Annotated in this window: 86 protein-coding genes and 1 tRNA gene (1 of these 87 only partly in view); 32 read left to right on the forward strand and 55 right to left on the reverse strand. The window is 44.3% G+C overall.

Features of this window, described 5'->3' with window-relative positions; all coding sequences use genetic code 11:
• Positions 1 to 197 precede the first annotated feature (197 nt).
• The 10 genes from DWY79_RS15345 (at position 198) to DWY79_RS15390 (ending at position 12,085) form a co-directional block, all read left to right on the forward strand.
• The gene (locus tag DWY79_RS15345; protein ID WP_008771680.1) at positions 198 to 425 is read left to right on the forward strand and encodes a hypothetical protein; all 228 of its coding nucleotides are present in this window, start codon (positions 198 to 200) and stop codon (positions 423 to 425) included.
• 201 nt (positions 426 to 626) lie between these two features.
• A complete protein-coding gene (locus DWY79_RS15350; RefSeq protein ID WP_005855566.1) occupies positions 627 to 1,478 on the forward strand; it encodes a DUF3298 and DUF4163 domain-containing protein in 852 nt (283 codons plus the stop codon).
• Positions 1,479 to 1,491: 13 nt separating this feature from the next.
• On the forward strand, positions 1,492 to 2,184 hold the full coding sequence (gene rsmG, locus DWY79_RS15355) for a 16S rRNA (guanine(527)-N(7))-methyltransferase RsmG (protein ID WP_172514188.1): 693 nt from the start codon (positions 1,492 to 1,494) through the stop codon (positions 2,182 to 2,184).
• Complete coding sequence (locus DWY79_RS15360) at positions 2,181 to 2,819, forward strand: MBL fold metallo-hydrolase (RefSeq protein WP_044545423.1); 639 nt, start codon at positions 2,181 to 2,183, stop codon at positions 2,817 to 2,819. The genes rsmG and DWY79_RS15360 overlap by 4 nt, the downstream gene beginning before the upstream one ends.
• Before the next feature lie 12 nt (positions 2,820 to 2,831).
• Positions 2,832 to 5,684: an aminomethyl-transferring glycine dehydrogenase gene (gene gcvP / locus DWY79_RS15365; RefSeq protein ID WP_057327316.1), complete on the forward strand. Its 2,853-nt coding sequence runs from the start codon at positions 2,832 to 2,834 to the stop codon at positions 5,682 to 5,684.
• The gene (locus DWY79_RS15370) at positions 5,681 to 6,790 is read left to right on the forward strand and encodes a hypothetical protein (protein ID WP_008778512.1); all 1,110 of its coding nucleotides are present in this window, start codon (positions 5,681 to 5,683) and stop codon (positions 6,788 to 6,790) included. The genes gcvP and DWY79_RS15370 overlap by 4 nt, the downstream gene beginning before the upstream one ends.
• A 112-nt stretch (positions 6,791 to 6,902) precedes the next feature.
• Complete coding sequence (locus DWY79_RS15375; RefSeq protein WP_057327314.1) at positions 6,903 to 8,288, forward strand: MFS transporter; 1,386 nt, start codon at positions 6,903 to 6,905, stop codon at positions 8,286 to 8,288.
• 155 nt (positions 8,289 to 8,443) lie between these two features.
• Positions 8,444 to 9,349 (forward strand): electron transfer flavoprotein subunit beta/FixA family protein, encoded by a 906-nt coding sequence (locus DWY79_RS15380; RefSeq protein ID WP_121737152.1) that lies wholly within the window; start codon positions 8,444 to 8,446, stop codon positions 9,347 to 9,349.
• A gap of 4 nt (positions 9,350 to 9,353) precedes the next feature.
• On the forward strand, positions 9,354 to 10,373 hold the full coding sequence (locus tag DWY79_RS15385) for an electron transfer flavoprotein subunit alpha/FixB family protein (RefSeq protein WP_008771673.1): 1,020 nt from the start codon (positions 9,354 to 9,356) through the stop codon (positions 10,371 to 10,373).
• A gap of 2 nt (positions 10,374 to 10,375) precedes the next feature.
• The gene (locus tag DWY79_RS15390) at positions 10,376 to 12,085 is read left to right on the forward strand and encodes an acyl-CoA dehydrogenase family protein (RefSeq protein WP_048927739.1); all 1,710 of its coding nucleotides are present in this window, start codon (positions 10,376 to 10,378) and stop codon (positions 12,083 to 12,085) included.
• Between the two features lie 136 nt (positions 12,086 to 12,221).
• Here the strand turns inward: DWY79_RS15390 and DWY79_RS15395 are convergent, their stop codons facing one another.
• From DWY79_RS15395 to DWY79_RS15405, 3 genes are read right to left on the reverse strand one after another with little or no spacing between them, the layout of a single operon-like run.
• Positions 12,222 to 13,529, reverse strand: coding sequence for an MATE family efflux transporter (locus tag DWY79_RS15395; protein ID WP_122369642.1), 1,308 nt, complete (start codon positions 13,527 to 13,529; stop codon positions 12,222 to 12,224).
• Positions 13,530 to 13,543: 14 nt separating this feature from the next.
• Positions 13,544 to 14,386: a PAS domain-containing sensor histidine kinase gene (locus tag DWY79_RS15400; RefSeq protein WP_008771670.1), complete on the reverse strand. Its 843-nt coding sequence runs from the start codon at positions 14,384 to 14,386 to the stop codon at positions 13,544 to 13,546.
• Positions 14,383 to 14,907, reverse strand: a complete 525-nt coding sequence (locus DWY79_RS15405) for a response regulator (protein ID WP_057327320.1) — start codon at positions 14,905 to 14,907, stop codon at positions 14,383 to 14,385. Before DWY79_RS15405 ends, DWY79_RS15400 begins: the two co-directional genes overlap by 4 nt.
• Positions 14,908 to 15,083: 176 nt before the next feature.
• Between DWY79_RS15405 and DWY79_RS15410 the strand changes: the two genes are divergently transcribed.
• Both DWY79_RS15410 and DWY79_RS15415 read left to right on the forward strand, forming a co-directional pair.
• A complete protein-coding gene (locus DWY79_RS15410) occupies positions 15,084 to 17,426 on the forward strand; it encodes an FtsX-like permease family protein (protein ID WP_057327312.1) in 2,343 nt (780 codons plus the stop codon).
• Between the two features lie 49 nt (positions 17,427 to 17,475).
• Positions 17,476 to 18,156, forward strand: coding sequence for an ABC transporter ATP-binding protein (locus tag DWY79_RS15415; protein ID WP_005865277.1), 681 nt, complete (start codon positions 17,476 to 17,478; stop codon positions 18,154 to 18,156).
• Between the two features lie 97 nt (positions 18,157 to 18,253).
• On the opposite strand, the gene tpx is transcribed toward DWY79_RS15415, so the two are convergent.
• Positions 18,254 to 18,754 carry a thiol peroxidase gene (gene tpx / locus DWY79_RS15420; RefSeq protein WP_005865275.1) on the reverse strand — a complete coding sequence of 167 codons (501 nt, stop codon included), beginning with the start codon at positions 18,752 to 18,754 and terminating at the stop codon, positions 18,254 to 18,256.
• A gap of 164 nt (positions 18,755 to 18,918) precedes the next feature.
• On the opposite strand from tpx, the gene DWY79_RS15425 reads away from it, so the two are divergent.
• Positions 18,919 to 20,190, forward strand: a complete 1,272-nt coding sequence (locus DWY79_RS15425; protein WP_122369644.1) for a DNA recombination protein RmuC — start codon at positions 18,919 to 18,921, stop codon at positions 20,188 to 20,190.
• Positions 20,187 to 21,770, forward strand: coding sequence for a YfcC family protein (locus tag DWY79_RS15430; protein WP_122369646.1), 1,584 nt, complete (start codon positions 20,187 to 20,189; stop codon positions 21,768 to 21,770). The genes DWY79_RS15425 and DWY79_RS15430 overlap by 4 nt, the downstream gene beginning before the upstream one ends.
• Here DWY79_RS15430 and trxA read toward each other — a convergent pair.
• From trxA to DWY79_RS15445, 3 genes are all read right to left on the reverse strand, one after another.
• On the reverse strand, positions 21,767 to 22,066 hold the full coding sequence (trxA, locus tag DWY79_RS15435) for a thioredoxin (protein ID WP_008771664.1): 300 nt from the start codon (positions 22,064 to 22,066) through the stop codon (positions 21,767 to 21,769). The genes DWY79_RS15430 and trxA overlap by 4 nt on opposite strands.
• Before the next feature lie 243 nt (positions 22,067 to 22,309).
• Positions 22,310 to 22,383, reverse strand: a tRNA-Arg gene (locus DWY79_RS15440).
• Positions 22,384 to 22,461: 78 nt separating this feature from the next.
• Positions 22,462 to 24,822, reverse strand: a complete 2,361-nt coding sequence (locus tag DWY79_RS15445) for a BamA/TamA family outer membrane protein (protein WP_005865267.1) — start codon at positions 24,820 to 24,822, stop codon at positions 22,462 to 22,464.
• Positions 24,823 to 24,898: 76 nt separating this feature from the next.
• On the opposite strand from DWY79_RS15445, the gene DWY79_RS15450 reads away from it, so the two are divergent.
• On the forward strand, positions 24,899 to 25,666 hold the full coding sequence (locus DWY79_RS15450; protein WP_122369648.1) for an RNA methyltransferase: 768 nt from the start codon (positions 24,899 to 24,901) through the stop codon (positions 25,664 to 25,666).
• Here DWY79_RS15450 and DWY79_RS15455 read toward each other — a convergent pair.
• The 5 genes from DWY79_RS15455 to ileS form a co-directional block, all read right to left on the reverse strand.
• Complete coding sequence (locus tag DWY79_RS15455; RefSeq protein ID WP_233563992.1) at positions 25,589 to 25,918, reverse strand: hypothetical protein; 330 nt, start codon at positions 25,916 to 25,918, stop codon at positions 25,589 to 25,591. The two genes, DWY79_RS15450 and DWY79_RS15455, sit on opposite strands and share 78 nt — an antisense overlap.
• 24 nt (positions 25,919 to 25,942) lie before the next feature.
• On the reverse strand, positions 25,943 to 26,728 hold the full coding sequence (locus DWY79_RS15460; RefSeq protein ID WP_122369652.1) for a DUF4296 domain-containing protein: 786 nt from the start codon (positions 26,726 to 26,728) through the stop codon (positions 25,943 to 25,945).
• On the reverse strand, positions 26,729 to 27,346 hold the full coding sequence (locus tag DWY79_RS15465; protein ID WP_005865261.1) for a lipoprotein signal peptidase: 618 nt from the start codon (positions 27,344 to 27,346) through the stop codon (positions 26,729 to 26,731).
• The gene (locus tag DWY79_RS15470) at positions 27,347 to 27,727 is read right to left on the reverse strand and encodes a TraR/DksA C4-type zinc finger protein (RefSeq protein WP_005855535.1); all 381 of its coding nucleotides are present in this window, start codon (positions 27,725 to 27,727) and stop codon (positions 27,347 to 27,349) included.
• Positions 27,728 to 27,894: 167 nt separating this feature from the next.
• Positions 27,895 to 31,317 (reverse strand): isoleucine--tRNA ligase, encoded by a 3,423-nt coding sequence (gene ileS / locus DWY79_RS15475; protein ID WP_005865260.1) that lies wholly within the window; start codon positions 31,315 to 31,317, stop codon positions 27,895 to 27,897.
• A 225-nt stretch (positions 31,318 to 31,542) separates the two neighbouring features.
• Here ileS and DWY79_RS15480 point away from each other — a divergent pair, with 225 nt between their 5' ends.
• Positions 31,543 to 33,750: an alpha-galactosidase gene (locus DWY79_RS15480; RefSeq protein ID WP_005865258.1), complete on the forward strand. Its 2,208-nt coding sequence runs from the start codon at positions 31,543 to 31,545 to the stop codon at positions 33,748 to 33,750.
• A gap of 8 nt (positions 33,751 to 33,758) precedes the next feature.
• Here DWY79_RS15480 and DWY79_RS15485 read toward each other — a convergent pair whose 3' ends face one another.
• The 16 genes from DWY79_RS15485 to DWY79_RS15565 all read right to left on the reverse strand — a co-directional run bounded on the left by DWY79_RS15485 (position 33,759) and on the right by DWY79_RS15565 (position 53,547).
• Positions 33,759 to 34,808, reverse strand: coding sequence for a DUF3810 domain-containing protein (locus DWY79_RS15485; protein ID WP_122369654.1), 1,050 nt, complete (start codon positions 34,806 to 34,808; stop codon positions 33,759 to 33,761).
• A 587-nt stretch (positions 34,809 to 35,395) separates the two neighbouring features.
• Positions 35,396 to 36,595 carry a DegT/DnrJ/EryC1/StrS aminotransferase family protein gene (locus DWY79_RS15490; protein ID WP_122268817.1) on the reverse strand — a complete coding sequence of 400 codons (1,200 nt, stop codon included), beginning with the start codon at positions 36,593 to 36,595 and terminating at the stop codon, positions 35,396 to 35,398.
• 48 nt (positions 36,596 to 36,643) lie between these two features.
• The gene (locus DWY79_RS15495) at positions 36,644 to 37,849 is read right to left on the reverse strand and encodes an acetyl-CoA carboxylase biotin carboxylase subunit family protein (protein ID WP_009276279.1); all 1,206 of its coding nucleotides are present in this window, start codon (positions 37,847 to 37,849) and stop codon (positions 36,644 to 36,646) included.
• Positions 37,849 to 38,448 carry a sugar transferase gene (locus DWY79_RS15500; RefSeq protein ID WP_009276278.1) on the reverse strand — a complete coding sequence of 200 codons (600 nt, stop codon included), beginning with the start codon at positions 38,446 to 38,448 and terminating at the stop codon, positions 37,849 to 37,851. Before DWY79_RS15500 ends, DWY79_RS15495 begins: the two co-directional genes overlap by 1 nt.
• 3 nt (positions 38,449 to 38,451) lie before the next feature.
• A complete protein-coding gene (locus DWY79_RS15505) occupies positions 38,452 to 39,645 on the reverse strand; it encodes an ATP-grasp domain-containing protein (RefSeq protein WP_226766751.1) in 1,194 nt (397 codons plus the stop codon).
• An 86-nt stretch (positions 39,646 to 39,731) separates the two neighbouring features.
• The gene (locus DWY79_RS15510; protein WP_009276276.1) at positions 39,732 to 40,979 is read right to left on the reverse strand and encodes a glycosyltransferase; all 1,248 of its coding nucleotides are present in this window, start codon (positions 40,977 to 40,979) and stop codon (positions 39,732 to 39,734) included.
• Positions 40,980 to 41,046: 67 nt separating this feature from the next.
• Positions 41,047 to 42,561: an oligosaccharide flippase family protein gene (locus DWY79_RS15515; RefSeq protein ID WP_009276275.1), complete on the reverse strand. Its 1,515-nt coding sequence runs from the start codon at positions 42,559 to 42,561 to the stop codon at positions 41,047 to 41,049.
• A 29-nt stretch (positions 42,562 to 42,590) separates the two neighbouring features.
• Positions 42,591 to 44,024 (reverse strand): O-antigen polysaccharide polymerase Wzy family protein, encoded by a 1,434-nt coding sequence (locus DWY79_RS15520; protein WP_122369656.1) that lies wholly within the window; start codon positions 44,022 to 44,024, stop codon positions 42,591 to 42,593.
• Positions 44,025 to 44,071: 47 nt separating this feature from the next.
• Positions 44,072 to 45,049 (reverse strand): glycosyltransferase family 2 protein, encoded by a 978-nt coding sequence (locus DWY79_RS15525; protein ID WP_009276273.1) that lies wholly within the window; start codon positions 45,047 to 45,049, stop codon positions 44,072 to 44,074.
• 51 nt (positions 45,050 to 45,100) lie between these two features.
• The gene (locus DWY79_RS15530; protein ID WP_122369658.1) at positions 45,101 to 47,548 is read right to left on the reverse strand and encodes a polysaccharide biosynthesis tyrosine autokinase; all 2,448 of its coding nucleotides are present in this window, start codon (positions 47,546 to 47,548) and stop codon (positions 45,101 to 45,103) included.
• 37 nt (positions 47,549 to 47,585) lie between these two features.
• Positions 47,586 to 48,383 (reverse strand): polysaccharide biosynthesis/export family protein, encoded by a 798-nt coding sequence (locus tag DWY79_RS15535; RefSeq protein WP_005855491.1) that lies wholly within the window; start codon positions 48,381 to 48,383, stop codon positions 47,586 to 47,588.
• Positions 48,384 to 48,434: 51 nt separating this feature from the next.
• Entirely contained in the window at positions 48,435 to 48,863 is a 429-nt protein-coding gene (locus DWY79_RS15540) for a BT0820 family HAD-type phosphatase (protein ID WP_048927731.1), read from the reverse strand.
• 34 nt (positions 48,864 to 48,897) lie between these two features.
• Entirely contained in the window at positions 48,898 to 50,847 is a 1,950-nt protein-coding gene (locus tag DWY79_RS15545) for a nucleoside-diphosphate sugar epimerase/dehydratase (RefSeq protein WP_036613982.1), read from the reverse strand.
• A 238-nt stretch (positions 50,848 to 51,085) separates the two neighbouring features.
• Positions 51,086 to 51,523: a hypothetical protein gene (locus DWY79_RS15550; RefSeq protein WP_048927730.1), complete on the reverse strand. Its 438-nt coding sequence runs from the start codon at positions 51,521 to 51,523 to the stop codon at positions 51,086 to 51,088.
• 9 nt (positions 51,524 to 51,532) lie between these two features.
• Positions 51,533 to 52,195: a transcription termination/antitermination NusG family protein gene (locus tag DWY79_RS15555; protein ID WP_005865210.1), complete on the reverse strand. Its 663-nt coding sequence runs from the start codon at positions 52,193 to 52,195 to the stop codon at positions 51,533 to 51,535.
• Positions 52,196 to 52,614: 419 nt separating this feature from the next.
• Positions 52,615 to 53,547, reverse strand: coding sequence for a site-specific integrase (locus DWY79_RS15565; RefSeq protein ID WP_048927729.1), 933 nt, complete (start codon positions 53,545 to 53,547; stop codon positions 52,615 to 52,617).
• Positions 53,548 to 54,453: 906 nt separating this feature from the next.
• Here DWY79_RS15565 and DWY79_RS15575 point away from each other — a divergent pair.
• The 3 genes from DWY79_RS15575 to DWY79_RS15585 are packed head-to-tail and all read left to right on the forward strand — an operon-like array spanning position 54,454 to position 60,764.
• Positions 54,454 to 57,648, forward strand: a complete 3,195-nt coding sequence (locus tag DWY79_RS15575) for a TonB-dependent receptor (RefSeq protein ID WP_181987541.1) — start codon at positions 54,454 to 54,456, stop codon at positions 57,646 to 57,648.
• A 13-nt stretch (positions 57,649 to 57,661) separates the two neighbouring features.
• Positions 57,662 to 59,173 (forward strand): RagB/SusD family nutrient uptake outer membrane protein, encoded by a 1,512-nt coding sequence (locus DWY79_RS15580; RefSeq protein ID WP_005865202.1) that lies wholly within the window; start codon positions 57,662 to 57,664, stop codon positions 59,171 to 59,173.
• Between the two features lie 34 nt (positions 59,174 to 59,207).
• Positions 59,208 to 60,764: a M81 family metallopeptidase gene (locus tag DWY79_RS15585; protein WP_005865200.1), complete on the forward strand. Its 1,557-nt coding sequence runs from the start codon at positions 59,208 to 59,210 to the stop codon at positions 60,762 to 60,764.
• 119 nt (positions 60,765 to 60,883) lie between these two features.
• Here the strand turns inward: DWY79_RS15585 and metH are convergent, their stop codons facing one another.
• From metH to DWY79_RS15680, 18 genes are all read right to left on the reverse strand, one after another.
• Positions 60,884 to 64,576, reverse strand: coding sequence for a methionine synthase (metH, locus tag DWY79_RS15590; protein ID WP_122369660.1), 3,693 nt, complete (start codon positions 64,574 to 64,576; stop codon positions 60,884 to 60,886).
• Positions 64,569 to 65,528 (reverse strand): nucleoside recognition domain-containing protein, encoded by a 960-nt coding sequence (locus DWY79_RS15595; protein WP_005865195.1) that lies wholly within the window; start codon positions 65,526 to 65,528, stop codon positions 64,569 to 64,571. Before DWY79_RS15595 ends, metH begins: the two co-directional genes overlap by 8 nt.
• A gap of 6 nt (positions 65,529 to 65,534) precedes the next feature.
• On the reverse strand, positions 65,535 to 65,996 hold the full coding sequence (smpB, locus tag DWY79_RS15600; protein WP_005855460.1) for an SsrA-binding protein SmpB: 462 nt from the start codon (positions 65,994 to 65,996) through the stop codon (positions 65,535 to 65,537).
• 14 nt (positions 65,997 to 66,010) lie between these two features.
• Complete coding sequence (locus DWY79_RS15605; RefSeq protein ID WP_005865193.1) at positions 66,011 to 66,577, reverse strand: YIP1 family protein; 567 nt, start codon at positions 66,575 to 66,577, stop codon at positions 66,011 to 66,013.
• Positions 66,578 to 66,610: 33 nt separating this feature from the next.
• Positions 66,611 to 67,360 (reverse strand): hypothetical protein, encoded by a 750-nt coding sequence (locus DWY79_RS15610; RefSeq protein ID WP_122369662.1) that lies wholly within the window; start codon positions 67,358 to 67,360, stop codon positions 66,611 to 66,613.
• 5 nt (positions 67,361 to 67,365) lie between these two features.
• Positions 67,366 to 68,127 (reverse strand): hypothetical protein, encoded by a 762-nt coding sequence (locus DWY79_RS15615; protein WP_048927726.1) that lies wholly within the window; start codon positions 68,125 to 68,127, stop codon positions 67,366 to 67,368.
• Positions 68,128 to 68,255: 128 nt separating this feature from the next.
• On the reverse strand, positions 68,256 to 69,029 hold the full coding sequence (locus DWY79_RS15620) for a hypothetical protein (RefSeq protein WP_005865187.1): 774 nt from the start codon (positions 69,027 to 69,029) through the stop codon (positions 68,256 to 68,258).
• Positions 69,030 to 69,084: 55 nt separating this feature from the next.
• On the reverse strand, positions 69,085 to 70,353 hold the full coding sequence (locus DWY79_RS15625) for a porin family protein (protein WP_005865185.1): 1,269 nt from the start codon (positions 70,351 to 70,353) through the stop codon (positions 69,085 to 69,087).
• 6 nt (positions 70,354 to 70,359) lie between these two features.
• Positions 70,360 to 70,887 carry an RNA polymerase sigma factor gene (locus tag DWY79_RS15630; protein WP_005865183.1) on the reverse strand — a complete coding sequence of 176 codons (528 nt, stop codon included), beginning with the start codon at positions 70,885 to 70,887 and terminating at the stop codon, positions 70,360 to 70,362.
• Between the two features lie 168 nt (positions 70,888 to 71,055).
• Entirely contained in the window at positions 71,056 to 71,406 is a 351-nt protein-coding gene (locus DWY79_RS15635; RefSeq protein WP_022193096.1) for a cation transporter, read from the reverse strand.
• A gap of 163 nt (positions 71,407 to 71,569) precedes the next feature.
• Positions 71,570 to 73,807 carry a TonB-dependent siderophore receptor gene (locus DWY79_RS15640; RefSeq protein WP_122369664.1) on the reverse strand — a complete coding sequence of 746 codons (2,238 nt, stop codon included), beginning with the start codon at positions 73,805 to 73,807 and terminating at the stop codon, positions 71,570 to 71,572.
• 113 nt (positions 73,808 to 73,920) lie between these two features.
• Positions 73,921 to 74,349: a hypothetical protein gene (locus DWY79_RS15645; RefSeq protein WP_122369686.1), complete on the reverse strand. Its 429-nt coding sequence runs from the start codon at positions 74,347 to 74,349 to the stop codon at positions 73,921 to 73,923.
• A 45-nt stretch (positions 74,350 to 74,394) separates the two neighbouring features.
• Entirely contained in the window at positions 74,395 to 75,882 is a 1,488-nt protein-coding gene (locus DWY79_RS15650) for a glycoside hydrolase family 10 protein (protein WP_008771635.1), read from the reverse strand.
• Between the two features lie 12 nt (positions 75,883 to 75,894).
• A complete protein-coding gene (locus DWY79_RS15655) occupies positions 75,895 to 76,671 on the reverse strand; it encodes a glycerophosphodiester phosphodiesterase family protein (RefSeq protein WP_122369666.1) in 777 nt (258 codons plus the stop codon).
• Between the two features lie 111 nt (positions 76,672 to 76,782).
• On the reverse strand, positions 76,783 to 77,736 hold the full coding sequence (gene trxB, locus DWY79_RS15665) for a thioredoxin-disulfide reductase (protein WP_005865171.1): 954 nt from the start codon (positions 77,734 to 77,736) through the stop codon (positions 76,783 to 76,785).
• 37 nt (positions 77,737 to 77,773) lie between these two features.
• A complete protein-coding gene (locus tag DWY79_RS15670; RefSeq protein ID WP_121961075.1) occupies positions 77,774 to 78,448 on the reverse strand; it encodes a LolA-like putative outer membrane lipoprotein chaperone in 675 nt (224 codons plus the stop codon).
• A gap of 2 nt (positions 78,449 to 78,450) precedes the next feature.
• Positions 78,451 to 80,970: a DNA translocase FtsK gene (locus DWY79_RS15675; RefSeq protein ID WP_122369668.1), complete on the reverse strand. Its 2,520-nt coding sequence runs from the start codon at positions 80,968 to 80,970 to the stop codon at positions 78,451 to 78,453.
• A 174-nt stretch (positions 80,971 to 81,144) separates the two neighbouring features.
• Entirely contained in the window at positions 81,145 to 81,921 is a 777-nt protein-coding gene (locus DWY79_RS15680; protein ID WP_057319666.1) for a GntR family transcriptional regulator, read from the reverse strand.
• 185 nt (positions 81,922 to 82,106) lie between these two features.
• Here DWY79_RS15680 and DWY79_RS15685 point away from each other — a divergent pair, with 185 nt between their 5' ends.
• From DWY79_RS15685 to DWY79_RS15710, 6 genes are all read left to right on the forward strand, one after another.
• The gene (locus DWY79_RS15685) at positions 82,107 to 83,333 is read left to right on the forward strand and encodes an MFS transporter (RefSeq protein WP_057319665.1); all 1,227 of its coding nucleotides are present in this window, start codon (positions 82,107 to 82,109) and stop codon (positions 83,331 to 83,333) included.
• 80 nt (positions 83,334 to 83,413) lie between these two features.
• Positions 83,414 to 84,871, forward strand: a complete 1,458-nt coding sequence (locus DWY79_RS15690; RefSeq protein ID WP_057319664.1) for an L-fucose/L-arabinose isomerase family protein — start codon at positions 83,414 to 83,416, stop codon at positions 84,869 to 84,871.
• Between the two features lie 28 nt (positions 84,872 to 84,899).
• Positions 84,900 to 88,100, forward strand: coding sequence for a TonB-dependent receptor (locus tag DWY79_RS15695; RefSeq protein ID WP_057319777.1), 3,201 nt, complete (start codon positions 84,900 to 84,902; stop codon positions 88,098 to 88,100).
• Positions 88,101 to 88,121: 21 nt separating this feature from the next.
• The gene (locus DWY79_RS15700; protein WP_057319663.1) at positions 88,122 to 89,558 is read left to right on the forward strand and encodes a RagB/SusD family nutrient uptake outer membrane protein; all 1,437 of its coding nucleotides are present in this window, start codon (positions 88,122 to 88,124) and stop codon (positions 89,556 to 89,558) included.
• A gap of 37 nt (positions 89,559 to 89,595) precedes the next feature.
• Positions 89,596 to 92,136, forward strand: coding sequence for a hypothetical protein (locus DWY79_RS15705; RefSeq protein ID WP_122369671.1), 2,541 nt, complete (start codon positions 89,596 to 89,598; stop codon positions 92,134 to 92,136).
• Complete coding sequence (locus tag DWY79_RS15710; RefSeq protein ID WP_122369673.1) at positions 92,130 to 93,731, forward strand: sialate O-acetylesterase; 1,602 nt, start codon at positions 92,130 to 92,132, stop codon at positions 93,729 to 93,731. The genes DWY79_RS15705 and DWY79_RS15710 overlap by 7 nt, the downstream gene beginning before the upstream one ends.
• 144 nt (positions 93,732 to 93,875) lie before the next feature.
• On the opposite strand, the gene DWY79_RS15715 is transcribed toward DWY79_RS15710, so the two are convergent.
• Positions 93,876 to 95,396, reverse strand: a complete 1,521-nt coding sequence (locus tag DWY79_RS15715; RefSeq protein ID WP_122369675.1) for a 4Fe-4S binding protein — start codon at positions 95,394 to 95,396, stop codon at positions 93,876 to 93,878.
• Between the two features lie 21 nt (positions 95,397 to 95,417).
• Entirely contained in the window at positions 95,418 to 96,803 is a 1,386-nt protein-coding gene (locus tag DWY79_RS15720; RefSeq protein ID WP_005865158.1) for an aldo/keto reductase, read from the reverse strand.
• 211 nt (positions 96,804 to 97,014) lie between these two features.
• Between DWY79_RS15720 and DWY79_RS15725 the strand changes: the two genes are divergently transcribed.
• Genes DWY79_RS15725 through DWY79_RS15735 form a run of 3 tightly spaced genes read left to right on the forward strand, consistent with a single transcriptional unit; the run spans position 97,015 to position 99,326 of the window.
• A complete protein-coding gene (locus DWY79_RS15725) occupies positions 97,015 to 97,563 on the forward strand; it encodes a DUF5063 domain-containing protein (protein WP_005865156.1) in 549 nt (182 codons plus the stop codon).
• Positions 97,560 to 98,141 (forward strand): 3'-5' exonuclease, encoded by a 582-nt coding sequence (locus DWY79_RS15730; protein WP_005855416.1) that lies wholly within the window; start codon positions 97,560 to 97,562, stop codon positions 98,139 to 98,141. The genes DWY79_RS15725 and DWY79_RS15730 overlap by 4 nt, the downstream gene beginning before the upstream one ends.
• The gene (locus DWY79_RS15735; protein ID WP_036651518.1) at positions 98,142 to 99,326 is read left to right on the forward strand and encodes a class I SAM-dependent rRNA methyltransferase; all 1,185 of its coding nucleotides are present in this window, start codon (positions 98,142 to 98,144) and stop codon (positions 99,324 to 99,326) included.
• Positions 99,327 to 99,377: 51 nt separating this feature from the next.
• Here DWY79_RS15735 and DWY79_RS15740 read toward each other — a convergent pair whose 3' ends face one another.
• A complete protein-coding gene (locus DWY79_RS15740) occupies positions 99,378 to 101,003 on the reverse strand; it encodes a RagB/SusD family nutrient uptake outer membrane protein (protein WP_122369678.1) in 1,626 nt (541 codons plus the stop codon).
• A gap of 12 nt (positions 101,004 to 101,015) precedes the next feature.
• Positions 101,016 to 103,793: a SusC/RagA family TonB-linked outer membrane protein gene (locus DWY79_RS15745; RefSeq protein WP_122369680.1), complete on the reverse strand. Its 2,778-nt coding sequence runs from the start codon at positions 103,791 to 103,793 to the stop codon at positions 101,016 to 101,018.
• A gap of 272 nt (positions 103,794 to 104,065) precedes the next feature.
• On the opposite strand from DWY79_RS15745, the gene mdh reads away from it, so the two are divergent.
• A complete protein-coding gene (mdh, locus tag DWY79_RS15750) occupies positions 104,066 to 105,007 on the forward strand; it encodes a malate dehydrogenase (RefSeq protein WP_005855409.1) in 942 nt (313 codons plus the stop codon).
• A 270-nt stretch (positions 105,008 to 105,277) separates the two neighbouring features.
• Here mdh and DWY79_RS15755 read toward each other — a convergent pair whose 3' ends face one another.
• The 5 genes from DWY79_RS15755 to DWY79_RS15775 form a co-directional block, all read right to left on the reverse strand.
• On the reverse strand, positions 105,278 to 105,739 hold the full coding sequence (locus DWY79_RS15755) for a hypothetical protein (protein ID WP_122145681.1): 462 nt from the start codon (positions 105,737 to 105,739) through the stop codon (positions 105,278 to 105,280).
• A 182-nt stretch (positions 105,740 to 105,921) separates the two neighbouring features.
• Positions 105,922 to 106,689, reverse strand: coding sequence for an acyl-ACP--UDP-N-acetylglucosamine O-acyltransferase (gene lpxA / locus DWY79_RS15760; protein WP_122369682.1), 768 nt, complete (start codon positions 106,687 to 106,689; stop codon positions 105,922 to 105,924).
• Between the two features lie 23 nt (positions 106,690 to 106,712).
• A complete protein-coding gene (locus DWY79_RS15765; RefSeq protein WP_005865140.1) occupies positions 106,713 to 108,104 on the reverse strand; it encodes a TolC family protein in 1,392 nt (463 codons plus the stop codon).
• A gap of 3 nt (positions 108,105 to 108,107) precedes the next feature.
• On the reverse strand, positions 108,108 to 111,329 hold the full coding sequence (locus DWY79_RS15770) for an efflux RND transporter permease subunit (RefSeq protein ID WP_005865138.1): 3,222 nt from the start codon (positions 111,327 to 111,329) through the stop codon (positions 108,108 to 108,110).
• A 53-nt stretch (positions 111,330 to 111,382) separates the two neighbouring features.
• On the reverse strand, positions 111,383 to 112,594 hold the full coding sequence (locus tag DWY79_RS15775) for an efflux RND transporter periplasmic adaptor subunit (RefSeq protein WP_008771622.1): 1,212 nt from the start codon (positions 112,592 to 112,594) through the stop codon (positions 111,383 to 111,385).
• 301 nt (positions 112,595 to 112,895) lie between these two features.
• On the opposite strand from DWY79_RS15775, the gene DWY79_RS15780 reads away from it, so the two are divergent.
• The 3 genes in view from DWY79_RS15780 to DWY79_RS15790 are tightly spaced (at most 34 nt apart) and all read left to right on the forward strand, a layout consistent with a single transcriptional unit that may run on beyond the window.
• Positions 112,896 to 113,522, forward strand: coding sequence for a hypothetical protein (locus tag DWY79_RS15780; protein ID WP_005865135.1), 627 nt, complete (start codon positions 112,896 to 112,898; stop codon positions 113,520 to 113,522).
• A gap of 34 nt (positions 113,523 to 113,556) precedes the next feature.
• Complete coding sequence (locus DWY79_RS15785; RefSeq protein ID WP_122369684.1) at positions 113,557 to 114,618, forward strand: LacI family DNA-binding transcriptional regulator; 1,062 nt, start codon at positions 113,557 to 113,559, stop codon at positions 114,616 to 114,618.
• Positions 114,618 to 115,343, forward strand: the 5' portion of a protein-coding gene (locus DWY79_RS15790) for an SDR family oxidoreductase (protein ID WP_005855387.1). The gene runs 87 nt beyond the window's last position; the window shows 726 of its 813 coding nt (coding positions 1-726); it begins with the start codon at positions 114,618 to 114,620; its stop codon lies off the right edge, out of view. The genes DWY79_RS15785 and DWY79_RS15790 overlap by 1 nt, the downstream gene beginning before the upstream one ends.

Here is a 115,343-nt window from a genome sequence, read left to right on the forward strand (position 1 = left end):
ATAGGTAGCTCACTATTGTTTAACCTTTTTAATGCGTTCACATCCTATTGATGGTAGACTTGTGCCAATAGGCTATAGTTAAATTTTATCATCATTACCCATAATTTCCTTCAAACTATAATGGTATGATAAAAACTAATTGTACATTTAGGGCAATCCTATTTTAGTTGTTAACTAATTAAAACTGATTCAGAAACATGAGAACTTCTTTATTTATATTTTTCATGGTCATTTTTATTGGTTGTAGTGAAAATGACATTATCGATGAAGGGGAAAAACCAGAAGATCCTCAAGCCGAAATAGAGGTTTATTATGACCAAGAAAGTACAAGCTCAAGAAAACCTGATGCAGGCGCAAAAGTGTATTTGTATTATAACATTAATATAACGACAGCGTTTGGTGGCCTTGCATCTTATGAAGGATAAGGCTAGGTATGCCCTTAGGTGATATAAAATGGGAACTATTCTTCTCACGCAAGAGAACACCCGGAAAGTATCGGACAAATAGACAACTCAACCCGAAAACCACCGAGGAAAGATTGTCCTCTTATTAAACTTCATCGTGCAATTTGATTATACAATTTAATAACGTACATTCGCGTACAAATAAATTAAATCTGTAGTCCGATGAGAACGCATTTACGCGAAAGCATGCTAGCGCTTCTTTTGATAGGTATCTTAGCCACGGGTTGCGATACCGGAACGAAGAAGGCTTCCGAAAACAGTATCACGTTTGATTCTATCAGCGTGGAAAAGACTTACCATTTGTTAGATAATCCGGATAATCCCAATTGCAATCTAGAGATCAAGTTCGTTTATCCCCGGAAATATTCGGATAAAGAGGTTCTTAAGAATCTACAGAGACAGTTCGTCTCCTCTTATTTCGGCGAGAATTATGAGCAATTATCCCCCGAGGAGGCGGTACGGAAATATACCGACGACTATCTGGCCGCTTATAAGGATCTGGAAGAGGATTACAAGGCTGAGGTGGCGAAATCCGACGAGACACCGGTGGGCTCTTGGTTCTCTTACTATGAGATGTCGTCGGATGATATCGCCTTCAACCAAGACGATATCATCAGCTATACGGTAAGCTTCGAGAACTATACGGGCGGAGCGCATGGCGCGCATTCCTACAATAACCATGTAGTGAACCTCAAGACCGGTAAGCCGATCACCGAGGAGGAGATATTCGTGGACAACTATCAAGACAATCTGGCGCGAATATTGGTAGATCAGATCGCCAAGCAAAACAACGTATCCGACGCCAAGGAACTGGAAAATATCGGTTTCTTTAGCGTGGACGAGATCTTCCCGAACGGGAACTTCCTCGTAGACGAGACGGGTATCACCTATTCTTTCAACGAATATGAGATAGCGGCATACGTGGTAGGCGTCACGAACGTCCATCTCCCTTACAAGGAAATCCGCTATTTGCTGCGGGATGACAGCCCGATAAGTCAGTTAATTGAAAATTGAGAATTGAAAATTAATGATAGATAAACCTATAAACAGATGTCCTATGGAACAAAATACGGAGAAATTTTCAATTCTCAATTCTCAATTTTCAATTCTCACATCTTATTTCCCCGATCTCACCGACCGGCAAAAAGAGCAGTACGCCGCCCTATATGACCTATATACGGATTGGAACGCCAAGATCAACGTGATCTCACGGAAGGATATCGAGAACCTATATCCGCATCACGTGCTTCACTCGCTGGGTATCACCCATATGCTGCGTTTCAAGCCGGGTTCCTCGGTGATGGATCTGGGTACGGGAGGCGGTTTTCCCGGCATCCCCTTGGCGATCTTATTCCCGGAGACCCATTTCCATCTGGTAGACAGCATCGGGAAAAAAATCAAGGTGGGACAAGCCGTGGCCGAGGCGATCGGGCTGGAGAACATATCCTTCCGCCATTGCCGGGGCGAGGAGGAAAAGCAGCTTTTCGATTTCGTGGTAAGCCGTGCCGTGATGCCTCTGGCGGATCTGGTAAAGCTCGTCCGCAAGAATATAAAGAAAGAACAGATCAACGCGTTGCCCAACGGATTGATTTGCCTGAAAGGTGGAGAGCTGGCGCACGAGATATTGCCTTTCCGGAACCAAGCGATAAGCATGGATCTGAAAGACCATTTTAAAGAAGAGTTTTTTGAAACTAAAAAAGTAGTGTACGTACCCTTATGATTACGATAAAATCTTTCGAAGTAAACTATTTCTCCGAGAATACGTATTTGCTATACGATGATACCAAGGAGGCGGTCCTTATCGATTGCGGCTGCCTGCGCAAAGAGGAACAAAAAGAAGTAAGCGACTTTATCGCCCAGAACGGGCTGACGCTGAAACGTTACCTTTGTACGCACCTCCATCTGGATCACATATTCGGTAACGAATTCATCCATGATACCTACGGATTGAGCCCGGAAGCCCATAAAGCGGACGTGGAGGGTCTTCCCTCTCCCGAGGAGCAAGCCAAGGCATTCGGCCTGCCGATGAAGGCGAAAAGCATCCCGGTAGGGAAATATCTGGTAAACGGGGAAATCATAAAGTTCGGGAAATCCGAGCTGGCGGTATTGAGCGTTCCCGGCCATTCGCCCGGAGGCTTGGCTTTCTATAACAAGAAGAACGGTTTCGTGATCGTAGGAGACTCCTTGTTCGCCGGAAGCATCGGCCGTACTGATCTATGGGGAGGCAACCAAGATGTACTGCTTGCCGCTATCAAGGACAAATTGCTGTCGTTGCCGGACGAGACCGTGGTATACCCCGGCCATGGCCCCGAGACACGAATCATTGATGAGAAATTAAATAATCCTTATTTATAAAATACTAGAATTATGGACACAAATAAGTTTGTAAACCGCCACGTGGGCATCTCAGCGGAAGATATTCCCGCTATGTTGGAGACGATTGGCGTGAAGTCTTTGGACGAGTTGATCGATCAGACCATTCCGGCCAACATCCGTTTGAAAGAGCCGTTGAACCTCCCGGAGGCCATGACGGAACGTGAGTTCGCCGAGCATATCGCCGAGCTGGCCTCCAAGAACGAGGTATTCACCTCTTATATCGGTATGGGTTGGTACGACACGGTTTGCCCGGCCCCGATCCAACGTAACGTATTCGAGAACCCGGTTTGGTACACCTCCTATACTCCGTATCAGGCGGAAGTATCCCAAGGACGCTTGGAGGCGTTGCTGAACTTCCAGACTGTTATCAGTGAATTGACAGGATTACCTTTGACAAACTGCTCGCTACTCGACGAGGCGACCGCGGCAGCCGAGGCGGTTACCATGTTCCATGGTTCACGTAGCCGTGCGCAGGTGAAAGCGGAAGCGAATACGGTATTCATCGACGAGAATGTGTTCGCCTCTACGTTGGCCGTCATCCACACCCGCATGGTCCCGCAGGGCATCCAGGTGGTAGTGGGCGATTATAAGAAATTCGAGTTCACGCCGGATGTGTTCGCCGCCATCGTACAGTTCCCGAACGCGGATGGTTCGATCGAGGACTATAAGGAATTCGTAGCCCGTGCGGGCGCCGCCGGAGCCAAGGTAGGCGTAGCCGCCGACTTGATGAGCTTGGTATTGTTGACTCCTCCGGGAGAATGGGGAGCGGATGTCGTATTCGGTAGCAGCCAGCGCTTCGGTATCCCGATGTTCTACGGGGGTCCTTCCGCCGCTTTCTTCGCTACGAAGGACGATTATAAACGTACGATCCCGGGACGTATCATCGGTATCTCCAAGGACGCTTACGGCCATCCGGCTTATCGCTTGGCCTTGCAGACCCGCGAGCAACATATCAAACGTGAGAAGGCTACGTCCAATATCTGTACGGCTCAGGCGTTGTTGGCTACCATGGCTGGCTTCTACGCCGTATATCATGGAGCGGAGGGGTTGCGTAACATCGCCGGACGGATTCATTCCACGGCCGGATTCTTGGCCAAGGAGTTGGAGAAACTGGGATATACGCAATTAAACAAGGATTATTTCGATACCTTGAAGATACAGCTTCCTTCACACGTGTCGGTGAACGCACTGCGTGAGATCGCCTTGGAGTGCAAGGTGAACTTGCGTTACTTCGAGGCCGGACAAGTGGGCGTCAGCATAGACGAGACGACATTGCCTACGGACATAGGCGTATTACTATACATCTTCGCCGGTGCCGCCGGTAAAGACTATATGCTGGACGAGTCTATCCCCGCCCAGACTTATTTCGACGCTAAATTCGCCCGTACCTCCGATTTCTTGCAGCAAGACGTATTCAAGAAATATCATACGGAAACCGAGTTGATGCGTTACATCACCCGTTTGGGACGAAAGGATGTTTCCTTGGCTCAATCCATGATCTCGCTGGGATCTTGCACGATGAAGCTGAACCCGGCTTCTACGATGTTGCCGCTTAGCCGTGCGGAATTCATGAATATCCACCCGTACGCTCCGGAGGAGCAAGTGGAAGGCTATACGGAGCTGATCGAGAACCTGTCTTCTTACTTATGCACGATCACAGGCTTCAAGGGCTGTACGTTGCAACCGAACTCCGGCGCCGCCGGCGAGTACACGGGTCTTCGTGTGATCCGTGCTTATCAGGAAAGCATCGGCCAAGGCCATCGTGATATCGTTTTGCTTCCGGCTTCCGCCCACGGAACCAACCCGGCCAGCGCTATCCAATGCGGATATAAGACCGTAACCGTTAAATGCGACGAGAATGGTAATATCGATCTGGAAGATTTCCGCGCGAAAGCCGAGGAGAACAAGGAGCGTCTGGCTGCCAGCATGATTACCTATCCGTCCACGCATGGTATCTTCGAGGTGGACATCAAGGAGATGTGCGACATCGTTCACGCTTGCGGAGGACAGCTTTATATGGATGGCGCCAACATGAACGCACAGGTAGGATTGACAAATCCGGGTACGATCGGCGCCGATGTATGTCACTTGAACCTGCATAAGACCTTCTCTTCTCCTCACGGAGGTGGTGGTCCCGGCGTAGGCCCGATCTGCGTGGCCGAGCATCTGGTTCCGTTCTTGCCGCAGCATCCGGTGCTTTGGGGCAGCGACTTGAATACGGTATCCGCAGCTCCTTATGGTAGCGCCGGTATCCTGCCGATCACGTACGCTTACATCCGCTTGCTGGGTACGGAAGGTCTTGAGACAGTGACGAAGACGGCCATCTTGAACGCCAATTACTTGGCCGCTAAGTTCAAGGATACGTACGGCATCGTTTATACCGGAGCGACAGGCCGTGTAGGTCATGAGTTGATCTTGGAATGCCGCACGGTAAAAGAGCGTTCGGGCATCGACGAGGGCGATATCGCCAAGCGTTTGATGGACTTCGGCTACCACGCTCCTACCCTATCTTTCCCGGTACACGGCACCTTGATGGTAGAGCCGACCGAGAGCGAGAGCAAGGCCGAGCTGGATCGTTTCGTAGAGGTAATGGAATGTATCTGGAGCGAGATCAAGGAGGTGGAGGAAGGCAAGGCATCCAAGGAGGACAACGTCTTGAAGAATGCCCCGCATCCGGAATACGAGGTGACCGCCGACGAGTGGAAACACGCGTATCCCCGCACGAAGGCCGCCTTCCCGCTGGAATGGTTGCACGACAGCAAGTTCTGGATTAACGTAGCCCGTGTAGATAACGCTTACGGCGACCGTAACTTAATACCGACTTTATGCGCTTGCGAGATATGAAGAAGCTCTTTATCGCTTTGGCGGCCGTCGCTCTGACGGCTTGCGTCAAGGCTCCCGAGAAAACAGTCAAGGTCTACGCATGGCAAGGCGAAGGTGGGAATACCACCGAGCAAACCTTACAGGCGGACTTTAGTAAATGGCATGCCCACGGAGTAGACGGGATGTGCTACAACGCCGGCCATGACACGGAGAAAATTCAGCGTGCCGCCAAAGCGGCCCATGCCAATGGCATGGAATATCACGCATGGATTCCCGCCATGTTGCAACATGGATTGGACTCCACCCTCTACGCCGTGAACCGGAAAGGCGAGTCGGCCTATTCCGTACAGGCGTATGTGCCTTATTACAAATGCCTGTGCCCGAACCAAGAAGGTACGGCGGAGTTCTTGCTGAATCTGTATGGCAAGGTAGCCGATATCCCGGAGGTGGATTATATCCATCTGGATTATATCCGTTACGTGGATGTCATCCTAGCCCGCGGACTTTGGGAAAAATACGGTTTGGTGATGGACGAGGAATATCCTACGGCGGACTATTGTTACTGTGACAAATGCGTGGCCGATTTCAAGGCCGCTACCGGTATCGACATCAAATCCGTAGAGGATCCTTCCAAATGCGCAGAATGGGCGCAGTTCCGTTGCGACTTGATCACGAAATTGGTAAACCGCATCGCCGACGAGGTTCACGGCAAAGGCAAGAAAGTGAGCGCCGCCGTATTCCCGGGGCCGGACTCTCACGCTAAATGGATGGTTCGTCAAGAATGGAATAAATGGAATATCGACGCTTTCTTCCCGATGAATTATAACGATTTCTATCTGGAGGACGCTTCTTGGCTGGCTCCGATCGTGAAAGAGGAGGTAGCCTCCGTGCAAGGCAAGAAGCCTGTTTATAGCGGTTTGTTCATCTGCGAGGATTGGCAGAACAAGGCGAATATCAAGGACCCGGAAGGCCATGGACTGATCCCGTCCGAGATCGAGGAGGCCGTAAGAGGCTCCATGGAAAACGGAGCGGCTGGCGTGGCGTTGTTTACGCCGGGCAACATGACGGATGAGCATTGGAAAGCTTTCGATAAGGCGATCCACCAACCGTATACCGTAAAGCCCTAATTCGTAATTACTATACGATAAAACAAAGACGAGGAGGCGCAGCTCTTCATTTTCTCACCTGCGCCTCCTCTTTTACTTATCCATCTAATCTATCTTACTAAATAAAAATATCATGACAACTAAGAAACAAGAGAAAATCAAGTTCAGTAAAGCGTTCTGGGTGGCGAACACCGTCGAGTTGTTCGAGCGAGCCGCTTATTATGGCGTATTTATCGTTATCACCCTTTATCTTAGCCGCATCTTAGGCTTTAACGACATTCAGGCTGCCAGCATCGCCGGTATCTTTTCCGCCTGTTTGTATTTGCTGCCCACGTTCGCCGGAGCATTGGCCGATAAGATCGGTTTCCGCAACTCGATGCTACTGGCTTTCACTTTGTTAACTTGTGGTTATCTAGGACTGGCAGTTTACCCTACTTGGCTTCAATCCGCCGGACTTGTTGAATACAGCACGACGACTACCTTTACGGGATTGCTGGAGAGCAATCTTCAGTACGGCATTATCCCTATCATGGCCTTGATCGTATGCGGCGGGGCTTTTATCAAGAGCGTTATCTCCGGTACAGTCGCTAAAGAGACTACGCCGGAAACCCGGGCGAAGGGTTTCTCTATCTTCTACGCAATGGTAAATATCGGGGCTTTCTCCGGAAAGACCATCGTGAAGCCGCTTCGCGAGGCGTTGGGTAACGAGGGGTTGATTACCTTGAACTATTTCTCGGCGAGCATGACCTTCCTCGCATTGATAGCGATCTGGTTCTTCTACAAAAGCACTCAGCATTCGGGCGAGGGCAAGACGTTCGGGCAAATCTGGAACGCCCTGATCAAGGTTTGTAGTAACGGACGGTTATTGATCTTGATCCTCATCATTACAGGCTTTTGGATGGTTCAGCACCAGCTGTATGCCACGATGCCTAAATACGTGCTTCGTTTGGCCGGCGAGGGGGCCTCTCCTTCTTGGTACGCCAACGTAAATCCATTAGTCGTAGTTCTGACAGTCAATCTGGTCACGCGGATGATGCGGAAACGGACAGCGCTTACCTCCATGACGGTAGGGATGTTTATCATGCCGGTATCCGCCCTCTGCATGGCATCCGGCAATATGCTGGATACTAATTCCTTGATCTTAGGGATGCATCCCGTAGCCTTCATGATGGTGGTGGGTATCGTCTTCCAAGGGCTGGCGGAGACGTTCATCTCTCCTCGCTTTCTCGAGTATTTCTCCTTGCAAGCACCCAAAGGAGAAGAAGGTCTCTATCTTGGATTCAGCCATTTGCACTCTTTCTTATCCTCTATCTTCGGATTCGGATTATCTGGATTCCTTTTAAGTAAATACTGTCCGGAACCCACGCTGTTCGCCTCTCACGAGGAATGGCTCGCGGCAAGCGCAAACGCTCATTACATCTGGTATTACTTCGGTGCGATAGCCTTGGTCTCCGCTATAGCGTTGATCGTGTACGGACAAGTCGTAAAGAGATCGAGAACCAATCATCGCTACGAGTAATCAACAGGCAATACATGCTCAAACAGATACGAAGTGTGCAATTTCCCGACTAAAGTTCTTTGTTATAAAGAATGTTTGATTACTTTTGCACCTCGAGATTAACAAGAATGTAGAAGTATTATATCAACATAAAAATCTAATATTCCTAATATAATATGAGTTTAAGAATTATTGTTTTAGCGAAACAGGTCCCGGATACACGAAACGTGGGAAAGGACGCCATGAAAGCGGACGGTACGATCAATCGCGCCGCCTTGCCTGCGATCTTTAACCCGGAAGACCTGAACGCGTTGGAACAAGCGTTACGCTTGAAAGACGCTTACCCCGGGACGACAGTTACGCTGCTGACGATGGGCCCGGGACGTGCCGCCGAAATCATCCGCGAGGGTTTGTATCGTGGTGCTGACGGCGGTTTTTTGTTGACCGACCGTGCGTTTGCCGGAGCCGACACGCTAGCCACATCCTATGCGCTTGCCACGGCTATCAAGAAAATCAACGATTATGATATTATCATCGGTGGTCGCCAAGCGATCGACGGCGATACGGCACAGGTAGGTCCGCAAGTCGCCGAGAAACTGGGACTGACCCAGATCACGTATGCCGAGGAAATCCTGAACGTAGATAAAGAGGCCGGACGTATCACCGTAAAACGTCATATCGACGGGGGTGTCGAGACCGTGGAAGGTCCGCTTCCGATCGTAATCACCGTGAATGGTTCCGCCGCTCCCTGCCGTCCTCGTAATGCGAAGTTGGTACAGAAGTACAAATACGCCATGGGTAAACAGGAACGGAACACGCAACCCGCCTGTCACCAAGATGGAGAACCGACCGTTCGCTACCCGGAATTGTACGAGACCCGCCCGTATCTGGATATCCAGGAATGGAGCGTAGCCGACGTGAATGGAGACTTGGTTCAATGCGGCCTTAGCGGTTCGCCGACAAAGGTAAAAGCGATCCAGAACATCGTCTTCCAAGCCAAGGAAAGCAAGACGATCTCCGGTTCCGACCAAGATGTAGAGGATTTGATTGTCGAACTATTAGCTAACCACACCATCGGATAAGATTATGAACAACGTATTTGTATATTGTGAGACAGAAGGCACGAGCGTTGCCGATGTAAGTCTTGAGCTTCTGACCAAAGGTCGTAAGCTAGCCAATCAATTAGGCTGCCAACTGGAAGCGATTGTTGCCGGCTCCGGCCTTGAGGGTGTAGAGAAACAAGTATTGCCTTTTGGCGTCGACAAGGTTCATGTGTTCGACGCTCCGGGTTTATTCCCGTATACATCACTTCCTCATTCTTCCATCTTGATTAATTTGTTCAAGGAGGAGAAACCGCAGATCTGCTTAATGGGCGCTACGGTGATCGGTCGCGACTTGGGTCCTCGTGTATCCTCGGCCTTGACAAGCGGCTTGACGGCCGATTGTACCTCTTTGGAGATCGGCTCGCACGAGGATAAAAAAGCGGGTATTACCTATGAGAACTTATTATATCAGATCCGTCCGGCGTTCGGTGGTAACATCGTAGCCACGATCATCAACCCGGAACACCGCCCGCAAATGGCGACCGTTCGTGAGGGCGTGATGAAAAAGGAAGTCCTTGACGAGAACTATAAAGGTGAAGTGATCCGCCACGACGTAGCGAAGTATGTCCCCGAGACAGACTATGTGGTGAAGGTGATCGACCGTCATGTAGAGAAAGCGAAGCACAACCTGAAAGGCGCTCCGATCGTAGTGGCCGGAGGTTATGGCGTAGGCTCCAAGGAGAACTTTAATTTATTGTTCGATTTGGCGAAAGAGCTTCACGCCGAGGTAGGCGCCAGCCGTGCGGCTGTCGATGCCGGTTTCTGCGACCACGACCGTCAGATCGGTCAGACCGGTGTCACGGTGCGTCCGAAATTGTATATCGCTTGCGGTATCTCCGGGCAGATCCAACATATCGCCGGCATGCAAGACGCCGGCATCATCATTTCGATCAATAATGATGAGAACGCCCCGATCAATACGATCGCCGATTACGTAATCAATGGTACGGTAGAAGAGGTGATCCCTAAGATGATTAAGTATTACAAAAAGAACAGTAAGTAAAGATGGCTAATTATTATACAGACATACCGGAACTCAAGTATCACTTGAACAATCCGATGATGGAACGTATTTGCGAGCTGAAGGAACGCGAGTACAGAGACAAGGAAGAGTTCGACTACGCGCCGCAAGATTATGCCGACGCGATAGACTCGTACGATAAGGTGCTGGAGATTACCGGAGAGATCACCGGAGAGATCATCGCCCCTAACGCGGAAGGCGTAGATGCCGAAGGTCCTCACTGCGCGAATGGCCGTGTGGAATATGCTTCCGGCACGAAGCAGAACCTCGACGCGATGGTAAAAGCCGGCTTAAACGGTATGACGATGCCTCGCCGTTTCGGTGGCTTGAACTTCCCGATCACGCCGTACACCATGTGCGCGGAGATCGTAGCGGCGGCTGACGCCGGCTTCGGTAATATCTGGTCATTACAGGATTGTATCGAAACCTTATATGAGTTCGGCAACGAGGATCAGCACAGCCGTTTCATCCCACGTATCTGCGCTGGAGAAACCATGTCTATGGACCTGACCGAGCCGGACGCCGGCTCCGACCTGCAATCCGTGATGCTAAAGGCTACCTTCGACGAGAAAGAGAATTGCTGGCGGTTGAACGGCGTAAAACGATTCATCACGAATGGCGACGCGGATCTTCACCTCGTATTGGCCCGTTCCGAGGAAGGTACCAAGGATGGACGTGGTTTGTCCATGTTTATCTATGACAAACGGGAAGGTGGCGTAAACGTACGCCGTATCGAGAATAAATTGGGAATCCACGGCTCTCCTACTTGCGAGTTAGTTTACAAGAACGCGAAAGCTGAGCTTTGTGGCGATCGCAAACTAGGCTTGATCAAATACGTGATGGCCTTGATGAACGGCGCGCGCCTAGGTATCGCCGCACAATCGGTAGGCCTCAGCCAAGCCGCTTACAACGAAGGATTGGCCTACGCCAAAGACCGCAAGCAGTTCGGTAAGGCAATCATCGACTTCCCCGCTGTTTACGACATGCTCGCCATCATGAAAGCGAAGCTGGATGCCGGACGTGCGTTGTTATACCAAACCGCTCGTTACGTGGATATTTACAAGGCACTGGACGACATCGCCCGTGAGCGCAAACTGACTCCGGAAGAGCGTAAGGAACAGAAGCAATACGCCAAATTGGCGGATTCTTTCACCCCGTTGGCAAAAGGTATGAATTCCGAATACGCCAACCAGAATGCCTATGATTGCATCCAAATACACGGAGGTTCCGGTTTTATGATGGAGTATGCTTGCCAACGTATCTACCGCGATGCCCGTATCACCTCCATCTATGAAGGCACGACGCAATTGCAGACCGTAGCGGCCATACGTTACGTGACAAACGGGTCTTACCTGGCTACCATCCGTGAATTCGAGGCGATCCCTTGCTCCGCCGAGATGGAACCGCTGAAGGCTCGTTTAGTAGAGATGGCTAATAAGTTCGAGGCTAGCATGGCGAAAGTAAAAGAGTCTCAAGATCAGGAATTACTCGATTTCGTGGCTCGCCGCTTGATGGAGATGGCCGCTGATATCATCATGGCTCATCTATTGATCCAAGACGCGACGAAAGCACCGGAGCTGTTCGCTAAGTCCGCGGTTGTTTACACCAATTACGTAGAGGCTGAGATTGAGAAACATCAGGGTTATATCGGACGATTCAACCCAGAAGAATTGATCTCATACAGACAACGATAAACAACTATCATTCTACATAACAAAGAAGGCGAGACTTGATTATCAACCAGATAGAAGCCTCGCTTTCTTTGTTTATTACAATGGGCATTATAAGCTCCTTATACTGGGCATTATAAGCCGCTTACGATGGGCATTGTCAGTTGCTTATAATGGGCATTGTAATTTTCCTATATCGCCAAAGTATCCATTGCATACCACCTCGCAAGGAGAGATATCCAAGGAAAGCCATCCATAACGCATGATTTCCCATCGATCGATAAAACAGGTAATAAATAATAAAGAAAGTAGCCGAGGCCACAAGCATCGAGTAAAGCATCTGGCGTGTAGCCGTGGCCCCGATAAAGATACCGTCCCAAAGGAAAGCGGAGAATCCACATAAAGGGATCGCCAATACCCAATAGAAATAATCCCCGGAAGCCTCAATGACCGAGGTATCGTTCGTCAACAGTCCCAGAAAATCCCTCCCCAAAAACGCATAAAGAATCGTGAATGATAAAGAGAGGCCGATTCCCCATAGAAACAATAAACGAATGCATCTACGTAACCCCACATCGTTTTTAGCCCCAATAAACCGGCCGGCTAATGCCTCTCCCGCATAAGCGAAACCATCCATTATATAAGAGAACAAGGTAAACAACTGCATCAACAAGGTATTTACGGCCAATATCACATCCCCTTGTCTCGCACCTGTAGAAGTAAAGAAGGTAGTAACAGCGACCAAACACAAGGTCCGGAAAAATATATCACTATTGACCGAGAAGAAGCGACGCATCTCCTCCCCACCCCAAAGACCATTCCAATCGATATACGCTTTCAGACGCCCATAATATTTCAACCAAAGAGCAAACGCCATGAAGAGGCCCGCATATTGGGCGATCAGTGTTCCCAACGCTACGCCTTCCACCTTCATACCCAGCACAAACACGAAACATAGGCTGGCCGCAATATTCACGATATTTTGCGTGATAGCGATAAACATCGGAAAACGAGAATTCTGCATACCGATGAACCAACCGGCAAAGCCATATAAACCCAATATGGCCGGCGCTCCCCAGATACAGATATTAAAATAGAGAGAGGCCCATCGCTTCACCTCCTCCGTCGCGTCGATCAAAACAAACGCACCCCTCAGGATCGGGGATTGAAGGATCCAAAGCCCGAGGGAGATCAAAAGCCCTACCCCGACAGTCCGCAGCAAGGTCCGGACTACCTCCGTCAAGTCCCGTTTCCCATAGACTTGGGCGGTCATCCCACTTGTCCCCATCCGGAGAAAGCCGAATATCCAATAGATCATGTTAAACAGCATCCCGCCCACGGCGATCGCCCCAATGTACGACGCCGATCCCAGATGCCCTACGATCGCCACATCCACCAGGCCCAACAAAGGCACGGTTATATTGGAGACGATAGAAGGTATGGCCAGCTGAAGTATTTTCCGATTCATATCCTATCCTAAATTTATCCTACGCAAGAAATTATAAACGTCACTTGATAACCCGGCACAGAGCGCTGCGCCAAACAAAGATCCCCGCCTTGCCGCACCATCATCTGCCGGGAAAGCGACAAGCCGATACCGGAACCCGTCCTTTTAGTCGTGAAGAAAGGAATAAAAATCTCCCGTTCGATAGCCACCGGAATAGGCGCACCATTGTTGCTGACCCACAACCCCTTCTTCCAACGCACATCCACGGTCGTAGCCCCTGCCTCGCAAGCATTCCGGATCAGGTTAATCAGCACTTGCCGCAACATATTCTGATCCGTACACATCGTAGCAGACAAAGGGATGGAAAGATGCCACTCTAAATCGGGATAAAGAGCCCGGATCCCTTCCATAAAATCATTCAAATAGACCTCTCCGATAACAGGTTCTTGCAGTTCCGCCAGTTTCCGGTAGCTGTCCACGAACAGGGCAAGTCCCCGGCTGGTATCGTGAATGGCACGGATCCCCTCCTCGTAAACCGTCCCGGCAATCGCGGGATGCTCCAGATAGGCCTGGCTGATACTGGCGATAGGCGTAGTGGCATTCATAATCTCATGCGTAAGCACACGGGTCAGCCGTTGCCACGATTCCACCTCATTGCGGGCAAGCAACTGCCCGATGTCCCTGCCCGTCTCGTTAAGGGCCTCTTGCAACGCCCGCTCCCCGAAGAACAGGCCTTTCACAGGAAGACGAAACGTAAATTCTTGGTTACGAATCGCCTCACGCATCAGATGCGCCCGGTCTCTCAACAATACCTGATGGCGGTAGAACCATCCGATAAAGAGAACGACAACGACTCCCAAAGTGCCTATCAACATCATCGCTTTTTTATTTTAGCATACAACGTCTGCCGGGTAATTCCCAACAATTCGGCGGCCCGGCTGATATTGCCGTGGCAACGCTCCACCACCTTGCTCACATGCTCCGCCTCGACCTGTTCCAATGGAACCACTTTACGCCCGGCATCAATCGCATCTTTTAAGACACGGATCAGCTCTTGATTATCCCACGGCTTGGCAACAAAGTCTGCCGCCCCCATCTTCAAACCACGCACCGCCAACTTGATATCAGCGTATGCCGTCACCAGTACCACCGGGATAGCCGGATGCTTCTTGTGGATCGCCCGAAGCCAAAGCAAGCCGTCTTGTCCGGAGTTTCCCCCTTGCGTGAAGTTCATGTCGAGCAAAATCCCGTCCACCACCTCTTGTGCCAATACCGTAAGAAGCGTGTCGGGAGAAGCGAGTGTCAATACCCTGTCAAACTCACCGGCCAAGCAGATCTTGACCGCCGTAAGAATCGCCGGATTGTCATCTACCACCACTATTGTCCCGTAATTTGCCATATCCGATTCGTTTGTTTTTCCTTTATCTCTTTTATCGGGGATAAAGGTACGGAAAAAGGCTGTATGAATATCATACAAGTGGGTGTATGATTTTCATACAAACTACCGCGACCGGGCATCCAAGCCCTTGCCAGATGCCAACCGCTCTATACCTTTGTATCAAAAACAAGCAAAATATGAAATCGTACTTTACCTTTCTCGGCCGCAACAAACTCTACACAGCCATCCAGTTCTTCGGATTAGCTATCGCACTGGGAGTTGTCATCCTTCTGACCTCGTATGCCGACACCGAATTTAATATCGGTAACAATCAATCGTACTCTCACCAATTATATGCTGTCGGCTATGGAGATGGGATCGGTATGACAACCGGGACTGCCCCGGAATTGTTCCCTTCCATTCCGGAAATAAAAGAGTGGACACGCCTGATCCATATTGAAGCGGCCGACTTCATGGTAGACAACCAATATTATCAAGTAAACGGCATCGCGGCAGATCCTAATTTTTTCCAGATGCTCAACTATACGCTCATCGGATGCGACCGCAACAAAGCACTGATCGGAACAGACGAGGTCATCCTCTCCGAGCCATTCGCCCACAAAGTATTCGGGAATGAAAATCCGATCGGCCGTACCGTGATGTACTTGAACCAGACACCGCTACGGGTCATTGGGGTTCTCCCGGCTTTCAGCTCGACAGAGCTGTTGAAACCGATAGACATCTTGATTCCTTTCAAACTGGCAGAAAAGGATTATGCATGGATGGACAGTTATGGTTCAACGCAAATACTCATTACGTTGGAAGAAGGGGTAACTCCCGATGTTGTTACCCGTAAACTACTCGATAAGTATAAAGGCTATTGGGAATACTGGAAAGAAGACAACAGCACGAACAGGCTTTTTTGGGGTTCTTCGGTGACACGCATGGACGAGATTTATTTCTCTCCCCTGAACCAATACGGCCCTTTCCGTAAAGGGACACGGAAACAGGTACAAATCTTGTTCTCGTTAGCATTCGTGTTGCTCCTCTCGGCTATCTTCAATTACATCAACCTAACTGTATCGCAAACCAGCAAACGAGCCCATGAAATGGCAACCCGCCGGTTGATGGGTGACTCGGCAGGGCAAATCGTATTACGCTACCTCGCAGAGTCCGCTATCTTCACAACCGGTTGTTTCATCGGCGGTTGCTTAGTTGCCGTCATCACAAAGCCCTATTTCGAGTACTTGCTCTCCACCCGGATCGCTTTGGTCTCTTCACCGGCGATGGTAGCCTATTCGCTGTTACTATGGGTAGGAATCGCCGGCATATCGGGATTGTTACCAGCCATCATCACCTACAAATACAGTCCGATAGATATCGTAAAAGGAAATTTCCGCATGCACAACAAGCAACTGTTCAGCCGCTTGTTCATCATCGTGCAGAATGTCATCAGCACGGTACTCATCACCTTGGGACTCACCATGGCCTTCCAAATATACCACCTTGCCACCCTGCCGACCGGTTATAATACAGACCTGGTATTCGTCAAGACATGGGACTTGGGACACACCTACGACAAGCAAGTCATCCTCCAGAAACGTTTACAGGCATTGCCCCAAGTGACAGAAGTAGCATTGGCACGAAAACTGCCTTTCTTCACTGGTCACGATGGTGTACTGCAATCGGAAGAAGAAGGATACTCGTGGCTCCACCTTTCGGATATGGACAGCGCCGCATTCCGGCTGTTGGGCTTCGAAGTGGTAGAACGTTGGTCTGACCCACTGCCCGGCATGGTTTGGGTAACGGAAGAGACTTGCCGTCGTTACCAGCTTTCATCCGGCAGACCCCATTTTGGAAAAAACAGCGACAAGGGCGGCTATCGATACAACGTCTGTGGTGTCATCCGCAACTATCGTTCGCTGGGCGCGTTGAACACACCCCAACCCGATTCGCATGGAGCCGTTATGGTGTTGAACCCACAAGGCTACATCATCCGTCAAATCGTCAAGACACAAGGCGATCGGGCGGAAGCCTTAGCCGCCATCCGCCGCACTTGCAGGGAAGTGTCCAATGAAGTGATCGGGATACCGAAAGACTTGGAAGCCGATTATATCGACGATTATATGGACAAGGATTTAACCCATGAGAAGAACACGCTGATGCTTGTCCTTTGCTTCATGACCATCTCCATTCTCATCTCTGCCTTGGGACTGCTGGCCATGTCGATAAGCTACACCGAACAGCAAAGCAAACGGATCGCCTTGTGCAAGGTGATGGGAGCCGAAACAAGTGGCGCGGTATGGGAACTTTCCAAACGATTCATGGCACTCTCGTTGCTTGCCGCCTGTTTCGCCCTGCCCATCAGCGTGAAAGCGGTTCAAATCAGTTTAGAGTCGTTCTATAACCGCATCGCCTTCCCGTGGTATCTCATAACCGCGGCAGTTTTGGCAACCATAGCCATCGCTTTCGTGTCAATCATCGGGCAAACCTTGAAAGTCGCCCGCCGTAACCCCATCAAAAGTATCCGGACCGAATAAAAGCAACATTCTATAATAGGTATACATTCTCACAAAAACAAGACAAGTCATGATTCAAATAAAGAACCTCAGCAAAAACTTCCGGACGGAAGAAGTAGAAACCATCGCGCTCAATGGCATAAGCATGGAAGTGAAAAAGGGCGAGTTCATCGCCATCATGGGACCCAGCGGATGCGGCAAATCAACCCTGCTGCATATTCTCGGCCTGCTAGATAACCCGGACGAGGGCAGCTATCTATTAGAAGGCGAAGAGGTGGGACACCTAAAGGAGAAAGACCGTACACGCTATCGTAAGGGACGCATTGGTTTCGTGTTCCAAAGCTTCAATCTCATTGACGAGCTTACAGTCGAGGAAAACGTAGACCTCCAATTGAAATACCTCGGCATCCCCAAGGCTGAGCGCAAACAACAAGTACTCGACATCCTGCGCAAAGTACGCCTCAGCCAACGTGCCAAACATTATCCGCAGCAACTCTCCGGCGGCCAGCAGCAACGTGTCGCCATCGCTCGCGCCGTCGTAGGTAAACCGATGCTGATATTGGCGGACGAACCGACTGGAAACCTCGACTCTAAAAACAGTCTTGAAATTATGAAATTACTCAGTCAACTGAATGCCGAAGGGACTACGATCGTCATGGTGACACACTCGCAACATGACGCGACCTACGCCGACCGTATCATCAATCTCTTCGATGGGCAAATCGTCGACGAGCTGGAAGGAAAACTTTAGCCTCTTCACACAAAAACGAAGGCCGCGGGATTCACATCCGACGGCCTCCTACACTAACCCTTAACTTTAACCAATGAAAAACAATAATCTACTATATTTATTTCAACGCCGCCAAAGCCGCGTCGTAATTCGGCTCGGTAGTAATCTCGGGAACAAGTTCCTCATAAACCACCTTACCAGCTCCATCGACTACTATCACGCCACGGGCTAATAACCCTTTCAGCGGACCGTCTACCAGAAGCATCCCGTACTTATCCTCAAAACATGAACACCGGAACACTGACAATGTAATCACTTTATCAATACCTTCCGTAGTACAGAAACGTCCATGCGCAAAAGGTAAATCTTTAGAAACAGCTAATACTACCGTATCCGGATGCGAAGCGGCTTCTTTATTGAAGCGTCTTACCGAGGCCGCACATACACTTGTATCCAAGCTCGGGAAAACATTTATCACCACTTTCTTTCCTTTCAAGTCGCTTAACGACAATTCGGATAAATCACTTTTTACACCCTTGAAGTCCGGAGCCTCTGTCCCAACTTTCGGCAACTCGCCGTTCGTATGAATTTCGTTACCTTTTAATGTTACTTTTGCCATCTTTGTATGTAAATTTAATAGTCTTACTTAAGTTGGCTGCACAAATATAAGCAGCTTTCTGTCGATAAAACAAACGAAAATAAACAATGTTCTTTTATTTAACTCTATTTAACTGCTGTTGCAAAATACAGATTATCTATCTTTGACGTCAAAATCAAAAACAGATGGATTGGATTATTATCGGCGGACTTCTTATAATCATCGTGATGCAAATCCTTTTGCGTCCTAAACAGCTAAATAATAACAAAGAAGACCTAGAAAAGTTGCTAAACGAGATACAACGCTCGTTCGACCGTATCGAGAAAAACTTTAGGGAAGACTTCCGCCTGAACCGGGAAGAAAGCCGTTTGGTAGCGAAAGATAACCGAGAAGAACTGGCTCATTCCATGAACGAGTTCAGGGAAGCTTTCGAACGTGGTATCGATTCTTTTAACAGGTTGCAGAAAGAGAAATTCGCCGCCTTGGACGAACGCCAGCAGAGATTAGTGGATAACACGGAAAAAAGACTGGAAGAAATCCGAATCACCGTAGACGAGAAACTTCAAAAGACATTGAACGACCGTATCGGGCAATCTTTCCGTTTAGTCACCGAACAATTAGAAAGTGTACAAAAAGGACTGGGCGAGATGCAAACCTTAGCGCAGGATGTAGGCGGGTTAAAACGGGTACTTAGTAATGTTAAGACCCGGGGAAATATCGGGGAGATCCAACTCAGTATGTTATTGGAGCAGTTATTGGCACCAGAGCAATACGAGGCGAATGTACATACCCGGAAAGGTTCGGATGCTGTCGTTGAATTCGCTGTCAAGCTCCCCGGGCGGGATGATGCCCGAGAATTCGTATACCTTCCCATAGACGCTAAATTCCCGAAAGATGTATACGAACAGCTCCTAGACGCTTACGATGCCGCAGATTCCCAAGCGATCGAGGCGGCCGGAAAATTATTGGAGACAACGATCAAGAAGATGGCTAAAGATATTTCGGACAAATATCTGGCGCCTCCCGCCACGACCGATTTCGGCATTATGTTCCTGCCGTTCGAGGGCATTTACGCCGAGGTCGTACGCCGTTCCGCTTTATTGGAGGACTTGCAACGAAACTACAAGGTAGTCGTAACAGGTCCCACTACCCTAGCGGCCATATTAAACAGTTTACAAATGGGCTTCCGTACATTGGCGATCCAAAAGCACTCAGGGGAGGTATGGACGATCTTAGGGGCCGTGAAAAAAGAATTCGAGAAAGTAGGCGGTATGCTCGAGAAAGCCCAAAAGAACTTGCAAACCGCCAGCGGGCAAATAGAAGAGGTTTTAGGTACCCGTACCCGTGCCATCCAACGTAAACTCAAAGACGTAGATACGCTTAGTGACCGTGAGGCCCGGGCTATCCTTCCCGAGATCGGAATATTAACAGAAGAAGACGAAAAAACAGAATCATGAAAAAGAGACAAATACCCCACACATACGTAATTATCTTTTACATCATCTTATTTTGCGCCATATTGACATGGGTTATTCCCGGTGGGCAATATACGGAAAGTATCAGCCCGGACGGAGAGCGAACCGTTGTATATGAATCCGTGGAAAGCGTACCTCAGACTTGGGAAGTACTCTCCGCCTTTTATAAAGGATTTGTAGACAAGGCGGATATCATTGTCTTTATCCTTATCATCGGTGGTGCATTCTGGATCGTGAACGACAGTAAGGCTTTTGATATCGGAACAGTCAGTTTCCTGCGAAAAGCACGCAAAATGGAAAACAACCCTATCCTTCGTAAAATAGGTGTGGACAATTTCTTATTAACTGCTATCATGCTAATTTTCAGCCTATTCGGAGCCGTATTCGGGATGAGTGAGGAGACCATCGCTTTTTGTCTGGTCTTGGTCCCGATGGCGATATCTATGGGATACGATTCCATAACCGGCGTATGCATGGTTTTTATAGCAGCAGGATTAGGTTTCGCCGGGGCGATTTTAAACCCTTTCACGATCGGTATAGCACAAGGCTTGGCGGGGATTCCTCTTTTCTCCGGTATCGAGTATCGCATCGTTTGCTGGTGTATTATCAATGCGGTAGGCTTCACATGGATATTGCGTTATGCCGCCAAGGTAAAAAAGAACCCTCAATTGTCACCAGTCTATGAGGATGATCAATATTGGAGAGATTTGCATAGTACCAATTCCTTGGAAATCGTATACAGAACCCCGAAAGCCGCATGGATCAGTTTCGTCCTATTGGCTATCGTACTCGTTATCTTTTCGTTCTATTACCCCCAGACATCCTTAAAAATAGGAAATAGCGTAATCAAGGGACTACCCTTAATTCCGATTCTTAGCGTAGCGTTCGTGATCAGCTCGATATTTACCCTACGGAAAACCGTGCACTTATATATATTGAACCTTTTATTCTTCACGATCTTTTTCTTGATAACAGGCGTAATGGGCTACGGTTGGTATATTATGGAAATAGCGACCTTGTTCTTCGCCTTGGGCATAGCGGCGGGAATTGCCAATGGACGCAATCCGAATGAGCTTGTGAAACTATTCTTACAGGGCTGCAAGGATATTATGAGCGCCGCCTTGGTTGTCGGTTTGGCAGGAGGTATCATCGTAATCCTACAAGAAGGCAAAGTGATCGATACGATTCTCTTTAACCTAGCGAAAGGGATGGAAGGCCTGGGACAAGTAGCTACGGTCGGGATGATGTACGTTATCCAAACGCTTATCAATCTAGTGATTCCTTCCGGAAGCGCCAAAGCGGCCCTTACCATGCCTATCATGGCCCCATTCTCGGAGTTGATCGGTTTATCCAAGCAAGCCACCGTCATGGCCTTTCAGTTTGGCGATGGCTTCACGAACCTGATAACTCCCACATCAGGTGTCCTGATAGCGGTTCTAGGAGTAAGCCGTATCCCGTATGATAAATGGTTCAAATGGGCATGGAAGTTCATCCTTGTCCTAGTGATCCTTGGATTCCTTTTATTGATCCCGACGGTATTGATCCCGATGAACGGCTTTTAATCAATATAGCTTTGCACCTTCTGTAAAAGGCTTCCGTAGTCCATCACGCCGGAAGAGCGCCATACGATCTCACCTTTCTTGAAGATGATCAAAGTGGGTACAGATTGAATCCTCAACTGTCTGGCAAGTGCCTCGTTCTTATCTACATCAATTTTAAGGACACGCACTTGTCCCGCCAACTCCTTCCCCAATGCCTCGACCGTCGGACTCAACACCTTACACGGGCCGCACCATGTCGCAAAAAAATCCACCAATACAGGTTTATCCCCTTTAATGATATCGTCAAATGTTTCCATCTTATCTACTTTTTAAATATTTACAATCTGTTTAATCTCAAATACAGGAATCCTGCTTAATAGCCCTTATCCCATCAAAAACAAAATTATGAAATTCTATCTCGAAATCTTCTATATAATAATCGATAGATAACACTCAAAGTTTTCCATAAAAGATCAATAAACAACGATCAAAACAAGCAAAAGAAAAAAACTGGCATCTGATTATAACAAAAAAGGGAGACTCTTTTAGAATCTCCCTCGTGATCGGGCTGGGATTCGAACCCAGGACCCACAGCTTAGAAGGCTGTTGCTCTATCCAGCTGAGCTACCTGACCATCCTTATTTTCGTGGTGCAAAGGTAAGGATTTTTCTTTTCCTTGCAAACTTTTAGTACACTTTTTTACATATTGAATTTAGAATGGATAACCAACGGCAAAATGCAAGGCGAAATTATCCTTGAAATTAGGACGGGTTATCGCCCAACGCCTAGACTTTTTCTCCTGAGGATTATAAGCCTTGAAGCCTGTATCTAAACGTAGTAGAAAGAAATCAAAGTCCAAACGAAGTCCCAAACCATAGGAAACAGCGATCTCCTTATAAAAACGAGAGAAATCAAAGTTTCCAGCCTTATAGCGTTCATCTGATACATTCCGGGTCCATATGTTTCCGGCATCTATGTAAGCCGCCAATTCAAACTTCCAAAAAAGTTTCGTTCGATATTCCAAGTTCAAATCCAAGCGGATATCCCCCGATTGAAGAGCGAAAGAAGTCGTGCTGTCAACTTCCATACTACCCGGACCTAACTCTCGTACAGACCATCCCCGGACACTATTCGCTCCCCCCGAGAAATAAGCACGCTCAAAAGGTAAATAGTTTGAGTTACCATAAGCCATCCCCACTCCCACTCCTATATGGAAAGCTAACTTGTTACGACTGTCAAGCACGATTCCTTTACTAAAATCGAAATCCAATTTCACATATTGCGCATATTCCGTACCAAACAACTCATAATAACCGTCATCATTTTTCTTCGCCCCCGTAAGATGCGAAAAGGCACTCAACAAATTCCCTGCGACCTCGACCGACGCACGTAGGGAATGCGTGTTTCTCAAACGATTCTGGGGAGAATAATTGCTGAAGGAATAAGTATATCCCGAACTCATGATAAAATGGTTCGTATAGTTATACAACACCATATAATCCGGCAAGCTATTGATAAAGTCCATATTCTTATCCGGCAAATACACATAATTCAAGTCTACAAGCTTAAAGGTATGGCGTGCCTGTGTATTGCCCCGATCTTGCCAAATATAACTCCAACCACCAGATAGAATCGCCCTCGTATACTCCGGACGTTTTTGCAGGTTGTAACTTATTTTCGCTTCAGTTGACGCACGTAGCCGCCTACGAAAATCCGAACTCAAGAACGGGAACAAGAAACGAGGAAACAGCAAGGACCCTTCCGCACCTAACTCCCAGTAATTACCAAAGCCATTCGCCTTATTTCCGGATAACGCCTCGTAAGCCCCTCTCACCCTCGCCGAAAACAGCTCCGATCCTCGGAAGATATTCCTATGCTGATAATTCAAGCTGGAGGCAAACCCATAATCACCCGCCGAGTTAGTGCCTTCCAAATCCACTCCCACCGTATTTATCTTCGCGGGAGAAGTAAGAATGTAACAATCCAACTTCATCGTATCCCGCTCCTCTACTTCCGTAAAACGTATATTTACATTCCTCAAAGCCCTTAGAGAAGCGAACGCTGAATAGGTCTGCTCTATATTCTTCTCACTAAATAATTGCCCCGGACGAATATAAGTACTCCTCCGGAGCACGCTCGGACGGATACTCTTCCCGTTCCGGCCATATACGATATTCACCCCTGCGCTGAGCATCGTATCTGTAGCCATGAAACTAGCGTCCTCTCCTACCCCCATCGGATTATAATCGGTTAAGACCGTTACATCCTTAATATAATACTGACGATGCGGCTGATCCTCTACCGACCCATTGGGCAACACCTTCCGATAAGGTTTCATGGACATATCAAGATCCACGACATTTTGGTTAAAAGAACTATCAGCGATATATCCTAAATAATCCCGATTAAAACCATAATACCCGTTCCAGCGAAGTAAGGTCGTAATACGCTCCCGCTCCTTGTCCAATATATCCCGGTCAAATAAAGTTCCTTCCTTAACTAATTGGTTATACTCTTCCTGTGAGGACCGGAACGCAGAAGCTAAGGGAGAGCGGCGAGGCGCTTTCAGATGTGCCAAACTATCAATTTTCGGATCGGGGAACTTCATCGTGTAATTGCGTATCCTATACGGATCGTTCGCCTTTATATGGTAAGTTACAACCGCTTTCTTATGGCGTGTCGTATCGATCGTCGTTGATACATCCGCATGGACATACCCTTTATTAATGTAAAAACGCTCTAGTTCCATGGCGGACTGTTCCACCAACATCGTATCCAGCACCACGGGAGGCTCACCAATCCTACGTAACTGTTTATTGATCCATTTCTTCTCATTCTTACCAGACCAATCATAGACAAACAACTGCCACTTCATCAGACCAAACACCTTGAAGTTTGGTTGCTGCCTAAGATAAGATTTTAAATCCGCAGACTTATAATCCTTGTTATCCGACACGATCTCCACCTTATCCAGCAAATATTCCCCATCCGGCACAAACTTGGTCGTACTACAAGAGGCTAGCAGTAGTACGATACAGATAAAATAGCATATACGTAGAGATCGATTCATCATTCCAAGCTTTTTACGATCGCGAATGTACTGGAATTTAAAGAATTTACCGTACTTTTGTTTTGTAAAAAGAACTAAGATGCTAAGCAAGACCAAAGTCAAATACATCCGTTCTCTGGAATTAAAGAAATTCCGGAATGAAAATAATGTTTTTGTAGCCGAAGGAAATAAATTGGTAGCCGATATGTTACCGGCCTTTGAATGTGAGTTATTAATAGCCAAGCCATCTTGGATGGCTACACAAGGCGATATTCCGGCCAAGGAGTTATTGGTAGCGGAAGAAGATGATATTCGTAAAGCCAGTTTCCTGAAAAATCCCCAAGATGTATTCGCGATCTTTAAACGCCCCAATTGGGATATAACGGAAATAACGCCGGAAAAGGAGCTTGTTCTCGCATTAGACGGAATCCAAGATCCGGGCAACTTAGGTACGATCATCCGGTTAGCGGACTGGTTCGGTATTTCCCATATCGTATGCAGCAAAGATACCGCCGATGTTTTCAGTCCAAAAACCGTACAAGCCACTATGGGTGCGCTCGCCCACGTAAAAATACATTACACCGATCTGGAAACGTTCTTACAGGCCCAATCTGCCCAAGCCATACCTTTATACGGCACCTTCCTTGGCGGAGAAAACTTATATGAGAAAACCTTATCCGGAAACGGTATCTTGATAATGGGTAATGAAGGAAATGGAATACGTCCCGCCATCGAGGCTTTTGTAAACGAAAAATTGTATATCCCGAACTATCCGGAAGGAAGAGACACCTCAGAGTCTCTCAATGTGGCTATCGCTACAGCCGTGGTCTGTGCCGAGTTTCGCAGACGCCAAGGGAATCCCGCTTAAACGATATATATGGACTGAACAACCCGGCGTAATCTTTTCGGTTAACGCCGGCCAAGATCCCATCACCTGCTTAAAACCAATCGCCGGTTCCGAGGAAAGAACCGGCACCAGCACTCCATCATAAAAAGCGGTTCCAGCTATCTCCTCATTCAACGGGTAAACACCATAAAACGCACCATTATCATCCAGTTCGATATAATGCATACGATAAACCTGCTTACACCAAACGTAATGAGCGGCAATTCTTCTCATAAGTACAATAAACAAATAGAGAGATTACTTAATAGAATCCTTAGGTAATTCGGCAAGCTCCTTACCATAGTTATATTTCATCAAGCTTAAGCTATCTATATACACCTTATAATAAGTCGTATCCATATTATCCATACGGATATATCCAAACACACGCTTTACTTTCTTAGTTGGTATAGTCTTCAAGATCGTCTCGTGATATCCATCTTTCGTGATCTTACTATTCACCGTCAAGGTCGTATCACCTTGGTCCGCGCTTAAACGTACCTCCGGCTTATAAGCCATTTTGTTATTCAATCCCCAGACACACATGCCCAGCACGAAACTACTGCCCGAGGAATAATTCGTTTCCGGACGTATATCGAAAGTCACCCCATTAAATACAGAGGTAGGAGACAAGACCAGATAAGAACGGCGAGGCCAAATATCCACAGAATCCCGGTTCGATACCGGCGCAGCGTCCGCCTGCACATCCCCTAAGTTATTGATCCGTTTATTAAGATCGGCCAAGACCCGGTTGTAGACCTCCATATAAATATCCAAGTTACGGCCGTACCACACCAACGAGCTATCATACACCGCTTGTGTAATATCATGCTTACGGAATACAGACTCATACAAGGCAAGCTTCATGGTATCGGATTTATAAGTATTATAATCCACATTTACCATGGCCTCAGCCAGCAACATATCCGTCAAGACACCCTGCATCTTTTTCTCCGACAGAATACCATCCGGAACCTTACTACATGCTGCCAGCAACGTCGTGGCTAATAAAGCCATACCATATATCCGTAATTTTCTCCGCATTTATTTCTCTTCTTTCGAAAGGCTAGCCGACAAAGTATGCCGATAAAATATTAACAAAAGGAAAACTCCCACGCAAATCGCCGAGTCCGCCAAATTAAAGATCGGACGGAAGAAAACGAACTCCTGTCCACCCCAGATCGGAACCCAATCAGGGAATACGGTCTCTATCAATGGGAAATAGAACATATCCACCACCTTACCATGCAGCCAAGAGGCATAACCACCTCCCTCCGGCATAAAAGTAGCAAGTTGCCCGAAACTATGGTCGAAGATCACGCCATAGAATATCGAGTCGATTATATTTCCCACCGCCCCCGCGAAAACCAAAGATATACAGGCAATAAAACCGAATTTATAATTTTCTTTAACCAGTTTATACAAATAATATCCGATAAACAATACAGCCACGATACGGAATACGGAAAGGAATAATTTCCCAATCACCTCTATACCGAATGCCATACCCGGATTCTCGGTAAAATAGAGATAAAACCACGGAGTTATCTCTATACTCTCATGCAACTGCATGTGGGTCTTAATCCATATTTTCAGCGCTTGGTCAAGAAGAAGGAGCAGTATTATGATTAACACTGCTCCCCAACCTTTAGAATATCTCATTTACTTTGCACCTCCTTGTTTTGCTTCGATACTTAAAGTCGCATGAGGCACGGCACGTAGCCTTTCTTTCGGGATCAATTTACCAGTCTCCCGGCAAATACCGTAGGTCTTATTCTCGATACGGATCAAAGCGGCCTGCAAATTCTGGATGAATTTCATCTGGCGTTGCGCCAAACGGCCCGCCTCTTCCTTCGATAACGTAGAAGCGCCTTCCTCCAGCACCTTGAATGTAGGAGACGTATCAGCCACGTCGTTACCGTCGGAATTCGTAACCCCTGATCGCAAAAGCTCGTAATCCCTCTTCGCGATTTCCAGTTTCTCTAATATAATAGCGCGGAACTCCTCGAGCTCAGCGTCTGAATATCTTGTCTTCTCTGCCATGGTTCTAAAAAAATTTAGGTTCAACAATCGTTCAAATATCAATCAAAAAGAAGAATTAAGAATGAATATAAAATCATATTATTTCTTCTTTGCATGCAAAGATAATATAATTATCGATTTTCCTATATTTCATTCCTAATTCTTCCGCAAGAAATGCTATTCTATTTTTAAGCTTTCTCGATCTTTACGGACAATTTAAAGTCCTCGAAATCGAGTTCCGTAGCGTCGCTGATCGCATTATCCATGATTTCGATAGATTCCGCCAATACTTGGTTAGCGATATAATCCTTATAATCATGGATCGCCTCATCCATCTCCTCGCAAGAAAGAATGGATACATGGATCTTATCCGTTATATCGAAACCGCTGCTCTTACGCAAGTTCTGGATACGATTCACCAACTCACGGGCCAGCCCCTCCTTACGCAAATCCTCGGTTACGGTAATATCCAAAGCGACTGTCAAGCGACCTTCATTAGCGACCAACCAACCCGGGATATCCTCAGAGATGATCTCTACATCCGTACGCTCCAAAACGGCCTCCTGTCCATCTACCATCAAGGTAAACGTTCCGGCTTTCTCGAAAGCGTTGATATCTTCTTGGCTCATCGATTGAATCGTGGCGGCCAGCGCCTTCATGATCTTTCCGTAGCGCGGGCCCAACTTCTTAAAGTCCGGTTTGATCTTCTTCACCAAGATACCTGCCGTATTATCCACGAACTTCAGCTCCTTCACGTTCACCTCGTTCAAGATCAGGTTCTTCACGGCCTCGATACTCTCTTGTTGATGAGCGTCTACAACCGGAATCATTACCGTATGCAACGGCTGGCGAACCTTGATATTCACCTTGCGGCGAAGAGCCAATACCATAGAAGAAACATCTTGAGCCATTTGCATACGCTCTTCCAAATTCTTGTCGATCTTAGACTCGTCGTAAACCGGGAAATCGGACAAGTGTACGGACTCAACGTTCTCACGTCCCGTAACAGCGACCAAGTCTAAGAATAACTGATCGGCATAGAACGGAGCGATCGGAGCCATCAACTTAGCCACTGTCTCCAAGCAAGTATATAAAGTCTGGTAAGCGGACAACTTATCCTCCGTCATACCACCACCCCAGAAACGGCGGCGGTTCAAACGCACATACCAGTTACTCAAGTTATCATTTACGAAATCAGAGATAGCACGTCCGGCACGAGTCGGCTCGTAAGCCTCCAAGTAGCCATCCACATCCTTCACCAAGCTGTTCAACAGAGAAAGGATCCAACGGTCAATCTCCGGACGCTTGCTCCATTCTACATCCGGATCGGAGTAGTCGAAGCCATCCACGTTCGCGTACAAAGCAAAGAATGAATACGTATTATATAATGTACCAAAGAACTTACGGCGAACTTCTTCGATACCATCGATATCAAACTTAATATTATCCCATGGTGAAGCGTTCGTGATCATGTACCAACGCAACGGGTCCGAACCATACTTCTCGATCGTAGAGAATGGATCAACAGCGTTGCCCAAGCGTTTAGACATCTTGTTTCCGTTCTTATCCAATACCAGACCGTTAGACACGACAGCCTTGTAAGCCACGCTATCAAAGATCATGGTGCCCAGAGCATGCAGGGTAAAGAACCAACCGCGTGTCTGGTCAACACCCTCAGCGATAAAGTCAGCCGGATAGATCTGACGATTATCGAACTCCTTCAAGTTCTCGAACGGATAGTGGATCTGGGCATAAGGCATAGCGCCGGAATCGAACCATACATCGATCAAGTCTGTCTCACGCTTCATCGGCTTGCCGGAAGCGGAAACCAAGATAATATCATCCACATACGGACGGTGCAAATCGATCTTCTCGTAGTTCTCCTTCGTATAATCTCCCGGAGCGAAGTCCTTATAAGGGTTAGACTCCATAAAGCCGGCCTTCACCGATTTCTCGATCTCGCCGAACAGCTCTACCACGGAACCGATACACTTCTCCTCGCTACCATCTTCCGTACGCCAGATCGGTAACGGAGTACCCCAATAACGACTGCGGCTCAAGTTCCAGTCTTGCAAGTTCTCCAGCCATTTGCCGAAACGTCCCGTACCCGTGCTCTGCGGTTTCCAGTTGATCGTATTGTTCAACTCGATCATGCGCTCACGGCAAGCGGTCGTGCGGATAAACCAGCTATCCAACGGATAATACAATACCGGCTTATCAGTACGCCAGCAATGCGGGTAATTGTGGACATGCTTCTCGATCTTGAACACCCGGTTCTGGGCCTTCAGCATCATGCAGATCTCAATATCCAATGTCTCATCTTTATCCGTCTTCGTATCATCGTAAGCGTTCTTCACGAATTTTCCTTGCCATGGATCATAATCAGAAGCGTTCATACAATTTTGTACAAACTCCGGAGCCAAGTCTTCTAGCTTATAGAACTTACCGGTCATATCCACCATAGGGCGCATATTTCCATCCTTATCCTGCATCATCAAAGGAGGGACCCCGAATGTTTTCGCCACACGGTTATCGTCCGCACCAAACGTCGGCGCAATATGTACGATACCCGTACCATCCTCTGTCGTAACGAAATCACCCGTGATCACACGAAATGCACCTTCACCCGGATTTACCCATGGGATCAATTGCTCATATTTCATACCGGCCAACTCGGAACCCTTCCACTCACCTACTACGCTGAAAGGAACCAGCTTGTCACCCGGTTTGTAATCAGACAAAGAAAGCTCAGCGGCTTTCGGATTGAAATAAGCAGACAATAAATCTTTCGCTATAACAGCAGTCATCGGGATACCCGTGTAAGGGTTATAAGTCTGTACAGCCAGATAAGTAATATTCGGGCCTACGCAAAGCGCCGTATTGGAAGGCAACGTCCAAGGAGTCGTTGTCCATGCCAAGAAATAAGGATCGCCGAATTGTGCCATCTCTGGTTTCGGGTCCAATATATGGAACTGTGCCGTACAAGTCGTATCCTTCACGTCACGGTAACAACCCGGTTGGTTCAACTCGTGCGTGCTCAAGCCCGTACCTGCGGCGGGAGAATACGGTTGGATCGTATAGCCTTTATATAAAAGACCTTTCTTATAAAGTTCTTTCAATAGATACCACAAGGTCTCGATATAGCGGTTATCGTATGTGATATACGGATTCTCCATATCCACCCAATAACCCATCTTCTGCGTCAAATCCTCCCACTCTTTCGTGAACTTCATCACGTCCTTACGGCAAGCGGCGTTATACTCAGCGACAGAAATCTTCTTACCGATATCTTCCTTTGTGATGCCCAAAGCCTTCTCTACGCCTAACTCGACAGGCAGACCGTGTGTATCCCAACCTGCCTTACGATTCACCAAGAATCCCTTCATGGTTTTATAGCGGCAGAAAATATCCTTAATCGAACGGGCGATAACATGGTGAATACCCGGCATACCGTTTGCGGATGGAGGGCCTTCGTAGAATACGAATGTAGGATGTCCCTCTCTTGTTTCAAGACTCTTATGGAAGATGTCTCCATCCTTCCATTTCTTCAGCACCTCTTTATTTACGTTCGACAAGTCAAACTTAGAATATTCGGTAAATTTCTTACTCATATCGCGATGTATTTATCTTGCTTCTAAAAAATTGCCGCAAAGTTAGTGATTTCTTTCGAATTAGACAATATGGAATTTTCATTAATGAAAGCACGGGTTTCTTCTGCGTGAAACAAATTTTAGTTAAAGCAGAAAAGTAACAGTATCTGATAAAATCCTATTAGGAAACCTACCGGCTCTCTCCTACTTTTGCTCCTGAATTTAAATCTAACACCTACTAATAAAATGAACATTAAGAGTAAATTCGGTTATTTATGTTGCGCCTCCCTATTGACCACTAGTTTATGGGCACAAGACGTATTGATTTCCACGAGGAATACCTCATTATTGCTAGACGCACCTGTCGGCGGAGAGGTAAGATTCATCTACTATGGAGACAAGTTATCCACTTCCGATGCGGCTACCTTGCTCGAGACCGAGCAGAAAACATTTTCCGCTTATCCGGTCTACGGCTTGAATTGCCCCTCCGAAAGCGCATTGTCCGTTACCCATGGCGACGGGAATATGACCCTTCAACTGGAAGTCATAAAAGTAGATACACGAAAAGAGCAAACGGCAGATATCACAACGATCCGATTAAAAGATAAAGTGTATCCTTTTTATATGAATCTCTGTTACAGAACCTATCCGGACGCCGATATCATCGAGACTTGGACAGAGATCACGCATGAGGAGAAAAAAGCGATCACCCTCAATCGTTTCGCTTCCGCTTATCTGCCGATCCGGAAAGGAGACGTATGGGTTTCCCACTTATACGGCTCATGGGCAAACGAGGCTCAATTGGCACAAGAACCGTTACGACCGGGCATCAAGATGATAAAAAACAAGGATGGTATCCGCAACTCCCATACCGCCCACGCCGAAGTGATGATCTCCCTAGACGGAAAACCAAAGGAAAACACCGGTTCCGTTATTGGCGCCGCCCTATGCTATAGCGGTAACTACAAATTATTCTTCGATACGGATGATAGCGACTATCACCATTTCTTCGCGGGAATAAACGAGGAGAACTCGGCTTACACCCTCAAAGCCAAAGAAAGTTTCCGTACACCGGAATTGGCGCTGACTTACAGTAAGGACGGCTTAAGCGGAAGCAGCCGAAATTTCCACGCATGGGCACGCAAACATAAGATAGCGAATGGAGCGACCGCCCGGAAAATCTTACTAAACAGTTGGGAAGGTGTATATTTCGATATCAATCAAGAAGGTATGGACCAAATGATGAGTGATATCCAGTCTATGGGCGGCGAGTTGTTCGTCATGGACGACGGCTGGTTTGGCGATAAATATCCTCGTAATAAAGATAACTCGTCCTTAGGGGATTGGATGGTTGATGCCCGAAAACTACCAAGAGGCATCGAGGGCCTGATCGCCGACGCCAACAAGCATGGTATTAAATTCGGTATCTGGATCGAACCGGAAATGGCCAACACGACAAGTGAATTGTACGAGAAGCATCCGGAATGGGTATTGAAAGCTCCAAACAGGGAAATCGTCCTGGGGCGTGGCGGTACACAGGTCGTTCTTGATCTCTCCAATCCCGAGGTGCAAGACTTCATATTCGGTATCGTCGACAACTTGATGACAACATACCCGGAGATCGATTATATCAAATGGGACGCCAATATGAGCATCCTGAACCATGGCTCCCAATATCTGCCTTCGGATCAGCAAAGCCATATGTATATCGAATATCACGAAGGATTCAAGAAAGTCTGTGAGCGTATCCGAGCCAAATACCCGGATTTAACCCTACAGGCTTGCGCCAGTGGTGGAGGCCGGGCAAATTACGGTGTCATGCCTTACTTCGATGAGTTTTGGGTAAGCGACAATACCGATGCCTTACAGCGTATCTATATGCAATGGGGTACTTCTTATTTTTTCCCGGCTATCGCCATGGCCTCACATATCAGCGCCGCCCCCAACCATCAAACATTCCGGGTCATTCCCCTGAAATATCGGATCGACGTAGCGATGAGCGGCCGTTTGGGCATGGAGATCCAACCCAAGAATATGACAGAAGAAGAGAAAACACTTTGCCGCAAGGCGATCGCCGATTATAAGACGATCCGTCCCGTCGTGCAATTCGGCGATATCTACCGTCTGGTTTCTCCGTACGATCGTTTGGGAGTAGCTTCCTTGATGTACACCTCACCGGAGAAAGACAAAGCCGTATTTTATTGGTGGAAGACCGAGCATTTCGTCAACCAACATTTACCCCGTGTAAAGATGAACGGATTATCCCCAGACAAGAAATACAGAGTCTGCGAACTGAACCGGATCGACAACGAGCCTCTGGCCTTCGAGGGTAAAGCTTTCACCGGGGAATATCTCATGGCGAACGGACTGGAAATCCCTTATAATCACATTGTCGATTATCACAAGCAGAATGATTACTCGAGCCGAGTGCTTTATTTGGAGGAAGTTAAATGATGAATAAATCATTCTCCTTCCAAAGCGATCAATAAAGCGATCACCTCCGAATAATTAGCGGTTCCGGCAGGTATCTTATTGCCTTTCAGGAAAAGATTATAGACCACGTCTTGCGCCTCGCCGATCAGCGGGCTGTATAGGGATTGCCAATAGGCTACTTTCTCGTTATACAAGTCCTTGATCTCGGGGCGTAATCTTTTCTTCCATGCCTCAAAAGAGTCCTTATCCAAAGCCACATATGCGTTGCTCAACACATAAGGCAGCAAAGAGAAGTAACCTGAGAACCGGATTTCCGGCACGGAAGAACCCGTGCATATTAAATAACTGTATAGATTAGCCTCGGCCTCGTTGGATATACTAAGCACATGAGCCATCTCATGGGCGTAAGTGGCGGGATATTGCACGGGCAAGAGCTGGCCGTTCAAATTGAACTCCGTGAAAAACGGTCCCATATATCCCATCACCCCTACTCCACTCATCAACCGGGAGAACAGCATCGTTTTAGGATGAAGATAGGTTCCGGGAGTGGTAAGCCCGAAACGAGTAGGCAATTCCCGATACCCTTCCTGCACCGCCTCTTTCACGACCTCCCGATCGATCGTCTCTATCGGAACCCATGAGGCGTTCAGGGAATCCGTGTAGGCATCCAAGAAGGATTGGAAATGTTCCGAGGAAAAAGGCACATAAGTGGTTCGCGTACGAGTGAAAAAATCTTCCCGGAAATAATTCAATCCCCAAGCGATATAGAACCAGACATACACCCATGCCAGATATTCCACGACATGCCTTATTGTCCTCCCGATCCTCCGCCTCCTTATAATCGCATACGACAGATACCCTAATAACCCGGCAATGCTACCATAAATAAAACAATCCCCTACGGAAAAAGGGAACAAGCAGGAGAAACGAGATAGCATACCCGATACCCATGGATAAATCGAACGGGAATACCATTCGCCTAATCTGGGATTTCCCATCACGATCCATATAGCGACAAGAAAAATCGCCAATATAATCCAACGAACACATATCTTTTTTAGATATTCAAGCTTTACCATAGGAAGGCAAAGATATCATATACTTTTTAGCCCACATTGTTTTAGGATAAAATAAATTATCCGATATTCCCTAAGTTTACGTAAGGAATTGATTTTATAAAAACATCTACAACATCTACCACTTCCTATCAAAACTCTATAAATAAACAGATTGCATATTGGTTGTAGATAAAAAGCATCTACAATTATCAGTATGCATCTACCATATTTTAAGGAGAATCTCAAAAAAAAGAATCATAATTATGGTTCGCTGGTGTCGTGCATCTAGCGCATGTCGATTCCGCAGGTAATAGATGTAGGAAGCGAAGCGAATAAGAGTTTCTCTTAGAGAAAACAAAAGTTTAATGAATTTTGTTGACTACTTTCAGTCTAATATGACCCGGTTTGTACTTAGTAATAAAAAAGGTTGTCCCTTTTGTTTTTTATTGATGAAACAAGTTTACTCTACAATTGTTTCTCAGCCAAAATACTTAAGTACCTTATTACGTCCAAATAAATTATGAAAAACTACCGCAGCTTGTTGTCGTCGATTCCCAGATCTTTCCGACGGACTGCTCTCATTTATCATCCCGGGCTATTATATGTGTTTATTGGGAGATTATATCGATAAAATTAGAGATCACATACTCAATATCCTCATCAGAAAGTAAGGTATGTAAAGGAAGAGTAATCTCGTTATGGTATTGATTGTAAGCATTTGGATAATCCGCGATATCAAAGCCTAAGTTCTTATAGGCCGTCATCATAGGTAAAGGTTTATAATGTACATTGCACGCTATCCCACGTTCAGCCATTTTGATAACAATATCATTTCGTTGTTCCAAGGATTTATCCAACAATCTTACCAAATATAAATGTCCGCTGGAGATATGATCACCATCTAAATGATTAAGAGTTTGCACATGATAAGATCTCAGAGACTCGTTATAACGACGGATAATCTCTTGGCGTCTAGCAAGCATCCCGTCATAACGTTCAAATTGAGCCAAACCGATAGCAGCCATGATATCAGTCATATTACATTTATAATAAGGTGCCACGATATCATACTCCCAAGTCCCTAGCTGTGTTTTTGCAAGAGCGTCTTTATTCTGCCCATGCAACGAAAGAAGCTGGAATTGCTTATATAAAGCCTCATTATCCAAACCCGGGATAGTACGCCACGTCAACGCTCCTCCCTCAGCAGTCGTTAAATTCTTTACCGCATGAAAAGAGAAAGATGTAAAGTCAGCCACCTCGCCACACATCCTCCCATGCCATTGAGCACCAAAAGCATGTGCCGCATCTGCCAAAACAATTACTCGGCCAAACAATTTCTGAATCTCATTCGCAGGATTGAATAAATGTCGTTTACTTTCCAGCGACGCATATATCCGATCATAGTCGCATATAACCCCTCCTAGATCCACAGGGATCACCACTTTTGTATTAGGGGTTATAGCTTCCACCAATTTATCATAATCCATCTCGAAAGAATCAGGAGCCGTATCCACCATAACCACCTTAGCACCTACATGACAAGTCACACTAGCGGTAGCGGTATACGTATAAGCACTGGTAATCACCTCATCACCGGGACCAACACCTAATACTCTCAATATAGACTCCATACAAGCTGTAGCGGAATTTAAACATACAGCTTTATCAGTATGGCAGTATTCAGCGATCTTACGCTCAAACTCTTTTGTTTTCGGACCAGTTGTAATCCAACCGGAATAAAGGGCACCCGATACTAAATCAACCTCACTCACTGTTATATCAGGAGGTGAAAAAGGTATTTTTTTCATCTTTATTAAAATTATTTCTCGATCAAATATCCCGTTTCTTTATAATTCTCATTTTAGTCTCATCTCTATTTTAGATGTGACTAAATCAACTTTTCTCTCACACTCTTCAAGATTTTGCCCCTCTACTACTATTTGGGCCAAGCAATGACTTGAATTGGCAAATCTCTTCACCTCTGAACCTGGACGTACAAAGAATGTCAAATCATAAATATAGGAGTCTCTTTCACCTACATATCGTATGTCTTCCAAGACTCCTTCCTGCTCTGGCGAAATTATCATTTTCGACAAACCAGCTTGACCAACTTGACGTTGATTCCATATTTCTACCGGATCAATACCTAAAGCTGCCGCAATCACCATCTTGTAATAATTTAGTCCATAATTAATACTTACAAGTTCAGGTAAGCAATTAGCACCGATTCGTCCTGTTAACTCTAATACATATATTACACCATCTTCTTCGATAAAATCAATATTAACAGCGCAATCATCAAGCCCTATAGCCTTTATGGCTTTTCGAGCCTCTTCTGTCATTTTTTCTCGAAGAACATCTGAACATTCATAAGGAACATAATGTCCTACAGGAACAGCCGTATCTGCTTGGTAAAGTATATCACCATGGGGCATGACGAAAAGAATTTCACCATTAGAGATAAAAGCCTGTGCCCCAAATTCACGCCCTTGTAAGAATTTCTCTATAAGCACATAATCAACCTTAGTGACATTCTTTGCTTTATAAAATCCCTCAAAAGCTTCTTCCTCATTATTAGCTTTATAAATACCTCGGCTACCAGCTAGATCTGTAGCTTTGATAATCACAGGATACCCTCCTATTTTATCTATAGCATCTAATAAATCTTCATCCGAAGATATTTGCTTAAATGCAGCCGTATTTACACCATATTTACTAAATCGAAGTTTCATTTTTGACTTATCATTACAAAGCTCTGCGACTTCCTCTGAATATCCCGGCAATGAGCGTTTATCACATAATCGTCCAAGAGCTTTCAACCCACGATCTAGACAGCAAGTTGCCACACCATCAAATCGTAAATCGGCAGTCTTACTCTCTACCTCATCCGGATCAAGAATATCCATATAACATACCTCATCAGCCAATGGTATACAAGGAGGGTTATTGTTAGGCATTGTCCCTGCAATGCTTATCACTCCCATCTCACGAGCTGCTTTATACAAACCTATTTGACCACGCCCGGCCCCTAATATGAGTAAACGTTTCCTTTGAGCATTCATTATTGATTCTTTTTATTATAGATATTTCTGCGAAATATAACTGTATTAATTGTTGCTAAAATAATTTTTAGATCACCCCAAAAAGAGACATTCCGAGCATAGAAAGCATCCTTCTCTAATTTCTTTTCATTTGAAATAGAATTTCGAAAATAAGCTTGTGAATATCCAGTAATTCCAGGACGTACATCCAAACGTATCTTACGTTTTTCATCATATTCCTCAAAAGAGCGATCTATTGTTACAGGTCTCGGCCCGATAAAACTCATATCCCCAATCAACACATTGAAAAATTGAGGTAATTCATCAATAGAAGTTCTACGTATAAACTTACCCACTTTAGTAACTCTTGGATCATCCGGAGAATTATAAGTTGAATTATCCGAATTACGAATATCTGGAGCATTCATTTTCATCGAACGAAATTTAAACATCTTAAATATCTTTCCATAACGACCACGTCGAGAAGCAAGATAGAATACATCCCCTTTATCCTCCCAATAAATTGCCAAACCTACAAATAAGCCGATAATAACAACAAAAGGAATAGCTAAAAGTGAACCACAAATATCAAATAAACGCTTAAAAAAACTTTTATACATAATTTACACCATTTCAAATTTAATCTTTTTGACAGCTTGCCCACATAATCTTACAGCTTCTTCACGGGTATTACCTTGCGTTATAACATAGCCTACTCGATCAAGTCCATTAGATAGCTCCGGAATAACTTCACCTATTTTCTTCATAAATCCAACCTCAATAACGCCTGAGATACCTCTGGCTTCATCTACACCTTCTACCGACTTAAAAATACCTGGAAGAGGTTGCAGGAAGCGAATAGCCGCACCTTTATCATATTTCTTACATAGATCAGGAGTTTCTCCTAAAGCTATACGTATATTGGCCTCTACCATATTTACCCCTGTTGATAGCGGAACAAGATGTGTTGTAATACATCCTCCACCCAATCTTGCGCCTATCTCCACTATTTTAGGCCCAGTAGACGTAAGTTTTATTTCCGTATGCGAAGGACCATGATTGATACCTAATGCTTTAATCCCTGCTTTTGCAACTTCCGATATCCTCATTTTAATATCTTCCGCAAACATGGAAGGCTGCGTATGTCCCATTTCTACAAAATAGGGCGCACCAGAAGTTAGTTTATCCGTAACTTGAATCACATGGCATACTCCATCAACACTCATTGTCTCTACACTAAACTCATCGCCTTCCATATACTCTTCAAGTAGAACTCGCCCATCCCTACTGTACTTTTTGCTATAATCAAAAGCTTGGATCAAAACCTGTTCTTCCGCTATATCTGTTATAAGTTTCACCCCACGATTCCCCGAATTATCAGCAGGCTTTATTATAAATTTAGTCGTAAAATGTTTGGTCGCCTCCATAAATTCATCAAGCTCACTAACTATATAAAACTCAGGAATAGGAACATCATGCGCCTTAAAACATCTACGCATTTCGGCCTTATTTGTCGCATTAAGAGCCGTTTGAGGGGTAATACCTATTAATCCCAACTCTTCACACACCGCAGCGACCGCTTGCATAGGCATATCGGAAGCAAGCGTCATTATCCCATCTATTTGATAAGTACGAGCAGCCTCTACGATTCGGGGTGTATCTATCGTGCTAATCTGCAATTTCGTTATCCCCTCTTCTTTAAACCCTACAGCATCCGGATCCATGTCTACAGCAATTACATCCAGACCCATTTCTTTAGCCTTCTTTATAGCAGGAAGCTGGAGGAGACTTGCTCCCAAAATCATTATTCTTTTCATCTATTAGAGTAATAAATATAGTATTAAACTTATATGAAGATTTTTAGGGTATATGTATTTTTCTTATTACAGCAAATCACATCTAATCACATATTATTCAGAAAGTTCAAAAATATACGATAATTTTTATCCGCATTATAAAATTCTTCCCAACCTGTCCGAGCGTTATTTCTATACAGCAGATATTCTTTTTCATCCATTTTAAAAAAAAGCATAATCCAACCTGCAAGTTCTTTGGGCTTAAAATCCGAAGACAATAAGATCCCATTTTTATAATTTTCAATAACCTCTTTAGTTCCTCCAACATCTGTTGCTACGCAAGGAATTCCAAAAGACATGGCTTCCATGATAGAAACAGGAACTCCTTCTGATGAACTAACGTTGAGAAACAAATGGTATGGTTTCTTTTGATAAATAGACATCAAAGTTTGATTATCTACATACCCATGAAAATGCCAGTGAATATTTCCATGCAACAATTTTACGGCAAGACACTTAATATCAGACAATAAAAGGCCATCACCATAATGATCCCATCGAACTCGAATATTCTTAATTTGGGCTAATGCCTCCACAATAAGATGTATTCGTTTTATAGGAGAGACCGTAGAACAACTGACAAGTCGAAATTCATCCATTGATTGTGGAAGAATTGCCAGACCTTGATCCATAGTTCCAAGACGAGAAAGTATTACTTTTTCCTTATAGACAGGATATTTTTCCACAAGATAATTAACCCCATCTTGTGCAATCATAATCGTTTTATCAAGATTTTCCAATAAATACTCACGCAAAGGAATATAATGTTCCTGATGTCTTTCTTCATACAAATCGAATCCATGCCCTCTAGCTACAATTTTAAAATTGGGTAATACCTGTTTAATCAGTAATCCAACATAAGGTTGATATTCAAAACGGTATGAATACAAAACCCCACAATCAAGATTATCAAAAGTCACTTTTCTTTTGAACCATTTCTTTATTTTTCCAGCCTCATAATACGAACGACTAAGATAAACAAACAGACGCACCACACGCTGAAAAGACATTCTTTTCTCTTTACCTAGCTTCCACAATTCCTTATAAAGATTAGCATTTCCTAAAACTCTAAGTGAGTTAAATAGATAAACATAGTTAGGTGCTTTTTCAACTGGGAATACTTCAAATTTATCTGAAGGTAATTCTCGTCGAGATTGTAGATCTCTTTTTCTTAACTGCAATGAACAAATATAAATACGATCAAAATACTGTTCATAATATTTCACCTCAGTTTCCAAATATGGTTCACCATTACCATAAGGAAAAAAGTTTGCAAGAAGGATTAGATTTCTCATTTTCAAATTATTATATCAAAAAAACATTTACCATCTATCAATAAAACAGTATTATTCAACAATAATATTATTTATATTTCATCATGGACACTAATTTTTCTCTTTCAATCCGAGAGAACAAGACCATAAAAATCAATCCAATCGCAATACTAAATGCACCTATTAAGAAAAAGAACATTTCAATCCATCCAAAAGGACGTATATCAAAAAAAGAACAACTTAGATATATTATACCCATGATACAAATTATAAATACCGAAGGTATAATTACTTCCTTAATATAATCCCCTATTATAAAATCTAACTCCTTATATGCTAACATCATTATTGCTATCAGATTCACAAATTCAATAACAGACATTACTATAAACACACTATACAGAGGTAATTTCAAATGAAGCATAAGCCAAGATACAGGTAAGTTAAATAGCATAATAGACATTTCACATATTTGATAATTTCGCATGCATGCAGCCGATTTAAAAGTCGTGTCAATAGCATCATGCCAACAACGTATGGCCACAAACAATAGAATACATCTTATAAAGGTCGCAGCTCCTTCCGGTTGTTTTCCCAACCAAACTTGCAAAATCTCAGGAATGAATAAAAATAGAGGGAAGCCCAAAACTACGCATATAGCAAATCTCGCTTTAGTCGCTAAAAATTGAAGATTATAAAAACGTTGTTTATCTGTTGAAAAAACCATCATGCTCTGAGGTTGAAAAGCAACAGTTATATCATTCACTAAAGTCTGTAACGCATTTTTCACTTGATAAGAGATTGCACGTGAAGCATTAGCTACTATTCCACCAAATATATTAAGAATAAAATTCACACCTTCACTCGTGAGATAGTACCCCAAATTACCAAAGAAATTCCATCCTGCAAAAGCTGTCATACGTTTAAATAAAACTTTATCTTTTACAAAATGAAATTTCACTGTAGTTTTAAAAGTTTTATAACAATACCCTCCTATCATAAGAATATGTACAATAGTTACACACAAAAGTAATATCGCATAAAATACAACTCTTTGAATCGGACTAAATGACAGAATAAATATTACACAAAGTCGTAAAACAGAATCTATAATAGAAATAACAGCCAACGCATCAAATTTCTCATTCGCCATAGCAAGAGCATCAAAAGGAACTGTAATTATAGAGACTGCTGCCGAAAATATAGTAAAATGAAGTATACATCCTGCAACAATTAGTTTTTCAGAATTCAAATTAAGATTTGGGAGTAATATCGCACCTCCAATCTCTGCTAATAGAATAAAGACAACAGCAATCAGCACATGAATTATCATCCCCATGCAGAAAATTTCATTTTCCCTTGCAATACTCTCTTCCTTATTTACATTTAGAAATCTCTGAACAGATGCAGCAAATGTTGATTTAAGTGACGTAAAAACAAGAATTATACTACCAACAAGTCCATATAATCCAAAATCATCAATTCCCAAATATTGCAGTAATACTCTTGATGAATATAGCGCAATCAACATGGTTACAGCTTTCCTTCCATAAAGCAGTAACGTATTACGAGCAATACGCCTATTGTTTTCAGAAACACTCACAACTATTAAAATTAAAAATTATTTTTAGTCTATACTAATTTAGCACAGCGTTTCCGTGGAACACCAAACACAAAAAATACACTAACAAAAACAACAACATATATAAAGATTGTAGCAGGAAGCGATAATATTGTAATAAATTCAGTAAATCCTCCACGTGGCGCCCAAAGAAGTCGAGTTATAATCAAAAGCTTCATCGATGTGTTAAATGGTTTATTTTTATCAAATTTAGCTAATAACGCCAACATAAATCCATAAATTATATTTCCAAATACTATTCCAATATAACCAAAATCATGATACAATTCAGCTATATAACTTGTACCTGTCCCTGCTCCTTCAAGATATTTATCACGGAACATTAAATATGGAAGCGCATGAGCTAGATGATAACCTTCGGTAGCCTTATCAGCATTATTACCTGTACCATCAGAACCAAAAACTAATCCAAAGATACCATCATGAAGAAAATGCATCGAATAAAATCGATCAGATCTTAATTTATAGTCTAACTCATAAGATCTTTTTATCACATTAACACTTACTCCATTATTATATACAAATTTCACAAGAGAGTCACCTATATTTTTAAATTCTATCTGATCTCCAGTTCGTATTTTAGAAAAAAGCCCCAACCCGACAAGTAAAAAAGGAAAAGATATCAGTCCTATTCTTACCCAGCTTTTCTTTACCCATACTTCACCATCTCTTTTATTTCGATAGAAATAATATATCATCAAAAATAAAGCCCCTAGGATAAACGGTCCTCTTTGCCCTCCTAGCAGTGTAAAAATCAAGTATAGAAAATAAGACCCACAGATTTTGTTACAAGACTTCCGATCTGGCAATGTTGCTAGATAACAACAGAGAGCAACAGGAAGAGCCTGCTCTATTCTGTTGAGTGTCAACAATAAATAATTGCCTCTCATCATCTCCTTTCCTTCGATCGTATAGCTGGCCAAATAGCCTATCGTATGTACCAGAACTACAATGAATATTGCATAGATTACAGAGAAGACTAAAGCGAACCAAAATATTCCAAGAGAATATTTGCGTATAAATTTTATATATTTATCAGGTAAAACATATCCACCATGACTCTGTTTATTTTTCCTCTTATTACGCACATAAAAGAACATATAAGAAAAAAAAACGGTCACCAAACTCAGCAACATACACAATTCCGCATGTGTATTAACGTCTTCTGAAAAGGCTTCCACCTCATAATCAAAATAATATGACAGTAAATGCCTACCCATAAGAAATGAAAAAAAAGCCACACAAAAAGCAAATAGCATACCTTTTGATTTCAAGTCTCTTACAGAATATATAGTCATATTTACCCACACTAAAAAAAGAGCACTTATTATGAATTCAGACTGATTAACCAAGAAAAACAACACAAAAATCACATTTAAGATCAAAAACAACCAAAACCCTATATATCGTCTTACCATTATCATGTAATCATATATAAAACATTATCAATATATATCATAATAAAAACTACTCATTTTTTCTTACCAAGAATCATAAAATGATACAATGGACGATTCAAGATCATTATGTTATGAATTATCGTCTCCTTTAATGATTGATCAATAACAGAAAAATATTCCTTATATCGATTTAAAATCATAAGCACCTCATCATAGATTACATTAAAATCTGACTCTTTCCTAGCATGGATAAATGTCGCATGAGCACTTCTGAATAATTTATATACCCCAAACGATATAGTTCTTCGAGAAAAATCATTGTCAATCATATACTCAACCATTTCTTGAGTTGCATAAATGAGATCTAAATGCCTTCTCTGAAATTCAGAGCGTACGATACTACCTTCACGTTGGAGATAATAATACCCGGGATTAGGTATATATGACACCTTTCTTGAATGAGCAATATGCTTATATGTAGTATAAGAATCCTCAAAATATTTACCTATCGGATATAAATAAGCTAGGATCAAGCTTCGTTTGATAAGTTTAGAACAAGCATGATTCCCATAATATTCCTCTCTACATAACTCTATTAGAGCTTCTTCCACTCCCATACAACAAGGAGCCTTTGTTGGCATACTCAATCGTATAGAAACTCCTTCCGATGTTTCTGTTGCCCTGTAATACGGAGAAACCACCATATCAATTTCACTAGAGGCGAGTCCTTCAACTAGATTCTGAATAAAATGCTCCGATACCCAATCATCGGAATCCACAAAAATCACAAACTCTGATTTTGATCTTTCTACCGCATAATTCCTCGCATCTGATAATCCCCCATTCTGCTTATGATAAACCCTGATTTTTTCCGGATAGTTGATTGCATATTCATCACAGATGGCAGGACACTCATCTGGAGAACCATCATCTACCAAAGAGATTATATAATCATCATAAGTTTGATTCAATAAAGAATCAACACATTTTCTCAAATATGGCTCGACCTTATACACTGGTACAATTATATCGATTTTGGGTATATTCATATTATTTAATTGCGATTAAAAAAGATTATAATTTAATAATTCGATAGAGACTCACCCCTTTTTCTTATTCTCCGCCTCAAAACCATACCCATAGCCGTATCCATAACCATAATGTTTACCATAGCCATAACCGTATTTCTTACCATAACCGTAGCCATAGGTGTTCTTACGTTTGCTCAGGTCGATTCCATTGATCACTACCGCCAACTTGTCAAATTTATGCTCGTCCCTAAGAACATTAATGTAGCAGAAAGCGGCTTTCGGGGTCACGTCCGCACGGCAGACATAAACACACATGTCGGCCACACGGCTTATTATGGCCGTATCAGTTACCATACCGATCGGGGCTGTATCCAGCAACACGTAGTCATAACGGGATTTCAATTGCTCTATCGCCTTCTCCAAGGTATCACGGGCTACCAGTTCCGTCGGGTTCGGGGGAATCGTTCCTCCTAAAAGGATATCCAGGTTCGGACTGATGCCGGAAGGCTGCACAAGATCAAAAAGATCCTTATCCTCCGGATCCATCAGATAATTAGATATTCCTTCCTGCCTTTTCGATAAATCGAAGACCTTATTCAAGCCCGGCTTACGGATGTCCATACCAACCACTACCACCTTCTTTCCCAAATAAGCCAAGCTGACAGCGAGATTTCCAGTCACGAAAGACTTACCTTCTCCGGGCTGCGTAGAAGAGAAAAGTATGACCTTTTGATCTTTCCGGAGCATAAAGAGCAGATTGGTCCGCAAACCTCGGAAGGTCTCCTCCATCATGTCGTTCTTATTCTCGCGCACCACGATCGCTCCCTTATCGGAGGATTTATGACCACACAAGGGCAATTCGCCCAAAATCGGAACATTCGTCAATTGCTTCACATCGCCACGATTCTCGATCTTATATTTCAATAATTCCACGACAAAGATGATTCCCACCGGAATAAACAGGCCCACCACAAACGCAGCCAATAAAAACACGAGCTTCTTGGGAGCCACAGGATCCTTCCCGGGTAATGGTTCCTCTACAATACGACCATTATTAGCCGTGGCTGCCAATGTGATCGCATTTTCCTCCCGCTTCTGCAACAGCATGATATATAAAGTCGCCTTGATTTCTTGCTGGCGAGAAATAGTCATGAACTCTTTCTCTTGCTTTGGAGCATCACTAATCCGGCTCTCAAATTTACTAGCCTGACGCTCAATATCTTTCTGGGCGATTTGTAGTCCTCGCAAGACACTATTCACGGTTGTCTCGACATTACGTCTCATCGCCTCAACGCCGGTGTTCATGTTTATCACCGCCGGGTTATTTTCCGAAGAGGTACGTAATAAACGTTTACGCTCGATGATCATCGTGTTATATTGTTCAATCACCCTAGTGAGGTTTTGATCCTGTAACCCTACGTTTGCAGGAATTATCTCTTCCTTGTTGACCGGATCGTTGATATAGGTACGCAGAAATTGAACCAAGCTGATCTGTGTAGCGTTCTCCGTACGTTGCTGCTCATACTTGGAACTCTCTTGTAAGGCTAGACGGGCATCACTTGTCAAATCCGTCAGACCGGATCGTTGCTTGAAATCCGCCAACTCGCTCTCCGCCGTACCCAACTCATGGTTAATTATACCGATACGCTCCTCTATGAACTCAGCGGTTTTCTGAGCTACCTCATTCTTCTCATCGTTCGCGTCTTGATTATAGAACGCAACCAAACGATTCACGAAATCCACGCCTCGCTCCTTTACTGTATTGTTCACGCTGATCTTCGCTATCGTCGTGGTCTGGGAAGAGGCGGTCACGCTCAAGTCTTTCATATAATCCTCGGCGGTCTCCGTCGGCGTATTTATGGTAACACGTAAAGCGATTTCCTCTTCTTCCATATACAAGGTATCGCCTCGCGTAAAGCTTAAAACACCCACAGGTGTTGGTAACACCGCCGGCAATTGATCAAATGCCTGTTCTATCTCTTGCTCTTCCTTATCTTGCACATATTCAGCCTTAACAGACAATTTTCCTGTTTTTGTAAATGTAAGATCCAGCTTAATCGGCTCCTCCAATTTATCGGCCTCTTCCGGTGTCATATAAATCCGCACCGGACTATTCTTATAAAGAGGCATCGCATAACCGAACGCTCGCTTTTCCGCTACACGAACATATAAATTCAGGTCGTTCACGACTTTTTTTATCAATGTACGGGATTTCAATATCTCCACCTCGTTATCAAAATTATTTGTCATGGAAAACATTCCCAAATCTTGAATGGCCGCCAACGGATTGTTGCCCGAACCGCTTCGCTTATCCTCCTCCTTTATCAACACGGAACTGGAAATGTTATATACAGGCGTTTGATAACGAAGAAACAGGTAAGTAGCGATGCAACATATCAATATACTAGCAACAAACCAACGCCAATAAAAAAGGTATTTGAATAAAAGAGCGACCAAATCAATCTCTTGTTCCTCGTTCTCTATCCCAGTGTTATTAATTATCCGTTCGTCTATCATCTCTCTTAATTTTCAATTCTCAATTTTCAATTTTCAATTACTTAAGTATGTTTACCAACAGGCCGGCAATAGATACCAGAATCGAGAGTGAGCTTACCCAAAGGGTCGTGCTGTTACCGATATCGGAGTTCTTAGCCTTCGTCTTGTTCGGGGTCACGTAAATAATATCGTTTTGCTTCAGGTAATAATACGGGGAAGTCACGACTTCGGCATTATTCAAATTCAAGTTAATGATCTCACGCTTACCGTTCACGTCCTCACGGATCAGCTTGACGTTATCACGGACACCGTAAATCGTCATATCGCCTGCCATCGCCAAAGCCTCCAGAACGTTCACCTTCTCGTTGCCGATCGTGAAGCTACCCGGACGGGCCACCTCACCCAACACGGAGATCTTGTAATTAGCCATACGGACCGTAACGATCGGGGATTCCTTCAAATAAGGTTTCAAACGCTCACGAATCAAGTCCTCCGCCTCGTTCTTGGTGAGACCACCCACTTCCAAGCGACCGATAACAGGGAAATCGATCTCTCCTTTATTATTCACCAAGTATTGCTGCATGGTCGGTTGTGTGGTCGTACTGATATTTGTCAAAGCCGCATTGATTGGAGTCTGTACCGTCAAGTTGAATGGAGTCGCAGCCTTCGGGTCTGTCGTATTGACCGTGATGCTCAACAAGTCTTTTGGCATGATCTTGGCGTCATACAACGGAAGGGTCTCCTCAAAATCGTTCACTGCCTCTGGGTTTTGGAGGTATGGTACGTTCTTGTAAGAAGTACAACTCGCTACCAATAGAGGTAGAGCTAATAAAAGTAGTAATCTTTTGATTTTCATATTATTTTGTTATCTTTTTTTTTATTTCTTAGAACACAGAATGATATGGATTTAGCGAAACAAACGAGAGAAAAGGCCTTTCGGTTTCTCCGGTTCGTATTCCGACTCGTATTTCCGCATTAAATCCTCATAGGAAAGTCTTTTACTCACCATCTCGTAAATCATACCCCAGTCCGGGAGACCACCAAGATTACGGTCATCAATAAAAATATCGGCCTTCAGCTTACGGGAGAAATGGTTATTCAGGCTTTTCTCTTCCTCCGGGTAATCTCGGTTCACGGCGTAAAACTCCAAGCCCCGCTCTCGGCAAAAGGTGACAGCCTCATCCAAAAGCTTACCCTCTCGCACACTCCATAAGATCAGCTTGTGGTGTTCTGTTTGTAACTTTCTCAATGTCTCGAAAGCGAAAGGGATCTCCTTCCCTATCGCCGGATATTTATGCTCAACGATTGTTCCGTCAAAATCTACTGCGATAATCATTTATAATTCAGATTTATAACTACCAACTAAATTGCTAATTCACTCCGTCCAATCTCGTGAATTGAGAGTTTTGGCTCTTGAACTCGGGGACGAAGGATTTCATCTCTCTCACCATAGGAAGAATGTGTACATGAAGGGATAATTCAGCTAATAGATCAATGTGCTCTACCACATCCTTGTAGGCGTACTCTCGGACTGCTGCCACACGAATCTTCTCATGAGGGGTTTCCTTCGTATTCTCCTTGTTGCTCAATAGTTCCTCATATAATTTCTCACCGGGACGAAGACCTGTGTATTTAATCTCTATGTCTTTATCCACCTGCAAACCAGAAAGCTCGATCATACGCTTCGCTAAGTCAGCGATCTTGACCGGCTCACCCATATCAAAGATGAAAATCTCGCCGCCCTTGCCCATCGTACCGGCTTCCAACACCAAACGGCAGGCTTCGGGGATTGTCATGAAGTAGCGGATGATATCGGGATGGGTTACCGTAACTGGGCCTCCTTTGGCGATCTGATCGCGAAAACGAGGTATCACGGAGCCATTACTTCCTAATACATTACCGAAACGGGTCGTGATAAACTTAGTGTTTCCCGCTAGAGCCCCCTTACTGATCGCCACACTCAAGCTCTGCACATATATCTCAGCGAGGCGCTTGCTACATCCCATGATATTCGTTGGATTAACGGCCTTATCCGTACTGATCATCACGAATTTCTCTACACCATAGCTTACGGCGGCATCCGCTATCACTCGGGTACCAAACACGTTGGTACGAACAGCCTCGCAAGGGTTCTCTTCCATCAAGGGGACGTGCTTATAAGCTGCCGCATGGAATACTACCTGGGGATGCCAATTGCGGAATACGTAATCTACACGGTCCGGATTCCGGACATCGCCTATGATAGGTACAAAATCCAGTTCCTTATACTTCTCCTCCAATTCCAGGCGTAAGTCATGCATCGGAGTCTCGGCGGCATCAAGGCAGATCAGTTTCTTGATCGGGAAATGCGCCAGCTGGCGGCAGATCTCGCTACCAATGCTACCGGCCGCTCCCGTAACAAGGATCGTCTTATCTTTCAATAAGAGACCGATCTCGCCCAGATTTATACTGATCTCCTCACGACCCAGCAAGTCCTCAATACGGATCTCACGGACTGAACGCTTCATTCCGCCCTCATGGACCTCCTCCATATCAGGAACCACGAGAGGCTTCAAGGAGGCCTGCTCGCAATAATGAATCAAACGATCACGTTCTCGTCGGACGGTCTTTATATTCGGGAAAAGGATACCATCCAAGTTATTTCTGGGGATCAGACGCAACAAGTCATCAATGTCCTCGATCTGGTAAACGGGAAGTTCCGCTATGCGAAGGTTCTTTTTAGCGCTACCAAACGTCAAGAAGCCGATGATGCTATAATTTTGCATGAATACTTGCCGGTTGGGTGATGTGGCTATCATCACGCTATCCTCATCCATACCGAACACCAGTACACGCTTGCGCTTTTTTCCAAGTTGGGACAACACGCTATTATATACATTAATCACAAATACACGTAAGGTGATCAGCAGAACAATCGTCAACATACAATCGGTTATCCCTCCCACCCAATATATAGAGGAATTGAAATCCGCCCTCAAAAGATGAAGCAGTATGAACATGAGGATGGATTTTGTGATGGCGACACCACCAATCCTCCATAGTCCACGTAGCGTGGAATGACGGATCACCCCGTGATAAACCTTGAACGTAAGAAAAGAAAGGATACTGGCCACAAAGGAAGCTATTCCTACCTTTAATACACTAATCCCGCTTATGTATACATGCATGATGGACAATAATCCCAGCACTCCTATCAAAGATACACATAGGGAAATGAAAAGATCCGCACAAAAAATGATCCAGCGGTTGATATACCGCAAATTTACCAGACGCCCCAGCGCTAAACGCCAGCGATTATAACGATATTTCACCTTTTCCATATTTGTTTTATTCATATCTATCTAACTATAATAATAAGCGACCGAACCTCTCAAGTGGTTGGAGTGGTATAAGCTAAAGCAAGAGTCTAGTCTATCGGTTAAAGAAAAAGGGACTCTCCTCGCTACTAGAGATAGCTGACCTCTTGATCGATATCGGCCGCCTAATTCTCATTTTCTAATTGCGACCTAGCGATAATATATTCTTGATTGGAGGCTCTCTTGAACCTCAGAAGTATCTTTAATCAATCTCCATGTCACGATCCATGGACGTGGTTTTTACTTCCGGCATCGGAAAATACCTCACCTCTTCCTTATGCCACTCCTTGTAACCGTCAAGCGTACGAGTAGGGACGGATAACCGACCGTAGTCATTGCCTTCGCGATGGAAAAGATGGTTACGTGTATAGGAACGTAACTCGCCATCTGTCCAAGAGACCATCACGATTGGAAACGGGTACGTGGTGAGGCTTAACGGGGTCACTAAGGTACGGGAAGATATTTGGCGTAACAGGTAAGCTGATTTCTCGAACGCCACCCAATACGGACCCGTACAGTAAAGATGGATGAAGGCACGATTATCCGCCTCTCGCTTAAGAATCTCTTTCAAATGGTTTCCTAACAACGAGATAAGGCGTACTCCGGATCTATCCTCTTTTTTACCGTAGTGCGTATCCATCTATGTGTATCATAATAGCTCTAGCAGGTCACGGGTGATATTTACTTTGGCACATCCCAGTAGATCTACACGGATCACAAAGTTAAGATTGCCATCCTCCACTTCCAGCACGTTACCTTCTAGACCATGCAACTTACCGCCGTTAATGCGTACCCTCGCTCCAAGAGGCAGCGGACGGGGATCGATAATGACAGGCTCTTCGGAATCGTCCAGCATCCTACGGAGTTTCACCATCTGCTCATCCGGAATGAAGGCTACGGGGCGTATGCCTCCAGACCGTTCGCCAGCTATGTTTACCATGAAACGTTTGATATAAGGAAGATGAACGATCTCCTTCCTACGCAAGACATCGGTGCAACGGATGAATACAATGGAACGGAAGACGATCCGGTCTACTTGCTTACGCTTGCCGCTTGGCAGAAGACACATCTCTTTTTGGGAGGCTATATAAACCTCATAGTCCTTCTCGCCTTCCGGCTGACTGGCTATGCGCTTTTCCAGCTTGTCACGGCATAGTTTCTCGGACTTGTTGTTGACGATAGCGATGTACCAATGTTTCTGATCAGATTTTCGCCGTAACGGGTTTTCAGGAATGGTTCTTTCAACGCCTACGGCGTCGATACCCTCATGAGGTACCGAATTTACAACCGTTTTTACAACATTCGCTCGCATCTCGTTGATTGCTTAAAAGAGATAGTTTGATATATGCACCATAACCCTTTTTCGCCATGTGAGAAATTAGGCTACTTAGTGAGTAGCGCAAAAGGTGGGAGAATGGTTATTACTCAGTTGTAGAGACGGAGCATGCTCCGTCTCCCACCGTCTGACAGTAATTTAAAACATCTTTTAGAGGGGATGAGACGGGGTATACCCATCTCTACAAGAATGTATGTTCGATTTTAGGGGGGGACGTGATGATTTCGGAAATACGAGGCCATTTCGTCTCTATTGCCATGTCTATACATCAGAAATAAGAACGAAGATTTAACGAGAATCCAACAGGAAACACAAACAAACCCTAATGATTGCTTGTTTTTTGTTATTTTTTACTACATTTGCGGCGTGAAACAAACGCTACTCACTAAGTAGCCTCATCCCACTTTCGACACATAATTATAGACACAACCAAAGCAAGTGCTATTCACCTCTGTCATTTTTTCTAAAGAGAAACTTCTCAGATAAATCTGGGTGGTCTTGATAGACTTATGCCCCAATAATTCACTGATCATTTCTATAGGGACATTTTGCTCTTTCAATGCCATGGCAAAGGAATGGCGGATCGTATAAGAAGTAACATCCGATGCTATTCCAGCGGCCTTTTTCAACGCCTTCAAATTTCGATTGAATCGGGATAGGGCCGCATTGTATTCGAGATATGCCTCATAGCCCGTCTTCGTTCCACTCAAAAAAGGGAATAAATAGCCTGAGGCCGGCTTCTTGTCACCCATTAATTCCTTGCGCATCAATTCTGCCGTATCCAAGATTTCCAGTCTCATCGGTGTGCCTGTCTTCTGCCGATTATAGTCCAATATCCCGTTTTTGATATTCCTTTCTTTTAGGTGGGCGAAGTCCACGAACGACATTCCTGCATACTGAAACAACAAACAAACGACCAGTTGTGTCTCCCTTAGCACCTCACTCTCTACCTTCACCGTCATCAACTTATGTTGGTTCTCTAAGGATAGGGATTTCTTGCGCTTACTCTCCACTCCCGTAAAAACTCCTTGGAACAAACCGGGGATATATTCCGCATCACCATCTTCGATCGCCTTGTTATAGACGCAACGGATACGACGCATATAAGTGGAAACCGTGTTGCACATGCAGCCTTTCTCCAACAAATAAGCCTCATATCGGTGAAGATTGGCCTTATTGATATCCGAATAGGAAATGTTCTCTGTTCCACTATACTTTATAAAGGAGTTCAACGCATCCTGATAACTTTTGGCGGAGGAATAACGCTTTTCCTCTCGTAACTGGGACATATACCTTCTCACCCCTTCCACGAATCCTTTCTCATCCATATCTCTCTGTTTTTAAATAATATTTGAAATGAATTGACAAATGTAACTCATACTATCTGAATGCAAAAAGAATTACCGAAACACTATCATAATGTTTACTTTCTAAACATATTTTAAACACATACTTTTTCAAAACAGTTACGTTTAAACCAATATTATGGAACTTTAGTACCCAAAATAGCACATTTTTTAGGATATATCCTGAACTTGTATGTATCTAGTCGGCTTATAATTTCTATTTCCCGGCAGATAACCGACATCTACCCGGCATCTAGTTCGGATTATCCGGTACTTGCTCTAATTTAGCTGGGGTCTACTCCTAATCTCAATCTTTTGTACACTGAAAAACGAGACTATATAGAGCCTTTGCGCTCTAGAACGGCAAAAAAGTCGACTGATTTTCAAATATCATTCAGGAGGCATTTATTAGTTTTCTGAAACAAGAGATATAATAATTCGGCGGATATTGATAAAAAGAAGGCAAACTGCAAGTATTTTCCTTCATACACATTCTATTCGTCAGGGCTTAACTACCAGAGAATCGCATATAATACACACACACCCTATCCTATCTCAAATACAAGAAGCAGAAGGAGAGAGAAATGACAAATTGACATAATTAAGCCGTATTAATGACTTCTATCGATTGAATACACAATATTAAATTAGCAGAGACTTGCTTGCAGGTGTCGTTTTTTTTCACGAATATTGCAAATCAAACAACCAAATAAACATATTTAGTTTACTAAAGTTAATCTTAAAGAAAGGAGAGCCTATGAAACAGGAACCATCATGAACCATATCTAACAGGGAAACTGGCTGGAAGATATGGCAACATAACCCAGCCAAACAAGTTTCTAAGCGCCTTTAAATCAAATAATACTAACACTAAAACATTACAAATGTATGAATGAAAATTATAAGGGGAATCCTAAACCCCGATTAAACACAAAAACTAAATTGGGCAGAGTCATGAAATTAACCTCAATCCCGCTATTTATTTTTACCACAGGGGTATACGCTTCCGTACACTCCCCAAACATGCGCATTAAAAGCGACATCAAGATTATAGAGAAACCATCAATCGTATCCACCCCGCAACAAAACACCCGTCAGATCACCGGAACCGTGATTGATGCTACCGGTATGCCGATAATTGGCGCCAATGTGATGGTAAAAGGGACAACAAACGGGACAATAACGGATATAGATGGAAAATTCACGTTGGAAGTAGCCAAAGACGCTATTTTGCAAGTGTCCTATATCGGTTATATGAACCAGGAGATTTCGGTAGGCAATAAATCGGTTTTAAGCATCTCCTTGCAAGAGGACACACAAAAGTTGGATGAGGTGGTAGTGATTGGTTACGGTACGATGAAGAAAAGTGATATCACGGGGGCTATCTCGTCCGTGAGCGAGGAGAAAATCGCTCGCCAAGCAGTGGCCAATGTTTCTACCGCATTGCAAGGCTTGGCTACCGGTGTATCCGTCACTTCCAGTTCCGGATCTCCGGGTTCCGCCGCCACGATCCGTATCAGAGGTGTCGGTACGGTAAACGACGCGGAGCCATTGTTCGTCGTGGATGGGATGCCCGTGACGGATATAAACTACCTGAACACATCGGATATACAGTCTATGGAGGTGCTTAAAGACGCTTCCGCTTCCGCTATCTACGGTTCCCGTGGCGCGAACGGCGTAATCCTTATCACTACGAAAAAAGGCGCCGCTGGAAAAACCACCGTTACGCTCGACGCATATTGGGGTATGAACAAAATATTGAATAATCTCGATTTGATGTCAGGTCCGGAATGGTACGACTATCAAGAACAGTTGAACACAGTGAGGAGCGTTCCCATCAACTTGGCCCTTGTCAATCGTAATGTTTCCACCAATTGGATGGACGAGATTACGCATACGGCCTTTATGCATAACTACAGTGTCGGCATAAGCGGTGGTAAAGAGAACGACTATAAATTCAATCTGGGCTTGAACTATATCAACCAAGATGGAACGATCAAGAAATCCAACTACGAACGGTTCAGTGTCCGTCAAAGCACGGAAAAAACGGTGCTCAAAGATCATTTGGTAGTGGGTACCAACGCGTCGATCGCAAGATCTACCGACGCAAGTATTAGCGAGCGCAACAGTAGTAATGTGTACGACTCCGACTATGGTGTCGTAAGTAACGCAATCCGTTTGGATCCGGTAACTCCCGCCCAAAACGCAGACGGTTCATATGGTTACTCTCCTTATATTGACTACTATAACCCATTGGCAAGTATCATGTATCGGGATAATCAACGGGAGAAACTTGCTTTCATCGGCAATATGTATGGGGAATGGCAGATTATAAAAGGATTGAAGTTCAAGAGTAGCTTCGGAGCGGAAATCAGAAGGGTAGACAATAAAACCTTCTCGCCTGTCTATGAGGTATCCTCAAGCCAAAGAAATTTAGAGAGTAGTTTATCGAAGTCGCAGACCAAAGGGCATTACTATACGTTCGAGAATACCCTTTCGTATGAGAAAACGTTTGCCGAGAAGCACTCCATATCCGCTCTCGTAGGTTATACCAATGAATGGGGTAAGCAGGAAACCTTGAGCGTAAATGCGAGAGATCTTATCGGAGAGTCGGATAACCTGCATTATATAGACGCTACGCTGGACAAGAACAAGACCACGGCCAGCAATAGCGCTACGGAATATGGTTTGATGTCTTATCTGGGCCGCCTACACTACGATTACAATAACAAATACCTTATTACAGCCACTTTCCGGCGAGACGGCTCCTCTAAATTCTCTTCCAAGAATCGCTGGGGTAACTTCCCCTCGTTCGCTCTAGGTTGGAGAATCGACAACGAACCGTTCTTCCAGAAATTGAACGCCGAATGGGTTTCCTCCTTGAAACTCCGCGGGGGTTGGGGACAGATCGGAAATCAGAATATCACCAATTATGTGGATCGTAGTTTGCTGTCATTGAGTACGCAATACGGTGCTTTATTCGGAGCGAGAGAGAATGAGACCTTGTATCAAGGTATTGCCGTGAGCAGATTGGGCAATCCGGATATTAAATGGGAGACCACGGAATCTCTGAATATCGGTCTTGACGCAAGCTTCTTTAACACCCGCATGGTCTTCAGCTTCGAGTATTATTACAAGACAACGAAGGACATGCTGCTGGCCGCTCCTATGCCTATCTATATGGGATATGCCAGCAACACCTACACCAATATCGGCGAGGCGAACAACCGCGGTATCGAGATGAATCTCGAGTGGAGAGACAAGACCGAAAGCGGTTTCGAATACAACGTGGGAGTAAATATGTCGACCATCCGTAACCGCATGACGAAATTGAATGGTGGCACACCAATCTCCGATGGACCATTCCGAAACGGAAGCATGTACCTCACCTATACGAATGAAGGTATGCCTATCGGCGCGTTCTGGGGCTATAAGACAGACGGGCTTATCCAAACACAGGAACAGTTGAATGCCGTTAAGCGGGCGGATTTCCAACCTAATGCCGAATTGGGCGATGTATTGTTCGTAGATACGAATGGCGATGGCAAGTTAGACTCAAGTGATAGATGCATGATCGGTAATCCTATTCCGGATATCATATACGGTATCAACATGGGTATGGCGTGGAAAGGCTTCGACCTCAATTTGCAGTTTGGTGGAACAATCGGTAATCAGATATTCAACGCGATGCGTTATTACACCTACTTCCCGAACGATATAACGAACAAGGATAGAGCGTTAATGAACTATTGGACGCCAAATAATACAAATACGGACATCCCTCGCCTGACGGCTACGGACGTAAACGACAATGACCGCTTCTCGGACATGTACGTAGAAAACGGGACTTATTTCCGCTTGAGAAACGCCCAGCTAGGTTATACCCTGCCCGCTTCTCTCACGCAGAGGATAAAACTACAAAAAGTACGTTTTTATGTAAGCGGCCAGAACTTGTTTACGATATCCAGTTACTCGGGTATGGATCCGGAAGTGGGTCAGTCCAGCTCTTTGTCTAGAGGCATAGATTACGGTATCTATCCTCAGAACATTTCATTCACCGGAGGTATTAATGTTACTTTTTAAAATTTATAATGTCATGTTTAAAAACAAATATATCATAGGAATCGTACTAGCGATTTTAACAGGATTCAGCAGTTGTGCAGATTTGGATTTAGCTCCGTTAGGAAGTCCGGAGGCTGGAGAGATATCAGAGGAAAGACAAGCTTTCTTGCGTCTGACCGCTGTCTATTCCGTCATGAAGGACTTCCGTTACACATGGTCAATGCAATGTTTCGGCGACGTGTTGTCGAATGACGCGACCTACAGCGGTTCTTCGAACGACGCACAAACCTTCACGTTGCTGGAGAATTATCAGTATCAAGCGGATCATACCGAGATTTTGAACAAATATCGGTATTCTTACCAATGTATTAATAAGGCCAATTTGTTTATACGGGATATGGAAATGGCAGACGATGCCCTATTCTCGAAATATAACAGGGAACAGATGATCGGTGAGGCCAAGTTTATTCGCGCCTATACTTATTTCGAGCTTGTGAAAACCTTTGGTGGTGTTCCTTGCTATACGGGAGTCTTGGATCTCGATCATGAGAGACTCGGACGTGCGTCTGTCGAAGAGATATACTCGGTTATCGAGCAAGACCTAAACGATGCGGTTAGCGTATTACCTAAGAAAAGTGAGGTGGCTAACTACGAGTCAAGCTATGCGGGAAGGATTACCAAAGGCGCGGCCATCGCCATGCAAACACGTATTTATCTGTATGAGAAAAAATACGATGAGGTAAAAAAGGCATTCGAGAAATTCCAGAATGAGTGCGGGGGTGAGTATAGCTTGGTCGCTCCGGAGGATTACGCTTGGCAATTCTCACTGGACGGCGAGCACTGCTCTTCTTCAATCCTTGAAGTAAATATGTATACCTCCACAACCCAAAGCGGGTATGGCGTTAATAACGGCAACCGTCACGTGCTGATGTCTATGCCCCGAAACATGACGATCGGCTTCGGTTGCGCACAACCTACACAGGCCTTGGCAGACGCTTATGATGCCGAGGGGGATATCATACGAAAGAAGACCACTCTCCTTTCCACGGAAGAGGCCATAGAGATCGAGACCGCGGCCAAAGGCGATGTGGCACCCGTTACGGACGACCGAACCGGTTGGTACAATCGCAAACTATATCTCGCGCCCGGGCAAAGAGAGGAGAATCGGGGAAATAATCAACCCACGAACCTCAGGCTTATCCGCCTCGCGGAGGTATATTTGAACTATGCCGAGGCTTGCTATTTCAGCGGCGATATCGCTAATGCGCAAAAGTATCTGAATGAGGTAAGAAGCCATGTCAACTTGGCTCCTAAAAACCATACAGGAAGCCAATTGTTTGAAGACATCATGAACGAGCGTCATCTGGAGTTTGGAATGGAAGGTTTCCGGTTCTTTGACGTGGTACGTGTAGGATGGGGCGAGAAAGTATTTAACGGAACCAAGAAGGCGGAATTTGGAGCTAAGACTCCTTTCAGCGCCGGTGCGGAAGTATTGCCTATACCTCAAACCGAGATTGATATTAGTGACGGTTTAATAACTAATTAATAAGGAAATAACAATTCGCAAAAATCATAATAGTATGAATAGGAATTTAGTATTGCTCGGAATCTGTCTCTTGGCCGTATCGTTCGTTGGAGAGGTCTTTGGACAGAAGAAAAAACCTCGTATCGGTATTGCCGGTATACAGATAGAAAACAGCGTGTTCGTCCCGAATAGGCAGCCGCTCGTAGGACACCCCGTAAGAATGCCGGACTATCTCAGCCCAGACTCCGCAATGGGACAGGCGGCCACTTGGCTTCCCACGCAGATTGGCTATGGCGGTGGAAGAGGCCCCGTGACAAAAGAATCGTACGACGCATTTGTGGAAAAAACATTGGAGATGATCAAGGCCAATATGCCCTATGACGCTTTCTGGTTTTATAACCACGGAGCTTGTAGCGTGGAAGGCGTAGCCGATCCCGAGGGCGAATTCATGGAGAAGGTGCGTAGCTTGATCGGAAACGATGTCTTGACTACCACCACGATGGACCTTCACGGAAATACGTCTTGGTTGGTAGCTCTCAACTCCGATTTGATTACGACTTATCGTCAAGCACCGCATGCGGATTCTCGCGAATCACATCGGCGAGGGGTCGTCAATTTGTTGGAACGTCTTGAGTCGGGGAAAGGACGTCCGGCATACAAGGCATGGGTTGCTGTTCCTGTCCTAGTTTCCGGCGAATGGTCGAGTACCCGTGTCGAGCCTGCGAAATCGCTGTACGCATTGGTTCCCGAGGTTGAAGCCATGCCCGGAGTGATAGACGCAGGGATCTGGATCGGTTATGTTTGGGGAGACAACCCACGGAACCAAGGAACCGTGATGGTTTACGGTGACGATGAGGAACAGGTAAAAGCCGGGGCGAAGAAACTCGCCCAGAAATTCTGGGATGTCCGTAAGCAGTTCTCGCTGGAAGCTCCGGGATATTCGCTCGAGAAATGTATCGATTTGGCAATAGCAAGCAAAAAGAAGCCTTTCTTTATCAGTGATATGGGAGATAATCCCGGCGGAGGCGGCTCAGGCGAGGTCACTTGGACTTTGGCGAGACTCTTGAAGCGTCCGGAATTCCAGACTGATAAGGGAAAGAGCGTTCTTTATTGCTCCATCCCGGGAGAAGAAGTGGTTAAGCAGGCACGTAAGGTCGGCGTAGGCGGACACGTAGAAGGCATGGTAGGTGCCATGGTCGATAATTCCTACGAAGGTCCCGTGAAATTGTCGGGTACCGTGGTTTATGTCAGTCCGGAAGAAGACAAGAACGCGGAATCATGGAGACGGAAAAGAGATATCGCTATCGTAAAGACCGGAAGCGTTTATGTGGTAGTAGGCACATCGTCTCCCACTCCAAACCTAGAGGGTTCAGGAATTGACCCGAAGGAAATGGATATCGTAATGGTTAAACAGGGTTACCTTGTAACCCAATGGTACAATATACAAGCGGATTGGGTGATGGCTTTTACAAGGGGAGGCGTGGATCAGGACTTCAAGAAGCTTCCCTATAAGAATATCGTGAGACCGATGTTCCCGATCGATCCAGACATGGCTGATCCGGAATTGAACGTTATCATGGTTCCTTCCGCCAAGCATTACTATGGCAGATAGATCGTATTGATCGATTTTTTACTGCAATGCCTATGCAGTGTTACTGCAATAGGTGTTGCAGTATTACTGCACAGGCATTGCAGCATCACTGCAACCCGGGTTGCAGTGATGCTACTAAATTATCCTATATTCCTACTCAATAACTTTCGGACTTGCTCCTCCGTTAAATTCCGGCGGCTCGCATAATCTCTCATCTGCTCCTCATCGATAGAACCGATCATGAAATATTGAGAAGAGGGATGGGCAATATAAATCCCACTAACCGAAGCCGTAGGATACATGGCACCATTCTCGGTTAACGAAACACCAATTCGCGACATATCGAGCAATCCATCCAATGTGAAATTCAATAATTGATCCGGTAGAGAAGGGTAACCGATAGCCGGACGGATTCCTTGGTATTTCACCTTGTAAAGATCCGGGATAGACAAGGATTCGTCTTTAGCATATCCCCAATATTCTTTACGTACTTTCTCATGAAGATATTCGGCTGTAGCTTCCGCTAGGCGATCGGTCAAGGTTTGCAGCAACATTGAATTATAGGTATCGCCTTCTTCCTCAAATTTATCCTTCAAACAATCAGCGCCAGCTCCAGCGGTAACGACAAACGCCCCTACATAATCAGTTCGCTCCTCGGAAACCGGTATTACATAATCGGAAAGACATTTATAAATATTTTCCTCTTTTTTTACTTGCTGACGTAATAAAGGCAGCGCTATATCACCCATTCGGATCGTATCCCCTTCACTATTCGCTGAGAAAAATCCGTAAATCGCTTTACAATATTCAACCTTCATATTGACCAGCCGATCCAATAACCTAACAGCATCCTTGTATAATTGCATCGCCTCGATAGCCTTCGCACGATCTTTTTCCGGGAATCCGGCCAACCAAGAGGCACGACAAGAATCGCAACCATGTATCTGGGAGATTTCCGAGAAACGGCCATTCAATTTCCATGCGCTAAAAAAGAAGGTCCAGTGGATATAAGGAATCACCTTTTCTAAGGGGATATAAGGGATAACATGTACCCCCATCCGAGCTGGAACAACCGGTGTATACCCGGTCCAATCTATTTCAATCGGATGCTTACGAGCCTCTGAAAGAGAAGCCAAGGTCTCTTTCTTCTGCCCTAAAGAGGCACGCAAGGCTTCTTGTTCTTGTTCCAACTCCCTGATATAAGCGTCACGGGTATCTGGATTCAATAGTTTGGCGGCGATCAACGGATTCTGTGAGGCATCCAGCACATGAATCACCGGATAATCATAATGCGGAGCGATCTTCACCGCCGTATGCAATTTGGAGGTCGTAGCGCCACCCACCATCATAGGAATCGTAAGTCCCGCTTTCTGCATCTCGTCCGCAACATGCGCCATCTCTTCTAAAGAAGGGGTTATCAGGCCGGATAAGCAAACCAGATCCGGTTTCTCCTCGATCGCTTTCTTTATGATCACATCTGCGGGAACCATTACCCCTAAATCAATCACCTCGTAGTTATTACAAGACAATACGATAGAGACGATATTCTTACCGATATCATGTACATCCCCTTTTACCGTAGCGAAAATCACTTTACCGGCCTTCGCGGAGCCGGAAGCTTTCTTTTCAGACTCAATGGCCGGTTGTAAAATAGCCACGGCCTTTTTCATCGTACGTGCGGTCTTCACGACTTGAGGGAGAAACATCTTTCCGGCACCGAATAACTCGCCGACCTTATTCATTCCGCTCATTAACGGACCGTCAATTATATCCACGGCATGCGGATAAATCCGCAAGGCTTCTTGTAAATCGTCCTCCAAATAGTCTCCGATCCCTTTGATTAAGGCATGTTCCAAACGCTCCTTCAATGAAAGCTCACGCCAAGCCTCGTGCTTCTCCGGAGTTTCTCCGGAAGCTTGAACATGTAAATTTTGAGCATAAGTAATTAATTCCTCGGCAGCTTCCGGACGGCGTGCCAAGATCACGTCTTCCAACAAGGTACGGAACTCCGGCTCTATATCCTCATAAAGTACGGAGGTAGACGGATTCACGATACCCATATCCATCCCCTTCCCGATCGCATGATATAGAAATACGGAATGCATAGCCTCGCGTACATGATTGTTCCCCCGGAAAGAGAAAGATAAATTACTTACACCACCACTCACCTTCGCACCCGGCAAGTTCTTCTTGATCCATTCAACGGCACGGATAAACGCCAGACCATAGCCATTATGTTCCTCCATACCGGTAGCGATCGCCAATACATTCGGGTCAAAAATAATATCTTGGGGATTGAAATCGATCTTTTCAGTCAATAGGCGATAGGCCCGTTCACAAATCTCAATCTTTCTTTCATAGGTATCCGCCTGCCCCTTCTCATCGAAAGCCATCACGACCGCAGCCGCACCCAGTTGCTTAATACGGGCGGCATGTTTAAGGAAGACCTCCTCTCCTTCTTTCAAGGAGATGGAATTCACGATGCTCTTTCCTTGCACGCACATCAAGCCTTCCTCGATCACTTCCCATTTAGAAGAATCGATCATGACGGGTACACGGGCAATATCCGGTTCGGAGGCGATCAAGTTTAAGAATGTCTTCATTTCTTTCACGGCATCCAACATACCATCGTCCATATTGATATCGATCACTTGGGCGCCATCCTCCACTTGCTTACGAGCGATCGTCAACGCTTCCTCATAACTGCCTTCTTTTATCAAGCGTAAGAATTTCCGAGAACCGGCCACATTACAACGCTCTCCCACGTTCACGAAATTATTCTCCGGTTTCACCTCCAACAGTTCCAAGCCCGACAGCCACAGGCAATCCGGTTTCAAAGCCGGGATATGCGGTTTAGCTCCTTTCACCAACTCCGGATACCGGAAGATATGCGCCGGAGTCGTTCCGCAACAGCCTCCGATAATGTTCACTAATCCCTCTTCCACAAAAGGCTTCACATGTTGGGCCATTTTATCCGGCGTCTCGTCATAGGTACCAAAACTATTCGGCAATCCAGCGTTCGGATAAGCGCTGATATAATAGGGGGCATACTTCGCCAACTCTTGTAAATAGGGCTTCATATCCGCCGCTCCGAAAGAGCAGTTTAAGCCAACCGAAACAATATGTGTATGCTGTATGGAAGCCAAGAAGGCCAATAAAGTCTGTCCGGAAAATGTTCGTCCACCTTGCGCAGACAAAGTCAAAGACAACATAATAGGCAGGTCTTTTTCTTTCTCTTTCAACACGACCTCAGCCGCTTCCAATCCCGCTTTTACGTTCAACGTATCGAAAGTAGTCTCGAAAAGGATGATATCCACCCCGCCGTCAACAAGTCCCTCGACTTGCTCCTTGTAGGCATTATACAAATCTTTATAAGTGACGGCACGATAAGCGGGATCGCTTACATCTGGACTCATGGAAGCTGTCTTATTGGTAGGACCGATCGATCCGGCCACGAAGATCGTACGATCCGGATGCTCTGCCATATAGGTATCCGCCACTTCCCTCGACAATCGGCCGGCGGCCAGATTTATCTCACGTACATAGGCCTCCATCGCATAATCTGCCATGGAAATAGCATTCGCGTTAAACGTATTCGTAGCGAAGATATCCGCTCCCGCATCCAAATACTGACGATGAATAGACTGGATTACATCCGGGCGGGTGATACACAATAAATCATTATTCCCCTTCAATTGTCCCGGAAAATCGGCGAAACGTTCGCCTCGGTAATCTTGTTCGTTTAGTTTGAAACTTTGGATCATGGTACCCATACCACCATCCAAGATCAAAATGCGCTCATTCAAGAGTCGCAGAAATCGTTCCTTATTCATAAATATGTTTTACCTTTCTTGCGTACATATAACTATATCCCCGGAGGATCCATACCACAACGATGGCGAAAAACAGACGGGTAGGCACCACCCAAAGAACGGGTACCCCTATCGCGGCAAAGATGATCGTATCTTCCAACAGGGAATGGCACACGGCCAAATGATGGTTCAGCAAGTTGCCGTCACCGTAAGACAACTTCCTCTGCTCCATTTGCTCTACCATAATAGCCCCGCCATAAGCCAGTCCAACCACATTACCTACCAACCACAAAAAAGCGGCATCTTGAGGCAAGCCAAATAATCGCATCAGTGGAGAAAAGACCGAGGACAATCCTTTCATTAGATTAAACTCTTCCAATATATAATGAAGGATCATTAAAGCCGTAACAATTATCAAAATAGAAATCACCACCTTCATCGAGCTGGTAAACCAAAGTACGAATACTTCCAACCAATTATCGCATACAGCTGCGCTTTGAGCGATCCCGACCTGTCCCCATCCTTCATGGGGCATTACCCAATTCAAAGAAAAGGCGATCACGAAACTCATGATCAAACGGAGCAGCGTCATCTCCCAGAAAGAAGACCCGGTCTTTGCCTGTACGGAGGATTCTACCATTAGATTATGGGAAGTAAGGCACATCAATGCTAATATCGTAGCTTCACGGACTCCTAAAGACATCGAGGTGATCAAAGCGATCGGAGCATATAATGGGGAGAATATACTGGTTATAAAAACAATGGCTGTCTCCCCCGGCAGACCCACCAACGAGAACACGGGCACTAACCAATCCGAGATCTGACCTAATATTCCGGAATATTGCAATATACGGACCAATAAAGAAATAGGCAAAATAATCTTTAGCAGCCATAAACACGTCTTGCCTGCTTTAGGCAGAGCTTTCAGGATACATCCCCAAACCCTACCGATCACGCCTTGCCCTGTTTCCATCTCGACTTATCGTTTGAAAGCCCGATCCATCTCCCGTCGGTCGTCACGTTCCCGGATGGAGTCTCGCTTATCATATTCCTTTTTACCTCGTGCGATCGCGACGACTACTTTCGCCAATCCTTTCTCATTGATAAACAAACGAGTGGGAACGATCGTAAAACCACTGGCACGAACGGCGCCCTCGATCTTTCGTAATTCCTTTTTGGTAAGAAGTAATTTCCGGTCCCGCCGTGCGTTGTGATTATTGTACGTACCGTAAAAATATTCGGCGATGTACATATTCTTCACCCACAGTTCCCCTTTTTCCACGATACAAAACGTATCTACCAAACTCGCCTTCCCTAAACGGATCGATTTAATCTCCGTTCCGGTCAGTACGATCCCGGCCGTAAAAGTGTCGAGCAACTCGTAATCGAACGTCGCCCGCTTATTCTTTATCTGTATGTTATTACTAATCTTCTCTTTCATCTTGTGTTATTCTGTCAAAAACTCAAACCGGGCATCAGCATCGATAACAAAATCTCGATAACTGCCGGAGTCAGTAATATAATGGCGGTTGTAAATCCTACGAACTTCAGACGGATCTTCTCCTCGACTCCCATATACGGACCAGCGCCTTCCCAAACAATATAGAATGTATAAAGGATAAATATCCGCAAGAAGAAAAACTCGGGAAGCAACATCAATACGATATTCAAAGCGAACATCAACGATGAGGAATACCCGACGAAGCGCAACCACAGTTTCAAATCCTTCTCCCGTTTAAATATACCTTGCCATATCTCGTTCATCAGATAAGCCCCGAGGTAAAAACCACCGAACGAGGACACCAATGTCCGGATAGACGACTTCAAGGCCAGCTCTAAATCAAACTCCTTCCGCGTAAACAATACGCCCAGAAAAGCCGCGACGGTAACGAAGCCGATCAAAGGATACACGAATCGGGATAAGAACTCCTCCTGCTTCTCTCCTTTTTTCGCTAACAAGACCCACGCCTTCGCCGGCTGTGAGATGATAGCGATTACCCACCTAAATATCTCCTTATACATCTCTGTTTACTTTTAAATAGCAAAAGTATATATTTAATTCGTAAAACGCAACGTAAATACGTCGGTAGCCCCCCAAACACATGCGGTTGTATCCGCATTATAGCGTTCGGCGTAATTTATTTTAAAATTTATCACATTTTGCCCCTCACTACTCTCTATCGCTTTGGCTTGGTCCAAAAACTTATCGATCGTAAAAGCGGTCGTATTGATCCATTTAGTGGAATCGCCGGTACCCCCCTCTTGGGTTACCCGGAGATATAGGTTATAGATCCGTTGTCCGTCATCATCTTTTTCCACCTCCTGATCAGGGTTATAGGATAAATTGAAAATATCCTTTTGGTCTACCTGATGATTTATATGTCGGGTTTGCAAGAAGAAACGTCCTTCCAAATAAATACTTTTCTTAAAGTCCAGCGTAACCAGACGCTCCTTGTCCAATACAACCGTAGTATCAGTCAATGTCTCATGCAAAGGCCATACAGCGACCGAATCATACTTATAAATCTCAGCGTTGTAAACACCATTGCCCAATTCCTCGCTAAAATTCGTCTTGAAATCAACCACACAGCAGTCGCCATCTTTCAAATCCGTCCGATTCTCAAACTCAGAGGAAGAGACGATAAAGATCTCCCCTTGATCATCCGCCGTGTAGATACATCGCATAGGATTCTCACGTATCACTCCTACTCGATGATAATTGATGGAATTACTTCCATCCCCCATACAAGAGGTCATTAAGAAAAATAAGGATAAAAATAAGCCGTATAAAATTCGCTTTCTCATCTTCTTTAGTTTATAAGTAAAGGATCTGTTACTCCCCATGTAAACTGGGTACTATCTTTCGGATTAATTTGATCGATATAATGAATCCGAACATACATATCCGCGTCGCGTCCACCTTGTTCTCGCATATCCTTGATAAAATTCGCCAGATTAAAGGCATTGATAACCGCGATAGCCTCCTCTGCCTTATCCTCCGGCTTTCCGGTCGTAGCGGCAGCCCGTAAATATAAGGAATAAATTGATTTCCGATTTTCAACAACTGGTTGTTGAGTCGGATCATAAGTCAGTTGCCAATTTAAAGCCCGGTCTTTTGTTGTCCAACAGGCGGAAGGCAAAAACAAATAATCTTCCAATTTGACGTACAGAACAGAGTCGTTCGGATTAACCGCAAGTATCGGTTGCTCATTTGTCAATAGTTTATGCGTATCCGTAAGAGGACTCTCAGCGTTTTGCTGGTTAACGGCGGTTTCCCCTTGTATCGTCACCGTATAATACCCTTTTTGTTCCGCACCCGTATTTTCCGGCAAGCTAGGATCATAATCAAAACTCACCAACAAGCATTTACCCTCTGAGTATGAGCTCAGCTTCGTCGCATAGATCCAACCGAACCGGGTATTAGCCATCATCAACGCGCTATCTCCATGTTGACGAACCACAGCGGCGGTCGTTCCCGGATTATAGACGTTATTTATGTCTTTTAGGCAAGAGGTAAACAGACCCATGATAACCGCCACCCAGACAAAACCTATTAAATTCTTGTATCTCATTTCACAATACTCCTCTTAAAGTACGCAAAGATACGATCTTTACCCATATACATAAAAAAAACGGCAAAAAAATAGGGCGTATCGATAATCTTCTTATCGGTACGCCCTCAACTTCTATACTAATTTCTTTATGAGTTTTTCACGACTTGGAATAGAACGGTATAAGAAGCCCATTTCAAATCCGTACTATCTTTTTCATTAATCGTATTTAGATAATTGACCTTAAGATTAAAAGACTTTGAATCTTTATTAGCCTCAGCGCTATTCACAGACTCCAATACAGACTTAACATTAAACGCACGGACTTCTCCTATGGATGATGCAGCAGAACCTGTTCCGTCCGCTACTTTAGCGACACGCAAGAACAAGTCATATGTCGGGACATTATCCACCATAGTAGGCTCCTTTGAACGATCCCAATATAAAGTATAAGAATTTTTCTGATCCTTAAACATATCCATTGTTATAAAGAAGAATAAATAACCGTCTACATACACCCCATAGTCGCCATTGCTAAATAGGTTTTTTACAGGTATCTCATTCTGAAGTAAGCTGGCCGAATCTGGCACATTATAAAAGACTGGCTGTCCTTTTGTTATCTCATCTGCCACAGAGATTGTCGCTGTTAAATAACCATTTGTCGCCGCATTCGCATTCTCCGGAGAATTTAGGTCTAATTCATAGTTGATCAAGTAACAAGCTCCGTCAACTACTTGTGCCGATAAAGACGGAGAGTATAATGCTCCCATATTTGTATTCAGTACCGTTTTATATGTCTTTTCAGAAAGACCTGCGACACCAAAGCCGGCACGAGTCACCGTATTATTCGATTCTCCAAGACAAGAGGTCAACAACAATAATGACGCAGCCGCCGCTGCTCCAATTAATTTAAATGCTTTCATAATTCAATTTTTCTATTTTTAAGTATTTGTATTTACACTGTTAATCTATCGAGTATTAAAAACCAAAACGAAATCCGAACTGAAGGCTCATGTTAAACGGCTTCTCCGAATGGATGGTTTCGATCTCGCTACCATTATCAAAATAATAGCTGGCTCCCACCTCAGCGAAAGCGCTTACAAAACGGATAATCGGATAACTTACACCCGCACGGGCATTTACAGACCATAGCCATTCTTTCATTCGAATATGTTCGCTTTGCTTTGCGATCTCTACCTCATCCGAGAATAATTTCATTCTACGTTTGCCTGCGACATTCACTTCCGCCATACCTCCGGCAGAGGCGTAAAACATAAAACGATTCCATTCCGCGATCTTATAAGTCAATGATAATGGAATTCCTATAAAATGCAATCGCTGATCATTCTCTATATGATACGTATTATTCGTACTCCACTCCGATCTTAAGTAAGAATAAGTTAATCCAGTCTGCAAAGAAAAACGATTATTCAAATAACGACTAATTGAGATCCCCACCCCAATAGGCGTCTTATGATGAATATCCGTCTTAGCAGGATCTTTCTTCTCCGCATCGAACGAATTTAAGCTCATCAGATTCTCACTCTTAAGCACGCTGCTATTCGTCACATACTGAGGGACCAGATTATCAGCGCCCATAGAAAGACCTCCACCTCCCATACCGAACCCCCATTTCCGGGACGCAGTCTTCTCCGGCTTCTTTTTAGCAACAGGAGTAGCATCCGCGACAAGTACATCATTCTTGAGAACAACTATCTCATCATTATTCCTTTCAACCTCCGGCTCAACGGTATCTTTCTCATTCGCCGGTATATCAGCAGACATTACCTCCGACTCAGAAATAGGCCGATCCTCTGCGCTCTCTACATTTTGCCGGAACGCTGCCATCCTAGCCTTAGCTCCCACTTTAACCGCTCCAGATGCCGCTTTTGCCTTCACGACCGCAGCAGCAGGAATAGTCGCTAATACGGGTGCTTGCTCCATCGTTTTCTCTACCGGAACAACCGGGGTATCCACGGATGTCGACTCTTGTGAAGACTGTATTTCTTGGGCTATAGGTAGATCTTCCATCTCCCTGTCATATAAATAGATACCACCCGATACGACCAATAAGGAGATCACGGCGGCGGCAACCCAGTAGCGAAGCGTACGACGCAAAGGAACCGGAGCCTTTCCGGGCAATCGATCGGCTATAGCCTCCCAGTCGCCGGGTAGCGTATCCATCTCGAAATCCTCTAGCTTCGATCGGATCGCGTCATCCCATATATCTCTTTCCTTTTTACTCATCTTATCTCAATACAATGCGTTAATTCTACGTTGTAATAACTGCTTGGCACGGGTATATTGGGAACGGGAAGTACTCTCTGTTATGTTCAACATCTCACTGATCTCCTTATGAGAATATCCCTCTATCGCGAACATATTGAATACGGTACGGAAGCCAACCGGCAACTCCTTCACTAGATTCATCAACTCAGCCGCCGACATGTCCGAGATAGCCGAACTATCGGGTTGAATCAGTTCCGCCGTATTGTCAAGATCGGTCGCTTCACGCAACACATCCGACTTTCGCAGATATTCCAACGCACAATTAACAAAGATCTTCCGCATCCACCCCTCAAATGAACCACTCCCTGTATAGGAATCCATACTGGTAAAGATTTTCACGAAGCCATCCTGCAACAAATCACGAGCCGTTTCCCTGTCGTTCACATAACGAAGGCAAACTCCCATCATTTTTCGGGAATACGCATCATAAAGCTCTTTTTGAGCTCGTCTCTCCCCCTTCCGACAACCCTCTATCAGTTGTAGCTCATTCATTCAGTCGTGCCTTGAACGTCTCCCTTCTGGAGACTGTACAATATTAGGATGTAAATAATTAAACAAACGCTGCATTCCGTAGAAAAATTATTTCATAAACAGGGCGGACACTCCGGCCCGCCCTCACGGAACATCTGCAAAGATAAGATGTTCTTATGAATTTCCATGTTAATGAGCGTGAGTATGCTCACTTTTTTTCGCCGGAGGTACCGGACAGCCGGCGCCATTATCTACCGGAACCGCTTCCATACCGATCTTTTTGAAGGCCGCGGCCAAGCGGGTCTTCGAAGTCTTATCCGTCTTGTAAGTCACAATGGCCGTACGGGTGCTCAGATCACATTTCAAGTCGGTCACTCCTTTCTCGAAAGCGATATTTTTCTCGATCTTCTTGATACAGTGATCACAATCCATCGCTTCGATAAAGAATGTCACAGAGTCCTTCTTCTTTTTCGCTTCTTGGGCGAATGTCATCGATACCGTACATACGGCACAAAATAGCAACATAATTAATCGTCTCATAATCAATTGTTTTTTAATATTAACAGTTCTAATTATCCATTCATATCTACCAAAAGAAAAGCACCACTATAGGCATCGGGCTACACGTATATAGGCGTAGGGGCACACCAGTATACGCATAGGCCTACACGTATATACGTACGGGCTTATACGTATATACGTGTCAATCCCTGCTTATATTAAAGCGGATACCCGCATAAATTTTCCGTCCATGCACCGGTCCCCACACCATAGATCCATCGAAGTTATCCCCTCTGGGATTGCTGGCATCGATAATCGGATTCGGTTGTTTGTAATTAAACAGGTTCTCCGCTCCCACGTAAATAGACCATTGACGGAAATATTTCGTAATCTGCGCATTCACAACCGTATAAGCCTTAAAATTCGGCTCCCATAACGGATTAGACGCATCCGGTGTCGGCATACGACCGCCTCCATTAAACTGGCCGGTCAAATCAAACTGCCATTTTTTCAACGGGGTTTGATAAGAAGCGGTCAATAAACCTTTATAATCACTAACCAACGGCTTTTTCAATCGATGCGCCACACCCTCCTCATTCCGGTAATCGGTCTTCACGTCCGTATAACGATAAGCGGCCGTTAACGTAAATCCCCGGAAAAAAGGATAGGAAGCCTCCACTTGGAAGCTATTCGAATAGGAACGCCCATCCAGATTGTAGAAACGAACCGCATGAGGATCACTATCCATATCCACCACGATTTGCTTCAAGAAATCGGTATAATACCATTCCCCGCTCAAGCTCAGTTCCTTCCCGAACAAAGGTATATAAAATGACAGATTCAGACCGGTATTCCACGCTTCTTCTTGATCCAGATTGTCGGCGATATACATTTTTCGACTACTGGATAACAAAAAGTTGTTCTCTGCCAGCACATTCGCTGTCCGGAATCCTTTACCTGCCGAAGCCCGGATATGGAACCAGTCAAAAGGATTATATTTAATATGTACACGAGGGGTTACAAAGAAATCATACAACGTACTATAATCCGCACGTACACCCGCCAATAAGATCAGTTTATCATTCAGATTGAACGTATATTGGGCATAAGCTCCCGGCACGACTTCCGTACGGTCATAGGCATGACGGACCGACTCTCCTCCCGCATATTGAACCAGATTCTCGTCGAAACCATCATAGTTCATACTTAATCCGGTACTCAAGCTATGCATCGGCGTAAACTCCTTTTCATACAGCAAACTGGCATATACATTATTCTGATATACATTATAGGGCGTACGGTCATATCTTGATTTTTGCTCATGATAAGAACCGGAAAGTATCAATGCCACGCTCTCTACCTTTTCCTTATCGATAATATAGGCCTGCTTCGTAAATAATTCGGCCCGGTTCGTATTTAAATGAATCCGATACGGGTCGGTGAAATCATGGTGTTTCGTATCCTGCCCACCGGTACGGCTCTCATGCAGATAGCGAACTCCGTATTGAGCCACGTATTTATCCAATTTATGATACCAACGATTCATTACGTTCACCTGTTCCCTTAGCGGCGTATCGAGAAAACCATCGTCATTACCGTCATGTTGCATTTTATCATTCGAGTAGTGTACCAATAAACCGGTAGAGAGCTTGTCGTTGATATGCCAAGAAGCATCCGCATTCCCTTCATAACGTCCGGCATCACTAGCGAACACATTAGCAGAGAAAATATCCGCCGTAGGGGGCTTCTTGAATTCCACGTTGATTTGTCCGGCCAACGCCTCATACCCATTCTTAACCGAAGAGGTTCCTTTAGACACCTGAATACTTTCCATCCAAGCTCCCGGAACATAATCCAGCCCATATAAGGAAGCGGCCCCCCGGAAATTCGGGTAATTCTCGGTCAACATTTGTACGTAGGTTCCCGCCAATCCCAACAGCTTAATTTGCCGGGCACCTGTAGCCGCATCCGAGTACGATACATCGACAGACGGATTTGTCTCAAAGCTCTCCGCCAGATTACAGCAGGCCGCACGGCAAATCTCATCGTACGTAATTTTCTGAGTTTGCAATACGCTCGTACGGGAAGCGATGGTTCCCATCTTGCGCTCACTAACCACGACCTCATCCAAGGCGATCTCACCTTTTAAGATAATCTGCATAGCATCGTCCTTCTCATCCACAGGGGTGACCTCAGTCATATAACCGATATAGCTAACCACCAGATTCTTGGAGTCACCTTTTCGTTCTAACTCGAAATTTCCATCCACATCGGACGTGGTTCCATTTTGGGTTCCTTCCCAATATACATTTGCACCGATAATAGGTTGTTTGTTTTCATCACATACACGTCCTTTCACTTTCTTGCCGGAATCCTCGGCCCAAGTCAAAGTAAAAGTCAAACAGGGCAGTAAAAATATCAGATATAATTGTCTTAACATGATAGTTGTTATTTGATTGAATCGTTAAATACATGCTTCCGCAGGGATAGAGCATCCCCTACCTTAAAAACCAAAGGGTATTTAGCGAGCAGCTTCCACCCTCACGAATACAATCAAATCAAAAGCGTAGTCAATAAAGAAAGGTACACACGAGGACAGGATACGGGAAGACCTGTCACCCTAATCTCATAGGAATCAGCAAATAAGGAAGCAATTTGTAAACTCTCGAAAATAGAGGAGAAGAGCAAATCATGTACGACTGGTTGCAGATCCGGTACTTGTATATTTACAGAATTCCAATCAAAATCAACCCGTTCAATGCCACAGCCGTTCATGCCACAACACTCCACCGTATTATTCGCAAGATTATCACGACTATGATCATGTCCATGAATCTCACAGCACTTAGCTTCCAATAAAGCCTCCACTCCCTCTTTCTCGCAAACGCCACAACAATAAGATACGAAATTAACCCCCGCTCCCCCATAAAAGATCAAGGAAGCAAGAATTACAAGAAACAGGGATGTGGCAAATCGTCTCATATGCCGCAAAAATAAGCAAAAAAACTCGAAATCAAAATGCCCCCTTTACTTGATAAATTTAGACAGGTAATAATAGGTATCCGGAGAAGGTTCACTCTCTATCCGGTAACGGGTGGAAGCCGTTACAGAAAATGTATACCCACGTTCAGACTCCACATCGATAGGAAGAAAAAGCTCGTTGCCATAAATATTCGTAGCTAATATGGATTTTGCCGAAGCCGTGTCGATCGAATCCGTCAATGAATAATAAACGGTATAAGTTAAATCCTGCTTTTCCGACACAGGTTTCTGCCAAGTTAAATGCAACTCATCATCTAAACGTTCCACTTTGATGCCCTCCGGAGCGGCAGGTACCGAATCATTCAGCCAAGTCAACGGAGGCAATTGGGCCGGATACTTATAGTAATTGTCTCTCAACTCTTTATAGAGTCCCTTATCATTATACAGGACATTTCCACAACGAAAGAACGCACAGCCGGCTCCTCCGTAATAACGGCTATAATCGATCTGGTCCGTTATATCATTCACGGCCCAGTCCGCCTCACTCTTGTCCATCCGATAAGCTCCCAAGCCGGGTACGACCAAACGCCCGTTACAATTATCCACCCAATTATCCACGAAAGGAAAGAAATTCTTATGCAGGTAATACATCATCGGAACAATCATATCTTGTTTACCTTGTTGCATCCACATCTTCGGGTCTTGGAAGACACTTTCGTAAGCGGTCCAACCCGCGTTAGGTACCCGTTCAATACGATTATATTTCCCGAGTGGCGAACTGCTCACCTGTACCCAAGGTTTCGTTTGCTTTACCCAATCGTAAATACGGTAAACCATCCGGTTGATATTCTCCCTACGCCAGTCTGCCAAAGACTTTTTCTTACCGGATCTATTATACAGCGCTTTATCCGGGAATGTTTTCGCCTCTTCGGGATAGCGGATATAATCGAAATGGATACCATCTATATCATAGCCATTCACGATCTCCTTGACTAAGGATAATATATAATCAGCGGTCTCCGGTACGCCGGGGTCCAAATACCACTCTCCATTATGCCGTTTGCAGAGTTTTGGTTTCTTTTTAACCACGGAAAGCTTTCCTTGCTCCTTCACGCTTTTTTCCGTTCCCAACGGGAAAGTCACGAACCACGCATGGCATTCCATTCCCCGCTTATGGCATTCATCAACGACAAAAGCGAGTGGATCATATCCCGGTAATTCTCCATACTTACCGGAGAATGTCTTACTGACTGGTTCGATAGCCGAACGATACATCACGTCTCCCCTCAAGCGAGCCTGAATGAAGACCATATTAAAATTCGCTTCTTGAAGCCGGTCCAAGATATCAAGCAATGCCTGTTGCTGGGCTTTTCGTCCCGCCTCGGTAGTAGCCGGTTTATGAGGCCAATCCAGACCATAAACCGTAGTCAACCAAACCGCACGAATTTCCTTTTTGGGAGGCTCTACCGCTTGTAACAGACAAAAAACGGGTAAAGCCAGCGACAGGATAAGCAACAGACAAAACTTTCTCATCTTTATAATGCCTTATTGAGCCCGCGAATGTAGTATTTTTTGAGTCTCTTCCGGTAAATCAGTCGTAATAAAATCGACTCCCAGATCGATCATCTCTTCCATTAATTTAGGGTCATCTACGGTCCAGACATTCGAAGTCATGCCTAGGACTTTACAATCCTTCACCCAATCCGGATGAGATTGCAAGACTTTATAATGGTAGTCTAATCCTGTAAAACCAAGCTCTTTCAATTCCATCGGGGATAATTCTCCATTCAGATAAGAAACCTCAGATTTCGGACATAGACGGATGAATTCTTTACAAGCATCCATATTAAAAGATATATAATCCGTACGTTTCGCTAATTTCATACGCTTCACCATATCTACAACAGCTTTAGCAGCCTCACGGTTGCGTTCCGGGGTCTCATGAGCTTTCAGTTCTAAAACTAACCGGACATTCTTCAATTTCTTCGCACGTTTCAAATATTGCTCTAAAGTAGGGAGCTTTTCGCCGTTGCTCAATTGCAAATCTTTCAATTCATCATAAGTACAGGATTGAATATGTTTTCCTTGGATATCATTATCATGGAATATTACCAGCACATTGTCCGCCGTAAGATGTACGTCGAATTCCGAGCCATAGGCACCAATCTCGCTGGCACGTTCCAAAGAACGGATAGAGTTCTGAGCAGAGCCCTCCGTTTTCCAATACCCCCGATGGGCGATCACTTTCGTGTTATCCTTTGCCGCTACCATTCCTGCCATCATCAGGCAAAGTAGCAAAAGAAGAGTAGATTTTAAATTCATGGAAATTAAATTAGTTGACAAATGACAAGTGACAGTTGATAGTTGACAAGTGACAGTTGACAGTTAAATACCGCTTGTCGCAACTGTCAACTATCAATTGTCAACTGTCAACTATTTTCCGATCTCTGATAAATAACGTTCAGCCTCGATAGCAGCCTTACAACCACTTCCCGCAGCGGTAATAGCTTGACGATAATGGGGATCAGCGACATCTCCAGCAGCAAACACACCCGGAACTTTCGTTCGGGGAGTTCCCGGAACTGTCTCGATATAACCGATCTCGTCCGTATCTATCCATGGCTTGAAGATATCCGAATTAGGTTTATGGCCAATCGCCAAGAAGAAACCATCGATAGCGATATCCACTTTCTCCTCATCCGGCTCTCCCATACGTTTTACCAAATGAGCACCCTCCACGCCATTCTCTCCAAACAAACCTAAGGTATTATGCTCGAAAAGTACCGTGATATTCGGAGTCTTGAAGACACGTTCTTGCATTACTTTTGAAGCACGCAAATAGGGTTTACGCACGATCAAGTAAACCTGCTTCGCCAAACCAGCCAAGTAAATCGCTTCCTCACAGGCCGTATCTCCACCACCCACTACCGCTACCGTCTTTTTACGATAGAAGAAACCATCGCAAGTAGCGCAAGCGGATACACCCATACCCGCATATTTATGCTCATCCGGAAGACCCAGATACTTCGCGGAAGCACCCGTAGCGATAATCAAAGTCTCCGTCTCGATCACTTTCTCACCATCAATCGTAATTTTATAAGGAGCCTCACCCAAATCAGCGGCGGTAGCGATACCGAAACGGATATCCGCACCAAAACGGACGGCTTGTTTTTTTAAATCTTCCATTAACTCAGGACCGGTTATACCGTCCGGATATCCCGGGAAATTCTCCACCTCCGTAGTTGTTGTTAATTGTCCCCCCGGCTGTATTCCTTCATAAAGCACCGGAGATAAATTTGCACGGGAAGCATAAATCGCTGCCGTATAACCTGCTGGACCCGAGCCTATAATAAGGCAACGTACTTTCTCATTCACTGAATCGCTCATAGTATCTAAGTATTAATTATCAATTTTCAATTCTCTATTATCGAAGGTCTATCACCTCTACGTCCGGATAATCCCCTTCGTTAAAAACAAAAAAACGATCCGGTTGGTTTATACCTGTTTTCAATTGGCTGATCTGGATCGTACTGCTAACGCCGTTTTTAGAAGTAACCGTGATACGAGCCGGGAAATTTGAATATTTCTCGATTTGCAACTCCACTTTCACGATATCCCCTTTTTTCTTCGGTGTCAATTCCACATCGTAAGCGGCTTTTCCGTTCGGTGCCGTACTCTCGCCTTTATATGTTGCCGTGAATCCTTTCTTATAACTATTTAATAAAAGAGCAGGATTCGTAAATTGTAACTCCTCTCCCGTAGGATTCGTCACGTTCACCTCATCGTTCCGTTCCACATACGTCCATTGCGTCGTACCATTAAACCAAGTAAGCGCATCCGGCGTGACTAATGTAAACTTATCACCTTTCATCTGGATGGTTCCCTCAAAACTCTCTCCCGCATTTTGACCGGCAGAACGGGTAAACATCGTAAAAGAAGCGCTTATCCCGTTCGAATTCTCATAAGCAGCAGCAGCCTTCCCCAAGATATCATTCGCGTTCTGGGCATGCGCCCCCACTCCTAACCCCAACAGGAAACACAAGAATAATCCGACAAACGCGATACACCGCCACACTCTTATTTTATGTTCTCTTCTCATATTTATTTCAAAGCATTTAATACTTGCTCCAACGAATACTCATCTTGCACCAATACTTGACGTGCCTTACTTCCCTCAAACGGGCCAACAATACCGGCAGCCTCCAATTGATCCATCAAACGTCCGGCACGATTATAACCGATAGCGAATTTACGCTGGATCAAAGAAGTAGAACCTTGTTGCTGAATCACGATCAAGCGAGCCGCCTCGTCAAATAAGGGGTCTCGATCTGATAAATCGACAGCTCCCGAAGTCGATGCCTCTCCCCCTTCCGGTACATAGTCCGGAAGCAGATAAGCGGTTTGGAAGCCAGCCTGCTCACCGATATAATCCACGATATCCTCCACCTCGGGCGTATCTACAAAAGCGCATTGCACACGAACCGGCTCTTGTCCCGCCACGACAATCAACATATCGCCCCGTCCGATCAAACGGTTAGCGCCCGGAGCATCCAGAATCGTACGTGAATCGATCATAGAAGCAACCTTAAAGGCAATACGGCTCGGAAAGTTACTCTTGATCGTACCGGTAATCACCTTTGTATCCGGGCGTTGCGTAGCCAAGATCATATGGATACCTACCGCACGTGCCTTCGCCGCAATACGAGAGATAGGCAACTCGATCTCACGTCCGGCCACCGCGATCAAGTCGGCAAACTCATCCACCACTGCCACAATATAGGGTAAGAAGCGATGTCCCTTCTGCGGGTTCAACCGCCGTTCGATAAACTTAGCGTTGTATTCCTTTATATTACGAACATTCGCGTTCACCAGTAAACGGTACCGGTCTTCCATCTCGATCACCAACGAGTTCAATGTAGCGACAGCGTCAGCTGGCTCCGTAACGATCGGCTTCTCCGCATTCGGAAGTTTCGCCAGATAATGACGTTCTATCTTGGAATAGATACTAAACTCAACCATTTTCGGGTCTACCATCACGAATTTCAACTCCGATGGATGCTTCTTATATAATAAGGAAGTGATGATCGCATTTAGACCGACAGACTTACCTTGTCCCGTAGCACCGGCTACCAATAGATGCGGTGTCTTACAAAGATCGAACATGAACACCTCGTTCGTAATCGTCTTACCCATCGCCACAGGCAACTCATACTTACCCTCAACGAATCGGCGTGAAGCGATAACAGATTGCATCGATACCGTCTGAGGATTCTTATTCGGCACCTCGATACCGATCGTTCCCTTTCCGGGCATCGGGGCGATAATACGGATCTGCAAAGCGGATAAACTCAAGGCGATATCATCCTCCAAGTTCTTGATCTTAGAAATACGGACACCCGCCTCGGGTACAATCTCATAAAGCGTAACCGTAGGTCCGACTGTCGCTTTGATCGAAGCGATCTTTATATTGAAATCTTCCAAGGCTTGCTTGATCAAGCGTTGGTTTTCCGCCAATTCGTCCCGATTGATCTCCATGCTCCCACTATCATACGCTTTCAGCAAGTCCAAGGTAGGGAATACATAACGGGAAAGATCCAAACGGGGATCATACGTACCCAAGGCCGAGGCATCGTAGGTCTCATCATTACCGGCGGCAACTTCCACCGTAAATCCGGCATCCTCCTCATCCTCTGACTCCGGGGTATTTATCTCATCTGTCTTTTCATTTATCGGATCGTCGTCACCTTGAGCGATCGTAACTACTAAATCATCAGCAACAGCGACCTCTTCGTTCTTATATTCCGGTACTGTTTTACGGTTTTCTTTCCCTTCGGCTTTCAACAATTCAGCCTCCGTATCGAACTCCTCATACTCATCCATTTCCGGTTGTTCATCCGGTTGCTCTACGACAGGCTTAGAGCGAGGAATTACATTATCCTCCTTTTCCGTCTGATCGACATCTACCTCGCCTTCACGTTTCAAACGATCTTTCACCCAACCTAAAGAAAATACGCGCTGTAAGAACGGGATTGTCTTCTTACTGGTAAAAATAGCGATGATTAAGAATGAGCCTAATAAAAGCAAGATCGTACCGGGGATTCCGATATTGGTAATAAACATCTCCGAGATGTAATATCCGTGTTGACCGCCTAGATAAATAAACGTATCCTCATATCCCTTGATAAATATAAAAGCAAAAAACACAGATCCCCAGATCAACGCCGAAGCGCTAAACAAAAAACGCCTCAACAAGGATACTTTATTTAAGTTCATGAGTTTCGCCCCAACCGATCCCAAGAAAAAGAGGATCATAAAAGAAGAGATACCGAACCAACGATTCATCAACAGATCAGACAAATACGCCCCGCGTACGCCCGTCCAATTCTCTACCGATCCTCGATTGATCAATAAATCACCTAAAGGAACATTCTCTATTTTGCTTTGATCGGCAGCTCCTGTAAAGAAAAACGAAATCAAGGCAAGCCCTACGTAAATGGTTAGTATAGAGATAATCAAACCTGTAATGAAACGGGTCCGTTCATTTGTAAAAAAAGTCTTCAAGGCTGCGAACCAGCTCGGTTCTGTATGATTTTGCTTCGTTGTTGTTGTCTTCTTTGCCATAAATAGTTTCTCAATAATTCTTTTATAACACGCAAATGTACATAGAAAAATCGAGTCTGACGAACCTTTGAAAAAAAGACGTACGTGTTTTCTGAAAAACATGTACATGTTTTTACGGAAAGACGTACATGTTTTTAGGGATAGATTTAAACAACTTTGACTACCTGACTATCATCATGAAATCCGTCCATTGCCAGTTATCAATTGCGGCTTGGTGTGTAGGGAAAATTTATATTTATCCCCTCGATAAAAAGAATGCTCTATTTCCACTACTTTTTGATTCTCACAAACTACCACACTATCCAATATAAACACGGGAAGCTGAAGATCATTTTCGAAATAATTGTTCTCCTCCTCTGGATAAACTATCGTTACGCCAAGCGTTCTTTGTACACTATCTAGTTGTAAATGATACTTATCCTCGTAAATTTTCAAAAACGCCTGATTAAGCTCCATCAGATTAATTCGGGGACAAAGAGACATAGAAACATACCGTGTCTCATCCTTCAGCAATAGATCATCCGCATAACGAAGTCGACGTATTTTTAGAATTTTCCCTTCGATGATATAATTTTTCCCGTTGATATTGATAGAGATACCATTATCTATAATCGTTTTCTCTAATGTCACATTTTTCGGAGTGAATCCCTCTTTGATCAGATTCTCATTAAAACTTTCCTTTATAGCGTGAAAAGATCCTAACATACGAGTAAGATGTTTATCCTCAGAACGATTCAAAACGAACGTGCCTTTACCTTTAATCCGGCTAGCCCACCCCTGTAACTCTACTTCTAAAAGGCTTTTTCTTGCAGTCGTATTACTTATCTTATACATATTAATAAGCTCATTTTCTGAAGGGACCTTATCGCCCGGGAGCAACTCTCCCGATTCAATCTTAGCGATAATCGCTTTACTTATCTCTAGATATTTCGGATATTTGTTCTTCATCATCTACTATTTAAACCTATATCAAAAACTTTATGCACTAACAAATACAGCAGCACACATAATTTATATACCGCAAATATACAACGTTTTATTTTTTTATCATTTATTTTTTCAAAAAAACTTCACGAAACTTGTTTTTTTAATATACACCTCATATATTTGCAAAAAACAAACTTTGTGCGTTAAGTATGAAAACTCCAAAAAGAAGAATATTCTGGCTCATCTCGTTGATGCTGTTGCTTGCGACCGCTTTAAGCTTCATGGATCGCCAAGTTCTATCCATCTCCATCATCCGGATCAAAGACGATCTGCATATCACCGACACGGAATATGGCTTTATAAATTCAGGCTTCCTTATCAGCTATGCGATCATGTTCACGCTGGGAGGTGTGTTAATCGACAGATACGGAAGCCGCCTAGGACTTGCATTCTCTGTAGGGTTCTGGTCTTTAGCTACGGCTTTACATGCTCTTTCAACAAATACGTTCCACTTTGGAGCATTCCGTTTTTTACTGGGAGTGGGAGAAGGAGGATGTTTTCCCGGAGCTATCAAGGCGGTTATCGAATGGATTCCCAGCCACAAGCATGCCATCGCAAACGGAATAGCCATAGGAGGCTCTGCTATTGGAGCGGTAGTGGCAGTTCCTCTTTGCGCTTTCATCTTAAGCCATACCAATTGGCGCATGCTATTCCTAATCAGCGGAGCTTTAGGAATAATCTGGGTGCTTTTCTGGTTACGACTGACAAACAAATATTCCAAAGAGCAGAATCCTGCGACAAAAAGCGTGGCTTCTCCCTTAAAGCTCTCGGATCTCATCCATTTACTAAAGAACAAAAACGCTCTTTTGTTCATCCTGATCCGCTTCCTGTTAGATCCCATCTTTTACTTTTATATGTTCTGGATTCCCAAATACTTAAACGAATCCAAAGGTCTTTCCCTTGATTATATAGGTAATATTTTGTGGATTCCATTCTTAGCCTTGGGTATCGCAAATATTATAGGCGGTTGGCTATCAGACCAAATACAAAAGAAGACAGGCAACACAAGCCAAGCGAGAAAAATCGCCATGGGAATCGCAGCAGTCTTAACCCTGCCCGTTCTTTCCGTTGGTATGCTTAATACCTCCTTGATCGTCATGTTCGTCATGTCATTAGCTTTCTTCGCACATGGCATCTGGATCACAAACTATATAACCTCAATTGGTGATATCTTTGGCGCGACAAAATCATCTACGGTCGTAGGTTTATCCGGAACAGCAGGTGCGGTATCATCCATGGTTATCAATCCTCTCATGGGGGTTGTAATAACCAATTATACCTATGCGCCTCTGTGGATCTATTCGGGTATCATGTACCCTATCGCTTTTCTTATCTTCCTTTTCTTTTTACGAGAAGGTATCCATACGGGAAAATAAACAAGCGTATACAGACTCATATTGTAACATTACATACAAATCAACATAGTGCGTTAACTATCAAACAAACAAACGTTAATATGGACAGAATGAAAGAGAAGAGAAAAGGGAAAGCTCGTATCGGAGTATTCAGTGTCGGATATGATGTGTATTGGGCGCAATTCCCAGGTTTATTAGAAGAACTCTTGGCGAAAGAAGAGATGTTTATCCGCAAATTTCCTCAAAACGAAGTAGATATCATTCGTTTCGGGATGATTGATTCCCCTGCTGTCGCCTATAAAAAAGTGAAAGAAATCATCGCAGCAAACCTTGATTTCCTCTTTTGCGATATGCTCACTTACGCAACTTCCGGTACGTTTGGTGTCATTGCGGCCTCTGTACGATGCCCTATTGTTTTGGTCGCCTTGCAACCGTTAAAAGCGATGGACTACAAACAGGCCAGCACGTATATGCAACTGGTAAACGATGATATCTGTGCCTTACCAGAGTTTACGGGTGTAGCCTCTCGCCTGGGCAGACCGATTCCAGAAACAATTATCGGCACCTTACACGATGACGAAATGGTAGATAACGAGATATACGAATACTGCCGAATCGCAAACGTATTGCATGGTTTGAGGAATGCACAATTGGGACATATCGGCCATCCTCTCAACTCCATGCTGGATATGAATACAGACCCCACGATGCTCACGACCTTTTTTGGCTCACACGTCATCTTTTATGAGCCTAATGAGTTACAACGTCACATGAAGTCGCTCACGGACGAAGAAATTAAGGAAAAAGAAAAACAAATACTCCAATTCTTCGACACGCCGGAACCTGTATCAGATCCAATCTCCATGAAACTAAGTGACGAGGACTTGTGCGTGGCAGCGAAAGCCAGTCTGGCTTTAGACAAATTTGTCAACAGTAACAATCTGACTGGCCTCGCATACTATTTCGATGGAGCGGAGAACAGTTCAATACGTCAATTAATGACAAACTTGATCGTAGGAAACTCTTTATTAACCGCCCGGCACATCCCGATGTGTGGTGAGTCTGACTTAAAAACCTTGATTGCGTTGATGATCATGGATCGCATGGGAATAGGTGGCAGTTTCGCAGAATTTCATCCGGTCGACTTTACTGATGGCTTCGTATTAGTAGGACATGACGGCCCGCACAACATCTCGATAGCGGAAGGCAAACCGGTATTACGCAGCCTAAAAAAATATCATGGAAAGCCAGGTAATGGAGCAGGTGTAGAATTCAAGATAAAGGAGGGTCCTATCACGCTTTTATCTATCAATTCCACCTACGATGGAAAATTTAAATTCATCATCGCAGAAGGAGAATCCGTTAGCGGTCCCATACCTCCTACCGGCAATACGAACACAAGAGGATTCTTTCAACCCGATGTACGGACATTCCTGAAAAGATGGGTTAATGAAGCTCCTACGCACCATTTCGCCTTAGGTATCGGACATCATGCAGCGACTTTAGCCAAATTGGCTAAATACTTAAATCTTGAATACAAGATTATACCAACTGATTAAAACTAAATTCAATTTAAATCTGAGAATCATGGAAAAACGAATTCAAACAGTTAACAAGTCCCCTATCAGATACAAGCAAATTACCCACTTGATATTCTTGATTTGTTTTGCTTTTTATAATATAGTAGCTTATGCGGCACCCGGAGCAATAAAAGGTAAAGTCACAGGCACAGACGGTTACGGAATCGCCGGTGTAAACGTGATTGAAAAAGGAACAACCAACGGAGTCATAACAGATGTTGAAGGAAACTGGACGTTGAATCTAACCACAGAGAATCCTATACTATCCTTTTCCTTCATCGGTTATAAATCACAAGAAACCCCAGTCGGAAACAAAACAGTACTCAATATCATACTAATAGAAGATGTAGAGGTACTTGATGAAGTAGTCGTTGTGGGATATGGTACACAGAAGAAAAAAGATTTAACAGGAGCCATTGCCTCTGTTAGTAGCGAAGACTTAGGAAAAACACCTACATCTAGTTTTGACCAATCATTGCAAGGAAAAATTCCAGGAGTACAAGTTACGCAAACTACTGGAGCTCCTGGTGGAAATATCAATATTATGGTACGTGGTATCAGTTCTATTTCCGGATCAAATTCACCTTTATATGTGATCGATGGTTACCCTATTGGTAACGGAGGAGGAGGATCCAACATGTCTGCTTTCGCAAACAATAGTTACACAGCTAATGGTATGGCGAATTCGACCATGGAAAAAATCAACCCTTTAAGCACAATTAATCCTTCAGACATCGAATCAATCGAGATATTAAAAGATGCTTCAGCTACTGCCATCTACGGATCTCGAGGAGCCAATGGAGTCGTCTTAATTACAACAAAAAGAGGAAAAGTTGGAAAAACAACCATTAATATAGATGCCTCTATTGGTGTACAACAAGTAGCACATAAAGTTGATCTGCTCTCCCCACGTGAATACGCAGCCTATGTAGCGGAAGGTAGAGATAACGCATGGATTTACGCAGGAGGCAAAGCCAGTGATCCCAATGACGTAAGAACTTCCAACACTTGGGTTAGACCAGAATTTCGTAATCCTGAACTTCTCCCTAACGAAGGAACGGATTGGCAAGACGCTATATTCCGTTTAGCTACAGTACAAAACTATCAATTATCAGCAACCGGTGGAACTGAGAATATAAAATACATGGTTTCTTTAGGTTTCTTTGATCAAGATGGTATCGTAATCGGATCTGACTATCAACGATTCAATATTAGATCTAACATTGACGCTCAATTAACCAAACATCTAAAATTTGGTTCCAATATCGCAGCATCTTATGGTTATGGAGATTTTGCTCGAACAGAAGGCGTTCTAGGACAAAGAGGCATGATTCAATGCGCATTAGGTATGAATCCTCTCTTACCTATTTACGCAGAAGATAGAAGCTATAATTCTGAATTTGGAGATCCAATGGGTGCTCCTATTGAAAATCCTCTATTCATCGCAGAAAACTTCTCCGATAAAAGAGAGAAAAAAGATGTTATTGTCAATAACTATCTGGACTACGAATTTATGCATGGTTTAAATTTCAAGACGACCTTTGGTTTAAGTTTCAATCTCAATGAAACTAATCTTTGGAAATCGTCTCAAATTGGAAATTGGGCAGAAAAAGCAAGTCCTGCTACAGCTGCATCCATTGACAAAAAAGGCTTGAGTTGGGTAAATGAAAACACATTAACTTATAAAAAAGTCTTCAATGAAAAACATGATTTAAACGTAGTCGCAGGTTTTACAGTAGAGAAAAACACTTATAAGCAATTATCAGCAGGAGCTACGGATTTCCCAACTGATTATGTGCATTATTTATCAGCGGGAACAATCAACACAGGAACTCACTTCAAAAATGAAAGCTCAATGGTCTCTTTGCTTGCTAGGGCAAATTACGTATATGACAATAAATATATGTTAACTGCCACTGTTCGTAGAGATGGTAGCTCTCGGTTTGGATCCAATAATAGATGGGGTACATTTCCTTCTATTTCTGTAGGATATCGAATCTCAGAAGAAACCTTCATGAAAAACCTTAGAGCCTTATCCAATTTAAAAATAAGGGCAAGTTATGGTGTATCTGGAAATAATAATATCGGTGATTACAGACAAATCGCACTTTTAGGAATATCCAACTATGCAAATGCAAATAAAATATACCCGGGATTAGCCCCTAGTACATTAGCTAACAATGATCTGACATGGGAAAAATCAAAACAAACAGATATAGGTATCGATTTGGGATTATTCCAAAATAGAATCTCTATCATAGCTGATTGGTATTACAATTTGAAAACTGATCTATTATTAAACGTAAATTTACCAATCGCTTCCGGTTTTGGAAGTTCTATGCAGAACGTAGGTGAAATCGAAAATAAAGGCTTCGAGTTTGCATTAAATACAGTAAACATTGACACAAAGGATTTTTCTTGGAACACCTCATTCAATATCAGCACAAACAAAAATAAAGTTAAGAAATTAGCAACAGAAAATGGAAGAATCATCTCTGACAAATATATCACCGAAGTCGGTCAATCAATTTCCAGTTTTTACCTAATGCATGTTGTAGGTGTATTTAAAGATGAAGAGGATGTGAAGAAGGGACCCATATATACACCTAACACCCAGCCTGGTGATTTAAAATTTGAAGATGTAGATGGCAATGGAAAGATAACCACCGCAGACAAAACAATCGTAGGTTCTCCATTTCCCGATTTCACATGGGGATTGACCAATAGCTTTAGATATAAAAATCTAACTTTAAGCGTTTTTATTAATGGCTCACATGGTGCAGAAAATTATTTCGGCGCTGGAGAAGTTATAATGAATCTCGCAGGTGTACAAAATCAATCCGCTCTTATTAATGATCGTTGGAAATCGTCTGAAAATCCAGGTAATGGATTTATTCCAAGAGCTATTCGTTCTGATTATGCCTTAGGCCAATCCGCATCCTCACGCTATATCTTTGATGCCTCCTATGTACGTATTAAAGATATAACCCTTTCTTACGACTTCCCTTTAGAAATGCTTAGTAAAATAAGAATGAAAGGATTAAATGCATATTTTAATATCTCTAATGTATATACATTCACTAAAGGCTATCCTGGATATGACCCCGAAGCCAGTCAATCTGGAGACTCTGTTACATCCGCAGGTATGGATGGAGGTGTCTATCCAACACCAAGAGTATATACATTAGGTTTAAAAGTCGCTTTTTAATAAATTAAAAACTATAATATCATGAAAAAGGTTTTAATAAAATATGCCTGTCTGGGGTTACTTTCACTGTCAATCACCTCATGCTCTGATTTCCTGACATTACAACCTGAACATCAGATCAATGAATTAGGATATTGGAAAAATGAAGCTGATTTTGAAACAGCTATAGTAGGTCTCTATTCTGGTTTACAATCGTATGCGCAAAATTTAATGTGGGTAAATGAAGTAGGAACAGATAATGCCACATTCCAATTACCACAAGCAGAATCCCATGTCACTGGATTCGATTATTGGACTCTTTCTCCAACAAATGCTTACGTTAATAACTACTGGAATAACAACTATGGTACGATCAGTCGAGCCAATACTATCTTGAACAGACTGTCTAATGTCGATTTCACATCAAAATCTCGAATGGAAGGAGAATGCAAATTCATTCGAGCCTTATCCTACTTTCAACTTGTTCGTCTTTTTGGGGATGTTTCTATTTCGACCAAAGAATTTTCAAGTCCAAATGAAATTAACAATTATGATTTTAGTCGTAAACCAGTTGAAGAGATTTATAAACTCATATTAAATGATCTAACAGACGCAGAAAAATTATTAGCTAATGATGAAATTCCATCCAATAAAGGAAAAGTTTCCATCGGAGCCATAAAAACTCTACTGGGTAAAATCTATTTAACTAAGAAAGAATATGATCTAGCAGTTCAAAAATTAAAAGAAGTAATTGATATGCAAGCTTATTCTTTAGAGTCTGATTTTGCTTCATTATTCTCAGAAGGAAATGATGATAAAGTTGAGTCTATCTTAGAAATTGAATTTGCATCTGGAAATCAAGGGGAAGGATTTGATTTTGGAAATTTCTATCCTAATGTGATTAATATGGATGTTTTTCCTGGAGGAATAATTGGTGGAGGAAGATGTGTTCCTAGTATAACGTTATGGAACGCATACGAAGAAGGAGATATCAGAAGAGATGCTGGATTGGGAAACAAATTACCAATGAACGATGGAACTACTACTGATTATTTCTTTTGCAAGAAATTCGTTGATTATTCTGCGACAACAATGCAAGATGGAGGAGTTAACTTCACCTTATTACGCTACGCAGATGTATTATTAATGTATGCGGAAGCTTTGAATGAATTGAACAAGACAAATGAGGCCCTACCCTATATCAACCAAATAAGACAACGTGCCCAAGTTTCAAGTCTAATGGGATTATCACAAAGTCAATTACGTTTAGCAATAGAAAAAGAACGTCAATTGGAGCTTTGTTTTGAAGGGCATCGTTGGTTTGATTTAAAAAGGACAGACCGTTTGTTGGATGTTATAAACGAAGATTTTAAAAATTTAGGGTTAACATTCTCTGCGAAAGAATATGGGCTATTATTACCCATACCACAGAATCAAAGAGATATTGATCCCAATTTAACACAGAATCCCGGATATTAATCTATTTTCTACATTTCAATCTTATATAAAAAACAATATGAATAAGACAATCTTAGCATTCGCATCACTTCTATTCCTGCTTCCCTCTTGTAGCAGGAATAGCTCTGAAAGTGATCTATTCAAGGATAAATATGATCTCGACAAACGAATCCAATCTTTTAACGACATCCACTTGGAGATGTCGTTAAAGCCTTTCAAAGTGAATAATCGGGATTCCATTGATCAAGTTTGTAGAAATGTTTTCATCCAATGGGCTCCACTGTTAAGACACGCAGATACAATCTCTGTTATGCTGTGGACCGCAGATGGATCCGAGATATTAAATTATACCGGAGATGACAACCAGCGTTTAGAATGGTCTCAATATGTAGGAAATCCGAATACAGACCATGAAGTTAATTCAGGGCCCAAAGAATTAAGCCTACATCAACGCGCTTATGATTATATCCCGAATCCTCCTCAATACACGTATGGAGACTTGAAATATATCGTATCCGCTTTAAAAAGACATGGAGAGCGATTGACTGGAAAAGTTGTCCGGATTGGGGAGACATTTGACCCGGGTCCTGAATTCGCTAAATCCGAATTCAAATACAAGAAACATCCGGAGATCTGTATGGGTAATACAATGGGAGCTAAAACGTTCGTTTGTTGTTACGCAACCCTCAATGAAGATAAAGAACATTATGCCGGCTATCCTTCCGGTATTCCGCAAGGTACTCCTTTCGGTACGTTCTTCGGAAAACAAAGCCAGCATTTCTTAACAGATATGGGATTCGACTTCCTTTGGTTCTCCAACGGACTTGGATTTGGAATGGAAACGTGGGGATCCACTGGAGCTGTATTCGATGGTAAACAGTTCCATCCGGAAAAGTTGAACGATACCCGAGAGAAGATTACTGACTTTTGGAACAAATTCAGAGCGGAATGTCCAGATATCCGAATCGAAACACGTGGTACAAATATCTCTGTCGGAGCCGACTTAGCAAAAGATGGCGTTGATTTAAAGGCGATCTATAATGGCAATTTTAATCTGTTGCCACCGCCTAACTCACCTTGGGCTGCGTTAGATGGTAATTTTGGACTGGAATTGGCTGGCTATATGTCTCGTATCTCAGAATTACCAGACGATCGTTATTTGTTCAGATACTATATACATGATCCCTGGTGGGCAAACAGCCCTTGGCTCGATCGTTACGGAAGAGAGGCTCACGACATCTATTTACCTATGGCTGTCGCCCGTATAGACAGAGAGGGGAAGGTCAAATTGCCTACTCATTTCACGTTGCTGACTATTGATGACTCGTATGGTAACATGCCGGAGCAAGTTCCATCCGAGATGATACCCCATCTGCTACAAGGCCGCAGGACAGCGCCAGACCAGCCGGGTTTGATTGTTTGGGTCTATCCTTTTGACGAATATCATGATTGGGCCCATAAGCAACCGGAGCGAGTAAAAGAAATTTATTATGGAGATTGGTTTATCCAACAAGCCATCAATGACGGATTTCCTTTGAACACCGTTGTCTCTACCGGGAATTTCGTAGAATTAATGAAAGCGGGCAAAAAAACCTTTGATGAATCTATCCTAGTCTCAATCGTACCCGACGCAGGATCCGATTTAGAAAAGCAGCTCATACAGTTTGTCAAGAAGGGAGGGAAATTATTCGTTTATGGCCCCTCCTCGCATGCGAGCCAAAAGTTCCTTGATTTCCTAAATATCAAACAGGTAGAACCTATTTCAGGGGAGATGAGAGTACAGACGCAGTTGCGTTCAGACCTTATCAAGACACCCGGTTCCTCGATTCTCAGACATAACGAAGATATGTCTGGAGGAGGTATCGAAACGCTAGTAAACAATACTAGCGATCCATCAACTAAAGTCTTGGCCCAAGCCTTCATGGGAGCCCAGAAAAGGGATATCGCTATCCAGAGACAAGAGAAGGATTGGAATGGTGGTATGGTTGTCTACTTACGGGGAACCAATTCGGCCACTTACCGAGGAGGACATCTCTTGACTCCCGATAATCCGAAACAAAGGTTTAACGGCTCATCCTTGTTAAGATATTCTCTGAACAATATGGGATATAGCGTTTACTTTGACAAACTGGAGGCCGACATGAGGAATCCAATCAACTGCATCTCCAGAAATGACAATGCGTTCTATTTCTCCGGATTTACACCAAACCAGACCATAGAGCAACAATGGCTATTTCCACAAGGCGCACCGATCTTTACCGGATATGAAACAGAGCTAAGAAACGGTATCGCACATTATCGGATGCCCAAATCATACCAAGAGGAATGTCGTGTTTTTGTAAAACAGGAAAAAGGAATTATATCCTGTTATGAAGTAGCACCAGTTGAGTGGAAAGTAAAACGTAGAATAGGAATTAACGGATTAAAACAAGCGACCGTCCGAATCTACCCGGGAGTGGATGATGCCAATTTCAAGGTTGTCAACAATATTGGTTATCCCTATAACAAACCTTCACTGGAATTAAAAAAAGGTTCAGATTTTTCTAGAACTTATTACGAATTTACGGATATAACAGGTGAATTAATCGCAGTATGGTAAACAGAACCTTGTTCCTTTTCATAATTTTCATGATATATTCGGGGTCTGCCGCTTTCGGCAGACTTCAAGTATTAGGTTTGTTCGCTGACAATATGGTTATTCAACGAGAAGAACCGATTGTCATACAGGGAACAGCCCTTCCCCAAGAGGCCATTCGTGTAACATTTCATGAATCCATAGTATCATGCCACACAGACGCTAACGGAACATGGAAGCTCGAATTACCTGCGGCGAAAGCCGGAGGACCTTACGTTCTCACCATACAGACCGCACGTGAGGTATTATCCTTCGAGAATGTATTAGTTGGCGATATATGGCTGGCTTCCGGACAATCCAATATGGAACATCCGATGGAGGGCTGGAAATGGTTGCCCCATTCAAGCATCTATCGGTATAAAGAGGAGATATCAGATTCCGATTATCCAGATATCCGGCTATTCTCCGTACCGAAATATCCCGCTGCCGTAGAAATTGAAGATGTACCAGAAAAGAGATGGGAGATAGCCAATCCTCAAACGATCCGCACGTTTTCCTCTATCGCTTGGTTCTTCGCAAAAGAATTACACAAACGATTGAGAATACCGATAGGTATCATCAATTGCTCATGGGCGGGTACTTCTATTCTGACTTGGGAAAGCAAGGAGGTTTTGAATCAATTCAAGGATTCCTTGAATGATATAAGGCCTTCCACTATTCCAGATCGAGACAAAGTGATGAAAGCCTTTATGTCTAATCAACAAAGAAAATGCCAGATATCTATTCCCAGGGATGAACAAGTTCTAGAAATCCACGAATTACCTCATTCCGCATGGGAAACGATCGAATTGAACAATATGCGATCCTCCCTACCTAATGTCATTTGGTTAAGGAAAGAGATCGATATTCCGGAAACATACGCAAAAGAGTCATTAACCTTGTCGTTAGGAGTATTAAATAGGCAAAGTATCCTTTTTTTCAACGGCAAAGAGATCGGAGAATTCATGTATCCGGAACCGGCCATCACCCGTGTTCCAAGATCCTGCATTTGCCCAGGGAAAAACGAACTGCTCATCCGCTTGGCGCAACCTTTTGGAGCACCCTCCGTAAAAGGAGATAAAAGCTGCTTTTTCATCTCCACCAGAGATACCGCATATAAAACTGAGTTAACAGGGAAATGGGAGCTAACCATAGCAGACCATATTCCCCAGCCTCAGCCGGAGTATCAAAACAATCTAGGCGCTTTGTTCAATGGTATGATCCACCCGTGCTTGAATCACAATATAAAAGGCATCATTTGGTATCAAGGGGAAAATGATGTTTGGAAACCAGACCTATATGCGGATATGTTCAAGTCTCTGATTACAGATTGGCGCAACAAATGGAGAAAGAAAGAAATGCCATTCTTATATGTGCAAATCTCCTTGATTCCAGGTCCGGAAATGTTTGGAGACGAATCCGTTCAACAAACTTTCAGGAAGAAACAGCAAATCTCATTAGCAAATACGGGAATGGTATATTCCCTAGACATTGGAGATCAATACGATGTACATCCAAGAAACAAAAAGGTAATCGGAGAAAGACTGGCAGAACAGGCCTTCCGGACTGCATATAAATGACACGACTATTGTCACAAGGCCACGCCTATACTCACGTAGCCCCAAAGCAGTATAGCCATCGCCCATAAGCACTAGCACTTACGAACGATGGCTATACCGCTAATAAAAAAGGCTGCCGTCTCCCCTTCGGCCACTCAGTATTTATCAAATCATACGATGCATCTCGTGACCCTCTACATAGATCGCACTTTGAGGACGAGATGGACAAAGATGCTCGCAAGCACCACAACCAATACAAGTTTCCGTATTGATCACCGGGATCTTTAACGACTTTGGATCTGCCGGATCTTTCGCCACCATCTGGATCGATTTTGTCGGGCAATGGCGTTCACAATTACCACAACTCATACCGTCCGTATTGACAATACAAAGATCTCTTACCCATACGGCATGACCGATCTGTATAGCAGATTTATCTTCTCTCGTAATAGGTTTGATCGCTCCCGTCGGGCAGACCTCCGAACATTTCACACATTCCGGACGGCAATACCCTCTATCGAATGCCATCTCCGGCTGCATCAGTCTCATCAGATCCGTAGACGGACGCAGGACATGATTCTCGCAGACAGATACACAAAGCTGGCACCCCGTGCAATGTTGGGCCAGATTCCCGATACTCAAGGCTCCGGGAGGAACCAATGACGCCAAACGATTCGGCTCTTTACGTTCTTTAATCGGCGCAAAGCCTCCGTCTTTCTTCATCTCCACATAATCCTCCAGTTTTTTCTGCTGGGCATGCAAAACGGAAGACATGGCTACCAATGCCGTAGCTGACAAGGCTCGACGGCGGGAAACATCCGTAGTGTCCTTCGTTAAGGATTCTTTTACCGAAGTAGCTTTATCAGCCTTGCGTGCCCTCGTATACGAAATCGCACCTTGACGGCAATTATCCAAACAGTCCATACAAGTCACGCAACGGCTATAATCGATCGCATGATTCTTAGAATCGATACAGGAAGCCTTGCATTTACGTGCGCATAATCCGCAACCATTACATTTATCTGTATTAATGCGAGGTTTAAGTAAAGCATACTTCGACAAAAAACCGAGAACCGTACCTACCGGACAGATCGTATTACAATACGTACGTCCATTTCTCCAAGCTAAAATCGCTAATATGACAAAGCTCAGAATAGCGATTCCCATCGTAGCCAGACTACGCACCCATACGTCCACCGAATAGAATGCGTAACTATCCATACGTTCCGCGAAATAGGCCAATAAATTGTTGCCCTCTTGATAGATTGGCGCAAATAAATTAGAAGCGATACGCCCATAAGCGCTATAAGGCGAAATCAACGCTACCAAGGAACCGATACCAGCGATACAAGCCAATATAAAAATAACCAAGGTTCCATAACGCACCCACTTCAATGCGGGAGAATAGGAAAAGCGGTATTTCTTCCGTTTACTAGCAAACCACGAAATGATATCTTGCAATACCCCTAAAGGGCAGATAACGGAGCAATATACACGCCCCAATAAAAGAGTCAAGATTACCAACCCTACCACAACACCGACATTCAAAGCCAACAACGCAGGCCAAAACTGTATCTTTGCCAACCATCCGAACCAAGCGTGAATCGTACCCGTGAAATCAAGAAATAACAGGGTTATCAGCACAAAGCAAAAGGTGGCGGCGAATATTCTTATTTTTCGTAACATAATTTTCCATTTGTTTAAAGGTTAACCATTCACTTTCAACTCTTCCACGAATTTATCGATACGCTGCATCTCTTTGGGGATATCGATACCCTGCGGACAATGAGGATTACATTGCTCACACCCTGTACAATGGTTCGCTTGACGCAACTTTGGGACACTCCGGTCATAACCGACTAAGAAGGCACGACGAGCTTTCGCGTAATTTTCGTCTTGTGCGCTTTTCGGAACATTTCCTTCGTTCACACATTTATTATAATGTAAGAGAATACCCGGAATATCCAATGCATATGGACAAGGCATACAATATTTGCAATCATTGCAAGGTATTGTCGGATATTTCATCATAAGCTGAGCCGTCTCTTCCAAAAAGTCTTTCTCCTCGTCCGTTACCGGGATAAGCGGGGAATAGGTACGGATATTATCTTGCAAATGCTCCATATACGTCATGCCGCTTAACACCGTCAAGACCCCATCCGGAGAGCCGGCGAAACGAAAAGCCCATGAAGCCACGCTATTCTCAGGCCGTTGCTGTTTCAAACGAGCAACGATATGATCCGGAACATTCGATAAGCGACCTCCTAATAGCGGTTCCATGATAACCGCCGGAATACCTCGCTTCTCTAATTCGCCATACAGATAATCAGCGTTTACGTTACGTCCCGAGGCATGTTTCCAGTCCAGATAATTCAGCTGGATCTGAACGAAATCCCATTTCACGCCCATATCCAACACATAATCAAACACTTTTACATCCCCATGAAAAGACCAACCTAGGTTACGGATACGTCCCGCTTCCCGTTCTTTCACCAAGAAATCAAGCATTCCATTATTTATATAGCGGTCATTGAAAAGCTCGATACCATTCCCCCCACCGATAGAGTGAAGCAAATAATAATCCAGATAATCGGTTTGCAAATCACGGAACGACTGCCGATACATCGCCAACGAGTTTTCTCTCGTATAGTTCTGGAAGTTTGACAGTTTAGTGGCCAAATAATAGGAGTTCCTAGGATGGCGTGCCAATGCGATACCGGTCGCTTTCTCGGACATACCTTGTACATAAACAGGAGAAGTATCAAAGTAATTCACCCCATGTTCTATCGCATAATCCACTAAACGATTCACGGCTTCTTGATCAATCTGGTCTTTACCGTCCGATCCTTGTTTCAAGGGCCAACGCATACAACCATATCCTAAAATAGAAACCTTATCGCCATTCGTAGGATGTTGGCGATAGGTCATTTTATCGGTAGGAACCTCACCTAACGCCACAGCCGCCCCCGGCTCATTCTTGGGAGCGCAACCGTAAAGCGCCGCCGAAGAGGCGACAGCCCCACCCCCAAATACCTTCAAGAATTTACGGCGATTCATCTCTTGAGGGTTCTCATTCTTTCCACATGAACTCATAACTCGATCGGTTTTTTTATCCTAATTAGTATATCCAACATTAGTCTATCATTAACATTCCTTCTATTAATTGCACAAAAATAATAAAACAGGAAATATATAGGAGAGCAATCCCCGACTAAAAAGAATATTCGGGACTTTATCACGAAAAAAACGGATTTTTGTTGTATTTTTGCGAATTGTTATCAAGAATGATTAGACGAACAGGCACATGGAAAAAGAAGAAAATCCGATATACGAGCGCAACACGCTAGAATTTGTTACGGTAGCACTGGAATATTGTACCTTTGTTGAGACCGCCGGAAATACCGGGCTTTTCGACTTCGTAGATAAGGCGACAAAACTCCTGCCTCTATTATACTTAAAGGCCAGCCTGTTGCCCGAAGTGGAATCTGAAGAGGAAACCGAACTCGAGCTTTCCGTTTCAGAAGACATGTACGAGTCGGTTCGTTCACGGATAGCCGGTTTGCTTGGCGAACGAGATTCCTATCTGGAAACATTTCATGCGGATATGCGGTATAGCGATACTCCTATCGCAGCATTTATTTCCGAGAACTTGGCTGATGTCTATCAAGATACAGGAAATTTCGTATCTTTATTCCGTCAAGGAAACGAGGAAGTTATGCAAGAGGCTATCGCTTTGTGCCGCACGAACTTCCAAGAATACTGGGGACAGCAATTATTGAATGCCTTGAAAGCGTTGCACGCTGTGCGTTACAGTGGTGATGAGGATTTGGAAAAGAATGAAGAGGAAGAATGATACAACAATTTATACATACAATTGCTAAAGAGGAAATAGCGAAACTTACCGTAGAGGAATTCAAGGGACGTATCATTACGATCCTTAGTAAAGAGGAGGCAGACAAGGCCGTAGAGTACTTGCTGCGTTTTCCGATCGTCGGTTTTGACACGGAGACCCGTCCCAGCTTTAAGAAGGGACAGCGTTACAAGATCTCATTGATGCAGATATCAACGGATGATACTTGTTTCTTGTTCCGCTTGAATCATATCGGTATACCGGAATCTCTGGAGAAATTCCTGAAAAGCAGTTCGACCTTAAAGATCGGGTTATCTTTACGGGATGATTTCGGGGCGATACGGAAGCGTTCGGATATAGAACCCGCCAATTTCCTTGATTTACAGAATTACGTAGGCCAGTTCGGCATCGAGGATGCCAGCCTGCAAAAGATATATGCGATACTTTTCCAAAAAAAGATATCAAAAGGACAACGCCTCACGAATTGGGAGGCGGATGTATTGACAGACTCACAAAAGAAATATGCGGCCCTCGATGCTTGGGCCTGCCTAAGAATATATAATTTATTGAATCAAGCATAAATGGAGTATTGTAAAGTTTTTCTCAAGCCTAAGAAAGAAGAATCGCTATTGCGTTTCCATCCATGGGTATTTTCCGGAGCGATCCAATCTGTTGAAGGCGATCCGGAAGAGGGTGACTTGGTAGAGGTATACGGAGCGAACCAGCGTTTTTTGGCGATCGGCCATTACCAAATCGGCAGTATCGCCGTACGTGTGTTATCTTTCACCCCAATCGCCATCGACGATGCTTTTTGGGTTGAACGTATCCGTATCGCTTACGAACTCAGAAAGACCTTGCGGCTGGCTGGGGTAGAAAATAATAATACGTTCCGCCTGATTCACGGTGAAGGCGATAACTTACCGGGATTGGTGATCGATATGTATGCGCATACGGCGGTTATGCAAGCACATTCGGTAGGAATGCATTATGCCCGTCATCAGATCGCGGAGGCTTTGAAAGCGGTATTGGGCGATACTTTACAAAACATCTACTATAAATCGGAAGCGACTTTACCTTATAAAGCGAATTTAGGTAGCGAAGATGGTTACTTATTCGGAGGCGAAGTGGAAGATATCGCTATAGAAAACGGACTGAAATTCTGTGTAGACTGGCAGAAAGGCCAAAAGACAGGTTTCTTCGTGGATCAACGGGAGAATCGCTCTTTATTGGAACATTACGCAAAAGATCGCTCCGTATTGAATATGTTCTGTTATACGGGCGGTTTCTCTTTCTATGCGATGAGAGGAGGCGCTAAGGTGGTTCATTCCGTAGATAGCTCGGCGAAAGCGATTTCTTTGACGAAAAAGAATGTCGAGTTGAATTTCCCGGGAGATCCCCGTCATGAGGCATATGCGGAAGACGCGTTTAAGTATTTGGAAAAAATGGGAAGTAATTATGATTTAATCATATTGGACCCTCCTGCGTTCGCTAAACATAAGAATGTACTACGTAACGCCTTACAAGGGTATCGCAAATTAAACGCGATCGCTTTCGAGAAGATCAAGCCGGGAGGAATCTTGTTTACCTTCTCCTGCTCACAGGTTGTCAGCAAGGAAAACTTCCGTTTAGCTGTATTTAGCGCCGCCGCCCAATCCGGCCGTAGCGTTCGTATCTTGCATCAATTAACCCAACCCGCAGACCATCCGGTGAATATCTACCATCCGGAAGGTGAATATCTGAAAGGTTTGGTATTGTATGTAGAATAAGATATGCTCTTTGGGTGAAAACTAATTCTTTGTTTTCACCCAAAGTCCAAGTTAATACCCCGGATTCTGTATCAAATTAGGATTCAAGGAACGGACTTTATCGGGAATTGGGAAAACGGTGGTATAGCCATTCGATTCATGGGGCAATTGAGGGCGATCCGTATAAGGGCGGGTAAACTTTCCAAAACGTACCAAATCCTGCCTCCTCCAGCCTTCCCAAGCCAATTCCAGTTGACGCTCAGCCAAAATATTTTCTAATGTCGCCTCACGAGGTAACATTCCCACACGGAAACGAACGGCATTCAACTCTTCATCCCCATTCTCTCCATTACGAACTTTCGCTTCCGATCTCATTAACAAGACATCCGCATAACGGAATAATACGATATCATTATCCGATAGCTTTCCATCTTTCGTCCCCATCTTATCGATCTCGTATTTCTTCATGCGGGCACCCGCCGTTTTCTCGGCAGGCAACCTAGACAAATCCAACCTAACCTCTAGAGGTAAATACACCAAAGGAGTCCCATTATCTAACCGAATCGTATCACCATTGAGGTCAAACATCGTATCGGCGTAATAATTCTCATAAAATCGGGTATCGACCGAGTCCGTCCCATACGCAAATACCCGAAGGGCCTCTATCGTAGCGCAAGAGCCGTTCTCTCCCCCCAATCCATATGCTTTGGCATGATTATAGTGACGGGAGCGGAAAAGATATTGCATTTGGTTCGTATATAAGTTCTTATCCATCGGAATCGTGAAAATATTCTCTCCGGACGATTCATTAAATACAGAAAAATTATCCGCATAGTTCGGAGATAAGCTATAGTTTAAGTCCGTTATTGAATCACAGTACGCCACAGCCGTTTGCCAAGCGTTCAACTTCCTCTCGCCTACCCTAAAATAGATTTCCCGTCCATTCGGACGCAGACCATCCGTCCAGTCGTTATCCGTAAACACTTCTGCGTTTAAGGCCAACTTCGCCAATAAAAAATAAACAACCGGTCTCGTAATCCTTCCATAATAATCGCCGGGCGAATTACTATGCGCCGTACTCAATAACAAAAGGGATTCTTGTAATTCTTTTACAACAAAATCAAAGACCTCTTTCCGGTCACTCTGCCGCACGTCTTTCACCGGAATGGAAGAAGAAACGATAAGAGGGACACGGCCAAACATATCGACTAAATAATAATAATACATCGCACGCAAGGCACGAACCTCCGCCTCATACCGATCTAAATCGTTATAATCCGTTTTTTGCCGCAACTCGCCTAATATCTCTAAAGATTGATTGCTTAATACGATTACTTTATACAGATATTCCCAAGTAGCTTGGATAGCGTCACTATTCGTTCCCCACTTATGCAAGAAGAGACCTTGCCAGAAACCACCGTCATACCAGTCGCCGCCACGAGTCGGGAGCATGGCCTCGTCAGTCGTAAAGGTATTCAAGTCGTAGACACCCCGGTACGTTCCCTGCAATCCTTGGCTATCGCTATAACCGCCGATATAATTATATAAGGAAGCAACCGTATTCAGATAGACATTCTGAGGGGTATCGTACGCATCCTCCGGATAAAGCTGATCACGAGGGTCCTCTTTCAGATAGCCATCGCACGACGATAACATCAAACCCGCAAATATATAGGATAAAATAGAAAGCTTTCTCATACGAACACCTTTTTAAAAATTAAAACTCAACCCCATCGTATAGGAACGAACCACCGGATAAGATCGCTTATCGTCTATACCTAACGTATTATTTACGATAGAGCTATTTATCATCGGAGTCAATCCCGAATAACCTGTAATTGTCGCCAAATTATTTACGGAAACCGAAAGCCGTACGTTTCTTACATATTTCCTTAAATTACCCAGAGGCACGTTCCAACCCAACGTCAAATAATCAAAATTGATATAATCCCCTTTCTCCAACCAATAATCCGTAGCCGTCTGATCTTGAATATTCAGGGATGGAGCTTCTCGCAACACGTTATAATCCGGGAATATATCCATATTCATATAAGTTAGCGATGTTCCATTATAAATCTTATGCCCAAAGGCTCCGTTAATCTGTACTGATAGATCGAATTGTTTATATCGGAAACTGATATTAGAGCCTAAAAGTGTTTTCGGCATGGCTTGTCCCGCAATATAACGATCCTCACCATCCTCCAAACTCACCCCGTTCCCGTTCAAGTCCTCAATCTCATACTTATAGCCACCATTCCCGTCGGAAACCAAACCTGTACATTTCGGTAAATAAAAAACCCCCAAAGGCTGTCCGACCATTTGATAAACGATATGATTATACCCTCCATGGAAACCAGCCCCATTTAAATCCGAGATGCTGGTATATTCCGGGGCGGACATATATTCCCCTTTATAGTAACCGCTCAAGGAGAGCAATTTATTCCGTTGGAAAGTTACGTTTACGTTTATATTCAATTCCATATCTTTCGTACGCAAGGGTGTGACGCCAATACCCAATTCCACACCACTATTCCGCATCGACCCCAGATTCGCCAACATTTTATTATAAGCGAAAGGCGGAACGCTTACATCGTATAAATACAACATATCATCCGTCTTGGAATTATAATAATCTACGGCGAGAATAAAACGATTGTCGAAAAACCCGGCATCGATACCGGCATTGAACGTACGTTTTACCTCCCATTTCAAGTCCGGATTCGCATTACGGATCGTACCCAAGGTAACGGTGGGCGCACCATTTACGGAAACAACCCCATTAGGCTTCATCAATCGCAAAGAGTTGTAAGAATCGATCGCGTCTTGATTACCGGATAGGCCATATCCCGAACGAATCTTTAAATTCCTTACCCACGAGATACCTTCCATAAACTCCTCTTCGGTCAACACCCAAGCGACAGAAGCCGAAGGGAAAAAACCCCATTTATTATTGGCCCCCACTTTCGAGGAGGCATCCGCTCGGGCATTCACGGTAGCGATATACTTTCCATCATAAATATAATTCACACGTCCAAGGAAAGAAGCCAGATGAGGAGCCTCATAGTAAGAACCGGTCCCCTCCCATAAACGTACCGCACCTGCCTGTAAATTATCATAACCAAAACGATCGGTACTGAAATTCGTCGCAGTCGTATAAAAACCTCTCGTTATCATTTTCTGAGCTTCCGCCAATCCCAATACATTTAGCTGATGCAAACCAAAGTCTTTTTTATAGGCCAACATGAAATCTCCCAATAAAGATTCTGTTTTCCGCTCCCCCCGATAAGCCTGCCCATGTGCCCAAACCGAAGTAGGGAGGTATTGGGCGTTATCTACCACATTATAGGTATACGAACCGAAAGCCGTAAACATTAAATGCTTACTCAAGTTAAAAACCAGTTTTAAGTGCGTATTTATATGAGCATTCGAATCATCATCCTTCACCTCCAACCAAGCCAAAGGATTCGTGATCTGGCTAGCGTTGGTTATTTGATCCCAGCTACCCGTCTCCATATTCTTATGATTCGGAAATGTCGGGTTGAAAGTAGCGGCGGAATAGAACATCTTCTGTACATCATTTAAATAAGCATTTTTTAGCAAGGAACCAAATATGCCTAAATCAAAGACCAGAAGATCATTGAACGCATGCTGCGTAATATTCAACTTGGTCGTAAAATTACGTGAGTTCGTATTTCGGATAACCCCTTCCCTTTCCACAAATCCCAAGGAGGCACGATAACTGGAAGTCTCCGAACCACCCCCAAAAGCGATATGATGATTCTGCACCAGCCCCAACCGGGTAATCTCATCCTGAAAGTCCGTATTATTCCCTAAATCTAAAATACCGATATTACGTTCCTCCGCCAGTTTCCGGAAACCATTCGCCGATAACATATCCAAACTTTTATAAGCCGCCTCCACACCGAAACTCCCATCATAACTGATACTAAAAGCTCCCTGCCGCCCTTTCTTAGTCGTTACCTCGATAACACCGGAAGCACCACGAGAACCATATTGAGCAGTCTCAGAGGCATCTTTCAAGATCGTGAAGTTCTCGATATCCGCCGGATAGATCGAGCTAAGCAAATTAAGATCGGCAAAAACCCCATCAATAATCACCAACGGATCATTACCTCCCGTTAAGGAAGTTGTACCCCGGACCCGGACGGCAGCCAAGGCAGCGGCGCTATTTCCTCCAACCGGGATACTAACGCCGGACACCCTTCCCCGAAGAGCGTCCAAGGGTGTAGAGATCAGTCCCTCATTCATCCCCCCTTCATTCACCCGGTTTACGGAACCGGATAAAGTACTACGATTGCCCGTAGCATATCCGACAGTGATCAACTCATCTATCAAATTGGAGTCCGACAAGAGAGGCTTGATCGTATCCGGCAGAAGCGGCAGCTCCTGACCGTAGCCGTAAGAGAAAGACAAGGCCCCGCACAGAAACAAAAACAGGACTTTTCGGATATATATAAGAACTTTCATAAGTACGTTGGATTTAAGATTAATAACCCATGTAAATAAAACTTCCCTCGGTTAAGTTTTGTTCGCACCCAAGATACAACATTTCCTCAAGATCTTAAAAATAAAAGCGTACCAAGTTGTCAAGAAGCCTCGACAAGGCTTTAGCGATATTTAATAATGTCCCTCAAAAATATATACGGAAATATTTCTTTATTCCGTAATAGATTGTACCTTTGCCATCGTTAAAAAACATAGCGTATTATTAAGTAATAACATACTAAAACTTATTTATTATGTCAAAAGTAACAGTTGTTGGTGCCGGAAATGTAGGCGCTACTTGCGCAAATGTTCTTGCCTTCAATGAAGTGGCAGACGAAGTTGTAATGCTAGACGTAAAGGAAGGCGTATCCGAAGGTAAAGCGATGGATATGATGCAGACCGCTCAATTGCTAGGTTTCGATACTAAGGTTGTAGGTTGCACAAACGATTATGAGAAGACAGCTAACTCTGACGTTGTAGTTATCACTTCTGGTATTCCTCGTAAACCGGGTATGACTCGCGAAGAACTGATCGGTGTTAACGCTGGTATCGTTAAGAGCGTAGCTCAAAACATCTTGAAATACTCTCCGAACGCAATCTTGGTAGTTATCTCTAACCCGATGGATACAATGACTTATTTGTCATTGAAGTCTTTAGGCTTGCCGAAGAACCGTATCATCGGTATGGGTGGTGCTTTGGATAGCTCTCGTTTCAAATATTTCTTGTCTCAGGCTCTAGGCTGTAACGCTAACGAGGTTGAGGGTATGGTAATCGGTGGTCACGGTGACACTACAATGATTCCGTTGGCTCGCTTGGCTACTTACAAAGGTATCCCTGTTAGCAAATTGTTAAGCGCAGAGAAATTGCAAGAGGTTGTTGCTTCCACAATGGTTGGTGGCGCTACATTAACTAAATTGTTAGGTACTTCTGCTTGGTATGCACCGGGTGCTGCTGGAGCATTCGTTGTTGAGTCTATCATCCACAACCAAGGCAAGATGGTTCCTTGCTCTGTTTACTTGGAAGGTGAGTACGGTGAATCTGATCTCTGCATCGGTGTTCCAGTTATCCTTGGCAAGAACGGTATCGAGAAGATCGTTGAGTTGGAATTGACAGCTGAGGAGAAAGAGTTGTTCGCTAAGAGCGCTGCCGCTGTTCATAAGACTAACGAGGCTTTGAAAGAAGTGGGTGCACTTTAATTTGAATTTCTATTAAAGCGATAAAAGAGGCTGGTCCTTCGGGGTTGGCCTCTTTCTTTTTATGTGGATACGGACAGTTACGACGGAACGAAGATAATATTCGTATTTTTCAATCTCTGAAGATACATACGTATCTCCATTGATTTATTTCAAAAGATCACGGTAAAGCATTTATGACAAAAGTACAGTTTTTGTTTGAATATGAAAAGCCTTCACTAGTTCAATACGAGCTTCACTAAGTTTATTCGTTTCATCCCAAACCGGTAATCACTACTTCAACTTTCCAGCCTCATTCAATACTTTCAGGAAGTTGCTCCAAGCTTTCTCTATCTTTTGCATGTTTTCGTCCCTTTCCTCTTGGTTCCTTACCTCATTTTGTAGAACATCTACAACAGGATATCCATCATATAAATAATATCTCTGATAATCCCCTAATAAGACTGGGGCATTATAGATAACGGAACTTATCGAAGAGATACTGCCTACCGTGAAGTGACCGTTTCCAGCTATCCGGAATTCAACCTTCTCATTGCCTAGCACGTCTTGCTTGATAGAAATATTCTTCTCGAAAACGATTTCTTTTGTAACTGAATTAAAAGATTTGATATCATCCGGGACTTTGATCACTTGTCCGGTAGTAGCCGTATCAAAATTTTCCTCATCATTATCGCAAGCGCAATAACCGATGAGAAATACAGACATGATAAGATATAATAAAAATGACTTTTTCATATTAAACCTCCTTTATTGGATTTCATTGCGTGTTGTCTTTTAGTAAGACACTTAAAAAGAGACAAATGCTGCACGTTTACCATTATTTAACAAACATTATTAACCAAACCGTCCTTCCATTATATAAAAAAGCCGGAGGAAATGATTTCCTTCGGCTTTTACCTATCGTTTGTTATTGGTATTTATTTGACAATACCTAATTTAGACTCACCAACGAAATCTATAATATGTTGGATCTCCTTACTCATCGGAACCTGATCCTTGATCATTAACAAGGCATCCGTAAGGCTGCTGTTTCCTTGGAAGATGATCCGGTACGCATGACTGATGTGCTTGATAACCTTTTCACAGAATCCCTCATGAGACATGATGAAAGAGTTCACGCCATAATACGTGGTAGGCTCCTTTGCCGCTACGATAAAAGGAGGGATATCCTTACGGAAACGACAGCCGGTTTGAATCATCGCCCAAGCCCCAACCCGGGATCCTTGGCTCATCAACACATTGCCTCCGAAGATCACGTAATCTTCCAAGATGCAATTTCCGGAAATCTTACTACCATAGCCGAATACACTACGATTTCCGATCCGCGTATCATGAGAAACATGTACCCCCTCATGCAAGAAATTACCATTACCGATACTAGTACGTCCTTCCGCTGTCGAGGAACGGTTAATCACCACATTCTCACGAATCACGTTGTCATCTCCGATTACGGCGATCGTATCACCTCCCTTATAAAAGAAATCCTGAGGCTCAGCAGCGATAACAGCTCCGTTAAATACACGGTTGCGATTTCCCATGCGTGTACCGCTCATCAAGCTGGCATGAGGCATGATCTCGCAATCATCCCCGATCTCCACGTTCTTATCAATGTACGCAAAAGGATGAATCGTAACGTTCTTCCCGATCTTTGCGCTTGAATCTACATATGCTAATGGACTAATCATAACTTTACTACATTTAAAGGTTATTATTCTCTACCACCACCGATGGCACTGTATAAACTGACAACCGCTTGCATACGTTGCACATTGTCGGATACTTCCGTCAACTGAGCGCTCAAGAGGCTCTGCTGTGCGGAAAGGATTTCCAAATAAGTAGATTGAGCCGACTGGAACAAGGCGCTGGTATAAGCCACCGCTTTCTCTAGCTGCTCGATCTGCGCTCTATCTTGGACAAGCTTCTTGCTCGTGGCATCATACTGATGTAAAGCATCACTCACCTCCTTACCTGCTTCCAGAATTGTCTGCTGATAATTCATTTGAGCGATCTTCTCTTCTGCCTTCGATACCTTCAAGTTAGCGACCAACTTACCATTGTTGAAGATCGGTTGGGCCAACGAAGCCAAAGCTTGAAACATAAATTGGCCCGGATTGGCGACAGAGATGCCTGAACCATTCGTCCAGCCTGCTGTCGCCGTGATATTCAATCCCGGATAAAAAGCGGCACGGGCTTTGTTCGTCGTATAATAGGCACTAGCAAGTGTCATCTCCGCGATCTTCACGTCCGGACGATTCTCCAACAATTGCAAAGGTACACCCACCATGATATCCTCCGGCATTACTTGTTCCTCCAAAGTACCCCGATCGATCTGTTGAGGGGCCTTAGCCAATAACACGGACAATGAGTTTTCCACGCTACGCACCTGGCTCTCCAGCTCGATCAACGAGCCGGAAACCTGATGGTAAGCGGCACGCATTTGCGTCACGGCAGCCTCGGTAGCCATACCCGCTATCTTCATAGCCTCCATGACACGAACATTCTCTTTATAGATATCAACCGTCTTAGCGGTAATTTCCACCTGCCGATCAAGCATCAACAAGGTATAATAAGTATTCGCTATACCACCGATCAATTGAGAGCGCACGGCCTGTCTTGAATACTGGCTCTGTAAGTAGGAAGCTTTTTGGCCACGGCTCGCGTTCAAAAGCTTTCCGAATAGGTCAACCTCCCAGCTAGCGGCCAAAGGCGTTGAGTAAGCCTTTACGTATTCGCTATTTCCAATCGATGTAATCGTCCCTTGGGGAGCGAAATTAATAGAAGGCAAGAAAGACAGACGGGCGGAAGTCAACAATACTTTCGCTTCCTCTACCCGAAGAACGGCTGCCTGCATATCTACATTATTGGCTAATCCCTCCTCAATTAACGCCTGTAACTTCGGATCACGAAAAACTTCCTTCCAAGGAAGGTTTCCCATATTGGTCGTATCCGCGGAGGCTAATGTATCAGTCTCGGAAACCGGATCACGATAAATTCCCGTCGCATCGATGGAATCCGGACGCTCGTATGCCTTATAGATATGGCAACTGCTTAACAAAGCAGTCGCACATACCATATATATAATTTGTTTCTTCATTGTCATCTCTTATTTTATTTTAGCGTACTGTTCTATTTCCGTACTCATATCGCTGTTATCCAAATCTTCCCATTCGATCGGCTTGAATTTCTCCTGTAAGTACTGGAATACCACGAACAAAACCGGAACAATAAAGATCTGGAAGATCATACCGATGAACATACCGCCGATAGCCGCTGTACCCAATGTACGGTTACCGTGCGCTCCTACTCCGAACGCGAACATCATAGGCAACAATCCGACCACCATCGCCAATGAGGTCATCAAGATCGGACGCAAACGGGCGGCGGCTCCTAATACGGCAGCCCATGTGATACTCATACCCATACGACGACGTTCCAAAGCGAACTCTACGATCAAGATAGCGTTCTTCGCCAACAAACCTACCAACATGATCAAGGCGATCTGCATATAGATATTGTTAGACATGGTTCCTACGATCATCTTCAACGCCGGGATATTTCCCAAAGCGGCCCAACCTTGGACGAACAAGAAGCTACCCATCAAACCGAACGGCACGGAGAGCAATACGGACAAAGGAAGGATGTAACTCTCATACTGCGCGCTCAACAGCAAGTAAACGAATACGAAACACAACAAGAAGATCAAAGCCGTCGTACTGCCACTCGTACTTGCCTCCTCACGTGCCATACCACCTAACTCATAGTCGAAACCTGCCGGAAGCGTTGTCTTAGCCACCTCGTCAATCGCTTTCAACGCCTGACCACTGGTATAACCATCCGCCGGGGCAACCATGACCTTGATGGCGGTATACATATTGAAACGGCTGATGATATCCGGGCCATATACCTTCTTCATCGTAATGAACTGGGAAATCGGAGCCATATCGTTACCGCTCTTTACCTTGATGTTCTTCATGGACTCCATATTCTTACGCAAATCGGGATCCGCTTGCACCATTACACGGTACATCTTACCGAAACGGTTGAAGTTAGAGGCATATAAACCACCATAATATCCCTGCAAGGTAGACAAGATGTCCTTCGGACTGATACCGGCTTTCTTACAAGCGGCAGCGTCGATATCGATCTCGTATTGCGGGAAGTTCGGGTTAAACGTAGTTTGAGCGGACTTGATCTCCGGACGTGCCGTCAAAGCGGCCATATATTCCTTGGAGATATCAAAGAAACGATCCAAATTACCTCCGGTCTTATCCTGCATATTCAACTCAATATCACTGGACGCTGAGTAACCCGGGATCATAGGCGGCGTAAAGAACAATACCTGAGCGTCTTTCACGATCTTTTGGGCACGCATGAACAAACTACCATATACGATATCCGAGTTCTGCATCATAGAACGGTCTTCCCAGTCTTTCAACTTGATGATAAATGAGCCGTAAGAAGGTCCTTGACCACCGATAAAACTGAAACCAACAACCGCCGTACGCGACTCTACCGCCGGATCCGCAGCGATCAAACTATCGACCTTATTCATCACCTCATAGGTACGCTCCTGGGAAGTTCCCGGTGGTAACGTAACGGCACCCATGATCGTACCCGTATCCTCGTTCGGCACCATACCGGTAGGCGTAACCTGCATCAAGAATACCAATACGGCGATACAACCGGCGACAATACCGAATGAAAGCCATTTCTTCTGGATAAAGAACACGACCTGCTTCTTATACTTAGCTAGCAAAGAATCGTAAGCCGCATTGAATGAGGTATGGAAACGGGAAATAAATGTCGTTTTCTTTTCTTTATGCTCCTCATCATGCGGTTTCAGGAATATCGCACACAAGGCGGGACTCAATGTCAAGGCGTTCAAAGCGGACAAACCGATAGCGATCGCCATCGTCAGACCGAACTGGCGATAGAACGTACCGGCCGTACCTCCCATGAAACTTACGGGAATAAACACGGACATCATGACCAACGTAATGGAGACGATAGCGCCACCCAACTCACTCATGGCATCGATAGAAGCGAGTTTCGCCGACTTGTACCCTTGGTCCAACTTGGCATGGACACCCTCGACGACGACGATCGCATCATCGACCACAATCGCGATGGCAAGCACCATAGCACAAAGAGTCAACAAGTTGATACTAAATCCGATCAAGGATAACATAAAGAAGGTACCGATCAAGGCAACCGGGATAGCGATAGCCGGAATCAACGTAGAACGCAAATCCTGCAAGAACACATATACCACGATAAACACCAATACGAACGCCTCCAACAAAGTCTTGATTACCTCATGGATAGAAGCGAACAAGAAGTCATTGGCATTCATGGAAATATTCACCTTCATTCCGGGAGGCATTGTCAACTGGGTTTCCTCCAGCAAGGTTTCAATGTTACTAATTGTTTCCGTAGCGTTGGTTCCCGGCATCTGGTAAACGATACAGGTAACGGCGTCGTGACCATTTACACGGTTGATAAAGTTGTAAGTCAAACGCCCCAACTCGATATCGGCGATATCTTTCAAACGCAAGACCTCACCATCCGGCAAAGCCTTTACAACTATCTGCTCAAACTCATTAGCCTCTTGCAAACGTCCTTTATAGCGGATCGTATATTGGAAAGACTGATTTCCTTGTTCGCCGAACGAACCCGGAGCGGCCTCTACGTTTTGTTCAGACAAGGCAACGGTTACGTCGCTCGGACTTAATTTATATTGGGCCATCACATCTGGCTTCAACCAAATACGCATGGAGTAGTCCGTACCCAACACGTTGGCATCACCGACACCCGGCACACGCTGGACTTCCGGGATCAAGTTAATCTTCGCGTAATTCTCAAGAAACTCTGAGTCATAACGATCATCTTCCGCGTATACGGAGAAAACCAACAACATTGAGTTCTGACGTTTCTGGGTCGTCACACCAATCTGCGTTACCTCGGCAGGCAACAAACCTTGTGCCATAGATACACGGTTCTGCACATTGACAGCCGCCATATCCGGGTCCGTTCCTTGCTTAAAATAAATGGAGATATCCGCGGAACCATTATTAGAGGCATTGGAACTCATATACATCATGTTCTCAACACCATTGATCTGGTCTTCCAAAGGCGCGATCACACTATTCAATACCGTTTGCGCATTGGCACCCGTATAAGTTGCCCTTACCGAAACGGTTGGAGGGGCGATATCCGGATATTGGGTAACCGGCAAGGAAATCAAGCCTAGGAAACCCAAGATGACAATCAAGATGGAAATCACCGTGGAGAGCACCGGGCGGTTTATAAATCTATCTAATTTCATATCTTTCGTTTTTACTCGACAAAAGCGAATATTTGTCTTATTCTATATACCTATTAATTAAAAGCAGTCTGCAAATTACCGTCATGCTGGTCTTTCAAGGCCTGATCGTACTTTGCCTTTTGCTGCTCACGAGTAATCGGCTGGATTTCCTGGCCGTCTTTCAAGATCTGTACGCCTTCCACGACAATCTTATCACCGGACTTCAAGCCTCCCGTCACTAAATAATTTTTGCCATCATTCAAATTGGAAACCTTGATCTCGGTATTCTTCACGGTATTATCAGGCTGCAATACAAATACGAATTTCTTATCCTGGATCTCCACGGTAGCCGATTGAGGGATCGTAATGATATCGTTCATCGTATATGGGAAGATAATATTACCAGTACCACCGCTTCGTAAGACATTTCCCTCGTTAGAGAAAATAGCACGCATGCTTACAGAACCGGTAGATTGATCGATAACACCGCTCACGGCATCAATCTTACCCTCATGATGGTACGTAGAGCCATCCGCCAATTGCAGTCTTACGGCCGGCATCTTCTCTAATTGCTCTTTCAAGGTACCACCGGCTTTCGTCAATGCCAATAGCTCCTTTTCCGTCATAGAGAAATACACATACATATCACCGATCTCAGATACGGTAGTCAGCGGTTGAGCGATCGAAGCGCTTACCAAGCTACCTACACGATACGGGAATGTACCGACAACACCGTTCGAGGGACTTGTAACCGTACAGAAAGACAAGTTCTGGTTAGCGCTAACCAATTGAGCCTCCGCCTGCGCCAAGCTCGCTTTTGCCGACATCAGCTGGTTCACGGCAGTCTGATACTCGAAATCACTGATGATTTTCTGATCAAACAAAGTTTTCTTATTCTTCTCGGTCAATGTTAAAGTGCTTACGTTTGCCTTCGCCATCTCTACCGCGGCCTTAGCCTGACCTACCGCGGCAGCGTACTGCGTAGGATCAATTTGGAACAACGCCTGTCCTTTACGAACCGTAGCTCCCTCATCCACACATAATTTCACGATAAATCCAGAAACTTGAGGACGGACTTCGATATCCTGCGTACCTTTGATGGTAGCCGGATAGGATGTTGTTTGGTCGCTAGTCGTTGAATTGACCGCCATCACAGCGAACTCAGCATCCCCTAATTTCATACCACTCTGACTGTTTCCACAGGCAGTTAATAAAGACATACCAACCGCAAACAATGCGATCTGCCTTAACTGAGTAATCGTAATTTTCAGCATTCGTTTATCCATATTTGTATATAATTATATATTCAAGGCTGTTTTTCAGTTACCTTCTCTTTCTAACCCAAGTGGAGATCTTTTACATCTATTCACACAATAGGGTCTTTACTCGCTGTTTCATCCTACAAATGTAGAAACTTTTTACACGATTTTCTGTTTCCTACTTATCTTTTTCACCTAAATTAATAGCACTTAGAAGGAAGCACCTGTTGAAATACTTCTCTTTTGGTTTCAAACGAAAATAAAATTGTTTTTTTCAACAATATATTTTACATTTGTGTCCACACACAATAAACAAATATTATACATTATGGAACCTAAATTTATAATATCAGAAGTATTCAGTACCGCATGGAAGGGAACGAAGTCGCAGCTATGGATATTAGCCGGATTATTAATCGGATATTGTATCTTGTCTTTCACGCTGACAGCGTTCGCGATGCCCATGCAAAGTTCTATGATCGGTAAAATCATCGTAAACGTGATCAGCGCGTTATTCTCCATTATTTTCTCCTTAGGATATATGAAAAATATATTTCAGGCGTTGGATGGGGAAGAACCTCAGTTTTCCGCATATGGACAACAGACAAAGAATATCATCACCTACTTTCTAGCGAGTCTTATCACGGGATTTGTCGTATTGGCGGGTTTCTTATTTTTTATCATCCCCGGTATTTATCTGGCATTGCGCCTTCAGTTCTTCCAAGCCTTTATTATCGAGGAAAACGCCGGGATTATCGAGTCTTTGCATAAAAGCTGGGAGATAACGAAAGGACAAGTATTGCCTCTGTTCATTCTGGCGTTGGTTATGATCGGGATCCTGATATTAGGATGTATTTTGTTCGGTATCGGAATTTTCGTCGCCGTTCCTCTTATCTATATGATGTATGGCTACGTTTTCCGTAAATTGAACACTCCTCTTCAAATACTCGAATAAACAGAGAGGACGAATACACACTACAATCTATACCATGAATAAAAATTACAGGATAAAAGATATCGCCGAATTATCCGGCGTATCAACCGGTACGGTAGACCGCATTTTACATGAGCGGGGAAAGGTATCGGAGGATGCACGGAAAAAGGTGGAGAAAGTCTTAAAAGAAATTGACTATCAACCAAATCTGATAGCCCGTTCTTTAGCGTTGAAGAAAAAATATCATTTCATCGCTTTGATCCCTTCTTTCCATGAAGGGGAATACTGGGCGAAACTAAGCCAAGGGATAGAGAAAGCGGAACGGGAATTGTTTAGCTATAATATCGATGTCGAGCAAATCTATTTTGACCAATACGACAGCAACAGTTTCGACGAATTAATCCCGAAGATAGAGACCGCGGATTGTCAAGGGGTTATCATCGCTACATTATTCAAGCAAAGTGTCTTGACCTTGGCCCAGCGGCTAGACCAGAAAGGTATTCCTTATATATTGATCGATTCTTTTATCGATCACACGAATTGTATCTCTTACTACGGAACGCATTCATATGATTCGGGATATATAGCGGGACGCCTTTTATTCGAGCAAATCCGTGAAGAGGACGATCTAGTGATTTTCCGTTTCACCCGTAAGGGGGATTCATGTTCTACGCAAGTGCAGAAGCGAGAGGAAGGATTCCGGGATTATCTCGCCAATACCTCATTCAAGGGAAAGATTCATTTGCTGCATGTGCACGCGGATGATAAGGAGGAGAATAAGAGGCTACTGAATACTTTCTTCGACAAATATCCTCAAGTAAGAATCGGTATCATCTTTAATTCGAGGGCCCATTTCCTTGGAGATTATCTAAGTAGCGAACGGCCGGACTATCCTTTCAAGCTTCTTGGCTACGATGTGATAGAACCGAATGTCCGTTATCTGGAAAACGGCTTGATCACGCATTTGATCGCCCAGCGACCGGAGGTACAAGGATATCATTGTATCAAGGCACTTTTCAGGTATTTGATCCTTAAGGAGAAAATTGAGCCTGTCAATTATATGCCGATCGATATCTTGGTAAAGGAAAATATACAATACTACAATAATTATATCTGATGAACTCCTTATTTAGCGTAAAAGAGAAAGTGATTTTGTTGACCGGAGGCTATGGTATATTAGGAGCCTGCATGGCCAAGCACTTGGCGAGAGAAGGCGCGTATGTCGTAATCCTCGGACGAAACGAGCAAAAAGGATCTGCCTTGGTCAATGAGATTAAAGCGGAAGGGGGCGAGGCCTTATTCTTGGTTTCAAACGTACTGGATAAAGCCTTGCTGGAGCAAAACAAGCAAGAGATATTGAAAGCATATGGGAAGATTGATGTTTTAGTCAATTTGGCGGGTGGCAACCAAGCCGGAGCGACGATTCCTCCCGACAAGACGATCTTTGATCTGGATATCGATGCTTTCCGGACGGTCGTGGACCTGAACTTATTCGGGACCGTACTGCCGACAATGGTCTTCGCCGAGGTCATGGTGGGGCAAGGGAAAGGAAGCATTATTAATATCTCGTCCGAATCGTCCCTACGCCCATTGACTCGTGTGGTTGGCTATGGATGCGCGAAAGCCGCTATCAACAATTTCACGCAATACATGGCCGGGGAGCTGGCGATTAAATTCGGAGAGGGCCTGCGAGTGAACGCCATGGCACCGGGATTCTTCCTTACCGAGCAGAACCGGGCATTGATGAGCAATCCGGATGGATCACCTAGTGATCGTTGCAACACGATCGTCGCGCACACGCCGTTCCGCCGCTTAGGAAAACCGGAGGAGTTACTCGGTACT

The sequence above is a fragment of the Parabacteroides sp. AF27-14 genome, assembly GCF_003635425.1.
Taxonomy (GTDB): Bacteria; Bacteroidota; Bacteroidia; order Bacteroidales; family Tannerellaceae; genus Parabacteroides; species Parabacteroides distasonis.

Coding starts and splice junctions, on each gene's coding strand:
- DWY79_RS15740 (WP_122369678.1), bottom strand. CDS start 101,003: ATGAGAAAGCTTTCTATTTTATCCTATATATTTGCGGGTTTGATGTTA.
- DWY79_RS15645 (WP_122369686.1), bottom strand. CDS start 74,349: ATGAGACGATTTGCCACATCCCTGTTTCTTGTAATTCTTGCTTCCTTG.
- DWY79_RS15565 (WP_048927729.1), bottom strand. CDS start 53,547: ATGGATGAGAAAGGATTCGTGGAAGGGGTGAGAAGGTATATGTCCCAG.
- gcvP (WP_057327316.1), top strand. CDS start 2,832: ATGGACACAAATAAGTTTGTAAACCGCCACGTGGGCATCTCAGCGGAA.
- DWY79_RS15655 (WP_122369666.1), bottom strand. CDS start 76,671: ATGAATTTAAAATCTACTCTTCTTTTGCTACTTTGCCTGATGATGGCA.
- DWY79_RS15690 (WP_057319664.1), top strand. CDS start 83,414: ATGGACAGAATGAAAGAGAAGAGAAAAGGGAAAGCTCGTATCGGAGTA.
- DWY79_RS15390 (WP_048927739.1), top strand. CDS start 10,376: ATGGCTAATTATTATACAGACATACCGGAACTCAAGTATCACTTGAAC.
- DWY79_RS15505 (WP_226766751.1), bottom strand. CDS start 39,645: ATGAAAAGAATAATGATTTTGGGAGCAAGTCTCCTCCAGCTTCCTGCT.
- trxA (WP_008771664.1), bottom strand. CDS start 22,066: ATGGAAACATTTGACGATATCATTAAAGGGGATAAACCTGTATTGGTG.
- DWY79_RS15650 (WP_008771635.1), bottom strand. CDS start 75,882: ATGAGAAAGTTTTGTCTGTTGCTTATCCTGTCGCTGGCTTTACCCGTT.
- DWY79_RS15705 (WP_122369671.1), top strand. CDS start 89,596: ATGAATAAGACAATCTTAGCATTCGCATCACTTCTATTCCTGCTTCCC.
- DWY79_RS15480 (WP_005865258.1), top strand. CDS start 31,543: ATGAACATTAAGAGTAAATTCGGTTATTTATGTTGCGCCTCCCTATTG.
- DWY79_RS15430 (WP_122369646.1), top strand. CDS start 20,187: ATGAAAAAGAGACAAATACCCCACACATACGTAATTATCTTTTACATC.
- DWY79_RS15595 (WP_005865195.1), bottom strand. CDS start 65,528: ATGGAAACAGGGCAAGGCGTGATCGGTAGGGTTTGGGGATGTATCCTG.
- DWY79_RS15685 (WP_057319665.1), top strand. CDS start 82,107: ATGAAAACTCCAAAAAGAAGAATATTCTGGCTCATCTCGTTGATGCTG.
- DWY79_RS15415 (WP_005865277.1), top strand. CDS start 17,476: ATGATTCAAATAAAGAACCTCAGCAAAAACTTCCGGACGGAAGAAGTA.
- tpx (WP_005865275.1), bottom strand. CDS start 18,754: ATGGCAAAAGTAACATTAAAAGGTAACGAAATTCATACGAACGGCGAG.
- DWY79_RS15360 (WP_044545423.1), top strand. CDS start 2,181: ATGATTACGATAAAATCTTTCGAAGTAAACTATTTCTCCGAGAATACG.
- DWY79_RS15530 (WP_122369658.1), bottom strand. CDS start 47,548: ATGATAGACGAACGGATAATTAATAACACTGGGATAGAGAACGAGGAA.
- DWY79_RS15500 (WP_009276278.1), bottom strand. CDS start 38,448: ATGTATAAAAGTTTTTTTAAGCGTTTATTTGATATTTGTGGTTCACTT.
- DWY79_RS15455 (WP_233563992.1), bottom strand. CDS start 25,918: ATGAGAAGAATTGCCGCTCATTACGTTTGGTGTAAGCAGGTTTATCGT.
- DWY79_RS15550 (WP_048927730.1), bottom strand. CDS start 51,523: ATGGATACGCACTACGGTAAAAAAGAGGATAGATCCGGAGTACGCCTT.
- mdh (WP_005855409.1), top strand. CDS start 104,066: ATGTCAAAAGTAACAGTTGTTGGTGCCGGAAATGTAGGCGCTACTTGC.
- DWY79_RS15345 (WP_008771680.1), top strand. CDS start 198: ATGAGAACTTCTTTATTTATATTTTTCATGGTCATTTTTATTGGTTGT.
- DWY79_RS15725 (WP_005865156.1), top strand. CDS start 97,015: ATGGAAAAAGAAGAAAATCCGATATACGAGCGCAACACGCTAGAATTT.
- DWY79_RS15450 (WP_122369648.1), top strand. CDS start 24,899: ATGCTAAGCAAGACCAAAGTCAAATACATCCGTTCTCTGGAATTAAAG.
- DWY79_RS15385 (WP_008771673.1), top strand. CDS start 9,354: ATGAACAACGTATTTGTATATTGTGAGACAGAAGGCACGAGCGTTGCC.
- DWY79_RS15545 (WP_036613982.1), bottom strand. CDS start 50,847: ATGGAAAAGGTGAAATATCGTTATAATCGCTGGCGTTTAGCGCTGGGG.
- DWY79_RS15425 (WP_122369644.1), top strand. CDS start 18,919: ATGGATTGGATTATTATCGGCGGACTTCTTATAATCATCGTGATGCAA.
- DWY79_RS15730 (WP_005855416.1), top strand. CDS start 97,560: ATGATACAACAATTTATACATACAATTGCTAAAGAGGAAATAGCGAAA.
- DWY79_RS15470 (WP_005855535.1), bottom strand. CDS start 27,727: ATGGCAGAGAAGACAAGATATTCAGACGCTGAGCTCGAGGAGTTCCGC.
- DWY79_RS15615 (WP_048927726.1), bottom strand. CDS start 68,127: ATGAGATACAAGAATTTAATAGGTTTTGTCTGGGTGGCGGTTATCATG.
- ileS (WP_005865260.1), bottom strand. CDS start 31,317: ATGAGTAAGAAATTTACCGAATATTCTAAGTTTGACTTGTCGAACGTA.
- DWY79_RS15540 (WP_048927731.1), bottom strand. CDS start 48,863: ATGATTATCGCAGTAGATTTTGACGGAACAATCGTTGAGCATAAATAT.
- smpB (WP_005855460.1), bottom strand. CDS start 65,996: ATGAAAGAGAAGATTAGTAATAACATACAGATAAAGAATAAGCGGGCG.
- DWY79_RS15445 (WP_005865267.1), bottom strand. CDS start 24,822: ATGATGAATCGATCTCTACGTATATGCTATTTTATCTGTATCGTACTA.
- DWY79_RS15490 (WP_122268817.1), bottom strand. CDS start 36,595: ATGAAAAAAATACCTTTTTCACCTCCTGATATAACAGTGAGTGAGGTT.
- trxB (WP_005865171.1), bottom strand. CDS start 77,736: ATGAGCGATTCAGTGAATGAGAAAGTACGTTGCCTTATTATAGGCTCG.
- DWY79_RS15525 (WP_009276273.1), bottom strand. CDS start 45,049: ATGAATATACCCAAAATCGATATAATTGTACCAGTGTATAAGGTCGAG.
- DWY79_RS15465 (WP_005865261.1), bottom strand. CDS start 27,346: ATGAGATATTCTAAAGGTTGGGGAGCAGTGTTAATCATAATACTGCTC.
- DWY79_RS15780 (WP_005865135.1), top strand. CDS start 112,896: ATGGAACCTAAATTTATAATATCAGAAGTATTCAGTACCGCATGGAAG.
- DWY79_RS15625 (WP_005865185.1), bottom strand. CDS start 70,353: ATGAGTAAAAAGGAAAGAGATATATGGGATGACGCGATCCGATCGAAG.
- DWY79_RS15585 (WP_005865200.1), top strand. CDS start 59,208: ATGAATAGGAATTTAGTATTGCTCGGAATCTGTCTCTTGGCCGTATCG.
- DWY79_RS15395 (WP_122369642.1), bottom strand. CDS start 13,529: ATGAATCGGAAAATACTTCAGCTGGCCATACCTTCTATCGTCTCCAAT.
- DWY79_RS15605 (WP_005865193.1), bottom strand. CDS start 66,577: ATGTATAAGGAGATATTTAGGTGGGTAATCGCTATCATCTCACAGCCG.
- DWY79_RS15620 (WP_005865187.1), bottom strand. CDS start 69,029: ATGAAAGCATTTAAATTAATTGGAGCAGCGGCGGCTGCGTCATTATTG.
- DWY79_RS15405 (WP_057327320.1), bottom strand. CDS start 14,907: ATGGCAAATTACGGGACAATAGTGGTGGTAGATGACAATCCGGCGATT.
- DWY79_RS15380 (WP_121737152.1), top strand. CDS start 8,444: ATGAGTTTAAGAATTATTGTTTTAGCGAAACAGGTCCCGGATACACGA.
- metH (WP_122369660.1), bottom strand. CDS start 64,576: ATGAATAAGGAACGATTTCTGCGACTCTTGAATGAGCGCATTTTGATC.
- DWY79_RS15675 (WP_122369668.1), bottom strand. CDS start 80,970: ATGGCAAAGAAGACAACAACAACGAAGCAAAATCATACAGAACCGAGC.
- DWY79_RS15520 (WP_122369656.1), bottom strand. CDS start 44,024: ATGATAATGGTAAGACGATATATAGGGTTTTGGTTGTTTTTGATCTTA.
- DWY79_RS15735 (WP_036651518.1), top strand. CDS start 98,142: ATGGAGTATTGTAAAGTTTTTCTCAAGCCTAAGAAAGAAGAATCGCTA.
- DWY79_RS15765 (WP_005865140.1), bottom strand. CDS start 108,104: ATGACAATGAAGAAACAAATTATATATATGGTATGTGCGACTGCTTTG.
- DWY79_RS15555 (WP_005865210.1), bottom strand. CDS start 52,195: ATGCGAGCGAATGTTGTAAAAACGGTTGTAAATTCGGTACCTCATGAG.
- DWY79_RS15770 (WP_005865138.1), bottom strand. CDS start 111,329: ATGAAATTAGATAGATTTATAAACCGCCCGGTGCTCTCCACGGTGATT.
- DWY79_RS15715 (WP_122369675.1), bottom strand. CDS start 95,396: ATGTTACGAAAAATAAGAATATTCGCCGCCACCTTTTGCTTTGTGCTG.
- DWY79_RS15635 (WP_022193096.1), bottom strand. CDS start 71,406: ATGAGACGATTAATTATGTTGCTATTTTGTGCCGTATGTACGGTATCG.
- DWY79_RS15745 (WP_122369680.1), bottom strand. CDS start 103,793: ATGAAAGTTCTTATATATATCCGAAAAGTCCTGTTTTTGTTTCTGTGC.
- DWY79_RS15695 (WP_057319777.1), top strand. CDS start 84,900: ATGGAAAAACGAATTCAAACAGTTAACAAGTCCCCTATCAGATACAAG.
- DWY79_RS15775 (WP_008771622.1), bottom strand. CDS start 112,594: ATGGATAAACGAATGCTGAAAATTACGATTACTCAGTTAAGGCAGATC.
- DWY79_RS15720 (WP_005865158.1), bottom strand. CDS start 96,803: ATGAGTTCATGTGGAAAGAATGAGAACCCTCAAGAGATGAATCGCCGT.
- DWY79_RS15370 (WP_008778512.1), top strand. CDS start 5,681: ATGAAGAAGCTCTTTATCGCTTTGGCGGCCGTCGCTCTGACGGCTTGC.
- lpxA (WP_122369682.1), bottom strand. CDS start 106,689: ATGATTAGTCCATTAGCATATGTAGATTCAAGCGCAAAGATCGGGAAG.
- DWY79_RS15680 (WP_057319666.1), bottom strand. CDS start 81,921: ATGATGAAGAACAAATATCCGAAATATCTAGAGATAAGTAAAGCGATT.
- DWY79_RS15640 (WP_122369664.1), bottom strand. CDS start 73,807: ATGTTAAGACAATTATATCTGATATTTTTACTGCCCTGTTTGACTTTT.
- DWY79_RS15755 (WP_122145681.1), bottom strand. CDS start 105,739: ATGAAAAAGTCATTTTTATTATATCTTATCATGTCTGTATTTCTCATC.
- DWY79_RS15375 (WP_057327314.1), top strand. CDS start 6,903: ATGACAACTAAGAAACAAGAGAAAATCAAGTTCAGTAAAGCGTTCTGG.
- DWY79_RS15670 (WP_121961075.1), bottom strand. CDS start 78,448: ATGAGAAGAGAACATAAAATAAGAGTGTGGCGGTGTATCGCGTTTGTC.
- DWY79_RS15575 (WP_181987541.1), top strand. CDS start 54,454: ATGAATGAAAATTATAAGGGGAATCCTAAACCCCGATTAAACACAAAA.
- DWY79_RS15400 (WP_008771670.1), bottom strand. CDS start 14,386: ATGATGTTGATAGGCACTTTGGGAGTCGTTGTCGTTCTCTTTATCGGA.
- DWY79_RS15535 (WP_005855491.1), bottom strand. CDS start 48,383: ATGAAAATCAAAAGATTACTACTTTTATTAGCTCTACCTCTATTGGTA.
- DWY79_RS15710 (WP_122369673.1), top strand. CDS start 92,130: ATGGTAAACAGAACCTTGTTCCTTTTCATAATTTTCATGATATATTCG.
- DWY79_RS15350 (WP_005855566.1), top strand. CDS start 627: ATGAGAACGCATTTACGCGAAAGCATGCTAGCGCTTCTTTTGATAGGT.
- DWY79_RS15495 (WP_009276279.1), bottom strand. CDS start 37,849: ATGAATGCTCAAAGGAAACGTTTACTCATATTAGGGGCCGGGCGTGGT.
- DWY79_RS15700 (WP_057319663.1), top strand. CDS start 88,122: ATGAAAAAGGTTTTAATAAAATATGCCTGTCTGGGGTTACTTTCACTG.
- DWY79_RS15610 (WP_122369662.1), bottom strand. CDS start 67,360: ATGAGAAAGCGAATTTTATACGGCTTATTTTTATCCTTATTTTTCTTA.
- rsmG (WP_172514188.1), top strand. CDS start 1,492: ATGATAGATAAACCTATAAACAGATGTCCTATGGAACAAAATACGGAG.
- DWY79_RS15785 (WP_122369684.1), top strand. CDS start 113,557: ATGAATAAAAATTACAGGATAAAAGATATCGCCGAATTATCCGGCGTA.
- DWY79_RS15580 (WP_005865202.1), top strand. CDS start 57,662: ATGTTTAAAAACAAATATATCATAGGAATCGTACTAGCGATTTTAACA.
- DWY79_RS15460 (WP_122369652.1), bottom strand. CDS start 26,728: ATGCGGAGAAAATTACGGATATATGGTATGGCTTTATTAGCCACGACG.
- DWY79_RS15630 (WP_005865183.1), bottom strand. CDS start 70,887: ATGAATGAGCTACAACTGATAGAGGGTTGTCGGAAGGGGGAGAGACGA.
- DWY79_RS15485 (WP_122369654.1), bottom strand. CDS start 34,808: ATGGTAAAGCTTGAATATCTAAAAAAGATATGTGTTCGTTGGATTATA.
- DWY79_RS15410 (WP_057327312.1), top strand. CDS start 15,084: ATGAAATCGTACTTTACCTTTCTCGGCCGCAACAAACTCTACACAGCC.
- DWY79_RS15510 (WP_009276276.1), bottom strand. CDS start 40,979: ATGAGAAATCTAATCCTTCTTGCAAACTTTTTTCCTTATGGTAATGGT.